Below are 113,454 nucleotides of genomic sequence, written 5' to 3'. Positions count from 1 at the left end.
ACCGCTCGTCGACCACCTGTCCGAGGCCGCGCTCAACCGCGAGCGGGTCCGGGTCGAGGTCGAGTGGCTGATCCACCAGACGAGCCACGGAGTCGTGCCCGGCGTGCGCAAGCTGAGCGACGACGAGACCCGTCGGCTTCGCTCGGTCGTCGAGGACTTCGGTCCCGACGAGGTGGCCGAGCTCGCCGAGATCGAGCGGGTCACCGTCCACGACGTCAAGGCCGTCGAGTACTTCCTCAAGCGCCGCCTCGCCGACATCGCGCCGGCCGCCGAGGACCGGGGGCTCGCCGAGCTGGTCCACTTCGGCTGCACGAGCGAGGACATCAACAACCTGTCCTACGCGCTCATGGTCAAGGGCGCCGTCGAGCAGGTGTGGCTGCCACGGGCGCGGGCGCTCGTCGAGCAGGTGGCCGCGATGGCGCGCGAGCTCAAGGACGTCCCGCTGCTCGCCCACACGCACGGCCAGCCGGCGACCCCGACGACGATGGGCAAGGAGCTCGCCGTCCTCGCCCACCGCCTCGGCCGGCAGCTGCGCCGTATCGGCGGCCAGGAGTACCTCGGCAAGTTCAACGGCGCCACGGGCACGTTCGGCGCCCACGCCCTGGCCCTGCCCGACGTCGACTGGCCGGCCGTGTCGCAGTCGTTCGTCGAGGGCCTGGGGCTGACGTGGAACCCGCTGACGACCCAGATCGAGAGCCACGACTGGCAGGCCGAGCTCTACGCCGACGTCGCCCGCTTCAACCGCATCCTGCACAACCTGTGCACCGACGTGTGGACCTACATCTCGATGGGCTACTTCGCCCAGGTGCGCGGCCAGGGCACCGTCGGGTCGAGCACGATGCCGCACAAGGTCAACCCGATCCGGTTCGAGAACGCCGAGGCCAACCTCGAGGTCTCCAACGCCCTGCTCGACGTGCTCGGCGGGACCCTCGTGCAGAGCCGCCTCCAGCGCGACCTCACCGACTCCTCGATGCAGCGCAACATCGGGACGGCCTTCGGGCACAGCCTGCTGGCCGTCGACAACGTGTCCCGGGGGCTTGCCGGCCTCGACGCCGTGCCCGAGCGCATGGCCGCCGACCTCGAGGCCAACTGGGAGGTGCTCGGCGAGCCGATCCAGTCGGCGATGCGGGCACTCGGCGCCCAGGGCGTCCCCGGCATGGAGGAGCCCTACGAGCGGCTCAAGGAGCTGACCCGCGGACGACGCGTCGGCGGTGACGAGGTGCGCGAGTTCGTCCGCGGCCTCGGCCTGCCCGCCGACGTCGAGGCGCGGTTCCTCGACCTCACCCCGCAGACCTACACCGCGCTGGCAGCCCGCCTCGTCGACGACTACCTCGCCTGACACCCACCCGCACCGACCCGCAACACACCGAGCAGCTGCCAACCGCAGCTGAAGTACCCGTGACGGGTTGACGACTGCTCGGTGTGTTGCGGGTCCGGGTGCGCGGGCTACCGTGCTGAGGCATGGCGCGTTCCCGCAGGGCCAGGCTGGCCGACATCGACGAGATCGCGCTCGCCCTGCCCGAGGTGACCCGCGAGCCGTCGGACGGTGACCGACCGGCCTACCTCGTCGGCGGCAGGACCTTCGTCTTCGCCCGCGGGCCGCGCAAGGACGCCACCGACCCCGAGACGGGCGAGCGCTACACCGACGTCCTCGCCTTCCACTGCACGGCCGAGGACAAGCTGGCGATGGTCTCCGACCCGGCGTCGCCGTGGTTCACGACGCCGCACTGGAACGGGTACAACGCCGTCCTCCTGCTCGAACGTGATCTCGGACGCCTGACGGTGGCCGAGCTGCGAGAGGTCGTCACCGACGCCTGGCTCGCTCGCGCACCCAGACGCCTCGTCGCCGCGTACCTCGATGCCGCGACATGACGGCGAGGAACACCGCCCGGGGCCGGCGCAGGTGAGATGGTGCGTGAGGCGGCCGACGTCGTCACGCCTCGGGCGCAGCCGAACCGCCGGCCCGCCGAACCGCCGGACCCGCCGAACCCGCCGAACCAACGGAACACCCGAACCACCCGAACCGATCGGAGGAACCACGATGAGCCAGACCGTCACGACCATCACCGTGTCGGGGATGACGTGCGGCCACTGCGTCGCCAGCGTCACCGAGGAGCTGTCGGAGGTGCCCGGCGTCACCGGCGTCGACGTCGACCTGCACGCCGGCTCCGACTCCCCCGTCACCATCACCAGCGACGCACCCCTCGACCCGGCCGCCGTCGAGGCCGCGGTCGTCGAGGCCGGGTACACGCTGCGGTGACGTGGTGAGCCGATGAGCACCGACGAGCGTCAGTCGCCCCCGCGGCCGCAGCGACCGGACGAGGTCCGGCTGGCGATCAGCGGGATGACGCACGCCTCGTGCCCGGCCCGCATCGAGGGCACGCTGAGCCGACTCGACGGCATCGAGTCGGCCACCGTCGACCTCGCCACCGCGAAGGCGCTCGTCACCTACTCCTTCCCGCTCACCGTCGCGGACATCGTCGCCGAGGTCGAGCGGACCGGCTACGGCGCGCGCCCGCTCGACCGGCGTCCGGCCGCGGGCGCGCTGCTCGAGAAGCTGCGCGCCGCGGAGGCAGCCCGCCGCTCGAGGAGCGGTGCAGCCCCCGAGCCCGGGACGCCCGGCCGCGCGCTCGACGGGCAGCCGACGGCCTCCTCCGCCGGGCACGACGACGACGCTCGGGCGCCTGACGTGAGCCACCTCGACGGCTCGCCGACACGTGCCGTCCTCCGTCCACGGCTGGTCCTCGCGGTGCTCCTCACGGCGCCGGTGCTCGCGCTGGCGGTGCTCGCTCCCGGACCGACGTGGAGCCGATGGCTCCAGCTGGTGCTGGCGGCGCCGGTGGTGCTGTGGTGCGCCTGGCCCTTCCACCGCCTCGCCGCAGTCGACGCGCGCCGCCTCGCCGCAGTCGACGCGCGCCGCCTCGCCGCAGTCGACGCGCGCCGCCTCGCCGCAGTCGACGCGCGCCGCCTCGCTCCGACGGCGGACACGCTCGTGTCGCTCGGCGTCCTCACCGCATGGTGCTACTCGCTCGTCGCCGCCCTCGCCGGTGGGCAGGCGCTGTACGCCGACGCCTCGGCCGTGGTCACGACCGTGCTGCTCGGCGGGCGTCTCCTCGAGGCCCGCGCCCGGGAACCCGGCCGGCAGGCGCTGACGACGCTGCTGCACGCCGGCGCCCGCGACGCGTCGGTGCTGCGCATCGACCCGACCACCCGGACGACGAGTGAGGTCCGGGTGCCCGTCGCGCGGCTCGCCGTCGGCGACCAGCTCATCGTCCGACCCGGCGAGACGATCGCCACCGACGGCGTCGTGCTCGACGGGTCGAGCGCCGTCGACGCGAGCCTCGTCACCGGTGGATCCTCCCCTGACGACGTGGGGCCCGGCAGTGAGGTGGCGGGCGGCTCGGTCAGCACGACGGGGCGCATCGTCGTCGAGGCCCGACGCGTCGGTGCCGACACGATGCTCGCCCGCATCCACCGCCTCGTCGAGGACGCCCGGACCGGCAGGACGCGTGGGCAGCGCCTCGCCGACCGGGTGTCGGCCGTCCTGGTGCCCGTCGTGCTGGGGGTCGCCGCGGCGACGCTCGTCGGCTGGCTGCTCACCGGCCACGACGTCGGTCGCTCGCTCGGGGTCGCGGTGACGGTGCTCCTCATCGCCTGCCCCCGCGCGCTCGGCCTGGCGACGCCGACGGCCCTGCTCGTCGGCACCGGCCGCGGTGCCCAGCTCGGCACGTTCGTCACGGGCCCCGAGGTCCTCGAGTCGACCCGACGCGTCGACACCGTCGTCCTGGACAAGACCGGCACCGTGACCACCGGCGAGCTCCGGCTGCGCAGCATCGCCGTGCGCGGGCGGCTGTCGAAGAAGGCCGCCCTCGTCGCGGCCGCCGCCGTCGAGCAGGGCAGCGAGCACCCCGTCGCGCAGGCGATCGTCGCCGGCGCCGGCCTGGCGAGGCTGGACCTGCCCCGCATCCGCGACTTCGAGGCCAACCCCGGCGAGGGCGCCACCGCGCGCATCAGGGACACCGAGGTCACCGTCGGCAAGGCGGTGCTGTTCGAGCAGGTCGACCCGGCCCTCGTCGAGCACGCCGCGACGCATGCCGGGACGACGGTCTACGTCGGCTGGGACGGCGTGGCCCAGGCGGCCCTCACGGTGGAGGACACCGTCCGCGACACGTCCCCCGCGGCCGTGGCCCGGTTGCAGGCCCTGGGCCTCACCCCGTACCTGCTCACCGGCGACAGCGCCGCGAACGCACGAAGCATCGCCGAGCAGGTCGGCATCGACCCCGCCCACGTGCGCGCCGAGGTCCTCCCGGCGGACAAGCACGAGGTCGTCACCGCGCTCCAGCGCGAGGGCAGGGTCGTCGCGATGGTCGGGGACGGCGTCGACGACGCGGCCGCGCTGGCCCAGTCCGACCTCGGCATCGCCATGGGCACCGGCACGGACGTCGCGACGGCCTCTGCGGACATCGTCCTCGCGCGCCCGGACCTGTCGGCCGCCGGCGACGCGATCGCGCTCTCGCGGGCGACGCTGCGCGTCGTCCGGCAGAACCTGGCGTGGGCCTTCGGGTACAACGTCGTGGCGGTCCCGCTCGCGGCGTTCGGGCTGCTCGACCCGATGGTCGCCGGCGCGGCGACGGCGCTCTCCTCGGTGCTCGTCGTCGTCAGCTCGCTGCGGCTGCGACGCGTCCCGCGCTGACCGCTGCGCCCCCGGGCCCGACCCGGCCCCGAAGAACCCCGGAGGACCTCGGAGGACCTCGGAGGACCTCGGAGGACCTCGGAGCAGGGCACCCTCTCACGTCGAGAGGCCACCTGCCGCGATGCGGGAGGTGGCCTCTTCGAGGTGCGAGCCGACCCGTCGGGTCAGGCGTCGGGTCAGATGGTGACCTTGCCGCGGGGCGTGTCGAAGGTGACGGAGAGCAGCCCCGGCGTGCCGTGCGGCGCCACGAACGTGAAGTCGATGCCGCCCTTGTCGAACGTGTCCTCCGGGCCGAGCCACTCGCGGACGCGCCGCGGGTCGCCGGCGATCTGGAGGTTGTCGATGGACACCTCCGTGTCGGAACCGGCGGACGGGTGCACCGTCATGTCGTCCCACTCGATGAAGTAGGGAACCTGCGGGTCGGCGAGCAGGCCCTTGATGCCGAGCTGGCGCCACTTGAGCTCGGTACCGTCGGGACGGTGCCGGTTGCCCTCCACGGAGTCGCGGCCGAGGCGCTTCTCGACGACGGTGATGTCGTCGACCGCGACGACCCAGCCGAGCCAGCCGCCGCCGGCCTCGGAGCGGGCCCGGACGGCCTGGCCGAAGGGCGCCTTGTCGGACGCCGGGTGGTCCAGCACCTCGACGACCTCGAGGTAGTGGTCCTTGGCCAGCGGGAAGATGATGTTGCGGGTGCCGAACCGCGGGTGGACCCCGCCGTCGACGGGCGTCACACCGATGAGCTTCGACAGGCGCTCGGCCGTGGCCTTGAGGCCACCCGCCTCGGCCGCATAGGAGACGTGGTCAACTCGCATACAGAACATCGTGACACACGCCGAGGGGTGCTCTTGACCACCCCCTGTCCGGGTCGGTAGGGCCCCTGACGAGCCGTTACCCGGGCGTCACACGACCGCCACACGCGCCACACACGTACGCAGACCGGACGTCACCGCGTGCGCTGGCGGACGGCCTCGTAGAGGACCACGGCGGCCGCCACCGACACGTTGAGGCTGTTGGCCCGGCCGTGCATCGGGATGCGCACCCGCACGTCGGCGGCCGCGAGCAGGGCCGCGTCGGCCCCGTGCTTCTCGCTGCCCACGGCCACGGCGACGCGTCCGGTGTAGTCGGCGTCCGTGTGCAGCAGGTCGGTCTCGGGCGTCGTGACGACGAGCCGGACGTCGTTGGCCCGCAGCCAGCCGAGGACCTCGGCGGTCGGGGCGGCCGCCACCGGCACCGCGAACACCGTGCCCTTGCTCGCACGGACGACGTTCGGGTTGCCCCAGTCGGTGACGGGGTCGGCCGCCACGACGGCGTCCACGCCGGCCGCGTCGGCCGTGCGCAGCATCGCGCCGAGGTTGCCGGGCTTCTCGACGCCCTGCGACAGCAGCGTCAGGTGGTCCGGGGCGTCGACGCGCAGGTCGCCGAGCGGCCGACCCACGGCGTCGACGACGGCGAGCAGCCCGTCGGGCCCCTCGCGGTAGGACACCTTCTCGAACGCGGCCCGACCCAGCCGCACGACCTCGACGCGGTCGTCGCGGAGCCGGTCGAGCAGCTCGGCCTGGTCCCCGATGCGCTGGGACCCGGCCACCCCTGCGGGGCTGAAGAGCTCCTCGCAGACGAACACCGACGCGGGTCGCACCCCGGCCGACAGCGCGAGCCCGATCTCCTCGTACCCCTCGACGAGGGTGCGGCCGGTCTCCTCACGGGTCCGGCGCCGACGCAGCCCGAGGAGGGACTTGAGGCGCGGGTTCGAGGGCGAGGTGATGACGAGGTCGTGACTCGGGCGGGCGCTGGCGTTCGACATGGCAGGGCCAAGCATCCCACCGCCGCGGTGGTTCGCGGCACGGTGCGCGCTTCGGGGCAGGGCCGGGCCGGGGCCGAGCGGCACGTGCCGCGAAGCGCAGGCCGTGCCGCCGAGGTCGACAGCCGGACCGGGGCCGCCGGCGGGACACCTAGAGTGGCGCCATGCTCGACGCCATCGCCGCCCTGCCCTTCTGGCAGGCGTTCCTCGCACTGTTCGCGAGCGCGATGGTCCGCTCGAACGGCACGTACTGGGTCGGCCGTGGGGCCGTCTCCGGGTGGCGTCGCTACCGCGGCAGGCACGGCGACCTGACCTCGCGCGCCGAGGCGTGGCTGCGACGACTGGGGCCCGTGGCCGTCACGCTGTCCTACCTCACGGTCGGCGTCCAGACCGCGGTGCACCTGACCGCCGGCGTCATGCGGATGCCGTTGCGCTGGTACGTGCCGGCGGCGGTGGTCGGGTCGGCGGTGTGGGCGACGCTCTACGCCACCGTGGGTCTCGCGGTCGTCCAGGCCTGGATCGCGGCCGAGGCCGGGTCCTGGTGGGCGGCAGCCGGACTCCTCGCCCTCGCCGGGGGCATCGTCGCGGCGGTCGTCCTGCGGCGTCGTGGCCGAGCCCCGGGCCCGGGCAGCGGTCCGGGCAGCGGTCCGGACAGCGGTCCGGGCAGCGGTCCGGACAGCGGTCCGGGCAGCGGTGCGGACACTGGTGCGGACGCCGGTGCGGACGCCGTGGCCGGACCGCTCGCGGGCGGACCGACCGACCCGGCCGCGCACGCCACGGACCGGTCCTGACACGATCCTGACGTCGGCGTGACGCCGGCGCGTCCGGCGGGCTCTACGCTGCGAGCGTGCCCACGGCCCAACCCCCGAGCAGCGACGCACCGGCACGGCGTGGCCTCGTGCTCGTCGTCGAGGACGAGGCGACCATCGCCGACCTCCTGCGCCTCAACCTGCGCGCCGCCGGCTACGGGGTCGAGGTCGTCGGTGACGGTGGGCAGGCCCTGGCCGCCGTCCGCCGGATGCGTCCCTCGGCGGTGGTCCTCGACATCGGTCTGCCGACGATGGACGGCATCGAGGTGTGCCGGCGGCTGCGGGCCGAGAACGACTGGACGCCGGTGCTGTTCGTCACGGCGCGCGACGACGAGGTGGACCGCGTCCTGGGGCTCGAGCTGGGCGCCGACGACTACCTGACCAAGCCGTTCTCCCCCCGCGAGCTCGTCGCGCGCCTGGGCGGTGTCCTCCGTCGGACACGCGGCACCGCGGGCACGCCGGAGGTGCTGCGCCACGGGTCCCTCAGCGTCGACCTCACGAGCCACGAAGTCACCGTCGACGGCCGCCAGATCGCCCTGACCGCAACGGAGTTCGACCTCCTGGCACATCTGCTGCGGCGCCCGGGTGTCGTCTTCACGCGGGAACGGCTGCTCAGCGAGGTGTGGGGCTACAGCTCCTCCGCGGGTGGGCGGACCGTCGACGTCCACGTGGCGCAGGTGCGTGCGAAGCTCGGCGAGGCGAGCCCGATCCGCACCGTCCGGTCCGTCGGCTACGCGGCCGAGCGAGCGCCGTGAGCGCCTCGCACGGCGCGTCGCTGTCGCGGCGCATCACGCAGCTCGCCGTCGGCATCGCGGTCCTCACCGCCGTGCTCGCCGGGCTCCTCGCGGTCGGGCTGGCGCGCTCCTCCGCCGAGGACTCGGCGCGCGCCACCCTCGGCCGGATCGCCGACGCGGCGGCGGCCCGCGCCGACACCGGTGAGGTGGCGCGGGTCGCGCAGAACCGGGCGGTCCGCACCCTCGGGGCGCTCGGCGTCGAGTCGGCCAGCGTCGGCCGGGGCGGGACCGTCGTCTCGACCAGCCGTCTGGCCCGTGCGGCGCTGACGCCCGCCCGCACCGAGGCGCTGCTCGCCGGGCGGCCGGTGTCGGGGCGGGACGAGCTCGACGGCACGACCGTCCTCGTGGAGGGACGGCCGACCGACGCAGGTGGCATCGTGCTGGCCCAGCGCCGGTCCGACGCGACGGCCGCCTCTGACCGGCTGGTCCGCCGCGTCCTGCTGGCTCTCGCCATCGCCGCGCTCGTCGCCGTCGCCGTCAGTGCGGCCCTCGCCGCTCGGCTCGCGCGCCCGCTGCGCAGGACCGCCGATGCCGCGCACGCCCTGGCCGCCGGTCGACGCGACGTCACGGTCCCGGTCGAGGGGCCGAACGAGGTCGCCGAGGTGGCGAGCGCCCTCAACAGGCTGTCGGCCTCGCTCTCGCGTTCGGAGGGACGCCAGCGCGACTTCCTCCTGTCGGTGTCGCACGACCTGCGGACGCCGCTCACCGGGATCACCGGGTACGCGGAGTCGCTCGCGAGCGGGGTCGTGCCCCCGCAGGACGCGGCGTGGGTGGGTGGTGTCGTGCTGCGGGAGTCGCGTCGCCTCGAGCGTCTCGTGGGCGACCTGCTCGACCTGGCGCGGCTCGGTGCCCAGGCGCCGAGCCTGCACCCCCGGCCCACCGACCTCGTCGTCGTGGGCCATGAGGTGGAGGCGGTGTGGTCGGCACGGTGCGGCGCGGTGGGGGTCCCGTTCGCACTCGTGACGAGGGTTCGGGCGGCGCCCGTGCTCACCGACGCGGGGCGGCTGCGGCAGCTCGTCGACGGGCTCCTCGAGAACGCCCTGCGCGTCACGCCGTCGGGACGGCCGATCGTCGTCGAGGTGCGTACCGAGGGGACCGTCGCAGGTGCCGTCCACCCGGGGCCCGGGGCCGTCCACGTCGTCGAGGTGCGCGACGGCGGTCCCGGCCTCACCGACGACGACCTCGCCGTCGCGTTCGAGCCGTCGGTCCTGCACGAGCGCTACCGGGGCCTTCGGCCGGTCGGCACGGGCCTCGGCCTGGCCATCGTCGGGCGCCTCTCCGAGCTGCTCGGCGGACACGTCGAGGCCGGGCACGCGGCCGAGGGCGGGGCCCGGTTCACGCTCCGGCTGCCCGCGGCTGTGGGACCGGACGGGACGCCGGTGCCTCCTCCCGAGAACCGGGTGCGACCGCCGCTGCCGTCGGGGTGACGCGCGGCGGCGTCTTGGGCTTCGGTCGACGCGTCACGTACCCTTGTGCACGAGGGGAGTACTTCCACGTCCCGTTCCGGTCAGTACGGCGGCCCAGCCGCCCCGGACGGGAGCCGGTGCCAGCCGGTGGAGGAGACCTCAGACGAACCGCCACGTGTCCGTTCTGAGGAGACCACCGTGCTCACCACCCTTGCTCCGCCGACCGCCGTGTCCGCCACCGCGACCACCACCCTGTCCAGCACCGCGACCACCACCCTGTCCATCGGGACGCCGACGCTGTGGACCGCCACGATCCTCGGCATCGTGGCCCTGTTCGCGGTCGACTTCGTCATCACCCGACGGCCGCACGACCCCAGCATGCGCGAGGCCGTTGCCTGGTCGGCGTTCTACGTCGCGATCCCGCTGGCCTTCGGCGCGTGGCTCTGGTCCCGGTACGGCTCGCCGCAGGGCCTCGAGTACTACACCGGCTACCTCGTGGAGAAGTCGTTGTCGGTCGACAACCTCTTCGTCTTCATCATCCTGCTGTCGGCGTTCGCCGTGCCCCGCGAGCTGCGCCAGAGGGTGCTGCTCATCGGGGTGGCCGGCGCCCTCGTGCTGCGGGGCGTCTTCATCGCCGTCGGCGCCCAGATGATCGCCACCTTCTCGTGGACCTTCCTGCTCTTCGGCGCGATCCTGCTGGCCACCGCCGTCAAGGTCGGCCGGGACGCGCTGTCGCACGGCGACCACCAGATCGACGTCGCGAACCTGCGCAGCGTCAAGCTGGTCCGCCGCTTCCACCCGGTCACCGATGACTACGACGGCACGCACCTGTCGGTCAGGCGCGGCGGGCGCCGCCGGCTGACGCCGCTCGCCGTCGTGGCCGTCGCGATCCTCGGCACCGACGTCGTCTTCGCCATCGACTCGGTCCCGGCCGTCTACGGCATCACCGGCGACCCCTACCTCGTCTTCGCGACGAACGCGTTCGCGCTGCTCGGCCTGCGCGCGCTCTACTTCGTCCTCGAGAACGCGTTGTCCTCGCTCGTGCACCTCGGGCACGGCCTGTCGCTCATCCTGGCCTTCATCGGTGCCAAGCTCGTGCTCCACTGGGGGCACACCGTTTGGCCCGGCGTCCCCGAGATCCCGACGCTCGCCTCGCTCGGCGTCATCGTCGGCATCCTCGCCGTCGTCACCCTGACGAGCCTCGTGGCCAGGCGGCGTGCCGATGCAGCCATCCGCAACGCGTCGGACGCACCGGCCGAGGAGGACGCCCCGGACGCGTCGCGCGACGAGCCCGTGGCCTCCTGACCGCGACGTCGCGGCGGGGCAGGGGTCAGCTCGTGGTGCCCGGGGAAGGTGTGGTCGACGGGGTCGCGTTGGCGTGGCGGAAGACGACGACACCGGCCGTCGGGCGCGTCGCACCGGTACCCACGACGAACGCCTTGTCACCGACGCGGACTGCGGCCATCGACGAGTCGTGGCCTGTGCCGTTCGCGCGGGCCCGGACCCTCGTGTCGCCGGTGACGGTGAAGGTCGACGAGACGCCGTCCCGGGCCCTGACGGTCACGGATGTGCTCGATGCCGCGGTGACCTCGCCCCGGATGGCCTGGTGCGTGACCGGCCCGGTCCGGCCCTCGGTGACCCACGTGGCGTGGAGGGCGCGCAACAGCCGGGCCCTGAGCCCGCGCCGGTCGCCCTGGCCGAAGGGCGCGTCCGCGGCGGTCGCGGACGTCGCCGGCGCAGGCGCTCCCAGGGCTGCGTCGACCAGGTCGGCCTCGACCAGGTCGGCAGTCGTCGCGTCGGCCGAGGCGCCGGAGGCCTGTGCCTGCGCGGCACCGAGGCCCACAGCCGTGCCGCCGGCACCGGGGCCGTCGCCCGTGGAGCAGGCGCCCAGGGCGAGGCCGCCCGCGAGGAGCACCGCGGCGGCGACGGCGCCGGACGGCTGCAGGACGGTTCGGAGCGTGCCGGTGGTCCGGCGGATGTCGTTCGTCATGGCACCCACGGTGCCCGGCCGGGGTCAGGCGATGGTCCGGACCGTGTTCGGATCGTGTTCGGACCCTTTCCGACCGGCGTCCGCGCCGCGCCCCGGGACCCGCTGCAGCAGGTCGGCGTCACCGCCACGGGCTACGGTCGGGTGATGGACCGCGACGTCAGCGACTACCCCATGCTCCGCCAGGTCGTCCTCGACTGCCCGGACGCGCGGGCCCTCGCCGAGTTCTACCGGCAGCTGCTCGGTTACGCCTACCGCCCGGGTGACGAGCTGCCACCGGCCGGTCAGCCGGATCCGAACGGCGAGGACTGGCTCGTGCTGCGGCCCGAGCCGGACGCCGCCCGCAGCGGGCGGGGACTCGCCTTCCAGCAGGTCGCCGCGTACGAGCCACCGGTGTGGAGCGCCGACGGCCCCGACCCGGCACGCCAGCGCCAGATGTCGCACCTCGACATGACGGTCGACGACCTGCCCGCCCTGGGCCGTCAGCGCGACCGGGCCGTGGGGCTCGGCGCGACGATCCTGCTCGACCGGTCCGACGACGAGGACGAGCCCCTCTACGTCTTCGCAGACCCCGCCGGTCACCCGTTCTGCATCTTCGTCGCCTGAGTGGGGTCAGGCGAAGATCGGCCCCACCGCGGGGTAGGCGTCGGTGAGCAGACCACGCACCGTCGACAGCGGTGGCACGTCGGCGCCGCCCTGGAAACCGGTGTCGAGCCGCATCGGTTTGCCCCAGGCGGTGAGGTCCTCGATCGTCGTTCCCTGGGCCGCGCCGGAGAGCGAGGCGAACCAGTCGGCGCGAGCGTAGGTGACGTCGCCCCCGATGCAGACGAGCTCGACCCAGGACGGGTCCGCGAGGCAGACGTTCTCGTACGGGTCGGCGTGGTGGCGCTCGAGGACGACCAGGTCGGCCGGCCGGCCCTGCGCCAGCGCGCCGAGGTGCTCGTCCAGCCCGGCGACGCGGGCGGCCACCGACGTCACCATCGCGACGAGGTCCGCCGCGGCCAGCGGGTGTCCCTGCTGGGCCAGCTCCCGGCGCGCGACCTTCATCTCGGCGAGCAGGCTCGTCGAGCCCGACGGCAACCAGTCGGCCCCGAGCGCCACCGGCATGCCCGCCGCGAGCGCCTCACCCGCCAGGGTCGTCTCGCCGTAGAGGCGCAGGTTCGACTGGGGCGACCACACGAGCCGGCACCCGGCCGCCGCGACCGTGCGCAGGTCGTCCGCCGAGAGGGCACTGCCATGGATGATGTTCGTCGCCCGGGTGGCGCCGCCGAGGTCGAGGAAGTGTCGGAACTCCTTGGCGCTCACGGCATCTCCACGCCGCCCCTCGGACAGGTGCAGGTAGAACGCGGTGACCTCACCCGCTGCGATCCGCTCCATGACGCGCTGGAAGGTCGGCAGCCCGAAGGAGCCCGACGGCAGGTCGATCATCGACCGCGCACGGTGCGCGCCGAACGCCCACTGGTCGACGTTGCGCACGAGCGGCTCAGCGGTCGCCGTGCTCGCGCCGGACGCGCCCTGGATGCCGGTCACGCCGCCGACGAGCGCGCGTACCTCCGCGTACCGGGTCTCCGTCCCCGGCGGCACGCGCGTCAGCAGGACGTTCTGCGGGTCACGGACGAGCTGCTGGTACGGCGTCGATCGCCGCCACGCGTACCGGTTGGCGAAGAGCTTCGGGGGCTCCCAGGCGGCGAAGACGTTGAACTCGGGGTGGCCGTGCAGGTCGAGCAGGCCGGGCAGGATGACGCCGTCCGTCTCCTGAACCGGCAGGTCGCCCGGCTTGCGCCTCGAGACCCGTGCCACCACGCCGTCGGCCACGGTGACGTAGCCGCTGGACCAGGCACCCTCGGGCGTGACCACCGCGCCGTGCAGCACGAACGGCATCGGCGGCAGGGCGCGGCTGCGGACGGCGGGTCGCGGCAGCTCCTCGGTGATGCCGCGCGCGTAGGCGTTGTCGAAGGGCCCGCGGCCGGCTCGTGTCGTGGATCGGCCGGACTCCCAGTGCTCGACGTCGGACGTCGTGCCGGTCGCGTGCCGGGTGGCGCCCCGGCCCTCTGTGCGGGCCACGTGCGACCTCCCTCCGTGGCGGACCCGGTCGACGGTCGTCGTCGGTGCAGGGTCTTCCGACGGTAGTCCTCATGCACCGGTGCCCGTGACGGTTTGGGTCAGTCCTCCGCGGCGGCCCGTCGTCGAAGCAGCGTGCGCTCGGCTTCGTTCTGGGCCATGTCGGCCGCGCGCGCGAACTCGGCCCTGGCCTCCTCGCCCCGCCCCAGGCGCAGGAGGAGGTCCCCCCGGACGCTCGGGAGAAGGTGGTAGTCGGCCAGCGCGCCGGCGTCCACCAGCTCGTCGACGACGCCGAGGGCGGCCTCGGGACCGGCGGCGTAGGACAGGGCGACGGCGCGGTTGAGGTCGATGACCGGCGAGGGACGGAGCGCCGCGAGCTGCTCGTACAGAGCGACGATCTGCGCCCAGTCGGTCTCCTCGGCCGTGCGGGCCCGGGCGTGGCAGGCGGCGATCGCCGCCTGGAGCAGGTAGGGACCCGGTCCGGAGGGGGCGGCACCGTCGGTGCCCGGTGCGGCGGCGAGGGCGAGGGCCCGGTCGAGGGCTGAGAGCGCGTGGCGGATCAGGGCCCAGTCCCACGCGGTGCGGTCCTGGTCGAGGAGCAGCACCGGCTCGCCGTCGGGGCCGATCCGCGCGCGGGTGCGCGAGGCCTGGATCTCCATGAGGGCGAGCAGCCCGTGGACCTCGGCCTCACGCGGCGCGAGTGCGGCCAGGACGCGCCCGAGACGGATGGCCTCCTCCATGAGGTCGCCGCGGACCCAGTCGCGCCCGGACGTCGCGGCGTACCCCTCGTTGAAGACGAGGTAGACGACCTCGAGCACGGACGCGAGCCGGGGCTCCAGCTCGGACCCGGACGGCACGGCGACGGTGACGCCGTCCTGGCTCAGGGTTCGCTTCGCCCGCGAGATGCGTTGGCCGATCGTCGTCTCGGTGGTGAGGAACGCCCGCGCGATCTCGCGCGTCGTCAGGCCGCCGATCATCCGCAGCGTCAGGGAGATCCGGGCCTGGGCGGTGAGGGCGGGATGGCAGGCGGCGAAGATGAGGCCCAGGACGTCGTCGTCGATGTCCTCGAGCGCGGCGTCGAAGTCGGCCTCGGCGAGGTCGGCGACCCGCAGCTCCTCGGCGTGGCCGACCTGCTGCAGCTTGCGGGCGAGGTTGACGTCACGGCGGATCCGGTCGACGGCCCGGCGGCGGGCGGTCTGCGTCAACCAGGCCCCCGGCCTGTCGGGCACACCGTCACGTGGCCACTGCTCGAGGGCCTGCACGAACGCGTCCTGCGCGAGGTCCTCGGCCAGGCCGATGTCGCCGACGACGCGCGCCACGACGGCGGTCACCTTGGCGGCCTCCATGCGCCACACGGCCTCGAGGGTGCGACGCACCTCGTCAGGACTCGGCTCGCCCGGGTGGGGCTGGGTCGTCACGGCCACCGGGCCACTCTCGCACGCCGCACCGACTCCGGGGGCCGCCCGGTGCCCCGCGACCCGGCAGGTGGACACCCACCACCGCTACGTCACTGCTCACTCTGACTGAGCAGTGACGTAGCGGTCGCGGCGCATCATGCCCTCAGGGACGCGTCCCGTGGTGACCACCCGGACCGCAGGTCAGCCGCGGGCCGCGTTGCGGGCGGCCTCCTCGCGCATGCGCTCCTCACGTTCGCGCATCTCGGCGGTGAACTCCTCGCCGAAGTCCTCGGGCGCATAGACCTGGCGCAGCTCGAGGTGCAGGCCCGGGTCGGGCGCGCACGACGCCGGCCACTTCTTGAGCCACTCGAGGGCCTCCTCGCGGGAGGACACCTCGATGATGGTGAACCCGGCGATGAGCTCCTTGGCCTCGGCGAACGGGCCGTCGGTCACCGACCACTCGCCGTCGGCCCACGTGACGCGGGCCCCGCGGCTCGTGGGGTGCAGGCCCTCACCCGCGACGAAGACGCCGGCGCGGAGCATCTGCTCGTTGTAGGCCTGCATGTCCGCGAACTGCTGGACGGTGCCGGTTCGGCCCTGCTCGGAGTCCGCGTTGGCCGGGACGATGATCATGAAACGCACGGTGTCTCCTTCGGTCGGTGCAGGCGGTGCGCCTGCTCTCACCCTTGCGTCGAACGGCGGCCGACGGTCTCGACACGACCCGGGAGAATTCTCGTCGTGCCTCGCCGGCCGCGCGAGCGCGTCACAGCTCGAGACGTGCAGTGGCCCCGGAGGGCACGCCGTCGCGGAACGGGACGCCGTCCCTGACCGCGGCACTCACCGCCTCGAGCACGGGCACGAGGCCGTCCTCGTCGACGTGACCGGCCACCTCGTCGGCGACGGCCTTGACCTGGTCGGGAGCGTTGCCCATGGCGACGCCCCAGGCCGCCCAGTGCAGCATCTCGAGGTCGTTGCGCTGGTCGCCGCAGGCGATGGTGTGGATCGGCTCGATGCCGAGGCTGCGCCGGACGAGCTCGAGCGCGGACCCCTTGGACACGCCCTCGGGGTTGATGTCGAGCCAGGCGGACCAGCCGACGGCGTAGGACACGCCGTGCAGGCCGGCCCGCTCGACCATCTCCATGAACTCCTCGGCGCTGGCCTCGGGCTGACGCAGCGTCACACGGGTCACGGGGTGCTCGACGAGCTCGTCCCACGACACCACGCGCGACTCGCCCATGAGCTCACCGTCCGGGAAGTACCGGCTGACCTTGAACCCGACGCCGAGCTCCTCGACGGCGATGAGCGCGTCGGGAAGGGCGACCCGCATCTTCTCCAGCACGGGCCGCGGGTCGAAGGTCACCGTGTCGACGATTCGGTAGCCCTGCTCGGCGGCCGGGTCGAGCTCGAGCGTCACGGCCCCGTTGGCGCAGACGGCGAACCCGGTGGTGATCCCGAGCTCCTCGAGCACCGGGGTCGTCGCGAGGATCGAGCGTCCGGTGGCCACGACGACCCTCACCTCCTCCGGCAGCGCCCGGACGGCTTCGCGGACACGGGGCGACAGCTCGCCCATGTGGCTGAGGGTCGTCCCGTCGAGGTCGAGGGCGAGCAGGCGCTGGGGCATGGCCTCACCGTAGCGTCCGAAGCCGGGCGTCTCCGACGGCCCCGCACCCGAGCCGGTCGTGGCTCGCCGGCCGGACCGTCGACCGTACCCGCCCTCGTCGACCCCGTCAGGCGAGCCGGCCGAGCGCGTCCTCGATGCCACGGTGCAGCGTCGGGTAGGCGTAGATCATCGAGCGGAGCCGGGTGACGGGGACCTTGCCGTGGACCGCCACCGCGAGCGCCCCGAGGAGCTCACCACCCGCAGGGCCGACGACGGTCGCGCCCACGAGCAGCCCGCTGTCGGCGTCGGCCACCACCTTGATGAGGCCGTCGGCCTTGGCGATCCAGCCCCGCGTCGTCTCACCGAGCGGTGTCACGCCGACCTGCACCGTGTCGTACTGCTCGCGGGCCCGCGCCTCGGTGAGGCCGACCGCGCCGACCTCGGGGTCGGTGAAGGTGACCCGGGGCAGCGCCGCGTACTCCGCGGGCGGCCCGTCGTCGCCGAGGACGTCGCGGACGACGACCGCAGCCTGGTACATCGACACGTGGGTGAACGCGCCCTTGCCGGTGATGTCTCCGATGGCCCAGACGCCGTCGGCGACGCGGCACTCGTCGTCGACCGGGGCGAAGCGTGCGTCCTCGGCGACACCGACGTGGTGCAGCCCGACGCCGGTGACGTCGGGGCGCCGGCCGGTGGCCACGAGGATCCGGTCGGCGTCGACGTGCCTGCCGTCCTCGAGGCTGACGCGGACGCCGGCGTCGTGCCGTTCGACCCTGGTGGCGCCGACGCCGGTGTGCACCGTGATGCCCTCGGCCTCGAACACCTCCGCCACCTTCGCCGACGCCTCCGGCTCCTCGAGGGCGAGGAGCCGGTCGGCCGCCTCGACGACGGTGACGCTCGTGCCGAAGCGGGCCATGGCCTGGCTCAGCTCGCAGCCGATGGCGCCGCCACCGAGCACGACGAGCGAGGCCGGCAGCTCGGCGGCCTCGACGGCCTCGTGGTTGGTCCAGTAGGGCACGTCCGCGAGGCCCTCGATGGGCGGGATCGCTGGGGTCGTGCCGGTGTTGACGACGATCCCGGTGGTCGCGGTGTACGCGGTGCCGTCGACGCTGACCCGGCCGGACCCGGTGATGACTCCGGTCCCCCGGACGAACGTGGCGCCCTTGCCGACGAGGCGGTCGACGGCGACCTTGTCGTCCCAGTCGTCGGTGGCCTCGTCGCGGATGCGCCGGTGCACGTGCCCCCAGTCGGGACTGACCTGGCCGATGCTGCCCGCGAGGTCCGGGACGCGCCGCGCCTCGGCGAGGGCGTCAGCAGCACGGATCATCATCTTCGACGGGATGCATCCCCAGTAGGGGCACTCGCCGCCGACGAGGCGACGGTCGACGCCGAGGACGCGCAGCCCGCGTTCGGCGAGGGTGCCGGCCACGTGCTCGCCGCCGGGGCCGAGCCCGATGACGATGACGTCGAAGGTGTGGTCTGCGTCGAGGCCGCTGCTCATGCCCCACCCTTACCTGTGGCATGCCTCCCCGTCGAGCCCACTCGGGTCGACGAGCACTGTCGACGAGCACGGTCGACGGTCGCGTCGACGCCGCGACGCCTCAGCGCAGGGTGCCGTGCAGGAGGTCGTCTCCGTCCGGGGTCGTGGCGTAGCCCGCCTTGGGCCGCGACGGGTACCCGGTGTCGAAGTGCATGTAGTCGCGCCACGCGTCGGTGCCCGACCAGTACCAGTCGTAGGAACGCAGCACCGTCCAGGCGAGGCCGCCGTAGCGAATCGCCCCGGGGGCGGTCGAGGAGGCGGGGGCGTTGGGGTCCCACGTGCCGGTGCGCGGGTTGATGTAGGGGTTCTGCACCGGGTTGAGGTCGAGGGCGCGGCCCCACGCGTGCGGTGAGGACGAGTTGCTCGAGTTCTGCTCCGAGGGCTTGCGGCAGTTGAGCGCCGTCGACACGTTGCCCTTCGACCCGAGCCACTCCCAGCCGCCGAACATCTCGATGCCCTCGACGCGGTGCATCCGGAAACCCTTGGCGTAGAGGGTGTTGAAGATCTTCGCGGTGCTCGTGGCGACGTCGGCGTTGACATTGACCCAGCCGCGGTGCGTCTGGCCGTCGAGCCCGCGGTAGGGCACCTCGACGCGCCGGAACGACGTCCGGTAGCCCGGGCAACCACTCCGCCACACGCCGCTGGCCGTGACCTTGGCCCACTGCTCGTCGGTCATGAGCTTGATCGTCGAGGGGGCGTAGGCGGCCACCGGAGGTGTCGCCGGGGTGCCGGCGTCGGTGAAGCCGTAGGGCGCGGGCAGGATCGCGGGCGTGGCGGCGCTCGTACGTGCGGTGGTCGTGTAGCCGGCCCGTCGCCCGGTGACCGTCACCGTGAGCCGCTTGCCGAGGTCGGCCCGCGTCGGCCGGTAGGCGCGGGTCGTGGCTCCCGGGATGGCGACACCGTTGCGACGCCACTGGACCGTGATACCGGCGGACGGGCTCCATGCGCCCGTGGTCACGGTGACCGGCCACCCGACGCGCCGGAAGAACCCACCGACGGTCGGCGTCGGTGCGGTGGTGAACGGGCGGGTGATCGGTCCGCGCGACGCACTCGTTCGCACGACCGTGAGGAAACCCGACCGTCGCGCCGTGACGACGACGTCGACGCGATGCCCGAGCCGCGTCGCGTCGAGGTAGAGCCACCACTTCGTCGCGCCGGCGACGGCCCGGCCGTCGATCCGCCACTGGTAGCTCAGGGTCGCGCTGGGCGACCACGTCCCCGGTGCGACGCCCACGGACGAGCCGATCTGCGGCGTACCGGTGACCACCGGGACGGGAGCCGCCGCGAAGATGCCCCAGTCGACGGCAGCCGTCGGTGCGGACGTGCGCGCGACCGGCGTGAAACCGTCCCGCGAGCCGGTGACCGTCACCGTCACCCGCTTGGTCCGGTCGGCGGCCTGCAGCGTGTAGGTGCTCCGGGTGGCACCGCTCACAGGCACGCCGTCGACGCGCCACTGGTAGGTGAAGGTGGCGGCCGGCGCCCAGGCTCCCGGGACCGCGGTGAGGATGCGACCGACGCGCAGCGTCCCGGTCACCGACGGGGCTGGGGCCGCGGTGAAGATCCCCGGTCCGACCGGTCCGACCGGGTCGCTCGTCACCACGTCGACGACGGTGTCGCCGCGGTGGGAGGTCACGATGACCGCGACCTGCCTGCCGAGGGACGACGCCGGTGGGACGAGGGTCGGGTCCGTGGCGCCCGCGAGGGGGGTGCCGTCGACGGTCCACTGGTAGGTCAGCGTCAGGTCGGGGTCCCAGCCGTCGGTGACGGCGGTCAGGCTCGCGCCGACACGCGGGGTGCCGGCCACCGACACCGTGCCGGGCAGCGCGGAAGTCGCCGAAGTCGGCGGGGCCGGCGCTGAGGTCGTCGGGTCGGGCCCCGGCGTCGCCGTCTGGGCGCTCGAGCCGCCGGACGCGGGCGGCGGGCCGGGTGTGTCCGCGGCGACCGCGTCGGGTGCCACCACCATCGTCGCCGCCAGCACCGCCCCCACGACGCCGGCGATGGCTCCCCGGCCGCGGGATCGGACGGGTCGCGTCGGCGACGGTGCGGGCAGCTCGAGCGGACCGGGCATGGGCGGACCTCCGCGTCGCGGCACCGGGGTTGGCGCCGGGCTGCGCCCGACATACCCCATTTGCCCGATTCTCAGACCGTCGCCTCCACGAAGTCCAGCTGGTGCGCACCGACGGGCACCGCATCCTCGTGCAGGTGGCGGAGGTCCGGACCGTGGAGCCCGGCACGTCGGGCTGACCCCAAGGTCCGGAAAATGCGGCAGAGGCCCTGCCCGGGGTGTCCCGGGAGGGCCTCTGTCGTGAAAGTGTGTCCGGCTGCGTCCTACTCTCCCACACCGTCACCAGTGCAGTACCATCGGCGCTGAAGGGCTTAGCTTCCGGGTTCGGAATGGGGCCGGGCGTTTCCCCTTCGCTATGACAGCCGAAACTCTATGGAGATCTCAAACACGCGGGGTGTGGAGTGTTTGTGTCTCGGGAACTGCACAGTGGACGCGGAGCATCTTCGTAGGGTCAAGTTGTCGGCTTATTAGTACCGGTCAGCTCCACACATTGCTGTGCTTCCACATCCGGCCTATCGACCCAGTCGTCTAGCTGGGAGCCTCTCGCCCTCGCGGGCCTGGAAACCTCATCTTGAAACGTGCTTCCCGCTTAGATGCTTTCAGCGGTTATCACTTCCGAACGTAGCTAATCAGCGGTGCTCCTGGCGGAACAACTGACACACCAGAGGTTCGTCCATCCCGGTCCTCTCGTACTAGGGACAGCCTTTCTCAAGTTTCCTACGCGCACAGCGGATAGGGACCGAACTGTCTCACGACGTTCTAAACCCAGCTCGCGTACCGCTTTAATGGGCGAACAGCCCAACCCTTGGGACCTACTCCAGCCCCAGGATGCGACGAGCCGACATCGAGGTGCCAAACCATGCCGTCGATATGGACTCTTGGGCAAGATCAGCCTGTTATCCCCGGGGTACCTTTTATCCGTTGAGCGACGGCGCTTCCACAAGCCACCGCCGGATCACTAGTCCCGACTTTCGTCCCTGCTCGACATGCCTGTCTCACAGTCAAGCTCCCTTGTGCACTTACACTCGACACCTGATTGCCAACCAGGCTGAGGGAACCTTTGGGCGCCTCCGTTACCTTTTAGGAGGCAACCGCCCCAGTTAAACTACCCACCAGGCACTGTCCCTGATCCGGATCACGGACCGAGGTTAGATATCCAGAACGACCAGAGTGGTATTTCAACGTTGACTCCACCGGCACTGACGTGCCCGCTTCACAGTCTCCCACCTATCCTACACAAGCCGTACCGAACACCAATACCAAGCTGTAGTAAAGGTCCCGGGGTCTTTCCGTCCTGCTGCGCGTAACGAGCATCTTTACTCGTAGTGCAATTTCGCCGAGTTCGTGGTTGAGACAGTGGAGAAGTCGTTACGCCATTCGTGCAGGTCGGAACTTACCCGACAAGGAATTTCGCTACCTTAGGATGGTTATAGTTACCACCGCCGTTTACTGGCGCTTAAGTTCTCAGCGTCGCACTCGCGTGCTAACCGGTCCCCTTAACGTTCCAGCACCGGGCAGGCGTCAGTCCGTATACATCGTCTTGCGACTTGGCACGGACCTGTGTTTTTAGTAAACAGTCGCTTCTCCCTGGTCTCTGCGGCCGATCACGCTCGGGAAGCAAGTTCCGTCACGATCAGGGCCCCCCTTCTCCCGAAGTTACGGGGGTATTTTGCCGAATTCCTTAACCACGATTCACTCGATCGCCTTGGTATTCTCTACCTAACCACCTGAGTCGGTTTGGGGTACGGGCGGCTCGAACCTCGCTAGAAGTTTTTCTCGGCAGCATAGGATCACCCTCTTCCCGCATTCGCGGTCACTATCAGGTCTCAGGCTCACAACTCAATGCGGCGGTCCGGATTTGCCTGGACCGCGCCCTACACCCTTGGACGTGGACAACCATCGCCACGCGGAGGCTACCTTCCTGCGTCACTCCATCGCTTGACTACTACCCGCTCGGGCCGTGCGCTCCACACACCCGATGAGACCGAAGTCTCGGTGGGCGTGCTTCAGGCACTTAGCATCACGGGGGTCATCAGGGGCGGTTCTTCGCCGGTTCCGGAATATCAACCGGATGTCCATCGACTACGCCTGTCGGCCTCGCCTTAGGTCCCGACTTACCCAGGGCAGATTAGCTTGACCCTGGAACCCTTGGTTATTCGGCGGACGGGTTTCTCGCCCGTCATTCGCTACTCATGCCTGCATTCTCACTCGTGTAGCCTCCACGGCTGGATCACTCCGCCGCTTCCCTGGCAACACGACGCTCCCCTACCCATCAACACGCCTGGACACCGGTCCCGCAGGAGCCGGTGCCGAGCAGTATGTCAATGCCACAGCTTCGGTGGTGTGCTTGAGCCCCGCTACATTGTCGGCGCGGAATCACTTGACCAGTGAGCTATTACGCACTCTTTGAAGGGTGGCTGCTTCTAAGCCAACCTCCTGGTTGTCACAGCAACTCCACATCCTTTCCCACTTAGCACACGCTTAGGGACCTTAGCTGGTGATCTGGGCTGTTTCCCTCTCGACTACGGAGCTTATCCCCCGCAGTCTCACTGCCACGCTCTCACTTACCGGCATTCGGAGTTTGGCTAACGTCAGTAACCTGGTGAGGCCCATCGGCTATCCAGTAGCTCTACCTCCGGCAAGAAACACGTGACGCTGCACCTAAATGCATTTCGGGGAGAACCAGCTATCACGGAGTTTGATTGGCCTTTCACCCCTACCCACAGCTCATCCCCTCAGTTTTCAACCTAAGTGGGTTCGGTCCTCCACGCAGTCTTACCTGCGCTTCAACCTGGCCATGGGTAGATCACTCCGCTTCGGGTCTAGACCCAGCGACTAAAACGCCCTCTTCGGACTCGCTTTCGCTACGGCTTCCCCACACGGGTTAACCTCGCCACTGAGCACTAACTCGCAGGCTCATTCTTCAAAAGGCACGCTGTCACCCCACACGCCCAACGGCGGGAGGCTCCAACGGATTGTAGGCACACGGTTTCAGGATCTATTTCACTCCCCTCCCGGGGTACTTTTCACCTTTCCCTCACGGTACTTGTCCGCTATCGGTCACCAGGGAATATTTAGGCTTAGCAGGTGGTCCTGCCAGATTCACACGGGATTTCTCGGGCCCCGTGCTACTTGGGATCCCTCACTGGAGTCCACACCATTTCGTCTACGGGGGTCGCACCCTCTGTGCCGAGCCATTCAATGCTCTTCGACTATGACGCAGATTTCTCACTCCATGCCAGAGTGTCAGCTCCGGCCGCAAGGTCCCACGACCCCGGACATGCAACGCCTGACAGCTATCACACACGCCCGGTTTAGCCTCATCCGCTTTCGCTCGCCACTACTCACGGAATCACTGTTGTTTTCTCTTCCTGTGGGTACTGAGATGTTTCACTTCCCCACGTTCCCTCCACACACCCTATATATTCAGGTGCGGGTGACTGGACTTGCCTCCAGCCGGGTTTCCCCATTCGGAAATCCTCGGATCACAGCCTGGTTATCGGCTACCCGAGGCTTATCGCAGATTCCTACGTCCTTCTTCGGTTCCTGGTGCCAAGGCATCCACCGTGTGCCCTTAAAAACTTGAGCCACAAAGATGCTCGCGTCCACTGTGTAGTTCTCAAAACACAACCGGCACCCACCACCACCCCGACAAACGCCAGGAGATCGGGCGGGCCCACACCCAGAAGAAACAGCGCACCCACCACCAGCACACGCGACCGCGCGCCGGCGTTGGGGTCTGATCCCTCAGGACCCAACAACGTGCCAGACACCCACCCGAACCCGCGCCGCGTTCCACTCCCTCAGATCCTCGCGGACCGTCACCGGGTTGTACTAGCGAGCCACCGGCTCGACCAGGTGCCAAGTAATCGATGTTCCACCCATGAGCACCCCCACCAGGCGTTCGCTGGCGGCGGGCCACTGCGCCACCAGACCCACGGGCCCGGCAGCGAAGCTGCTCCTTAGAAAGGAGGTGATCCAGCCGCACCTTCCGGTACGGCTACCTTGTTACGACTTAGTCCCAATCGCCAGTCCCACCTTCGACGGCTCCCCCCACCACCACAAGGGCTTAGGTTGGGCCACCGGCTTCGGGTGTTACCGACTTTCGTGACTTGACGGGCGGTGTGTACAAGGCCCGGGAACGTATTCACCGCAGCGTTGCTGATCTGCGATTACTAGCGACTCCGACTTCATGGGGTCGAGTTGCAGACCCCAATCCGAACTGAGACCGGTTTTTTGGGATTCGCTCCACCTCACGGCTTCGCCACCCTTTGTACCGGCCATTGTAGCATGCGTGAAGCCCAAGACATAAGGGGCATGATGATTTGACGTCATCCCCACCTTCCTCCGAGTTGACCCCGGCAGTCTCCTATGAGTCCCCACCATCACGTGCTGGCAACATAGAACGAGGGTTGCGCTCGTTGCGGGACTTAACCCAACATCTCACGACACGAGCTGACGACAACCATGCACCACCTGTACACCAGTCCGAAGACGCACCCATCTCTGAGTGATTCCGGTGTATGTCAAGCCTTGGTAAGGTTCTTCGCGTTGCATCGAATTAATCCGCATGCTCCGCCGCTTGTGCGGGCCCCCGTCAATTCCTTTGAGTTTTAGCCTTGCGGCCGTACTCCCCAGGCGGGGCGCTTAATGCGTTAGCTGCGGCACGGAACCCGTGGAATGGGTCCCACACCTAGCGCCCAACGTTTACGGCATGGACTACCAGGGTATCTAATCCTGTTCGCTCCCCATGCTTTCGCTTCTCAGCGTCAGTAGTGGCCCAGAGACCTGCCTTCGCCATCGGTGTTCCTCCTGATATCTGCGCATTCCACCGCTACACCAGGAATTCCAGTCTCCCCTACCACACTCTAGCCTGCCCGTACCCACTGCAAGTCCGGGGTTGAGCCCCGGATTTTCACAGCAGACGCGACAAACCGCCTACAAGCTCTTTACGCCCAATAATTCCGGACAACGCTCGCACCCTACGTATTACCGCGGCTGCTGGCACGTAGTTAGCCGGTGCTTCTTCTGCAGGTACCGTCACTTCCGCTTCTTCCCTGCTGAAAGAGGTTTACAACCCGAAGGCCGTCATCCCTCACGCGGCGTCGCTGCATCAGGCTTCCGCCCATTGTGCAATATTCCCCACTGCTGCCTCCCGTAGGAGTCTGGGCCGTGTCTCAGTCCCAGTGTGGCCGGTCGCCCTCTCAGGCCGGCTACCCGTCGTCGCCTTGGTGAGCCACTACCTCACCAACAAGCTGATAGGCCGCGAGCCCATCCCAGACCGAAAAACTTTCCACACGGTAGAGATGCCTCTCCGTGTCATATCCGGTATTAGCTCCGGTTTCCCGGGGTTATCCCAGAGTCTGGGGCAGGTTACTCACGTGTTACTCACCCGTTCGCCACTGATCAGGCCAAGCAAGCTTGACCGTCACCGTTCGACTTGCATGTGTTAAGCACGCCGCCAGCGTTCGTCCTGAGCCAGGATCAAACTCTCCGTTGATGTTCAAACAAACCCACGAAGGGCCAAACTGATCCAGGCTGAGCCGAACAACCAGCACAAAATACTGATCGTCGTTGTCAACCAAAGAAATTTCTTCATCCAAGGAACCAGCCACCCACGACCACAACAGTCACAAGCACACGCCAGCCCCTCGAGACGAGGTAAATAGGCATCGATTTTTGACACGCTGTTGAGTTCTCAAGAATCAGACACACACCATCAACCACACCCACACACGCAGGCCCGGCCTCCGGGGATTCCGTTTCACGCTGCCCATCGCACCTGGTCGGATCGCATCCGTGACCCGCTCTGAGGAGCGACCGGATCGATCCGCCGGACTCGGCGGGCTTCACCACTCTACCCCATCCTCGAGGGTGCCCGTGACGCTGTCACGGCCACCCGGTCGGGCGGGCCAGAGCCCCGTCGAGACCCTGTTCGGGGCTCCGTGACGGAGGTGAGACGTCACCCGAGGGACCGGCCAACTTCGCTCTCGACCAAGTCGATCGCCGTGGCGTCCGTTGCTCCCTGTCGGGCTGACGAAGAGAACAGTACAGGTGATGGGCCAGACCGCCAAAACGGCTCCCCCGCCGCCCGATCCGAGCGGCGGGCCGTCACCGCGAGCCGGGGTTCCATCCCACCGGCACGGGTCCGGGGAACGCCGTGAAGGCCTCGCCCGCGCCCGCCCGTCCCGGGCTGCGGCGAGCACCCCCTCGGGCTCGCGCCGGTACAGCCGTCAGGCGAGCAGTCGCGTGACCTCGGCCATCTCGGCCGGGGTCAGGGGGCCGTGCGAGAGCGCGCCGGCGTTCGCCTCGGCCTGTGCCACGGTGCGGACCCCGGGGATCGGGACGGTGGCCGCGCTGCGTCCCCAGATCCAGGCCAGCGCCCCCTGGGCGGGCGTGCGCCCGCCGGAGGTGATGACCTCGCGGATCGCGGCCGCGCGGGCGAGCCACTCCGGGTTGGGCCTGCCGTCGATGAAGTACGCCATCCAGGCCGCACCCGTGGCGCGGACGTCGGTGGCGGACAGCGTGGCCCCGCCGTCGTAGGCCCCGGTGAGCACGCCCATCCCGAGGGGACCGCGGTTGATGCTCGCGAGGTTCTCGGTCTCGCAGAGGTCGAGCATGGCCGGGTTGTCCTCGAGCACGTTGAGCTGGTGCTCGACGGCCGTGCAGTGCGGGCCCTGCGCGAAGACCCGGGCACGCTCCACGTCGTCGGTGCTCCAGCCGTACGCCCGGATGGTGCCCTCGTCGACGAGGGAGTCGAGCACGGCCCGCACGTCCTCGCCCCGCGCCGGTTCCAGGTCACCGACGTGGAGCAGCAGCACGTCGATCCAGTCCGTGCCGAGGCGCCGCAGGCTCTCGGCGCACGACCGGCGAACCGCGTCCGGCGTGACGTCGACGCCGCTGACGCTCTTGGCCGCCTCGTCCACGACGTAGCCGAACTTCGTGGCGATCACGACGTCCGAGCGCCGGTCGGCGACGGCCCTCCCCAGCACGACCTCGCTGTGGCCGGCCCCGTAGTTGGCGGCCGTGTCGAAGAAGGTGACGCCACCGGCCATCGCCGCGTGGAGCGCGCGGACCGACTCCGCGTCGTCGACCTCGCCCCAGCCGGCCTGCTGTCCGCCCATGGTCCACGGGCCACCGATGGCCCAGCAGCCCACACCGAGGGCACTGACCTCGATCCCGCTGCGGCCGAGGGTCCGTCGGGTGGTGATGGTGCTCTCCGATGTCGTCATGACCGCGACGCTAGATCCTGGAGCGCGCACCAGATCAAGCCCCTTTCGGACACCGATCCCACGCTCGGTGCCTCTACGGTGGACCGATGACGACGACAGGCGACGCCGCCGGTCTCCGCGTGGGAGAGGCTGCACGAGCGGCAGGGGTCAGCATCGACACCCTCCGGTACTACGAGCGCGAGGACCTGCTTCGCACCGAGCGGACCCCGAGCGGCCACCGCCGCTACTTCGACTCCGACCTGGACTGGATCGGCGTCCTCACCTGCCTGCGCGAGTCGGGCATGCCGATCCGGCGGATGCGCGAGTTCGCCACGCTCGTCGGCGAGGACGACGACGCCACCGTCGGCGCGCGCATCGAGCTGCTCGAGGAGCACCGGGCCGACGTCGTTCGCCGGATCCGCGAGCTGGAGTCCAACCTGCGACGCGTCGAGGGGAAGCTGGCCTGGTACCGGGACCGCCTCGCCGAGGGCGACCCGACGGACGCCCCTTCGCCCGGGCCCCAGGCGTAGGACCCGGCCCGGAGCGTCAGGTCGCGAGGCTCGGCCACGAGGTCGCGAGCTCGACGACCGGCGACCGGTCCGCCCCTCGGGTCAGGACAGCGGCTTGAGGACGTCGAGACCGACGAAGGGACGCAGTGCCTCGGGCACCACGACCGAGCCGTCGGCCTGCTGGTGGTTCTCGAGGATGGCGACGAGCCAGCGGGTCGTGCCGAGCGTGCCGTTGAGCGTCGCCACGGCGCGCGTGCCCGGGCCGTTCGGGTCGCGTTCGCGGGTTCCCAGCCGGCGCGCCTGGTACGTGGTGCAGTTCGACGTCGACGTCAGCTCGCGGTAGCGGCCCTGCGTCGGCACCCACGCCTCGCAGTCGAACTTGCGCGCGGCCGGGCTACCGAGGTCACCGGCCGCCGTGTCGATGATGCGGTAGGGCACCTCGACCTTGGCGAGCATCTCGCGCTCCCAGTCGAGGAGGCGCTGGTGCTCGGCCTCGGCGTCCTCGACGCGGCAGTAGCTGAACATCTCGACCTTGTGGAACTGGTGCACCCGGATGATGCCGCGGGTGTCCTTGCCGTGCGAGCCGGCCTCGCGCCGATAGCAGGCCGACCAGCCGGCGTAGCGCTTCGGCCCACCCGACAGGTCGATGATCTCGTCGGCGTGGTAGCCGGCGAGGGCCACCTCCGAGGTGCCGGTCAGGTAGAGGTCGTCGGCCTCCAGCCGGTAGACCTCCTCGGCGTGGGCGTCCATGAAGCCGGCCCCGACCATGATCTCCGGCCGCGCGAGCGTCGGGGTGATCATCGGCGTGAACCCCGTCGCGGTCGCCTGCGCGATGGCCATGTTGAGCAGCGCCAGCTCGAGCTGGGCCCCGACGCCGGTCAGGTAGTAGAAGCGCGCGCCGCCGACCTTGGCGCCGCGCTCCATGTCGATGGCGCCGAGCCGCTCGCCGAGGGCGAGGTGGTCCAGCGGCTCGAAGCCCTCGGCCGCGAAGTCGCGCGGCGTGCCGACGGTCTCGAGCACGACGTAGTCGTCCTCGCCGCCGGTGGGCACGCCCTCGATGATGACGTTGCCGACGCGTCGGAGCAGCCGGTCGAGCTCGGCGCCGGCGGCGTCGGCCTCCTCCTCGAGCCCCTTGACCCGGTCGCTCAGCGTCGCGGCGTGCGCGCGCGCCTCGTGGGCCTTCCTCTCGAGCTGCTCCGCGTCGGCGTCCCCGGCCTTCCGCGCCTTCTGGAACGCGCCCATGGCGGCACCGACGGCCTTGCTGACCGTCTTCTGCTCGGCGCGGAGGCGCTCGAAGTCGGTGAGGGACGATCGACGGCGCTCGTCGGCGGCGAGGATCGCGTCGACGATCCCCGGGTCCTCTCCACGGGCCTGTTGCGAGGCGCGGACCCGGTCCGGTTCGTCGCGCACGAGCTTGATGTCGATCACGCGCGCCAGCCTAACGGCGCCCGCAGGCCGCCCTCGACCGAGTTCCGGACGGGGCGCGACGGCGACCCGACGCGTCGAGCGGCCGGTGTCCTCGACGGACACCGGCCGCTCCTCTCGAGGGGTCGCGGGACGCGGTCCTCCGACGGGTCCGCCGTGGGCTACTTGACCTCGGCGCGGGTCAGGCGCCAGATGCCGACGGCGAGCGGTGCGACGACCCACAGGCCGACCGACGCGCCGAGGTGGGCCCACTGGGAACCGGTGAGGGAGCCCTCGAAGAGCGGCTGCATCGTCTGGTTCAGGTCGAGCCACTCCGCGGCCGACCGCAGCCACGAGACCATCGAGCCGAGGATCGACCACGCGGTCGGCAGGACGAAGAAGACGACGACGGCAGCCGGGGTGTTCTTGAAGAGCATGCCGAAGCCGACGCCCTGCGCGACACCGAGCAGCACGTAGCCCGCGGCCCCGAGGAGGACGAGCCCGCCGATGGACCAGTCGGGGTCGATGCCGCGGAAGGTGATGGCCGCCTGGTGCGCGACGCCGGCGAGGGCGAGCGACAGGGCGAAGGCGGAAGCGCCGACGACCAGGGCGCTGAGGAGCTTGGCCCACGCGACCCGGATGCGCCGCGGCTCGAGACCGAACGTGACGAGCCCGGTGCGTTGGCTCCACTCCGCCGTCACGGCGAGGATGCCGACGACGGGCAGGATGAGGGCCATCGGCATCGTCGTGGCCTGGAGGTACTCACCGAAGGCGTGCTGGCCGCCCTCGTTGAAGAACATGATCGTCAGGGCGACGGCGATGATCGCGCCGATGCCGATGAGCAGCCAGCGTCCTGCGCGGGTGTCGAGCATCTTGCGCAGCTCGACGTGCAGGAGGCGGGTGAAGGGCACCCCGGTCGTGGGCCGCTCGCCGCCGATACGGGCCGGCATGGTCGCCCTGCTGGGCAGCGCCGACTCGACGTGCTTCGGGGACGCCTGTGCTGCAGGCGCGTTCGTGGTGGTGGGAGTGGTGGTCATGCCGCCACCTCCTCTCGGGCGGCGTCGGCCGTGAGGTCGAGGAACATCTCCTCGAGGCCCCTGCTGTCGCCACCGCGCAGCTCGGTCAGGACGACCTGGTGGGCGGCGGCGACGCGTCCCACCACGAGCGGCTCGGCCTCGACCTGCAGCCCGCCGGTCGGGGTGCGGTGCGCGGCGACCGACTCGGCCGTGAGCGCCGCGAGGAGCGCGTCGTCGTCGGTCGAGCGCACGTGCGTGCCCGCGCCGGCGAGCAGCTCGTCCTTGGTGCCCTGCGCCATGATGCGACCGTGGCCGATGACGACGATCTCGTCGGCGACGCGCTCGATCTCGCCCAGCAGGTGCGAGGACAGCAGTACCGTGCCGCCCTCGTTGGCGTAGCCGCGCAGCAGGTCGCGCATCCACCGGATGCCGGCCGGGTCGAGGCCGTTGGCCGGCTCGTCGAGGATGAGCACCTCGGGGTCGCCGAGGAGCGCGTGGGCGATGCCGAGGCGCTGGCGCATGCCGAGGGAGTAGTTGCGGACGCGTCGGTTCGCCTCCTTGTCGGTGAGGCCGACGAGCTCGACCATCTCGTCGACGCGGCCACGGCCGACACCCATGAGGATCGCCCCGAGCGTCAGCACCTCCCGGCCGGTGCGTCCGGCGTGCTGCGCCGACGCGTCGAGGAGCAGGCCGACGTGGCGGCCCGGGTTCGGCAGGGCGCCGTACGGCCGGCCGAGCACCGTGGCCCGCCCGGAGGTCGCCGGGGTGAGGCCGGACATGACGCGCATCGCGGTCGTCTTGCCGGCGCCGTTCGGTCCGAGGAAGCCGGTGACGAGACCGGGCTTGACCTCGAACGAGATGTCGTCGACGGCCGTGAAGGCGCCGTACCGCTTGGTGAGTCGTTCGACTGTGATCATGGGCCACACCCTGTCGGTGACGCGGGGCCTCGCGCATCCGTCATGAGCCTGATTCCGACCCCTACCCAGGTCGTAGCCGACCCTGACCCGAGTCAGGGTCGGACCGGGCGAGCGGCCGCTCCGGCGGACGGCGCCGGCGGGCGGCGCCGGCGGTCCGGAAATGCGGTGGACGCGTCGCCGGCGACAGCTCTAGGGTCTCGCCTCGTGTGGATCTCCTGATGCCTCGAGCCCGCCCGCGCCGTGACCGTCCGCCACCGGACCAGGTCACGCCGCGGGGCCCTGCCGACCATCAAGGACCTCGCCATGTCCACCACCCTCACCGTCACCGACCTCGACGTCGCCTTCGGCGCTCGCGTCCTCTTCTCGGGCCTGGGCCTGGTCGTGTCCGACGGCGACGTCACCGCCGTCGTCGGCCCCAACGGGTCCGGCAAGTCGACGCTGATGCGCACCCTCGCGGGCGAGCTGCCCGTCGAGCGCGGCGCGGTGCGTCTCGCACCTGCCGACGCGACGGTCGCCTGCCTCCCGCAGGCGTTGCCCGACGCGCAGGAGTCCCTGCTCGCGTACGCGCACCGGCGCACCGGCGTCGCCGCAGCCGACGCCGAGCTCGAGGCGGCCTCGGCCGCGCTGGCCGAGGCGTGCCCCGGCGCGGAGGACCGCTACGCCGTGGCGCTCGAGCGGTGGCTCGCGCTCGGTGCGGCCGACCTGGACGAGCGCCTGCCGGAGGTGTCGGCACGCGTGGGGCTCGACGTCGACGCGTCGCGTCCGCTCGGCACGCTCTCGGGCGGACAGGCGGCGCGGGCGAGCCTCGTCGCCGTCCTGCTGAGCCAGTACGACGTGCTGCTGCTCGACGAGCCGACCAACGACCTCGACGCGCGGGGCCTGGACCTCATGGTCGACTTCGTCCGGTCGCACGAGGGCCCGGTGCTCGTCGCGAGCCACGACCGGACGTTCCTCGACGCGGTCGCGAGCGACGTCCTCGAGCTCGACCTGGCGCAGCAGAAGGTCGCCCGCTACTCGGGCGGCTGGAGCGCCTACGTGGAGCAGCGCGAGCTGGCCCGCGCCCAGGCGTGGGACGCCTGGGAGGGCTACACCGCCGAGCGGGAGGCGCTGCTCGGCCAGGCCCGCCAACGGGCCGACTGGGCGGTCCGGGGGCGCACCGGGCCGAAGGCGACGAAGGAGCCCGACAAGCACATCCGCGAGAAGCACCGGGCCCGCGCGGACCGGCAGGGTGCCAAGGGCGCCCGCCTCGAGCGGGCCGCGGACCGGCTCGCCGTCGTCGACCAGCCGCGCAAGGAGTGGCAGCTGCGGTACTCGATCACCCCGGGGAGGCCATCGGCCGACGTCGTCGCGACGTTGTCGGACGCGGTCGTCGAGCGGCACGGGTTCCGGCTCGGCCCGGTGTCGCTCGTCGTCGGCCGCGGGGACCGGATCGCCCTCGTCGGCGACAACGGCAGCGGCAAGACGACGCTGCTCGGCGCGCTCCTCGGCGACCTGCCGCTCGCCTCCGGTCGCCGCGCATCGGGCACCCGCGTGTCGGTCGGGGTGCTCGACCAGCGACGCCGCGTGCTCGACACCGACGCGACGGTCCTCGACGTCGTGCGTCGCGAGCTCGGCCCCCACGCGCGGACGAGCCGGGAGTGGCCGGCCGGCGAGGTGCGGACCCTGCTGGCCAAGTTCGGCCTCGGCGCCGAGCACGTCGGGCGCCCGGCGCGAAGCCTGTCGATGGGTGAGCGGACCCGGGCGCTCATGGCGCTCTTCCAGGGCCGTGAGGTCAACGTCCTCGTCCTCGACGAGCCCACCAACCACCTCGACGTCCCGGCGATCGAGCAGCTGGAGGCGGCCGTCGCGGCCTACGACGGGACGGTTCTCGTCGTCAGCCACGACGTGTCGCTGCTCGAGGCCATCGGGCTGACGCACCGCTGGCACCTCGAGGCCGGCCGGGTCCGCGTCGAGGCCCTCTGAGGCTGCGCCGCGCCGCAGGTGTCGCGGACCCCTCCCCATTCGGGCCGAGGTGCGCGACGCTGGGGTCATGCCTGCCACGACCGTCGTCCTGTTCGGCGCCACCGGTGACCTCGCCAAGCGCAAGCTGCTCCCGGGCCTGCTCCACCTGCACGAGAGCCAGCTGCTCGAGGGCCTGCGCGTCGTCGCCACGAGCCTTGAGAACCTGACCCGCGACGAGTTCCTCGACCTCGTGTTCGCCTCGATCCGCGAGCACTCGAGCCACGACGTCACGGACGACGACCTGCGCGAGTTCGCCGACCGCATCCACTGGGTGCCGGGTTCGGCTGGGCCGCAGGGGATCCGGGACGCGGTGGACGAGTCGGAGCAGATCCTCGGGCCCGAGGCGTGGCGCCTGCACTACCTGTCCGTGCCGCCGAAGGCCGCCCTCGCGGTGGTGCGCCAGCTCGAGGAGGCCAAGCTGGTCGAGCGCAGCCGGATCATCATGGAGAAGCCGTTCGGGACGGACCTGGCCAGCGCCCGCGCCCTCAACGCCGAGCTGCACGAGGTCTTCGCCGAGGAGCAGATCTTCCGCATCGACCACTTCCTCGGCAAGGAGGCGGCCCAGAACATCCTCGCGTTCCGGTTCGCCAACGGCCTCTTCGAGCCGATCTGGCACCGCAACCACATCGACCACATCCAGATCGACGTGCCCGAGACGCTGGGCCTGGCCCAACGGGCCGACTTCTACGAGGGCACCGGCGCCTACCGCGACATGGTCGTGACGCACCTGTTCCAGGTGCTCGCGTTCACGGCCATGGAGCCGCCCACGTCCCTGGAGCCCCATGCGATCAGCGAGGAGAAGAACAAGGTCTTCCGGTCGATGGCCCCCATCGACCCGCACGACGTCGTCCGTGGCCAGTACGTCGGCTACCGCGACGAGCCCGGCGTCCGCTCCGACAGCGACACCGAGACGTTCGTGGCGCTCAAGTGCCACGTCGACAACTGGCGCTGGGCCGGCGTCCCCTTCTTCCTACGCACCGGCAAGCGTCTCGCCGAGGGCGCCCGCATCATCTCCATCGCCTTCAAGGAGCCGCCGCGCTCGATGTTCCCGGCCGGTTCGGGCGTCGGCGACAACGGCCCGGACCACCTGACCTTCGACCTCGCCGACAAGTCTCGGATGTCGCTGTCGTTCTACGGCAAGCGACCCGGACCGGGCATGAAGCTCGACAAGCTGTCGATGCAGTTCTCCGTGCAGGAGACCAACTGGGCGGGCGCCGTGCTCGAGGCGTACGAGCGGCTGATCTACGACGCGGCGCGGGGCGACCGGACGCTCTTCACCTCGGCCGAGGGCATCGAGCGGCTGTGGGAGGTGAGCCAGCCGCTGCTCGACAACCCGCCGACCGTGCGGCCGTACCAGCCGGGCACGTGGGGCCCGAACCAGATCCACCAGCTCGTCGCGCCGTTCACGTGGCGGCTGCCGTTCGAGCGCCCGTGGCGCAGCCCGAACGACTACGGCGCCTGACCTGTCTCCGGCTCAGCCGGCGGTCGCCCGGGTGAAGCCCTTGTAGCGCCTCCCCTGGTGGATGAGGTGTCCGCGGTCGCCCTCGGCGAGCTGCCCGTAGTCGCGCCCGCTCACCTGCAGCTCGCGCCGCTGCCCCGAGTCCTCCTCGAAGGTCACGAAGTACGTCGTGCTGGTGCTGGCCGGCCCGGCGATGCTCGCCGGTCCGCTCGCATCGGCACCGGGCAGCGCGGCGGAGCCGGACCGCCGGCGCACGTCGGTACGCCTGGACACGACGAGGGCATCGACGCTGCGCAGCGGCGCGGCCTGGTCGGTACGCCACTGCGCGACGCCCTTGACGAGCGTGTAGACGACTCCCGCGACGACGAGCGTCGCGACGAGGCCGAAGAAGAGGAGGAAGCCGCTCGGCGGACCGGCCATCGCCGGGTCGAACGGGACGAAGTCGTCGGTGAGCATGCGCACCCCTGTGTGCTCGAGCCAGTGAGGACCGCAGTATGACTCGTCCGGGAGCCGGACGGTTGCATCACGGGCGGCGTCGGCGCCGGACGCTCACTCGCCGGGGTAAAGAACCCCGACCTGGCGGCGCACCTCGTCCATCGTCTCCATGACCCGCAGCGTCGTCGTGTGCGGCATGAGGGGCGACTCGCGCTCACCGGCGGCGAGGCACCGGGCGAACTCTGCTGCCTCGTAGGAGAACCCGCGGACGTCCTCCGGCAGGCCGCCAGGACGCTCGTCGAGCACCGCGTTGTCGAGGCCGACGAGGCGCAGCGTCGAGCCTGCGCCGTAGAAGGTGCCGGTGAGCTCGAGGCGCGCGGCGGTGCCGGCGACGACGGCGGTGCACGGCGTGACACCGGCCATGGTGCACGACAGGACGCCGTGGGCACCGGCCGCGTTGGCGACGGTGACCGTGGTCGTGGCGTCGACGCCGAGGTCGGTCAGCGTCCCCTTCGCCTGCACCGATGCGGGTGGGCCGAGGACGAGGTCGGCGAAGGACACGGGATAGACGCCGAGGTCGAGCAGGGCCCCACCGGCGAGCTCGGGCTGGGCCAGACGCTCGGGGCCCTCCGGGTAGAGCCGCTGCCCGTGGTCGGCGAAGACCGTGACGACCTCGCCGATGAGGCCCGACTCGACGACGTGCCGCACGACGTCGTACTGCGGCAGGAACCGGCTCCACATCGCCTCGACGACGAGCAGGTCGCGCGCGGCCGCGGCGTCGAGCACCTCGCGGGCCTCGGCCGCGCTGCGGGTGAAGGCCTTCTCGACGAGGACGGGCTTGCCGGCCTCGATGGCGAGGAGGGCGTGCGCACGGTGCTCGGAGTGGGGTGACGCGACGTACACGGCGTCGACCTCGGGGTCGGCGACGAGGTCCTCGTAGCTGCCGTGGGCCCGGGGGATGCCGTACTCGTCGGCGAACTCCTGCGCGCGGACGTGGCTGCGCGACCCGACGGCCACGACCTCGGAGGCGGTTCCGACGGCGACGGCCTCGGCGAACGAGTGCGCGATGCCGCCCGGCGCGAGGACACCCCAGCGGATGGCCGGAGCGTCGTGCGGGTCAGGGGTTCGCGCCGCCGGCAGCGCGAGGCGCACCTCGATGGGGAGCGTCACGCCTTCACGTCCCACAGGTGGTGGCGGATGTCGTGCGCGAAGTACACGGCCAGCGTGCCCGCCGTGAACTCCGACCCGTTGCTGCGCAGCGCCGGCCAGCCCCACTCGTCCCCGACCGGGCGCTGGAAGGTGGCGGCCGCCGCCTCGAACGCGTCGTGCAGCTCACCGCGCAGCACGTCGCCGTCCGTGCGCCAGTACTCCTTCGCGAGGGCGGTCGCGTCCTGGTCCCAGTCGGCGAACCGGACGACCTGACCGCCGCCGTCGAGGATCTGCTCGAGCCGGCCGGCCATGACGTCACAGACGTCGCGAACGTGGCACGCGTACTCGACCGCCGACCACACGCCCTGCCCCGGACGCGTCCGCGCGTCCGGGCGGCCGAGCGCCGCGGTGAACCGGCCGGCTGCGTCACGCAGCAGCGCCGGCACGGCCGTGGGCTCGAGCCGCGACGGGTCGAAGCCGCAGTCCGGGCACGGCTGGCGCAGCACCCACGTCCAGTCGGCGGTGTCGGGGGTCGCGGGACCGGGATCCTCGACGCGCAGGGCACCGGGGCCCGTCGGCTCGCTCATGCGGGTCAGCCTAGGGCCGTCGGGCCGGACCGGCTCACGTCGTCCGACGACCGACCGGATTCCGGACGGACGGGAACCGGGCGATACCGTGCTCTGGTGCTGAGGGACTACCTGCCGTGGATCGTCGCCGGGGTCGTGGTTCTGGCCCTGGTCGTCGGCGGCGTGGTCCTCACGCGGGTCGCGCCGGACGCCACGGGGACGCTGCGACGCCGACCGCGCCCACCGCGCGACCACTTCCGCTCCGGCGACGACGGGGCCGCCACGCCGCTGCGGCGAGCGGCGGTCGTCGTCAACCCGACGAAGTTCACCGACCTGCCGGCGATCCGCGAGCGCATCGTCGCGACGTGCCACGCGAACGGGTGGGGCGACCCGCTCTTCTACGAGACCACCGTCGAGGACCCGGGCGCCGGCCAGGCCGCGCGGGCGGTCCGTGACGGCGTCGACCTCGTGTGCAGCCTGGGCGGCGACGGCACGGTGCGCAACGTCGCCCACGCGCTCCTCGGCACCGAGACGCCGCTCGGCATCCTGCCCGCCGGGACCGGGAACCTCCTGGCCCGCAACCTCGACCTCCCCGTGGCGCTCGAGAACGCCCTCGAGGTGGCGCTGAGCGGCCGCAACCGGCGCATCGACGTCGGCGAGCTGCTCGTCGGCGCGGCGCCCGACCCGACCGCGCCCGGTGATGCCGAGCCCGACGACCCGCGCCCGCTCCACCACTTCCTCGTCATGAGCGGCCTGGGGATGGACGCCGAGATCATGGCGGCCACGAACGAGAACCTCAAGAAGAAGGTCGGCTGGCCGGCGTACATGGTGTCGGGCCTCAGGTCGCTCGTCTCCCCGGAGTTCCGCGTGCGCCTCAAGATCGACGACGAGCTCGAGTTCCGCCGCCGTGCGCGGATGGTGGTCATCGGCAACTGCGGGCGGTTGCTCGGCGGCTTGGTGCTCATGCCGAACGCCCGCGTCGACGACGGGCACCTCGACACCGTCATCGCCTCGCCCCGGGGTGTCGTCGGCTGGGTGCCGGTTGCGACGCGGGTCGTGACCCGCCGGCGCAAGGGCCACTCGACGCTCGACCACAAGGTGTGCCAGGAGATCCGGGTGCGCGCCGACCGGCCGATCGCCGTCCAGGTCGACGGCGACGTCATCGGTGAGGCGAACGAGGTGTTCGCCCGGATCCGTCCGGCGGCTCTGACGGTGCGCGTCAGCCTGACCTGAGGGCAAGCCGCCGTCCACCCCTCCCCTCCCTCACGAGCTGCCGCGGAAAGCGGGGCAGCGGCCGGGTGCCACGGTCCTCTCGCCCCCGCCCTCACGCACTGCCCCGGAAAGCGGGGCTGCGGCGGGGTGCCACGGTCCTCTCGCCGTCTCCCTCACGCACTGCCCCGGAAAGCGGGGCAGCAGCCGGGTGCCACGGTCCTTGCGCCCCCGCCCTCACGCACTGCCCCGGAAAGCGGGGCAGCAGCCGGGTGCCACGGTCCTCTCGCCGTATCCCTCACGCACTGCCCCGGAAAGCGGGGCACTGCGTGAGGGAGATGGGGGAACCGGGCCGGCCGCTCGCCGAAGGGGTTCCAGCCAGCGCGTACCTGGTCGCGACCGTGGTCGGCGTCCCAGTCCACCGACTGGCCGGTCAGGCTTCAGCGGGCGCCGAGGGCGTGCTCGACGGCCAGCTGGTTGAGTGCGACGAACGCGTACCCTGCCGCGGCCAGCGCGTCGGCGTCGACGTCCTCGTAGGCCGACCGGTCGGCGAGCAGGTCGGCGAGCGTCTCCCCCTCGGACAACGTGGGCTCGGCCAGCTCGAGGACCCGGCTCGCGGCGAAGGCCGCCTGGACCTCCGGGTCGGCCCGGTAGGCCGCCGCGCGCTCGGCGAGCAGGATGTACGTGCTCATGTTGGCCGCGGCCGAGGCCCAGACGCCGTCGACGTCCTCGGTGCGCGAGGGCTTGTAGTCGAAGTGGCGCGGCCCGTCGTAGCGCGGCCCGCCGCCCGGGAAGCCGTTCTCGAGCAGGTCGACCGTGAAGAACGCCGACAGCAGGTCGCCGTGGCCGAAGACGAGGTCCTGGTCGTACTTGATCGAGCGCTGGCCGTTGAGGTCGATGTGGAACAGCTTGCCGGCCCAGAGCGCCTGCGCGATGCCGGCCGTGTAGTTCAGGCCCGCCATCTGCTCGTGCCCGACCTCCGGGTTGAGGCCGACGATGTCGCCGTGCTCGAGCTGGGCGATGAAGCCGAGGGCGTGCCCGACCGTGGGCAGGATGATGTCGCCACGCGGCTCGTTCGGCTTGGGCTCCAAGGCGATCCGCAGGTCGTAGCCCTGCTCCTTGATGTAGGCCGCGACCGTGTCGATGCCCTCGCGGTACCGGTCGAGGGCGGCGTTGAGGTCCTTGGCGCCGTCGTACTCGGCGCCCTCACGGCCACCCCACATGACGAACGTCTGCGCCCCGAGCTCGGCCGCGAGGTCGACGTTGCGGACCACCTTGCGCAGCCCGTACCTGCGCACGTCGCGGTTGTTCGACGTGAAGGCGCCGTCCTTGAACACCGGGTGGCTGAACGTGTTCGTCGTGACCATCTCGCAGACGAGGCCGGTCGCGTCGAGCGTCTTGCGGAAGTCGGCGACGATGCGGTCGCGCTCGGCGTCGCTGCTGCCGAACGGCACGAGGTCGTCGTCGTGGAACGTCACGCCCCAGGCGCCGAGATCGGCGAGACGCCGGCACGACTCGAGGGGGTCCAGGTGCGGGCGCGACGCGTCGCCGAACTGGTCGCGCGCCTCCCAACCCACGGTCCAGAGGCCGAACGAGAACCGGTCGTCGGGGGTCGGGGTGCGGACCATGAGGCTCCTCCTGAGCAGGCGGCATCGTCGGCCGCGATTTGTATGATGAACAAACATATTGGCTCGAGGGCGGTAGGGTCAACGGGTGACCACCGGCGCGACGACGGGACAGGGGCCCCTGCTCCCACCGGGCGGGATGGCCGACCGCGTCCGACGCGGCGCCGTCCAGCAGGGCACGCTGCGCGCGCACAACCTGTCCGAGGTGCTGCGCGCCGTCGTCGAGGCTCCCCACCCACCGACGCGCGCCCGCATCGCGACGACGCTCGGCGTGACCCGCGCGACGGCCTCCGACCTCGTCGACCGTCTCATCGAGTCGGGGCTGGTCGTCGAGCTCGAGCAGGAGTCGCTCGGACGGGCCGGGCGGCCGGGCACGCTGCTCGGTCCGGGCACGCACGCCGTGCTCGGCCTGGGCCTCGAGGTGCAGGTCGACCACCTGGCCGTGCGCGCCACCGACCTCACCGGGGCCGCCGTCGCCGAGGCCCACCGCCCCGGTGACTACCGCGCCAGCGACCCGCGACAGGTCGCCCTCCAGCTGGCGCGCCTCGCCGCGCCCATCGTCGAGGGCCTCGACGGCGGGCCGCCCGCGCGCGGCACGGGATCCGTCGCACCGGCCGGGCCGGTGGCCGGCGCGTGCGTCTCCGTGCCGGCCCTGCTCGACCGGGGGCTCGTGCGCCTCGCGCCCAACCTCGGCTGGCGGGACGTCGACCTCGCCGCCCTCCTCGCCGCGGACGACGCCCTCTCCGGCATCGACGTCCGGGTCGGCAACGACGCCGACCTGTCGGCCCGCGCCGAGGTGCACGCCCGCGCCCACCGCGAGGGGACACCACGCTCGGCCCAGTCCTTCCTCTACGTGGCCGGCGAGGTCGGCATCGGTGGGGCGATCGTCGTCGACGGTGAGGTGTCCGCCGGTCGGGGTGGCTGGTCCGGCGAGATCGGGCACGCCGTCATCGACCGGGCGGGACCCCGCTGCGCGTGCGGCGCCACCGGGTGCCTCGAGACCTTCGCCGGCCGCGACGCCATCGCGGACGCCGCCGGCGTGCCGCGTGACGTCCCCGTGGCCGAGCTCGCCGCGGCCGCGTCGACGGGCGCTCGCCGCAACCGCGTCCGCCGCGCCCTCGACACCGCCGCCGAGGCCCTCGGCGTCGCGGTCGCCACCGCCCTCAACCTCGTCGACGTCGAGCACGTCGTCCTCGGCGGGGTGTACGGCGCCCTGTTCGAGCACCTCGAGGCCGGGATCCGCGAGCAGATCGCCGCCCGGGTGCTCGCCGCCCGGTGGACCGAGGTCGCGGTCAGCCGCGCCCTCGCCGGCCCGGACGCCGGCGTCACCGGCGCGGGTCTGCGGGTGCTCGACGACGTCGTGCGCGACCCGTCCCGGTGGATGGCCGCGCCGAGCGCCACGCGCCCGAGGGCGTGACGCGTCCCGGGGCTGACGCACCCGGCGGCGCTCAGGCGAAGAGCGTCTGGCCCCAGTGCTGCCCGTCCTCGAGACCGGGCGGGCACGCGAACACGGCCGAGCCGGTGTGCTCGATGTACTCGTTGAGCGCGTCCGCGGCCGCGAGCGCCCGCTGCATCGGGACGAACTGCTTCTGGACGTCGCGGACGAACGCGATGAAGAACAGGCCGGCGTCGAGGTGGCCGACGCCGTCGGTGCCGTCGGTGAAGGTGTAGCCCCGGCGCAGGATGCGGATGCCGCCGAGGTTGCTCCGGTGGGCCAGACGCACGTGCGACGCCACGGGGATCGCGGGGCTGCCGTCGGGGCCTGCGCGCGTGAAGTCGGGCTCGCTGAACTCACCGCTCTGGCCGAGCGGCGCCCCGTCCTTCTTGTCCCGGCCGATCGTGTCCTCCTGGTCCTGGAGGGTCGAGCGGTCCCAGACCTCGATGTGCATCCGGATCCGGCGCGCGACGAGGTAGCTGCCGCCGGCCATCCAGGCTCCACCCGTGCTGGCCGTCCCGGCCTCGTCACCCGGCGCCACCCACACGTGCTCGGCGAGCGCGTCCGTCTCCTCGGCCTTGATGTTGGCGGTGCCGTCCTTGAAGCCGAACAGGTTGCGGGGCGTTGCCTGGGCCGTCGTCGTCGAGGACGTGCGGCCGAACCCGAGCTGGGACCAGCGCACCGAGACGACCCCGAACCCCAGCCGCACAAGGTTGCGCACCGCGTGGACGGCGACCTGCGGGTCGTTCGCGCAGGCCTGGATGCAGAGGTCGCCGCCGGACCGGTTCGGGTCCAGCGCGTCGCCCCGGAACGGTGGCAGCTCGCGCAGCGCGTCCGGCTTGCGGTCGGCGAGACCGAACCGGTCGTCGAACAGCGACGGCCCGTACCCGATGGTGATGGTCAGGCCCGACGCGCCGAGCCCGTAGGCCTCCCCGGTGTCGGCCGGCGGCCGGTACGGGCCGCCGCCGACGAGCCCGCCGGGAGCGGCCTCGGCTCCGGCGGTCATCCGTTCGGCCGCCCTCGTCCACTCCTCGAGCATCCGGGCCAGCTCGTCACGGTCGTCGGTCACCACGTCGAGCGCGACGAAGTGCAGGCGGTCCTGCGCCGGCGTGACGATGCCCGCTTGATGGGCGCCGCGGAAGGGAACCGGGGCGTCGAGGGCCGCGCCCGACGCGCCTGCGCCCGAGGCTCCTGGCGCGCCTGACGCGTCCGACGCGTCGGTGCCGCTCGAGCGTCCCGCGGCCCAGCCGGCTCCCGCCCCGCCCACGGCACCGGCCACGGCCCCGGCGGCCGCGACGCCGGTCGCGCCGAGGACGTGGCGGCGGCTCGGCGTCGGGGGAGGCGACGCAGCCGGTGTCACAGCCGGTGTCACTTCGCCTCCACGACGCCCGGGACCTTCGCGACCTGCTCGCTCAGCGCGTCGAGCGCGACGGTGAGGTCCTTGACCTGGGCGTCGGACAGGGCGGTGTAGCTGACGAACGCACCGTTGGCGCGGTGGCTGTCCAACATCGTGGAAAGGGCGGTGAACTTCTCGTCCAGGGCCTTCTGCAGGGCGGGGTCGCGCTCGGTGATGACCGGGCGGAGCGCCGCGAGGGCCTGCTCGGAGCCCTCGAGGTTGCCGTCGAAGTCCCAGAGGTCGGTGTGGGAGTACCGCTCCTCCTCGCCCGTGACCTTGCCGGTGGCGACCTCGTCGAGCAGGGCCTTGGCCCCGTTCGCGATGGACAGCGCGGTCGGCTCGACGGTCTTGCTCTTGGCGACGATCTGCCTGACGTCGGCGAGCAGCCGGTCGGCGACGGCGCCGGAGTCCTTCTGGAGGCCGTCCTTCCAGAGGTCCTTCTCGAGGCGGTGGTAACCGGTGAAGGCCATGCCCTCGGCGGTGACGTCCTCGCGACCGTCGATGCTCGGGTCGAGGTCGCCGAAGCTCTCGGCGACCGGCTCGATGCTCTCCCAGGGGTGGCGGGCCTCGGGGTAGAGGTCCTTGGCCTTCTCGACGTCGCCGGCCTTGACCGCGGCGACGAACGCCGCGGTCCGGGTCTCGAGCTCGTCGGCCTCGCTCGCGACGAACGCCCGGTAGTGCGCGATGGCCGTCCGCACCTTGGCGTCGGCGCTGCCCGCGGTGGCCGTGCCGGTGACGGTGAAGGTGCTGCGGATGCCGTCGCCGACCATGCCGGGCTTGCACGCCGTCGTGAAGGTGCCGGGCTCGGTGATCTCGACCTTGAGCTGCCGCGACAGGCCCGGCGCGATGTTCTCGACCTCGGAGACGATGCGGTCGCCGGCGGCGTAGAGGTAGAACTCGGTGACCTTCGTGCCGCTGTTCGTGATGTCGAAGGTCACCGTGCCCGCCGTCGCGGTCGTCGCGCTCAGCCGGCACGCCGTGTCGGTGGCGGTGACGCTGATGGGCCCCGAACCCGCGGTGGTCGGGCCGGAGTCCCGCCGCTGGAGCCGGAGCAGGCCGCCAGGGCCAAGGCGGCGACAGCAGCGGGGGCGACGAGCGTCGCAAGGCGCAGGGCAGGGCGAGGCATGGTTCTCCTGTGGAACGGCGGGCGGATGCGTCAGGCGGCGATGCGCGTGCGGGGCGTCTCCGCGGCGGCGGGCTTCGGCGGCGTCCGGACGGGACGCAGGAAGAGGGAGAGCACGACCGCGACGTAGCCGCCCCAGGCGACCGCCTGCAGCCAGGTGGTGTTCGGCGAGAAGTTGAAGATGCCCTTGAGCAGGGCGCCGTACCAGCTGTCGGGGCTGATGGCCGCGCTGACGTCGAAGGCGAGGCTGTCGAGGCCGGGGAGGGTGCCCGCCTCCTGGAGGTCGTGCAGGCCGTAAGCGAGGATGCCGGCTGCCACGACGACGAGCAGGATGCCGGTGTAGCGGAAGAACGCGGCGAGGTTGATGCGGACCGCGCCGCGGTAGATGAGCCAGCCGAGGACGACGGCGCCGGCGAGGCCGATGACCCAGCCGAGCAGCGGCAGGCTGTTGCCGCGCCCGGCCGCCTCGGTCGTGGCGTAGAAGAAGACGGCGGTCTCGAGCCCCTCGCGGCCGACGCCAAGGAAGGCGACGAGGGCGACGGCGGCCGGACCGAGGTCGAGGGCCCGGTCGAGGCGGCCCTTGAGCTCGCCGGAGATGGTCCTGGCGGCCGAGCGCATCCAGAAGACCATGCCCGTGACGAAGACCACGGCCAGGATCGAGGCCGACCCGCCGATGAGCTCCTGCTGCCCGATGGACAGCTGGCTCGTGCCGTAGGTCAGGAGGGCGCCGAGCGCGACCGAGAGGGCCACGGCCACGCCCACTCCGGTCCACACGTGGCGCAGCGCCCACCGGCGGCCCGACTTGACGAGGAACGCGACGAGGATGACGACGACGAGGGCCGCCTCGAGGCCTTCGCGGAGCCCGATGAGCGCGTTGCTGGCGAGCACGGCGTCCTTCTTCCTGGGTGACGTCTGGTCGGGACGGCATCGGTGCTGATTTAGGTCACACCGAAGTGCCGGAATTCAGCAAAGCACAGGTAAGGCTTACCTAACAACCCGGCTCCTCGGTGATGAGACGTGGTTCACGGGACCGCCGTGACGACACGGCCGGTTCGCGAGCGCGCCGCCGCCACCGGTGCCAGATTGGGGACATGAGCCCCGCCGCGGAACCCCACCCCTTCACCGGTTTCCCGCCCGACGCCCTCGAGTTCTACGCCGGGCTCGAGGCCGACAACTCACGGACCTACTGGCAGGACCACCGGGCCACCTACGAGTCCGCCGTCCGCGGACCGATGCTCGCCCTGCTCGACGCCCTCGAGGACGAGTTCGGCCCGGCCAAGCTCTTCCGCCCCAACCGCGACGTCCGGTTCAGCGCCGACAAGTCGCCGTACAAGACCCACCAGGGCGCGCTCGTCGGCAGCGAGAAGGCCGTCGGCTACTACGTCCAGGTCAGCGCCGACGGCCTGCTGGCCGGCGGCGGGTTCCACTCGCACGGACCCGACCAGACGAAGCGGTTCCGGGCCGCGGTCGACGCCCCTGCGTCCGGAGCCGAGCTGGAGAAGATCCTGACGTCCCTGTCGCGCAAGGGTTTCGAGCAGCGCGGGGAGGCGGTGCGCACGACACCCCGCGGTTACCCCGCCGACCACGCGCGCATCGAGATCCTCCGGCTCAAGGAGGTCATGGTGACCCGCGACTACGGCGCCCCCGACTGGCTCGGCACGACACGTGCCCTGACCGAGGTGCGGGCCGCCTGGCGCGCCGTCCGGCCCCTCGTCGAGTGGGTCGGCGAGCACGCCGAGGGCGAGGCCACCGGGCGGCCGGCCCGGCGTCGCTGACCGGCGTCGCTGACCGGCGTCGCCGACCGGCGTCGCCCACCGGGGGCGAGGGCGCCTCGCCGCGCTGTTGCCCTGCCACCGCGGCACGGGGCGGTTACCTTGGGCGCGTGACCCAGCGCAGTGCACGCGTCGACGCGTACGTCATCGGCGGCGGACCCGCCGGCCTCGCCACCGCGGCAGCCCTGCGCCGGCGGGGGTTGCACGGCGTCGTCCTCGAGCGCAGCGACGCCGTCGGCAGCTCGTGGCGCGGGCACTACGACCGGCTCCACCTGCACACGCCGCGCGAGCTGTCCGGCCTGCCCGGGCTGCCGATCCCGCGCGAGATGGGCCGCTGGGTGGCCCGCGACGACGTCGTGCGCTACCTCGAGCAGTACGCAGCGCACCACGAGATCGACGTGCGCACCGGCGTCGAGGTGACCCGCGTCGACCGGGCGCCCGCGCACCCCGGCTGGGGGGACGCGTGGACCTTGACCCTCGGCGACGGCTCGACGCTGACCGCGCCGTACGCCGTCGTCGCGACCGGCTTCAACCACACACCGCGCGAGCCGGACGTGCCCGGCCTCGACGCCTGGCCCGGCGAGGTCGTCCGCGCTCGCGACTACCGCACCGGTGCGGCGTACGCGTGTCGCGACGTGCTCGTCGTCGGCACCGGCAACACCGGCACCGAGATCGCCGTCGACCTGGCCGAGCAGGGTGCCGCCCGGGTCCGGATGGCCGTGCGGACCGTGCCGCACATCCTGCGCCGCAACCGCGGACCGGTCGCCGCGCAGTACACCGGCATCGCGGTCCGGCGCCTGCCGACGGCGCTTGTCGACGCCGTGGCGCCCGTCGTCGAACGGCTCCAGGTGCCCGACCTGTCCGCTCACGGCCTGCCCCGCCCCGACACCGGCCTGCTGACCCGTGTCGAGCGCGACAACGCCATCCCCGTCCAGGACGTCGGCATCATCGACGCGGTGCGCTCCGGGGCGGTCGAGCCGGTCGCGGCGCTCGCGTCGGTCGACGGCGAGGACGTCGTGCTCGCCGACGGCAGACGGCTGCGCCCCGACGTCGTCGTCCTCGCCACCGGCTACACGCAGGGCCTCGCGACGATGCTCGGGCACCTCGGCGTCCTCGACGACCAGGGTCGGCCCGTCGAGCGGGGTGGCCGGACCGCCCGCGGCGCCCGTGGCCTCTGGTACACCGGCTACACCAACCCGATCTCGGGCATGCTGCGCGAGATCGCCATCGACGCCCGCAAGATCGCCCTGGCCATGGCGCTCGCCAAGCGGCGCGAGGCCCGGGCCCTGCGCTCCGCCTGACACGACGGTCGTCGGGGGCCCGTCAAGGGTGGGTGTAGCGACCGCCGAGGTGCAGGAAGGCGGCGGCGATCGGCTCGCCGCCGGCCAGCGCCGACGCGAGCGCCTCGTCGCTCGGCACGCCACGGGCCAGGGCACGGTGGTGCCGGAGCATCGTGTCCGCAGCCACCTCGTCGGGCACCGGCGACACCGCGGCGACGGCCGACCTGGCCCCGAGACTGAGCACCGCCGCCGCGAGACCGAGCTGCTCCTCTCCCGGCCGGAACGTCGCCGACCCGACCTCGCACGCCGAGAGCACGACGTGCCGGGCCCTGACGCCGGCGGCCTGCAGCTCGTGGGCGAACACCGGGCCGTCGTGCAGGTGCACCGAGGAGAAGAGCGGCGACTGCACCTGGTGGGTCCCGTGCGCGGCCACGTGGACGACGTCGTCGATGCTCATCGCCCGGACGAGCCCGTGCGCCACCGAGGGGTCCGCCACGCTGACCTGCGCGCGGTCGGCCCAGGCCTGCGCCACGGCCGCCGCCTCGCCCGACGCGCGTCGCAACGAGGGGCCGACGCTGACGTGGACGCGCGCGGGGAGAGCGGGCCGCACCGCAGCGGACCCGTCCGCCGGCGCCTCCGCCGGCGCGTCCACCGCCGGCGTGTCGCCGGCCCGACGCGCGAACGACGTCAAGGAGGACGCGACGGTGAACGGCACGCCCGTCAGGGACGGCAACAGCGACCACGGCAGGGCCGACAGCTCCTCGCAGGTCACGACGACGAGGCCCGTGCGACGCAGCCCCCACGGCCGGACCGCGGCGGCGTCGAGGCGGTCGGCCGCGGCCCGCAGCGACCCCCAGACGGCGGAGGCGAACGGGCCGAGCTCGCGCGTGGCCGCGGTGCGCAGGTCGACCCGCATGCGATGGGCCAGCTCGACGGCCTCGGCCAGCGGCATGAGGTCGCGGACGCGGGCCCGCCCGCCCATCACGCCGACGCCCATGAGCCGCCCCTCGACGGGGAAGAACCAGACGAGGTCCCGGTCGGCGCGGTCGAGGGCCTCGCGCCCCTGCCGCACCCGGACCTCCGTCGCGGTGCCCGTCGGCGACCCGCTGCTCAGCGTCCAGTCCCGGGCGCGGATGTCGCGCTCGAGGCGCCGGACGCGGGCGGTCAGCTCGCCGACCTCGGCCTCGGGGACGTCCCCGCGCAGCAGCGCCTGGGTCGAGCGCAGCTGCTCGGTGAGGGAGGCGAGCACGGCGTCGGCCGGCCGGGCCAGGGAGGGCAGCCGGTCGGTGGCGTTGCGCCATCGGTCGAGCGCCTCGAGCACGGCCGCGCTGCCGCCCCGCAGCGCCAGGGCGAGGTCGAGACGGGCCAGCCGGACGCCGTGGAGCGCCCGGGCGCTGCGCAGGTCGAGGCTCGCGCTGCCCTCCTGCCCCGCAGCCAGGCCCCGTGCCGCCCGGCCGAGGACGCGCCGGGCGAGGACCGGTTCTCCGGAGGCGAGATGCAGGCTGGCCTGCGCCGCAGCCCGGTCGAGCTCGCCGCTCAGCGACGCTCCGGGGCCGGCGACCCGCTCGAGGCTGGCGCGGGCCGCGTCGACGCGTCCGGCGAGCAGGTGCGCGTCGGTGGCCGCCACGAGCGCGGAGTCGGCCAGATCGGTGTCGCCGAGCCGCCCGGCCGTGGCCGCGACGTCGTCGGCGGCCGCGAGCAGCGGCGCGAGAGCCGACGCCGCGACCGGGGCGCGGCGCAGCCGGTCCAGCTCGACGTGGACGAGTGCGAGCCGGGCCTTGGCCGCCCAGCCGACGGCGCCCACCCGGTCGAAGCCGGCGACCGCACGCTCCGCGGCCGCCCGGGCGCGACCGAGGTCGCCGGCGAGCCGGTGCGCCCGGGCCAGCCCGAGCTGCAGCTCGGCGGCGACCTGGTCCTGCTGGGCGTCGGGCGACCCGGCCGCCGCCTCGAGCACCTCGACCGTCTCGTCGATGAGCCCGGCCTCGAGGAGGACGTGCGCCCGGTCGAGGCGGGCGGGCAGCAGCGACACGTCGGGAGCGTCCACCACGGCGGCGGCCATCGTCGCGAGCGCCCGGGGGACGTCACCGAGGAGGTAGGCGGCATAGCCCTCGTTGTGGGCGGCCATGAACTCCAGCTGCGGGAAGCCGCCGTCACGGGCCGCGCGGGCGGCGCCGGCGAAGGCCTCGAGGGCGACCGCCGGCTCGGACATCTCGAAGGCGAGCATGCCCCGGCTCAGCAGGACCGAGCACTGCTCCCGCGCGGAGAACGCGTCGAGGTGGCGCAGCGCGCCCTCGAGGCCCGCGCGCGCGCCGGCGAGGTCGCCGACGCGTCCGGCCACGTTGGCGCGCTGGTAGTCCAGCCGGGCCCGCAGCCCGGCGTCGCCGAGGGCCTCGACGATCCGCTCGGCCTCGGCGAAGCGCACCTCGGCGGCACGGACGCCCTCGAGGAGGAACTGGCTCAGGCCGAGGGTGATGAGCGTCTTGGCCCGGAGCGTCTGGGCGATGCCGTCCCGGGTCGCGGCGTCGACCTCGTCGAGCCGGCGCAGGGCGTCCACGAGCACGGAGACGGCCCGTTCGGGCCGGCCGGCTCCGTTCTCGACCGCGGCCTGCTCGCGCAGGGCCTCCACCTCGTCCAGCGTGCGCCGTGCGCTGATCGTCGGCCGCCTCCCTGCGCAGCCGGGATCAGCGTCACACCTGGATCGTGGGCGTGATGACCGGTCGCGCGCTCTCGTCGTCGGGGTCGACCCGGATCACGAAGTGGATCGGGCCATGCGGTAGATCATCCAGAACGAAGCGGCCGTTCGCATCGGTATCGACCAGACTGCTGCCTTCTGTCGTCACGGCCTCGACCGTGGCGCCCGGCGTCGTGACGTAACCGTCGACCCGGACCCGGCCCTCGAGGTCGCTCGCGTTGACGGTGACCATGAGGCTGACGGCGGCGGCGTTGAAGGTCACCGACTCGGTCGGCGTCGGCTCGACCTTCGTGCCGCGCGTCGCGAGCAGGGCCGAGTCCGTGAGCTCGGCCACCTCCGCGTGCAGCGCCTGCACGGTGAGCTCGAACTTGATCCGCTCGGTGAGGTCGGACGGTACGGGGTCGGCGTGCGCGAACAGCTCACGCAGCTGGCGCAGCGTGGCCACGTCGAGGTCGTCAATGGCGTCCTTGTGCGAGCTCATGTCACACCGCCCATCCGGGATCGGAGCCGAGGACGGTCCTCAGCTTCTGGAGGCATCGGCCGCGGGTCGGGCCGATGCTGCCGACGGGCATCCCGAGCGACTCGGCGATGGCCGCGTAGTCGGGACGGTCGGCGAACGCGATGACGCGCAGCAGCTCCTGGCACCGCGGAGGGAGGGTCGAGACGTGCTTCCACAGCACGCCCTGACGCTCGCTCAGCACCGCCTGCGCCTCCGGGTCGAGGGCCTGGGCCGGGGCCTCGGGCACCTCCTCGACGCCGATCTCGCGACGCGAGCCGCGCGCCAGGCGCCACACCTCGCGCTTGACGACGACGACGAGCCAGCCGAGCACGGCGGCCGGCTCGTTGATCGTCTCGGCGCGGTCGACGAGCTGCAGGAACGCCGTCTGGACGGCGTCCTCGCACGTCGTCGGGTTGGCGCCCTGCGAGCGGGCCGCGTTCCACAGCACCGGCGTGACGAGGTCGACCAGCTCGGACAGGCGCTCGCGCTCGCCGGCGAGGTAGGCGGCGAAGGCCTTGCCGGCCAGGGTGCCCAGGCCGTCGGACGCCGTGGGTGCGGGTGTCATGGCGTTGCTCCCTTCGTCGTGCAGCGACGCAGCGCCCGCAGCGCCCGCTTGCGCATGACGGCGGGGGCGACGTCGGCGACGTCCTTCTCGGTGGCGATCGCGGCGGCGACCTCGGCGGCGAAGACCGGCGTCGCGAACGACGTGCCGCTCCAGACGCCGAAGCCGCCCGTGTAGTCGTCGGGGTCGACGGTGCAGCGCACCGGGCCGTCCCCCTCGGCCTTCGTCGACGGCTGGCCCATACCGTTGGTCAGCGGCAGCGTGCTGACGACGGACACGCCGGGCCGGACGGCCGTGATGACCGGGAGCGTGTTGGAGAACAGCGCGACGCTCGACCCGTCCGGGTTGTTGGCCCCCACGCTCGACACCGGCGGCAGCGCCCGCGCGGTGATCCGCGGTGGCAGCGACGCGGCGAGCGCCGCCGGCACGAACGGCGCGCTGACCCCGTCGTTGCCCGCGCCCGCGACGACGGCGACGCCGGCCTCGGCGAAGCGGTCGAGCAGGTCGGCCACGGGGCCGGAGGTGTAGGTGCGGTCCTCGGCGTAGTAGCCGAGCGACAGCGACAGCACGTCGATGCAGTCGGCGGGGTGGTCGGTGGTCTGCCCGTGGACGTGCCGGTCGAGCAGCGCCTCGAGCACGTCGAGGATGTCGGCCTCGTCGACCATGCCGTCCTCGCCCATGACCGGGATCGACAGGATCGTCGCCTCGGGACAGCCCTGGCGCAGCAGCCCGGCGATGAACGTGGCGTGGCCGTGCAGGAGGCCGACCGGCTCCTGCGGCTTCGGCGCGTCGCTGAGGCCCGCTGCGGGGGCCGGCGCGGCGTCCTCCGGAGGCCCCGCGGGGACGAGGCGGCCGTTCTCGTACCTCAGGCGCACGATGGTGCGCTCGTCCTTGAACCACGGGTGCTTCGCGACGGCCGTGTCGGGCACGGCCACGACGGGACGCCGCGGCAGGTCGCGGGCGCGCAGGGCCGGGTCGGGCAGGGCCAGGCTGACCGGCATCCGCCCGCCGCGGCCGGGGACCGCGTACTCCTGGAGCGCCGAGCTGACGCCACCCCAGTAGCCGACGCCACCCCAGTAGCCGCCGACGCCACCCCAGTAGCCCCCGACCCCGCCCCAGTAGCCGACGCCACCCCAGTAGCCGTCGGCCGGGCGCAGGACGTGCTCGAGGCTGAGCCGGTCCGCGATGGGGTCACCGTCGGCCCGCAGCTGCTGCAGGACGTTCCAGGCGTCGACGGTGTCGATGGAGCGGCGCGGGCGCAGCGTGACGCTCGTGCCCCAGTCGCTCGACGCGTCGAGGTCGCGGGTGCCGCCGCCGGCGCGCGGCGTCTCGACGTAGTCGAGGTCGAGCCGGTCGAGCGACTGGGCGAGGTCACCGAGCCCGCGGGTGCCGCCCGGCTCGTTGCGCACGAGCAGCCGGTCGGACAGGTAGAGCGCCGGGTCGGGCGCCTGCCCGTCGGTCCGGCGCATCGCGGTGGCCGGGTCGAGGACGCGGACGGGGGGCCGGACGGGACGGGGCGTCGCGTCCTGGCCCTCCTGGCCGGGTTGGCCGGGTTGGCCGGGCTGACCGGGGCGACCGGGCTGACCGGGCTGACCGGGCTCTGCCATGTAGTGCCTCCTGAGGGGTGAGCTCTGCAGCCGAGCAGGAATGCGCCGCGGCCCTGGCCCCGACGCTCTCACCGGAATGGTGGCGTACGGGGCCGAACTGATACATCGACGCGTCGAGAACTCGCCGACATTTTCCGCGGCGCCACGTATCAGGAGGGCGGTCGCCGGCTCTGTGCTGTCGGGGGACCCACTCGGGGACCTGGTCATCGAGCCGTCACGGGGGCCGCGGAGGGGCGGCTGGCTCGATGACCTCAGGGTCGGGCGCACTAGGGTCGCCCGGACCCGTGGGGCGCCGGCGGGCAGCGGCCGGCGCCCCCTCCTCACGTCCGGCCCCTATGCCAGGTGTCCGTTTCGTCACGAAACGCCGTGTCGTGCCGGTGGGGCGGCGCACGGCACCGCATACTCGGACCGCGGCCCGGCGAGGGCGGGCCGACTCGGCAACCAGGGGTACCCGAATGACACCGCAGCACCGCACCCGTCCGACCAGCCCGGACGGCGTCACCGGCCCGTCCGGGCGCACGACCACCGACGCGACCACCGACGCGCGCGCTCTGCGGGCAGCCGGCGCCTCGTCCGCAGCCGGTGGGGTCCGCCGCTGGGCGCCGCTGCTGGCGGCCGTGCTGCTCGCGCCCGTCCTGGCGGGGTGCGGACCGGACGCGGGCGCGGCCACGCCGTCCGCGTCGCTCACCGCGTCGGTCGAGAGCCCGAGCGACCCGACACCGACCGAGTCGGCGACCGAGACGACGCCCGCGGTGATCCCCACGGTGACGGCTGCGCCGCTGACCCCGACGCGTCCGACGCCCACGTCTGCGGCCACGACGACCGCCGGCCCCGACGCCGGCCCGGACGCCGGCTCGACGGCGGGCAGCTGCACCCGGACGCTCGACACCTATCCGACGCTCGAGCCCGGCGCCACGGGCCCGGCGGTCAGTGCGCTCCAGTGCTTCCTCGACGACGCCGACTTCGGGCCGGTCCGGGTCGACGGCCGCTACGGTTCAGCGACGAGGGCCGCGGTCGCGCGGGTCGAGTCCACCCTCGAAGCCCCCGTCTCGCACCCGGGCCGCGTCGACAACAGCATGTGGGTCATCGTCATCAGCCGGTCCCTCGGGGACCGCACCCTGAAGCCCGGCGCGAAGGGTGCCGACGTGACGACGCTCCAGCGGGCCCTCCGCGCGGCCGGCGCCACGCTCGCCGTCGACGGCGTCTTCGGCCCCGGCACGACGAAGGCGGTCGAGACCCTCCAGGCCGCCAACCGCATCGGCGTCGACGGGATCGTCGGTGACGAGACGCTGTTCCTCCTCAAGAGCGGCGCGACGATCGGCTGAGCCGGACCGCGCGTCGCGGGCCCGGCCGGCTCGCAGTGCCCTGCCGACCGGGGTCAGGCGCGCAGGTCGCGGAGCCAGGCCCGGGCCGCCCGGAAGTCCTCGTCCGTCGTTCCCGGACGCGTCCCGGGCAGGCCGCCGTCGGCCCGCGGGTACGAGCCGAGGAAGCGGACCTCGGCACACACCCGGCGCAGCCCCATGAGCGTCTCGCCGACCCGCTCGTCGAGGACATGGCCCTCGACGTCGATGGAGAAGCAGTACGAGCCCATGGCCTCGCCCGTCGGACGTGACTCCAGCCGCGTCATGTTGACCCCGCGCACGGCGAACTGCTCGAGCAGCTCGAGCAGGCCGCCGGCATGGTCCTCCTTCTGGAAGAGGACGACCGTGGTCTTGTCCGCACCGGTCGGCGCCGGCAGGGTGCCCGGCCGCGACACGAGGACGAAGCGCGTCACCGCGGCCTTGTTGTCGCCGATGTCCTCGGCGAGGACCTCGAGCCCCTCGTTGCTCGCGGCGACCGGCGCGCAGACGCCGGCGTCGAACATCACCTCGCCGGGCGCCCCGAGCGCAGTGGCGCTGGCCGCCGTCGACAGCGTCGGCACGTAGGCGGCGTCCGGCAGGTGGGCGCCCATCCACGAGCGCACCTGCGCCCACGCGTGCGAATGGGTGCCGACGGCCTTGACGTCGCCGAGGGCCGTGCCCGGTCGGGCGCAGAGGACGAAGGTGATCGGCACGAGCACCTCGCCGATGACGACGAGCGGGTCACCCGTGGCGAGGGCGTCGAGCGTCGCCGAGACACCGCCCTCGACGGAGTTCTCGATCGGCACCATGGCGGCGTCGATGTCGCCGGCCCGCAGCGCCGCGAGGGCCGCGTCGACCGACCCGAACGGCACGTGCTCGCGGCCCTCGGCGGCGTCCCACGCGTCGAGCGCCATCTGCGTGAAGGTGCCGCGCGGACCGAGGTAGCCGAAGCGGTGCAGCTCGTCGGGGGTGCGTGGAGGGGTCACGAGGCGTCCTTCGTACGGGCTGGTGTCGGGGCGCCGGAATCGGTGCCCGGGTCGCCGCTGGTCGCCGACGCGAGGGCCTGCTGCTCCTCGGGCGTCAGCGTGATGCTCGAGCGGCCGCCGACGATGCCCTTGGCGTACGTCCGGGACTCGCTGCGGGCATGGATCGAGCTGAGGACGATGCCGTCGCCCTCGTCGTCGACGATGGCGGCGGAGAACGACAGGCGGCCACCCATGTCGCCGAACGCGTCGTAGCGCACGACGGCCACGTTGCGCAGGCTCTGGCGGACGTCCGCCTCGGCCGCGGCGACGTCGGCGCGCACCCGGGTCAGGTCGGCGGTCAGGCGCTCGATGCGTCGGTTCTGGTCGGCCGCGAGGCGGGCGATGTCGGTGCGGGCGCCGTCGGCACCGAGCACGGCGAAGTCGGCGCGCACGCGGCGGAGCCGCGCATGCGCGAGGACGGCGAGGACGAGCGCGAGCAGCGCGACGCCCGCGGCGGCGAGGGCCACGGCCGTGAGCGTCGTGTCGTCCACGAGGCGCAAGGGTAGTCCCGGGACCCGTGGGACGGCCGCCGGTTCCAGCCCGTGAGTCAGCCCGTGAGCCTGCCCTGACGCAGCCTGGTCCCGCCGGGTCCGGACGGGCCCCGCCGGCGTCCACGTTGGTCGGCCGGGAAGCCCGGCCGGGGATCCAGCCGGTGATCCAGCCGGTGATCGGCGACGCCCGCGTGCGAAGCCGGTTTGTAGTCTGTCCTGCGTGATCCGCCGCCACCCCGTCAAGACGCTCGTCGTCGCGCTCCTTGCCGTGGTGGCCGTCCTGACCCTCGCCTACGTCGGGCGCGGCGAGGTGCCGGTGCCGCCGACGACGACGCCGAAGCCGGGCGACTCGCTCGTCGTCGTCGGGATCGGCGGCCTGTCCTGGGACGACGTCAGCCCGGAGAAGACGCCGACGCTGTGGGGACTGCTGCGCGACGGGTCGGCCGCGTCCGTGTCGGTCAAGACGCTGCGGCTGACGACGTGCCCCGTCGACGGCTGGTCGACGGTCGGGGCGGGAGAGTCGGCGGGCCCGGCGTCCGACTCCGACCGCCCCGAGTGCAGGCCGCTGCCCGCGGTCGCCGGTGACGCCACGGCGGGTTTCCGCGTCATGGGGTTCGACGCCCTCGCCGAGAGCTCCAGCCGGTCGGAGTTCCGTGCGCACCTCGGTCTGCTCGGTGACAGCTTCGCCAAGGGCAACACGTGCATCCAGGCGGTCGGCCCCGGCGCCGGCCTTGCCGCGGCGACGAGCGACGGCAAGGTCGGCAAGTACGCCGAGTTCTCCGTCACCACGCTGGTGTCCGACCTCGCGCAGTGCCCGGTCTCGATCGTCGACGTCGGCTCGCTCGATGCCACCGACCCGAACCCGGCGCGCCAGGTCGAGCGGGTCAACGTCCTCGAGCGGCGCCTCGACCAGGTCGTCGACGCCATGCCCAACGGTGCCGACCTCGTCGTCGTGAGCCTGTCCGACCGCGACCGGGCCGAGCGCCTGCGGCTGCTCACGGCGACCGGGCCGCACTACGGGCCGGGCCTGCTCGCGTCGGCCTCGACCCGGAGCACCGGCGTCGCGCAGCTGTCCGACGTCACCGCGACGATCCTGCAACGCGGCGGCGTCACGCCGGTGACCGGCATCGGGGGCCGGGCGCTGTCGGTCGTGCCGTCGGCGAACAACAGCGAGTCCACGGCCGCGACGAAGCTGACCGTGCTGACCGACATCGACACCAAGGCCGACGCGATGCACCGCATCGTCGCGCCGTTCCTGCTCATCTGGCTCTCGGCGATGACCCTCGCGCTGCTGTCCCTCTGGTGGATGGTGCGCCGGGCCCGGCCGTGGAACCAGCGCCTGACGCGTCAGCGCGGACTGCGCCTGGTCCGCCTCGTCAGCATCGTCGGTGCCGCGATGCCCGCCGCGACCTTCCTGGCCAACCTCGTGCCGTGGTGGCGGTGGTCGGACAACACCGTCGTCCTGACCACCATGCTGCTCGGGCTCGTCCTGCTCATGAGCGCAGCCCTGGCGTTCGTCTCGCTCAACGGGCCGTGGAGCTCGTCGGCGCTCGGGCCGCTGGCGGCGATGTCGGCGCTGACCGCGGCGGTCATCGGCATCGACCTCATCACCGGCTCACACCTGCAGATCTCCTCGATCTTCGGGCTCCAGCCCCTGGTCGGCGGCCGCTTCTACGGCATGGGCAACGTCGCGTTCGCCCTCTACGCCTCGGCGGTGCTCCTCCTGTGCGCCGCCATGGCGCACGCGCTCGTGCGGCGTCAGGCCCCGCGGCTCGCGGTCTTCGCCGTCGTCGTCATCGGCGGTGCCGCCCTCGCCGTCGACGTGTTGCCGGCCTGGGGCGCCGACTTCGGTGGTCCCATCGCCCTCGTGCCCGCGCTCGGCTTCCTGCTCATGGGCGTCATGGGCCGGCGCACCTCGGTGCGCAACGTCGTGCTCGTCCTCGTGGCCGCCGGGATCGTCGTCGGCGGCGTCTCCTACCTCGACTGGCGGCGGCCGGAGTCCGAGCGCTCGCACCCGGGCCGGTTCCTGCAGACCGTCATCGACGGCGGTGCCTGGGACGTCATGTCGCGCAAGCTGTGGGCCAACATCGACCTCGCCGTCCACCTGCCGGTGCTGCTCGTCCTCGTCGTCGCAGTCCTCGCCGTCGGTGTCTTCGTCGTCGCACGCCCGGGAACCCTCGGCAGCGAGCCGCTGCGGCGCCTGCTCGACGAGGCCCCGCAGCTGCACCGCGGCCTCTGGTCCATCGTCGTCATGGCCGTCATCGGCTTCCTCACCAACGACTCCGGCGCCGCCATCCCCCCGGTCGCGGCGATCTTCACCGTGCCGCTCGTCATCTCCGCAGTCATGCACTTCCTGTCGATCGAGGCGCGCAAAGCCCCGGTCCGCCGTCGCCGCGACCGCCACCACCTCTGACCCCGCCCCGGCCGCCCGATCCCCGCACCCACCCGCGCCGGCGCCCGCGGGCACCCGAACACCCTCCCCCAGCTGCACTCGCGGACCGAACGGTTCGTTCGGTGCCGAACCAACCGGTGTACCGACGCGTTCGAGCCTCACCGACACGTTCGGCACCGAACGGTTCGTTCGGTGCGGGGAGAGCAGCGGCCAGGCTGCAGATCGGCGGGTCCGCGGGGCACCGACACGTTCGGGACCGAACGGTTCGTTCGGTACCGAACGAGCCGGTGTACCGACGCGTTCGAGCCTCACCGACGCGTTCGAGCCTCACCGACGCGTTCGGGACCGAACGGTTCGTTCGGTCCCGGGGCGGGTCGGCGGGTCGGCGAGTGGGCCCAGTCGGCGGATCGGGGGGTCAGCCGGGGCCGAGGCGACGCCGCAGCCGCCGGACGCCGAGTGCGAGCGCGACGTCGCGGTACTGGGCCGCCCGATGCACCTGGGCGCGCCAGTCGGTGCCCGTGACCCGGTGGTAGAGCTCGCACGGCACCTCGACGACGGTCAGCCCTGCGTCGATGACGTCGACCGTCATGCCCACCTCGACGCCCCAGCCCCGGGCGAACGGCGTGGCGGCCTCGACGGCGGCCGGTGAGAGGCACCGCATCCCGGACAACGGCTGCGTCGGGGCCCAGCCGGTCAGCTCCTCGATGCCCCGGCGGGCCAGGCCGACGACGAGGCCGTGCCCGCCGCCGGACTGCTGCTGCTCGGGCAGGGTCGCGATGGTGAGGTCTGCCTCGCCGCGGGCGACCGGCCCCACGAGGGCGCCGACGGCCTGCGCGGACGCCTCGAGGTCGGCGTCGACGAAGAGGACCGACGCCGCAGGGTCGACGCGGCCGACGCGGCGCATCCCGGCCAGGCGGCCGAGCCCGCTCATCATGGCGTCGGCCTTGCCGTGGTTGCGCACGAGCCTGACGACCTCGGCGCCCTCCTGCGCGGCGAGGACGGCGGTGCGGTCGGTCGAGCCGTCGTCGACGACGATGACCGCCACGACGCCGGGGATGGTGCGCACTCCGCGGATGGTCTCGGCGATCCGGTCCGACTCGTCGCGGGCCGGGATGATGACGACGACGGGCGGCTCGGAGCCCGGGGACGCAGGTCGCTGCGCGGTCACCGTCGGGGGCCGCTCAGCGGAGGGTGACCTGACGGTTCGTCAGACCGGCCTTCGCGCCCCGCTCGTCGGCGGTGAGCGGGTCGGTCGAGGCCGCCGCGGCCTCGAGGCGCTCCTTCATCGCGGCGACGGCGTCCTCGAACGAGGCGGGGGCGGCCGAGGGGTCGACCTCCCACACCGGGATGAGCAGGCCACTGGAGCGGAAGCAGCCGAGCAGGCGACCCTCGCCACCGAGGGCGCTGTCGCCGGCGGCGTGCAGCCGAGCGAGGGCGGTGGTGGCGGTGTCCTCGTCGAAGGGCAGCACCCAGCGGACGTACGTGCGCTCCCCGATGCGGCACCAGTAGCACGACGGCGCCGAGGTCAGCTTGACCGTCGGGATGGCCGACTCGTTGGCCCGCTGGAGCGACTCCTGGCCGTCCGCGTCGAGCTCGGCCTCGGCGACCCAGAAGTCGAAGCCCTCGTGGACGTCGATCTCGAAGGGGGCCTCGAGGTCGAGGAGGTCCTGCAGGCGGACCGTGTCGACGGTCGAGACGGGCAGCGTCTGCACCGGCGTGCCGGCCTCGGCGGCGACGGCCAGGCCGATCGCCTGGGCGATGTCGCGGCTCGTGTCACCGCTGGCGTTGCCGGACTGGATGCCGACGAGCACCTCACCGTTCTCGCGGTGCAGGCCGGGCCAGGCGAGCGGCAGCACCGTGGCGATGGTGACCTCGTCGGGCGCGCCCTCGGGGGCCCTGCCCTTCGCGAACCGAACCGTGGCCGTGGCGGCCGGGACGATCTCGCGCATCGCGACCCAGTCGGTCTCGCCGGGAAGGCCCTCGAAGGGCCGGGCGACGAACGGCGCCGGAGCGGGACGAGTGGTGCGGTCGGCGCGGACCCCGCGCGGACGACGAGATGCCTTACCCATGCGCGCCACCTTAGTGGGCCCGTGCGGCGCCTCACGCCAGCGCGGTCGCGAGGGGTCCGAGCGCCAGGACGTCGTCCGGTGTCGTCAGGTCCAGCGGCGCGAGGAACACCGTCGTCACGCCGTGGTCCGCGAGCCGGGCGAGGCGCTCCCGGTGCTGGGCGGGCGTACCGGCGTGGTGTCGTTCGGCGAAGGCCGCGGCGGCGGTGCGGCCACGATGCCGTTCGACGGCCGACCACACGGCGACGCGGTCCGCGCCGACGAGCGGTAGGTCCAGGACCGTGGCGAGGGCGGCGTCGCGGTCGCGGCCGGCCTCCTCCACGAGCTGCAGGTAGCGAGCGACCCTGGCCAGGCCGGCGGCGTCGGAGGGGACGTTGCACCCGTCGCCGAGCCGGGCCGCGACGCGCAGGGTCCGGTCTCCCCCGCCCCCGACGACGACGGGGAGGTCGCCGACCGGACGCGGGTAGAGCGTCGTCTCGGGCAGCGAGACACGGTGTCCGGCATACGGCTTCGTGCCGGGTGCCCAGAGGGCGCGCATCGTCTCGAGACCGGCCTCCAGGAGGTCGAGGCGACGCCCCGGTGGAGGCAGGCTGAGCCCGTAGGCGGCGTGCTCGCGCTCCCACCATCCCGCACCGACGCCGACGAAGGCGCGTCCGCCGGTGAGCGCGGACAGCGTCGCGGCAGCCTTGGCGGTGATGCCCGGCGGCCGGAACGTCACCGGCGAGACGAGCGTGCCGAGGTGCAGCCGGCTCGTCGACGCGGCGAGGGCCCCGAGCGTCACCCACGGCTCCGGGATGGGGTCCCAGGCCCTCCCGACCTGCGGGATCTGGATGAGGTGGTCCATGAGCGCGAGGCCGGCGAAGCCGGTCTCCTCGGCCGCCGCCGCGATGCCGCGCAACCAGTCGAGCAGGTCGCCGTCGGCGGGGAACCGGGACACCTGGAGCACGACGCCGTGGCGCAGCCCGCCGGTGCCGCCGGAGCGCCGCTCCTCCTCGGCCCCCCTCGTTCCCGTCCTCGGCAACACACCGAGTGGCTGCCAACCCGCCCCGGGTGTACCTGGGGCGGGCTGGCGACTGCTCGATGTGTTGCGGGTCGGGGTGGGGGTGTCCGGGGCGGGGGTGTCCGGGGTGGGGGTGTCCGAGGTGGGGGTGGAGTCCGGCGTGACGACGTGCACGGCGTCCCAGCCCTCGGTGGCGAGCCCGTCGCGCGCGGAGGCGACGGCAGCGAGCTGGCTCGTCAGCACGCGAGCCGGCACGGACCGCTCACGGGAGCGGTTGCGGTCACGACACACGGCAGCCGGAGCGTCGAGGACGACGGCGAAGGCCGGCAGCCCGGCGGCGCGGGCCGCGGCCAGCCACCGGACGCGGCGCGACGCATCGGTGCCGAGGGTGTCGACGACCGTCGTCAGGCGTCGTCCCAGGCGAGCCGCGACGACCGTCTCGAGGACGGCGAAGGCGTCGGTCGACGCGTCGAGGTCGTGCTCGCCGCTGCCGACGACGGCGCGCAGGGCGTCGGAGGAGACGACCTCGGCGGGGCGGTACCGCGCGAGCGCCCACGTGGTCTTGCCCGAGCCGGACGCCCCGACGAGCACGACGAGCGCCGGGTCGGGCAGCTCGGGGGCCGGCGTCATGCCGACGGGTGGCTCAGTGCGAGCGGCGGCGGGAGGGCCCACCGAGGGAGGCCCAGACCGTGCGGCCGTTGGGGTCGTCGATGACGCCCCACTCGTGGGCCAGCGAGCGCACGATGCGCAGACCCCGGCCGCCGGCCCCCCACGTCGTCGGCGGCAGCGGGCGGGGGACGGTCGGGCCACCGCCGTCGCTGACCTCCACCTCGACGACGTTGTTCTTGACCTTCCAGTGGATGCGGATGGCGCCGTCGGACAGCGGTCGGGCGTGGCGCACGGCGTTGGCGACGAGCTCGCTGACGACGATCTCGGCCTCGTCGACGACGTCGGGGGTCACCTTGCGGGCGACGAGGTCGGCGACGATCTCGCGACGGATGCGGGGGGCCGCGGACGGCGCCCACTGCAGACGGATCGTGCGCTTCTCACCGGTCGGCGCGGGGGCACCCTCCGCCATCGCGGGCCTCCTCGAGATGTGCGCGGGCCTGCCGGCCGTCATGGTCCTGCCGTTCGCCGCACCGTTCCTCTGGTTGGTCGCCACGTCCAGCCTCCTCACGGCGAAGAAGTGTCCCCGCCACCGTCGCACCGTAACCAAACCTGCTGCATACCTCAACGAACCATGAGAAATCTCCGACGACGCTCCGGTAACGCTCAGGCTGTCTCCCGGTGTCTATCGCTTCGCCTAGACCACGCCAGACGCTGCGAGACCGTCGGCCCGCCCGGATAGGCGCTGAGCCGATCCGTGCGGAGAACTCTTCCCTCCCGACCGTTCGCGATATATCGTCAACGTATCGCGACTGTTCGTCAGATCGCGAGGAAAGGAGAGTCCGATGCACGGACACCGACACACCCGACACGAGTCCGGCTGGGACCAGGGCTGGGGCGGCTGGGGGCCCGGCCCCCGCCCCTGGGGGCCGCCCGGCGGCCACGGACGCGGGCGTCCCGGCCCGCCGCCCTGGGTCGCCGAGCTCGTCCGCCACTTCGGCGGGCCCGGCTTCGGCCCCGACTTCGGCGGCCGCCGTGGTCCCCGCGCCCGACGCGGCGACGTGCGCGCCGCCATCCTCGAGGTGCTCGCGGGCGACGAGATGAACGGCTACCAGCTGATCCAGCAGATCTCCGAGCGCACCGGCGGCGCGTGGAAGCCGAGCCCCGGCTCGGTCTACCCGACCGTCCAGCAGCTCGAGGACGAGGGCCTCGTCGAGGGCCGCGACGTCGACGGTCGGCGCCTCCTGCGCCTCACCGACGAGGGACGCCGCTACGTCGAGGAGAACGCCGAGGAGATGGCCGCCACGTGGCGTCCCTTCGAGGAGCCCCAGGAGCCCGACGAGGGTGACGCCCCGCAGCAGGAGCGCCGCAGCGGCACCGACCTCATGCCGGTCGTCGGCCAGGTCATGGGCGCCATGTGGCAGATCGTCACCACGGGCACCTCGCAGCAGCGGGCCGAGGCCGCCGAGATCCTCACCGAGACCCGGCGCCGCCTCTACCAGCTGCTCGCCGACGGCGACCCCGAGTAGGAGCCGGAACACCGGGACGTGCGCCGGGTCACGGGAGGACCGCGAGGACCGCGAGGACCGTGGCCCGGCGTCGACGCCCGGTCGGGCAGGATGGCGTCGTGCCCCTGTCCCCGTCCGCCGACTCCCGCCCCTCCGGGCTCCTCATCGCCGGCACGTCGTCCGACGCCGGCAAGTCGGTCCTCGTCGCCGGCCTGTGCCGAGTGCTCGCGCGGCGCGGGCTGCGCGTGGCCCCCTTCAAGGCGCAGAACATGTCCAACAACTCGATGGTGTGCGCCGACGGCGGTGAGATCGGGCGGGCCCAGTACCTGCAGGCCATGGCGGCCGGGCTCGTACCGACGACGGCGATGAACCCCGTCCTGCTCAAGCCCGGCACCGACCGCCGGTCGTTCGTCGTCGTGCGCGGCGAACCGGCCGGGACGCTCGAGGCCGGGCAGTACGCGACCGGTCGCGCGCACCTGCGCGAGGCCGCGTTCGCCGCCTACCGCGAGCTCGCCGACGACCACGACCTCGTCGTCTGCGAGGGGGCCGGTTCGCCCGCAGAGGTCAACCTCCGCTCGGGCGACTACGTCAACATGGGCCTCGCCCGCGAGTTCGGCCTGCCCGTCGTCGTCGTCGGCGACATCGACCGGGGCGGCATCCTCGCGGCGCTGTACGGAACGTGGGCGCTCCTCGACGACGCCGACCGCGCCCTGCTGAAGTCCTTCGTCATCAACAAGTTCCGCGGCGACGTCGCCGTCCTCGAGCCCGGGCTCGAGGAGGTCACGCGGCGCACCGGGGTCCCCTTCCACGGTGTCGTCCCGTGGCTGCTCGACGTCTGGCTGGACAGCGAGGACACCCTCGAGGTCGGGCACTGGCGCGCGTCGACCGCCCTGTCGGCGACGGCCGGCGACCGGCTCAAGGTGGCCGTCGTCCGGCTGCCGCGCATCTCGAACGCCACCGACGTCGACGCGCTCGCCGCCGAGCCCGGCGTCGACGTCCTCGTCACCGTCGACCCCGCCGTCGTCGACACCGCGGACCTCGTCGTGCTGCCCGGGTCCCGTTCCACCGCAAATGATCTCGAGTGGTTGCGTGACCGCGGCCTCGCGGACGTCGTGCTGCGCCGGGCCGCTGCCGGACGGCCGGTCCTCGGCATCTGCGGCGGCTACCAGATGCTCGCGCAGCACATCGAGGACGACGTCGAGGGACGCGTCGGCACGGTCGCCGGGCTGGGCCTGCTGCCCACCCGCGTCGCCTTCGGCGCGGCCAAGGTGCTGGCGCGTCCGCAAGGGTCGTGGGGCGGGCACGCCGTCGACGGCGCGTACGAGATCCACCACGGCATCGCCTCCGCGGCACCGGGCGCGGACGCGTCGGCCGAGCGGTTCCTCGACGGCTGGAGGGCTGGATCGGTGTGGGGCACCATGTGGCACGGCGCCTTCGAGAGCGACGGCTTCCGCCGGGCCTGGCTCTGCGGCGTCGCCCGCACGGTCGGCTCGCAGTGGGTGCCCGACCCGTCGGCTCCCGGCTTCGCGCAACGGCGCGAGCACATGCTCGACACCCTGGCCGACGCCCTGGAGGAGCACGTCGACGTCGACGCGCTCATCGCCCTGACGCGGGCGGGGAACGGGCACGCCGCCGACGAGGAGGTCTCGTGATCAAGCGGATCCGCGTGATCGGCATCGGCATGGGCAGCCCGGCGCAGGTCACCGGGGAGGCCGCCGCGGCCATCGCGTCGGTCGACGTCTTCCTCGTCGCCGACAAGGGCGAGCGCACCGCGGACCTCGTCGAGGCACGCCAGGCGCTGGTCGACGCGTTCGTCCCCGACCGGTCGTCCTACCGCTTCGTCGAGGTGCCCGACCCGCACCGCGGGCCCGACGCCGAACGCGACGCCGGTGCGTACGACCGCGGTGTCCGCGACTGGCACGCGGCCCGCGTCGAGGCGTACGCGTCCGTGGTGGCCGGACTCGCCGAGGGCGAGGACACCGTCGGCTTCCTCGTGTGGGGCGACCCCGCGTTCTACGACTCGACGATCCGCGTCGTGGACGCCCTCCTCGCCCGGTGGGCCGCGCAGGGTGTGCGCGTCGAGCACGACGTGCTGCCCGGCATCAGCGCACCACAGCTGCTCGCCGCGCGGCACCGGATCCCGTTGAACCGCATCGGGGCCCCGGTCCACGTCACCACGGGTCGCCGGCTCGTCGACGAGTACGACGCGTCGCTCGGCGACGTCGTCGTCATGCTCGACGGCGGCCTCGCGTGCGCAGGCCTCGTCGACGTGGCGCCGGACCTCGAGCTGTTCTGGGGGGCCTACCTCGGCACGCCCGACGAGCTGCTCGTGCGTGGCCGCCTGGCCGACGTCCTCGACGAAGTGCGCCGGGTGCGCGCCGACGCCCGCGAGCGCCACGGGTGGGTCATGGACACGTACCTGCTGCGCGGCCCCGAGGGCTCGCCCACCCCGGCTCACGCCGGGCCGACGCTCCCGGCGTTCCCGGAGGTCGTGTCGCTGTCCGACGGAACCCTGACCCTGCGACCCGTGACGGCCTCGGACTGGCCCGTCGTCCTCGGCGAGCACAACAACGACGAGCAGCTGCGGTGGGGCTTCACCGACGTGCCGATGACCGAGGCCGAGGCGCGGCAACGGGCCGCGCTCGCGCCCCGGGAGTGGCGCCTGGGGCGGGCGGCCCGGTTCGTCATGGTCGATGCGGCGACGGGCGAGGGTGCCGGGCTCATCGGTGTCCTCACCCTCGGCCCACCCGGTGTCGGGCTCGTCGGCTACGGCGTGCTGCCGGCGTTCCGGGGGCGCGGCTTCACGACGCGCGCGCTGGTGCTCGTGACCGAGTGGGTCTTCGCCCAGACCGACATCGTGCGGCTGGAGCTGGGCCACAAGGTCGACAACGTCGCGTCGGGCCGGGCCGCCGAGAAGGCCGGGTACGTGCGTGAGGGCGTGCACGCCGCACGCCTCGTCAATCCCGACGGCACCCGCTCGGACGAGGTCGTGTGGGCCCGCGTCCGTCCGAGCTGACCGGGGCGACGGTCTCCGGCACGCCCCATCACGCGGTCCCTCAGCATTGCTCCGCCACCTGAGCCAGCGATCCCGACACGGTCGCGCGCCGTCCCGCGCGCTCCGGTGCAACCGTGGTCAGCCCCTGCTCACCGCCTCCCGCCGTTCCCTGGCTCACCCTGCGGAGCAATGCTGAGCGCCTGGAGCCGGGGCTGTCCCTGCCGTCGGAGCACGGGACCGTCCGAGGTGCGTGGTTCCGGCTCGGCCGGCGGGCGCGCCGGCCTCAGCCGGCGGCCTCGACCGGGGGCTCGGCGTGGTCGTGCAACCTCAGGAACCGGGCCGGCGCCGGCAGCTCGGTGCCACCACCGGCGAGCCAGTCGAGGGCGCTGCGACGCCCGCGCTCCACGAGCTCGGCGCCGTGACCGAAGTCGGTGGCCGACACCGCAAGAGGGCACAGCGGCGGCAGGGCCCGGAGCCGCGAACGGCCGGACAGGGAGCGGACCTCGGCCACCAGGCGCTGTTCCAGGAGCAGGGCGACCGCGTGGACGGCCATCCCGAGCGCAGAGCCGGGGGGTTCCTCGAGCGCGCACGGAGCGCCCGCGGGGAGCAGGTAGGTCTCCGTCGCCCCGAGGCTGACGGCGTGGCTCAGGCCGGACCGGTCGGCCAGGGCACCGTCGACGAGGAGCCGGCCGCCGAGGGCCACGGGCGGGAAGACCCCCGGGATGGCCGCGCTCGCGAGCACACCGTCGGCGAGCGGGCCGTCGCTGACCAGCACCGACCGTCCGGTCAGGGCATCGGCTGCGACGAAGTGCACCGGGACGGTGGCGTCGGACAGGTCGAGGTCACCCACGTGGCGCACGACGAGGGCTCGCAGGCGGTCGGCCGTCGACATGGCCGGTCCCCACCCGAGGAGGGACCGCACGACCCGCCGGACGTCGACCGGGAAGACGTCCGCGCGCCGCAGCCCGACCCACACCGCGGCGAGGTCGTCGAGCGATGCCGGGGACAGGCCGTGGCCGGCCACCCAGGCGGCGTTCATCGCACCCGCGGAGGTGCCGACGAGCACGTCGGGACGGATGCCGTTCTCGGCCAGGGCCGCCAGCATCCCCACCTGGACCGCCCCGAGGCTGCCTCCCCCGGAGAGCACGAAGGCGGTGGTCGTGTGCGTCATGACCGTTGGTCGTACCGACGCGGGTCGGTCTTACCGTGCGCGGGTGCCCGTGCGCGGGGTGCGCGGTCGCCGGACGCCGAGTCTCGGGGGAGGCGTTGCGGCTCAGGCCTCGAGGTCCCCCTCGACGTCGAGGTAGACCTGCTGGAGGTCGGCCAGCACCTGCGGGTCCGGCGACTCCCACAGTCCCCGGTCGACGGCCTCGTGGAGCCGCTCGACCATGCCGTGCAGCGCCCACGGGTTGGCGTGCCGGAGGAAGTCCTGGTTCTCCTTGTCGAGGACGTAGGTCTGCGCGAGCTGCTCGTACATCCAGTCGGTGACGACACCGGCCGTCGCGTCGAAGCCGAAGAGGTAGTCGACCGTGGCGGCGAGCTCGAAGGCCCCCTTGTACCCGTGCCGCCGCATCGCGGCGATCCACCGCGGGTTGACGACACGGGCCCGGAAGACGCGCGCCGTCTCCTCGGTGAGGCTGCGGGTGCGGACGGCGTCGGGCGTCGTCGAGTCGCCGACGTACGCCCGCGGCGCGCGCCCGGTCAGCGCGCGGACCGTGGCGACCATGCCGCCGTGGTACTGGAAGTAGTCGTCGCTGTCGGCGATGTCGTGCTCGCGGGTGTCGATGTTCTTGGCGGCGACCTCGATCCGCCGGTACGAGCGCTCCATGTCGCCGCGCGCCGGGGCGCCGTCGAGGTCGCGGCCGTAGGCGAAGCCGCCCCACGTCGCGTAGACCTCGGCGAGGTCGGCGTCGGTGCGCCAGTTGCCCGCCTCGATGAGGGGCAGGATGCCGGCACCGTACGAGCCGGGCTTGCTGCCGAAGATCCGGGTCGTGGCCCGACGCGCGTCGCCGTGCTCGGCGAGGTCGGCGGACGCGTGGGCGCGCACGTAGTTGTCGGCATCGGGCTCGTCGAGGCCCGCGACGAGGCGGACGGCGTCGTCGAGCATCGCGATGACGTGCGGGAACGCGTCGCGGAAGAACCCGGAGATGCGGACCGTCACGTCGATGCGCGGCCGGCCCAGCTCGTCGAGCGGAACGGGGTCGAGCCCGATGACCCGGCGAGACATCTCGTCCCAGCGGGGCCGGACACCGAGGAGCGCCAGGACCTCGGCGACGTCGTCGCCCGACGTGCGCATCGCCGAGGTGCCCCAGACGGACAGGCCGACCGAGCGCGGCCACTCACCGGTGTCGGCCCGGTGCCGCTCGAGGAGGGCGTCGGCGAGCGCCTGACCGGTCTCCCAGGCGAGGCGGCTCGGGATGGCCTTGGGGTCGACGGAGTAGAAGTTGCGGCCGGTCGGCAGCACGTTGACCAGGCCCCTCAGCGGTGAGCCGGACGGCCCCGCCGGGGTGTAGCCGCCGTCGAGGGCGTGCAGGACGGCGTCGATCTCGCCGCGCGTCGCGAGCAGCCGCGGCACGACCTCACGACAGGCGAACTCGAGCGAGCGCCGGACGCCCTCGAGGTCGACGCTCTCGGACTCGTCGAGCGTGGCCGCGACGACCGCGGGTACGGCGTCGACGTCCCAGCCGGCGTCGGCGAGCGCGTGGACGAGGGCGGAGGCCTGCGCCTCGGCCCGGTCGACGGAGGTGCGCCCGGACTCCCCTTCGGCGAGCCCGAGCGCCGTGCGCAGACCGGGCACGGCCCCCGTCGACCCGGCGAACACCTGGTTGGCGCGCAGGATCGCCAGGGTGAGGTCGGCCAGGCCCTCCCCCGCGGGGGCCTGGCCGAGAACGTGGAGGCCGTCGCGGATCTGGACGTCCTTGACCTCGCAGAGCCAGCCGTCGACGTGCATGACGAACTCGTCGAAGTCGTCGTCCTCGGGTCGGTCGGTCAGGCCGAGGTCGTGGTGCATCTCGGCCGCCTTGATGAGCGACCAGATCTCGGCACGAAGCGCCGGCGCCTTGGCCGGGTCCATGACCGACACGTTGCCGTACTCGTCGAGCAGCTGCTCCAGACGCGCGATGTCGCCGTAGGACTCGGCGCGGGCCATCGGCGGCACGAGGTGGTCGACGATCGTCGCGTGGGCGCGGCGCTTGGCCTGCGCGCCCTCGCCGGGGTCGTTGACGAGGAACGGGTAGACGAGCGGGACCGAGCCGATCGTCGCGTCGGGACCGCAGGCCGCCGACAGCGCCAGGTTCTTGCCGGGAAGCCACTCGAGGTTGCCGTGCTTGCCCATGTGGACGATGGCGTGCGCGCCGAACTCCCTTGCGAGCCAGCCGTACACGGCGAGGTAGTGGTGCGTCGGCGGGAGGTCGGGGTCGTGGTAGATCGCGATGGGGTTCTCGCCGAAGCCGCGCGGCGGCTGGACGATGACGACGAGGTTGCCGGCACGCAGCGCGGCCGCGACGATCTCCCCGTCCGGGTCGGCCGTGGTGCCGGCGCGGTCGACGAAGACCTCGCCCGGGGCCTCGCCCCAGTGCTCCGTGACGGCGTCGCGCAGCTCGGAGGGCAGCTCGGCGAACCACTCGCGGTAGCGGGCGGCCGGGATGCGCACCGGCTGGCCGGACAGCTGCTCCTGGGTGAGCCAGTCCTCGTCCTGCCCGCCGGCGGCGATGAGCGCGTGGATGAGGGCGTTGCCCGCGGTGGTGTCGGGCTCCTCGCCCTCGACCGCCTCGAGCGGGCCGGTGCCCGGGATGTCGCCGGGTACGCCCAGGTCGTAGCCCGCCCCGCGCATGGCGCGCAGCAGGCGGATGACCGAGACCGGGGTGTCGAGGCCGACGGCGTTGCCGAGCCGCGAGTGCTTGCTCGGGTAGGCGGACAGGACCACGGCGACGCGTCGCTCGGCGGGCGGCACGTGCCGCAGCCGCGCGTGGTTGACGACGAGGGCGGCGAGGCGGGCACAACGCTCGGTGTCGGGCACGTAGTGCGGCAGGCCGTCGGCGTCGGTCTCCTTGAAGGAGAAGACGCCACCGATGATGCGGCCGTCGAACTCGGGCACCGCCACCTGTGTCGCGACGTCGAGCGGGCTCATGCCGTCGTCGGAGCCCTCCCAGTCGGCGCGGCTCCAGGTCAGGCACAGGCCCTGGACGATGGGCACGTCGAGGGCCGCGAGCGCCTGCACGTCCCAGGCGTCGTCGTCCTCCCCGGCGCCGGCGGTGGCCGGGCGCGTCCCGCCCGCGGCGAGGACGGTCGTGACGAGGGCGTCGTACTCGCGCAGGTGCTCGAGGAGGTCCTCCGGGGCGTCGCGCAGCGACGACACGAACACCGGGACGCCGACGCCACCGGCGGCGTCGACCGCGTCGGCGAGGGCGTGGACGTAGGCGGTGTTCTCGGCCGCGTGCTGGGCCCGGTAGAAGAGGATGCCGATGCGGGGCCGCGGCGTCGCGTCGTCGGTCGATGCCTCGGTCGATGCCTCGGTCGATGCCTCGGTCGATGCCTCGGTCGATGCCTCGGTCGATGCCCCGACGGGGGCGGCCGGGCGGTCGAGGACGCCCCAGGTCGGCAGGGTCCGCGGAGGCTCGAAGCCCTCACCGGTGAGCAGCACCGTGTCGGCGAGGAACGCGTGCAGCTCGCGCAGGTTGCCCGCGCCGCCCTCGGCGAGGTAGCGGTGCGCCTCCGCCACGATGCCCGGGGCGACGTTCGACAGCTCCATGAGCGCGGCGTTCGGCGTCTGCTCGCCACCGAGGACGACGAGCGGGACGCCGGTGGCCCGGATGCGGCGGAAGCCGTCGCAGAGGTCCTGCGGGCCGCCGAGGATGCGGGCGACGACGATGTCGGCTCCCTCGATGGCCTCGGCCATCGACGTGTGCCCGGGGCGGGCCGGGTTGGCCACGACGTAGTCGGCGCCGCTACCGCGGGCGCACAGCAGGTCGGTGTCGGACGTCGACAGCAGGGCGATGCGAGTGGTGGGGCCGGTCGGGGCGGCGTCGCGGGACGCGTCCTCGCCGGCCGCGCGGGTGCGCGTCATGAGACTCCTCGGCGGGGTGTCCACGCCCCGCGGTCGGTGGGATGAGATGCGTCGCCGGCAGTTCCTGACTCGCCCTCCCCCTCGCGGCGGCGGGCTCACAGTGGCGGGACCGTCCCGGGCTCGCACCGGGTTCCTGGTCGACGACGCTGCGCCCACCCTAGCGGGCGTGCCCGGGGGGCGCGCGCGACGTCCGTCCGGGCACGCCCGCCGTCCGCGTTCGCCTGCGGGCCCACCCGACGCGCGGCTACCGTGCGAGGGTGACCGACTCCCGGGCCGCCGCGGTCGAGGAGAACCTCATCGCGCTGTGCCGGCTCTTCGCCGGCAGCGGCGTGGTCACCCGCCTGCCCGACGCCGACGTCATCGCCTACACCTCCGACGTCGCGTTCCCGCTGTTCAACGCGATCGCCGGAGCGCGGTTCGCCGCCGGGACCGAGGCCGACCGGACGGCGGCGCTCGTCGACGCGTACCGGGCCCGCGGCCTGCCGTTCCTGTGGTGGGCCACGCCCTCGCACCTGACGCCCGCGATGGACGCGGTGATCCGCTCGCGCGGCATCGAGCCGGAGGCCGACCCCGGGATGCACGTGCCGCTCGACGGTCCCGTCGACGAAGCCCTCGTCGCGGGTCTGACCCTCGACGAGAGCGGTGTGACGGCAGAGGTCGTCGAGACCATGGTGGCCGGCTTCGGCTTCCCCGCCGAGGTGGTCGCCGAGCCGCTGACCCGGGCCCTGGCCTCGCTGGCGCCGGACGTCGCCTTCCACGTCGTCGCCCGGGTCGACGGCGAGCCGGTCGGGGTCGGCTCCGGCTTCCTCACCGGCCGCACCCTCGGTCTCTACAACATCGCGACCCTCGAGGTCGCGCGGCGGCGTGGGGTCGGGTATGCCGTGACGGCCAGGCTGATGAACCTCGGCCGCGAACGGGGGTGCACGGAGGCGGTGCTCATCGCCTCCGCGATGGGCCGTCCGACGTACGAAAGGCTCGGGTTCGTCGAGGTGTGCCAGACCCCGCAGTACGTGTGGGTACCCGAGGGCGGCTGAGCACCGGACACCCGGCCCCCGGCGAGCCGGGCCTACGATGTGCCGCGTGACCGCCCCGGAGACCCGCCCCCGAACGGCAGCCGACGCCTGCCCGGGCGTCTCGCGGCCCTTCGCCGCGGCTGACGGAGCGCTCGTGCGGGTCCGGCCCGCAGGTCGACCGGTCCCGGTGCCGGCACTCGCCGCGCTGCTCGATGTCGTTGCGGCACAGCCGGACCCGGCGATCCAGCTCACGTCACGGGCGGCGCTGCAGCTGCGGGGTCTGCCCAACCCGGTGCCGGAGGACGTGCGGCGGGCCGTGGCCGCGACCGGGCTGGTCCCGTCGCCGACCCACGAGCTCGTCCGCAACGTCGTCGTGTCGCCGCTGACCGGCCTCGACGCGCGCGGCCGGTGTGACCTGCGTCCGGTCGTCCGTGCCCTCGACGCGGCGGTGTGCGCCGACCCGTCGCTGGCCGGGCTGCCCGGACGCTTCCTCTTCGTCCTCGACGACGGCCGGGGTGACGTCGTCCGGGAGCCCTTCGACCTCGGCCTGCTCGCCCTGGATGGTGGGCGCGTGGCGGTCCTCGTCGGCTCGCCGGACCACGGACTGGTCGTCGGCCTCGACCGCGCCGCGGCCACCGTGGCGGGGCTCGCACGCGAATTCCTCACGGCCAAAGCTCGTTCCGGCTCTTCGGCCTGGCACGTGCGGGAGCTGGCCGGACGGCTCCGCACACCCCCGCTCGACCTCACCCTGCCTCCGCGCGCGCCCCGGCCCGTCGGTCGCGTCGGCGCCCATGCGGTCGTCGGGGTGCCGCTCGGGCTGCTGACCCGCCACCACGTGGACGCGCTGTCCCAGGTCGTGGACGAGGTGGTCGTGACGCCGTGGCGCTCCCTCGTCGTGCCCGACGGGGCAGGGGCGCTCCACCTGCTGGAGGATGCCGGCCTCGTCACGACGCCGGGCTCGCCGTGGGTGCGCCTGCACGCCTGCACGGGCGCGCCGGGCTGCGCCCGCACCGACGTCGACACCCGGGGCGTCGCCCGCTCCCTCGCCGCGAGCCTGCCGGCCGGGGGGATGCCGGGCGGGGACCTGCCGGTCCACGTCAGCGGGTGCGAGCGCCGGTGCGGCACCCCCGCCGGCCCGTTCGTCGACGTCCTCGCGCCGCGGACGCCGTCGGACGCGCTCGCGGCCCTCGAGCGCGGGCACCGTGACCACTCGAACCGAGGATCGGAGACGTCGTGGACGTGACGACGAATGCGAGCCGACCACCGACGCGGCGCTACGCGTACGAGACCGACGGCCAGGAGATCTACCGTCGCTCGTTCGCGACGATCCGGGCCGAGGCACGGCTCGACCACCTGCCCGAGGACGCCCGGGTCGTGGCGGTGCGGATGGTGCACGCGAGCGGCGACGTCGACCTGACCGAGCACATCGCCGTCCATCCGGACCTCGTGCGCTCTGCGAGGACCGCCCTGCGCGCCGGGGCGCCGATCCTCACCGACGCGCACATGATCGCCTCGGGGATCACCCGTGCCCGGCTGCCGCGCGACAACGAGGTCGTGTGCACCCTGCGCGACGAGCGCGTCCCGGACCTGGCGCGCGCGTGGGGCACGACCCGCTCGGCGGCGGCCGTCTCGCTGTGGGGCGACCGGTTGGAGGGTGCCGTCGTCGCCATCGGCAACGCCCCCACGGCCCTCTTCCACCTCCTCGAGCTCGTCGCCGACGGCGGTCCACGCCCTGCGGCGGTCGTCGGCATCCCGGTCGGCTTCATCGGCTCGGCCGAGTCGAAGGTCGCGCTGGCCCGGAACCCGTTCGGCATCCCGTGGCTCGTCGTCCACGGCCGGCGCGGCGGTTCCGCGCTCGCGGCGTCGGCCGTCAACGCCCTGGCCCGCGAGGAGGAGCTGTGACCCGGGTCCCCAGCGCCGCAACACCGCCCGGCCGGCTCCGCGGCGTCGGCGTCGGCCCCGGCGATCCCGAGCTCGTCACCGTCAAGGCGGCCCGGCTCATCGCCGAGGCCGACGTCGTCGCCTTCCACAGCGGCACGCGCGGCGACTCCATCGCCCGGCGCATCGCGGCCCCGTACGTGCGCGACGGCGTCATCGAGGAGCTGCTCGTCTACCCGGTGACGACGGGCACCACCGACCACCCCCTCGGCTACCACGGGCTCATGGCCGACTTCTACGACGCGTCGGCCGACCGCCTTGCGGCCCATCTGGACTCGGGCCGCAACGTCGTCGTCCTCGCTGAAGGAGACCCGCTCTTCTACGGCACGTACATGTACCTGCACGACCGCCTCGCCGACCGCTACGACACCGCGGTCGTGCCCGGCGTGACGTCGGTGAGCGGGTCGGCGGCCGCCGTCGCGACGGGGCTGTGCCGCCACGAGGACGTCCTGACGATCCTGCCCGGGACGCTCCCCGTGCCCGAGCTCGCCCGCCGGCTCGCGGACACCGAGGCAGCCGTCGTCATGAAGCTCGGCCGCACGTTCGAGAACGTCCGCGAGGCGCTGCGACAGGCGGGCCGGCTCGCGGAGGCGCGGTACGTCGAGCGGGCCAGCAGCGACGCCGAGCGGGTGCTGCCCGTCGCCGACGTCGACGCCTCCACCGTGCCGTACATGTCGATGGTCGTCGTGCCGGGACGCGACCTGCGCGCCGACGCCGCGGGCCGTGCAGCGTCCTCCGTGGCGAGCTCGCCTGCGGTAGAAGGTTCTCCGGACAGGGGCGACGTCGGCGGCGTCGGCGAGGTCGTCGTCGTCGGCCTCGGCCCGGGCCCCGAGCGGTGGCTCACGCCCGAGGCCTCGGCAGTGCTGGCCGGCGTCGGCCACGTCGTCGGCTACGCCCCCTATGTCGCGCGGGTGCCGCAGCGGGTCGGCCTGACCCGGCACGCGTCCGGCAACACCGTCGAGGTGTACCGCGCCCGCGACGCCCTCGAGCTGGCCCGCAAGGGCGAGCGCGTGGCCGTCGTCTCGGGCGGTGACGCCGGCGTGTTCGGCATGGCGTCGGCCGTCTTCGAGGCAGCGGAGACGTTCGGGTACGGCGACGTCCCGGTGCGGGTCGTGCCTGGGGTCACCGCCGCCCAGGCCGTCGCCGCGCGGGCCGGGGCTCCTCTCGGCGGTGACTTCGCCGTCATCTCGCTGTCCGACCGGCTCAAGCCCTGGGACGTCGTCGCCGCCCGGCTGCGCGCGATGGCCGAGGCCGACCTCGCCATCGCGATCTACAACCCCGCCTCACGCAGCCGCACCGAGCAGGTGGCACGGGCGCGCGAGCTGCTCCTGGCCGTGCGCGGCCCCGAGCAGGTCGTCGTCGTCGGTCGCGACGTCGGGAGGGCCGAGGAGTCCCTGACGGTCACGACGCTCGGTGAGCTCGACCCCGCGTCGATCGACATGAAGTGCCTCGTCATGGTCGGCGCCACTCGCACGCGCGTCACGCCGGGTGGGCAGGTCTGGACGCCGCGCTTCGTCGACTGACGCATCGGGCGAGCCGAGCTGCGGCTCAGAGGAACTGGGTCGGGTCGAACTCGTCGATCGGGATGATCCGCACGCGCGGCAGGTGCGTGTTGAACGCGAGGACGTCGTACTCGAGGTCGAAGGTCTGCAGGCCGCGGCCGGTCAGCGCCTCGAAGCCCTTGTTCCGGAACTCGGTGAAGCCGACGACGCCGGCGCGGCGGCCGTCGAGGAGGTCGCCGAGCTGTTCGACGAAGTCGCCGTCGTTGCTGACGAGCACGACGTCGGCCGCCCGGCTGCCGAGCTCGACGAGCGTGCGCTGGATCGCGATGTCGACGACCTTCTGACCCGGCGCGCCGGACAGCGGCACGGGCCGGTAGCCGATCGCGAGCAGGGCCTGGACGAAGGCCATCGGCAGCTCGGAGTTCGCCGCGAGGAAGAAGAGGCCCTGGGCGGGCTGGCCCCACTCCTCCTCGGCGAACTGGAGCAGCCGCTCCCACCGCGGCCGCTCCTCGGGGCGCGGACGCCGCCCGAGGATCGAGGTGCCGAGCGTGGCGTCGATGTTCTCGCCGTCGACGAGGACGTAGGTGGTGCGGGAGGCGTCCGACATGAGCTCACCCTACGGCTCGGCGTCGAGCCGTCCTGCGCCGACGGCGCGGTCCCCTCGGGGCGTCGGACGTCACACGCCCGACGGCGTGGCCTCGGCCGGGGCGTAGGTCACCGACAGGCTGGAGGGCGCGAACACCGACGCGGCGAGCTCGTCCGGGGGCGGAACGACGCCGGGACCACCACGCCGCACCCACAGGGCCACGGCGTCGACGGCCGCCGCGTCGAGGACCCGGCGCAGCCACACGGCTCGCCCACCCTGGCTGCGGCCGATCGGCGACGGCGACACGACGACGACGTTCGACTCGTCGCACGCGAGCAGGCAGGCGCTGCGCAGCACCCGGGCGCGGCCCCGGGTCCCGGCCTCGAGCCGGGCGAGGAGCCCGTCGTGGTCGACACCCGGGTGCTTGGCCTCGGACCCGCAACAGCAGTCGCGGCAGGCGCGGACGATGCAGAGCCGCTCGCCGGAGCGGTTCACGCGGCGACCGGCTCCCGATCGGGCAGGCCCTCGGTGCGCCGGCGCTCCGCCCGCTCCATGAGCAGCCCGAACGAGACCCCGAGCGCGAGCCACATCGAGCCGAGCTGGGCCAGCGACGCGAGACGGAAGTCCCAGATCAGCCCGGCCGGCACGTCCGACGGGATGACGTCGGGTGTGCCCGGCACGAGGACGAACACGAGGACGAGACCGACGACGACGGCGCCGATGTCGAGCGCGCACCGGGTCGACCCGCGGACGCGCCCGGTGAGCCAGCGGTCGAACGAGTTCGTGGCCAGGGCGATGGCGATGCCGAGCAGCAGCACGATCCCGTAGAGCATGGTGCGGCGGGTCACCGTCGCGGGGTCTCCCACGGCCGGCGGGTTGGCCGGCATCTTCAGCGCGGGCAGCAGGCTGACGGCCGCGAAGCCGACCGCCGCCAGCACGAGCGCCCGGCCCAGGTCGCCGCGACCCGGCAGGCGGCTCCGCATGCCCGCGAAGACGACCGAGAAGACGACGCCGACGGCGACGCCGACGAGGATGGCCGTGATGCCGCCGACGACGACCTGGGCGGTCCTCGAGACGAGCGGCTCGTCGCCGTGAGCCAGCAGTGACGCGGGCAGGCCGAGAGCGGACTGCCCTCCGCCGTGGGCGTGTTCGCCGCGCGCCTCCTCGATGGCGAGCGCGCGGCGGATGACCGGCTCGACGACGAGCCAGATCACGGCAGCCGAGGCGAGGCCCGCGCACACGCCGGCCAGGACCCCGCGCCGCAGCACGGAGCCGAAGGACACCCCCACGTCAGTGGCAGGGGACGCCGAGGGCGTGGCGAGCGTCGTGCGTGAGCTCGTGCAGCATCTGGGCGTTCGTCGAGCTGAGGATCGCGCCGTTCTCCTGCACGAGGAAGTACAGCGTGAAGACGGCGAACGCGAGCAGGGCCCACGCCCACGCGGGAACGCGGACGCGGGTGGTGGCGGACAGGACGGCAGCAGTGGCCATGGTCGAGGGACCCTTTCTTCCATGCCTCGTGGACAGATCACGCCGCAGCCGGTCTCCTGGCTTCCAGATCGACGCTCCTCCCCAGCCTTCCCGGCGACCCGGCGTCAACCTGCGGTCGTCAGTGGCGGTGGTGGGGACTTGCTCCCTGGTCACAGTGGCGAGGACCACGTCGGAGTCACACCGACTTCCCGTGCACTGCGGCAGTCGCATCCTGACACACGACGCCCGTCGACGCCATCGCCGCCGCGTTCACGAGATGTCGCGAGGCAGCACTCCGGCGAGAGACCTACTGTGGACCGGTGATTCGCGTTCCGTAGAGGTGGGAGTCGACGAAGTCGTCGGTCTCGCGGGCGCCGAGGGCGTGCCCGACGAGGATGACGGCGGCCTGACGCAGGCCCGCCTCCTCGACCGAGTCGGCGATGTCGGCCAGGGTGCCACTCAGGACGAGCTGGTCCGGCTGCTCGGCGTTCGCGACGACGACGACGGGGCAGCCCGACCCGTAGTCCCCGACGAGCTCTGCGGCGATGCGACGGACGTGCCGGATCGCGAGGTGCAGCACGAGCGTGGCCCTCGTGCCGGCGAAGGTGGCGAGCGCCTCGGTCGCGGGCATCGCCGTCGAGTCGCGGTGCGCGCGGGTCAGGACGACGGACTGTGCCACCTCCGGCACGGTCAGCTCGCGGCCGACGAGGGCGGCCGCCGCGGCATACGCAGGGACCCCGGGCGTGACGTCCCAGGGCACCCCCGCCCGGTCCAGGCGGCGGGTCTGCTCGGCCACGGCCGAGTAGATCGACGGGTCCCCGGAGCAGAGTCGCGCGACGTCGTGGCCGGCGGCGTGGGCCTCGACGCAGTGCCCCACGATCTCGTCGAGGGACAGGTGCTGGGTGTCGACGAGCGTCGCGTCGTCCGGGCAGTGGGACAGGACCTCCGCGCCGATGTAGGTGCCGGCGTAGAGGCACACGGCCGACCGCTGCATGAGACGCGTTGCCCGCAGGGTGAGCAGGTCCGCGGCACCGGGACCCGCACCGATGAAGTGGACGGTCATGCGGGTTCCTCCGTGGGCTTCGGGGGCACCGGGGGCTCCGGGGGCTCCGTGGGCTCCGTGGGTTTCGTGGCGGACCACTGGACGACGGCGCGGGCGGGCTTCCAACCCGTGAGCGACCCGAGCGGTTCGAGGTCCTCGACGGCGATGCGGGTCAGCGCCCCGCCGAGGCGGGCCCGGGCATCGTGCAGGAGCAGCTCCGTCTCCACCGTGACGCCGTGGACGACGATGCGACCCCCGGGTGCGAGGGCGGCCCACGCGTCGTCGACGACGCGGGCCGTCGCGCCACCACCGACGAAGACGGCGTCCGGTCGCGGGAGGTGGCCGACGACCTCGGCCGAGTCCGCCTCGACGACCTCGAGGCCGGGGACCCCGAGGCGCCTGGCGTTGGCGCGCACCCGGGCCGCGCGGACCGGGTCCCGCTCGACGGCGACGACGTGGTTGCGCGGGTGCTGGCGGGCGAACTCGATGCCGACGGAGCCGGCGCCGGCGCCGAGGTCCCAGAGCACGTCGCCGGGCTGGGGCGCGAGATGGGCGAGCGCCGCCGCACGGACGACGCGCTTGGTCAGCTGACCGTCGTGCTCGAAGGCGTCGTCGGGCAGCCCCGGCGCGAGGGAGCGGGGCCGCGACCCGGCGTCCGGCACGCACTCGACGCAGACGAGGTGGAGCGCGGGCGCAGGCCCGGCGGTCCAGCTGCCGGCGACGCCGTCGGCCCGCGTCTCCTCGTCGGCGCCGAGGTGTCCCAGCACCGTCACCCGGCTCGACGCATACCCCTCGTCGGCGAGCAGGGCGCAGACCCGTTCCGGTGCGTCGACGCCGCTCGTCAGCACGACGAGCCGGCGTCCGGGCCCGACGTCGCGGCGCAGGCGGTCGACGTCGCGACCGACGAGCGTCACGACGTCCGACTCCTCGCCGGACCAGCCCATCCGGGCGCGCGCGAGGGCCACCGAGGACACACCCGGGTGGATCCGGACGGCGTCGGTGCCGAGCGCAGCCACGAGGGTGGACCCGATGCCGGACACGAGCGGGTCCCCGCTCGCCAGCACGACGACGCGGCTGCCCGCCACGCGGTCGAGCACCTCGCGCAGGCCCGGCAACAGGGGCGAGGGCCACGGGACGAGCTCGACCCGGGACCGCGCGGAGGAACCGGCCGACGGTGTCGGCAGCATCTCCAGGTGCCGCACCCCACCGACGACGACGTCGGCCTCGTCGACGACCCGGCGCGCACCGGCATCGAGCGACGAGAGCCCGGACGCACCTACCCCGACCACCTCGATCACGCCCGCGACCCTAGCGCCGATCGAGGGCCCCGCACGGAGTCGGTCGTCCTGCGCACCATCGACGCCCGTAACCGTCCACGCGAGGTCGATGTGCCCCATCATTGCTTCGCACGGCACTCGACGGGGGCGAGGCATCGCACGGGGAGCAGTCCCCCGGGGAAGAGGGCAGGCACGAGCATGCACACGTACGACCACCACCCAGCGGGCCCCACCGGCACCCTCGAGTTCGACGCGTCGACGGCGCGGCTCCGCGCCGACACGGACACGTTCTTCGCCCTCGTCGACCACCTGGGGCCCGGCCGCAGCACCGACGCCTCGCCCGGCGACCCGGCCGGAGGCGTGCCGTTCGTCGCCTCCGGGGTCGCCGTCGGGGGTCGGGCGCACCCACTCGTCCGGGCCGGCCTCGGCACCGTGGAGGAGCCACGGGCCCGCCTGCAGGTCGAGGTGTCGACGCCGGACGGGACGTGGCTGCACGAGGGGTGGCTCGGGAGCGTCTCGGCCCTGCTCGTGGACCGGGGCGACGGGACGCACGACTTTCTCGAGGTCGACGAGGACTTCGTCGCGGCGACCGTGGTGCGCCTCACGGACCTCCAGCCGCGCCCTCGTCTCGAGGGGCGCGGCGGACGCGCCCACCCGGACCTGCTCGATGCGCTCCTGACCCGCGAGGCACGCAGCCGTGCCGACGCCGCCGAGGGTCTGGTCGGCGCCGCCTTCGCGTGGCCGGTCGTCGCGGCCTCGCTGCGCTCGGGCCGGTGGCAGGCGTGCGGCATCGACGTCGCCCAGGCCGTCGGGACCACGACGACCACCCGACGTCTGGCCTGGCTCGACACCCCGGCCGGACTCCTGAGGGTCGAGGCGGATGCCGAGGGCCAGTTCCTCTCCGGCGTGTCGGCCGGGCAGCTGTGGCGCTCGATCGTCGCGGCGCTCAGGACCGACGCCACCCTCGAGACCGACGCGACGCTCGACGGCGCGCTGCCCCGCACCGCCTGACCGCGTCGGCCTCCGGTGCCGGGCCCCCGAGCACCCAGCGCCTTTCCCTCACGCACTGCCCCGGTTCCCGGGGCAGAGCGTGAGGGACCCGGCATGAGCACCATCGCACCTCCCAGCTGCCCCGGTTCCCGGGGCAGAGCGTGAGGGACCGGGCGATCACCGAGCGGGCTCGGGGCCTCGCCGGGTCGGCGTTCTGGCAGACTGCGCGGTGGCGACGGGCGAGGAATCCGGTGAGAGTCCGGAGCGGTCCCGCCACTGTGAACCCCGCCTGCGGGGGAGCCAGGACGTCATCCGTCGCCGACCGTGCCCGGCCGGGCCGGTCCGGACGACCACGCGGGCGAGGCACCCGCAGGAGGCCACGCATGCACGACGGCTCGACCGACCCCGCGACGCTCGCCCCCGTCGCGGCCCGCGGGACCGCACCGGTCCCCACCGCCACCACGTTCCCGTTCTCGGCCGTCGTCGGCTCCGACGACCTGGCCCTCGCCCTCGTGCTCACGGCGGTGTCGCCCGAGGTGGGCGGTGTCCTCGTGCGTGGCGAGAAGGGCACCGCCAAGTCGACGATGGTCCGTGGCCTCGCGGCGGTGCTCCCCGCGCTGCACGTCGTCGCGGGCTGCCGGTTCGGCTGCGACCCCGCCGACCCCGACCCCGGCTGCCCGGACGGCCCGCACGCCGCCGCGGACCCGAGCGGCACCGACGCCACCGGCGGCCACGCCGAGACGCGTCGCGCCCGGCTCGTCGAGCTGCCGATCGGGGCCACCGAGGACCGCGTCGTCGGCTCCCTCGACCTCGAACGCGCCCTCGGCCGGGGTGAGGCCGCCTACCAGCCGGGGCTGCTCGCCGCGGCGCATCGCGGCATCCTCTACGTCGACGAGGTCAACCTCCTGCACGACCACCTCGTCGACCTGCTCCTCGACGCCGCCGCGATGGGCCGGACGACGGTCGAGCGCGACGGTGTCTCGGTCTCCCACGCGGCCCGCATCGTCCTCGTCGGCACGATGAACCCCGAGGAGGGCGAGCTGCGCCCGCAGCTGCTCGACCGGTTCGGGCTCACCGTCGAGGTCGCCGCCCCGCGCGAGCCCGCCCTTCGGGCCGAGGTGGTGCGGCGCCGGATGGCCTTCGACGCCGACCCGTCGGGGTTCGCGCACCGCTGGGAGGCCGAGCAGGAGGGCCTCCGGGGGCGCATCGCCGCCGCCCGGGAGCGTGTCCGACACGTGGTGCTGCCCGACACGGTGCTCACGCGGATCGCCGAGGTGTGCGCCGGCTTCGAGGTCGACGGGCTGCGAGCCGACATCGTCACGGCCCGCGCGGCCGTCGCCCACGCCGCCTGGAGCGGGCGCACCGTCGTCACCCGCGCCGACGTCCGGGCGGCCGCCCGGCTGGCGTTGCCCCACCGCCGACGCCGCAACCCGTTCGACGCCCCCGGCATCGACGAGGACCTCCTCGACCGGCTCCTCGGTGACGACGACCCCGAGCCCGACCCGGAGCCGCAGCCGGAGGGTCCCGGTGACGGCCCGACCGGTGACGGCCCGACCGACGGCGAGGGCGCCCCGGCGGACGACGCGGCCTCGGACCACGGACCTGCGGACCAGGTGCCCCCGTGCCCCCCGGGCCCCCCGGGCCCCCCGGGCCCCCCGGGCCCCCCGGGCCCCCCGGGCCCAGCCTCCACGGACGACGTGCAGGCGGACGACCCTGAACACGACGGCACCCACGCCGACGACGCGGGAGCGCCGAGTCCCGCCGACGCGGACGAGCACGACGCCGGCCGGCCCGGGGCCGGCGCGACGGCGTCCGCCCGGTCCGCGTCGGTCCCCGACGAGACGCCGCGTGCCCGGCTGCTGACGGCGCGCGGCCTCGGGCACGGCGCCGCCGGCCGGCGGTCCGCGGCCGTCACGACGACGGGTCGACGCGTCCGTGAGACGACCGCCCCCGTCGGCCCGCTGCACCTGCCCGCGACGGTCCGGGCGGCCGCCGCCGCCCGCACGCCGAAGGACGACGGGAGCCCCGGCGAACGGCCCCGGCGGCTGCGCGTCAGCCCGTCCCACCTGCGTCGTGCCGTGCTCCAGGGCCGCGAGTCCAACCTCGTGCTCCTGTGCGTCGACGCGTCCGGCTCGATGGCCGCCCGGCGTCGGCTCGAGGCCGTGACCTCGGCCGTGCTGTCGCTGCTGCTCGACGCCTACCAGCGGCGCGACAAGGTCGGTCTCGTCACCTTCCGGGACCGGGCCGCCGAGCTCGTCCTGCCGCCCACCGGGTCGGTCGACGTCGCCGCCGCGCGCCTTCGCGACCTGCCCTTCGGCGGCCGGACACCCCTCGCCGAGGGCCTGCTCGCCGCCTACGAGACCCTCCGCGTCGAACGCCTGCGCGACCCGAGCCGGCGCCCGCTGCTCGTCGTCGTCACCGACGGACGCGCGACGGCCGGGCCCGACGCGGTCGCGCGCGCGAGCCGGGTGGCCCGCCAGCTGCACCACGAGGGCGTCGAGGCCGTCGTCGTCGACTGCGAGACGGGGCGGATGCGGCTCGGCCTCGCCGCCCGGCTCGCCACCGACCTCGGGGCCCAGCACCTTCCCGTCGGCGACGTCGCCGCGCAGACCATCGTGGACGCCGCTCGCACCACCACCCAGCCGAGGAGGGCCGCCTGATGCGCGGACAGCCCACGACCGTTCCCGACGACGGCCTGACGACGCGCCAGCGCCGCAACCGGCCGCTCGTCGTCGTCCACACCGGTGACGGCAAGGGCAAGTCGACCGCCGCCTTCGGCCTGGCGCTGCGCGGCTGGAACCAGGGCTGGTCGGTCGGGGTGTTCCAGTTCGTCAAGAGCGCCAAGTGGCGCATCGGCGAGCAGACCGCCGTGGAGACGCTCGGGCAGCTGCACCGCGACGCGGGGGTCGGCGGCCCGATGGAGTGGCACAAGATGGGCAGCGGGTGGTCATGGAGCCGCAAGGAGGGCACCGACGACGACCATGCCGCCGCGGCCCGCGAGGGCTGGGAGGAAGTCAAGCGCCGGCTCGCGGCCCAGACCCACGGGCTCTACGTCCTCGACGAGTTCACCTACCCGATGACCTGGGGCTGGGTCGATGTCGAGGACGTCGTGCGGACCCTGGCCGACCGGCCCGGGCACCAGCACGTCGTCATCACGGGGCGACGCTGTCCCGAGCCGCTCATCGAGCTCGCCGACCTCGTCACCGAGATGACCAAGGTCAAGCACCCGTTCGACGAGGGCCAGAAGGGCCAGAGAGGCATCGAGTGGTGAGCGGCCTCGACTCGGCCCTCGACGTCGCCTTCGGCCGGATGCGCTCCGCCGACGACGCCGTGGCCGCGACGCGGCTGCCGCGGCTCGTCGTCGCGGCGCCCGGGTCCGGCCACGGCAAGACGACCGTCGCCACGGGCCTCATGGCTGCCGTGCGCGGCCGGCGTCTCGAGGTCGCCGGGTTCAAGGTGGGGCCCGACTACATCGACCCGGGCTACCACGAGGTCGCCACCGGTCGCCCCGGCCGCAACCTCGACCCGTTCCTCTGCGGCGAGCACCGCGTCGAGCCGCTGCTGCTGCACGGTGCCCGGGGTGCCGACGTCGCTGTCGTCGAGGGCGTCATGGGCCTGTTCGACGGCCGGCTCGGCACCGAGGGGTTCGCCTCGACGGCGCACGTCGCGGCCCTGACGCACTCGCCCGTCGTGCTCGTCGTCGACGTGTCCAACACGACGCGCACGGCCGCCGCGGTCGTGCACGGCCTCGCCACCTTCGACCCCCGCATCCGGGTGGCCGGCGTCGTCCTCAACAAGGCGGCGTCGGGCCGGCACCTGCGCGAGGTGTGGTCGGCCGTCGAGACCTCGGGGGTCACCGTCCTCGGCGTGCTGCCCCGCGACGCCGGGATCGAGGCGCCCTCGCGCCACCTCGGTCTCGTGCCCGCCGCCGAGCGCGACGAGGCGGACGCATCGGTCGAGCGGCTCGCCGAGCGCGTGGCGGCGCACGTCGACCTCGACGCGGTCCTGTCCATCGCCGGGTCGGCGCCGGACCTGTCGGGGACACCGTGGGATCCGACCGCGGAGATCGCCTCGGCCTCGGGCGAGCTCGTCGACCGCCGCCCGTCGGAGGGCGGCCCCCGCCCGGTCGTCGCGGTGGCGGGCGGACGGGCCTTCACCTTCCGCTACGCCGAGACCGAGGAGCTGATGCGCGCGGCCGGGCTCGACCCGGTCGTCGTGGACCCGACCCGCGACGCGTCGCTCCCAGCGGGCACCGCCGGGCTGCACCTCGGCGGCGGCTTCCCCGAGGTGCATGCTCAGGCCCTGGCCGCCAACTCGTCGCTGCTCGGTGAGGTGCGCGAGGCCGTCCGCGCGGGACTGCCCACCGTCGCCGAGTGCGCCGGCCTGCTCTACCTCTGCGAGAGCCTCGACGGCGAACGGATGGCCGGGGTCCTGCCCGCCGTCGCGGCCATGGGGCCCCGGCTGACGATGGGCTACCGGTCCGCGGTGGCGTCGACGGCATCCGTCGCCGCCGAGCCCGGACGGCGCGTCACGGGCCACGAGTTCCACCGCACCACCGTGTCCGTCGAGGGGCCCACCGGCGACGCTGCCTGGCTCGTGGACGGCCAGCCCGAGGGGTTCGCCCTGGACCCGGCCGGCACCGGCCGGGCGACGCTGCACGCGTCGTACCTGCACACGCACTGGGCCGGGCACCCTTCTCTGGCGGCGCAGTTCGCCTCGTCCGTGCACGAGTACGCGACGCGGCGGACGCCGGCACCGGCGTCGTCATCGGCGAGGAGCCGGACGTGAGCGTCGACCTGCACCACCACGGCGACCGCGACGTCGCTCCCGGCCTCGTCGACCTGGCCGTCAACGTGCGCCTGCCTGCGCCACCGCCCTGGCTCGCCGACGTCGTGGCGCGGTCGCTCGCGGACCTCGGCCGGTACCCGGACGCGACCGCGGCGACCGAGGCCCTGGCCGCACGGCACGGCGCGCCGACCGAGGCCGTGCTGCCGACGGCCGGGGGCGCCGAGGCGTTCACCCTCGTCGCCCGGGCCCTCGGCGCGCGCCGCCCGTCGGTGGTCCACCCGCAGTTCACCGAGCCCGAAGCGGCGTTGCGGGCGGCCGGACGGGACGTGCACCGGCATGTGCTCACCGCCGACGACGGATTCCGGCTCGACCCGGCGGCCTACCGTCCCGATGGTCCGGGAGCCGACGCCGACCTCGTCGTCATCGGCAACCCGACCAACCCCACCGGCGTGCTGCACCCCCGCGACGACGTCCTCGCGCTGCGCGCGCCCGGCCGGGTCCTCGTCGTCGACGAGGCCTTCATGGACGCGGTGCCGGGCGAGAACGCCTCCGTGCTCGGTGAGGGACCGCACGACGGCGTCCTGGAGGGCGTGCTCGTGCTCCGCTCGCTGACGAAGACGTGGGGCCTGGCCGGACTGCGGGCCGGCTACGTCGTCGGCGACCCCGCGCTCGTCGACCGCCTCCGCGCCGTGCAACCGCCGTGGTCGGTCTCGACCCCGGCCCTCGCCGCCACCGTCGCCTGCGCGTCGGAACGGGCCGCGTCCGAGGCCCAGGCCGCCGCCCTCGCCTTCGGCCGTGACCGCGCCGTGCTGCTCGCCGAGCTGGGCTCGGCGGGCTTCGCCGTCGCCGGGAGCCCGGCGACCCCGTTCGTCCTCGTCGACACGTCGCCGCTCGGGCCGGGTTCGGTCCGAGAGGCCCTCGCGGCACGCGGCTTCGCGGTGCGTCGCGGCGAGACCTTCCCGGGGCTGGGCCCGGCGTGGATCCGCGTCGCCGTCCGCGACGCCGCGACCTCGCGCGCGTTCGTGGCGGCCCTGACCGACCTGAGGAGCCGTCATGTCGCCTGAGTCGATGTTCCGCGGCCGCCGGGTGCTCCTCGAGGGCGTCGAGCGCACCACCGCCGCGACCGTGTCGGCCCTGCTGCGCGAGGGAGCCGGCGTGACGGTCGCCGCAGCGGCGGAGGCGCTCGGCGCGACGCTGCGCGACCTCGTCGAGCGCGGCCTCGTCTCCCACGACCCCTCCGCCGACCCGGACTCCTTCGACGTCGTCGTCCGTGCCCGCGCGACCCCCGCCCACGGCCACACCGACGCCGTCAGCGGGGTCCGGCCCGTCGGCACCGTCACCCTCGTCGGAGGTGGACTCGGAGACCCCGGGCTGCTCACCGTCGCCGGCCTCGAGGCCGTGCGCTCGGCGGACGTCGTCGTCCACGACCGGCTCGCGCCCCTGGACGCCCTGCGCCACGCGCGGCCGGACGCCGTGCTCGTCGACGTCGGCAAGATCCCCCGTGGCGCCTTCACCCCGCAGGAGCGGATCAACGACGTCATCGTCGAGCACGCGCTGGACGGCCGGGACGTGGTGCGGCTCAAGGGTGGTGACAACTTCGTCTTCGGCCGGGGTGGCGAGGAGGCCGAGGCCTGCGCGGCGGCCGGCGTGCCGGTGCGCGTCGTGCCCGGTGTGTCCTCGAGCATCGCCGCCCCCGCCCTCGCCGGCATCCCCGTGACCCACCGGACGCTCGTCCAGGGGTTCACCGTCGTCAGCGGCCACGTGGCTCCGGGCGACCCGCGCAGCACCCTCGAGTGGGGCGCGATCGCCCGCAGCAACACGACGATCGTCGTCCTCATGGGTGTCGCGACGCTCGGCGCGATCGCGGAGGCGCTGGTCCGCGAGGGCCTGCCCGCCGACACGCCGGCGGCCGTCGTGGCCGACGCCGGACTGCCGAGCATGCGCTCGGTGCGGGCGCCGCTCACGGCGATCGACACGGCGGTGCGGGAGGCCGGGATCGGCGCCCCTGCCGTCGCCGTCATCGGGGCCGTCGCCGCACTCGACGTGCTCGCGCCGCAGTGAGACGGTCGGTGGCGCGGGCCCTCGGGCTCGCCCTCGGATGGCTCGCGGACCAGGCGCTCGGTGACCCGCACCGCTGGCATCCGGTGGCAGGGTTCGGCTCTGCCGCAACCGCGCTCGAGGCGCGCACGTACGCACCCCGACGCCGCAACGGGGTCGCCCACGTCGGGGTGCTCGTCGGTGCGACGGTGACCCTGGGCGCCGTGCTCGAACGGGTGGGCCGGCGACACCCGCTCGCGCACACCCTCGCCACGGCGGCAGCGACCTGGGCGGTCCTGGGTGGGCGCTCGCTCGTCCGCGAGGCCACGACGATCGAGCGACAGCTGACCGCCGGCGACCTGGCCGGCGCCCGGGTCCAGGTGCGCAACCTCGTCGGACGCGACGCGTCGGCCCTCGACCCCGACGGCGTGGCCCGCGCGTGCGTGGAGTCGCTGGCCGAGAACACGTCGGACGCGGTCGTGGCGCCGCTGCTCTGGGGCGGCCTCCTCGGCGTCCCGGGCCTGCTCGGCTACCGGGCCGTCAACACGCTCGATGCGATGGTCGGGCACCGTTCACCGCGGTACCTCCAGTTCGGTTGGGGCGCAGCCAGGCTCGACGACGTCGTCAACTGGGTGCCGGCACGCGTGGCCGGCGCGCTGACGCTGGCGGCCGCCCCGACCCGCCCCCGAGCGGCAGCCGGGTGGGCCGCGGTGCGGCGCGACGCACCGGCGCACCCGAGCCCCAACGGGGGCGTCGTCGAGGCGGCGTTCGCGGGCGTCCTCGGGGTGCGGCTCGGCGGGTCCAACAGCTACGGCGGACGCGTCGAGGACCGGGGCACGCTCGGCACGGGCCCGGCCGCGTCCGTGGGCGACATCGCCCCGGCGGTGCGCCTCGCCCGATGCGTCTCGGCCGGCTCGCTCGCCGTGGCCGCGCTCGTCGCCGTCGTCCTCGGGGGCGCCGGCCCCGCACCCACCGCGCGACGCTGTCAGCCCGGCTCGGGCTGAGGCGGGACCGGCGGGATCCGCAGCCCCGGCGGCGGGGCGCCGTGCTCGGCGGTGTAGGCCGCGACGTAGGCGGCCACGGCCGTGGGCAGCGTCGGGTAGACGGCATCCCCGCCGATGCGGTCGACGAACCCGGCTGCGACGAGCGAGGCACGGAGGTCCTCCTTGACTCGGGCCATGGCGAACCGGACTCCCCTGTCCTGCAACCGCTCCCGCAGCAGGTCGAGGGCGTCGACTGCGGTCAGGTCGATCTCGGTGTTGGCCTCGGCGTTGAGGAGGAACCACTCCACCCGCCCCCGCGCCTGCGCCTCGTCGACGACCGCGAGGGCCCGGCGCACGAAGTCGTCGGCGTTGGCGAAGAACAGGGGTGAGTCGTAGCGGTAGACGACGAGCCCCGGCACCTGGACGGCGTCGGGGTGGTCGTCGATGTCGTGCATGCCGGCGTAGTCCGGCACGTAGCCGAGGACGCCGTCGTGCGGGTGGACGATGCGGCGGAGCAGGTCGAGGACCGACAGCGCGACCGCGGCCCCGATACCGGGCAGCACGCCGAAGAGCAGCACCGCCGCCGTCGTCGACACGGCGAGGACGAGCTCGCTGCGACGGAAGCCGGCGAGGCGCCGCAGCTCGGAGACGTCGACGAGGCGGATGGCCGCGAAGACGACCACGCCGCCCAGCGCCGCGAGGGGGAAGGCGCCGATGACGGGGCCGAGGAAGAGCAGGGTCCCGACGACGATGACGAGCGAGACGAGCGAGTGCAGCTGGGTGCGGGCGCCCATGGCGTCGGCGATGACGGTGCGGCTGCCGCTCGAGCTGACCGGGAACCCGTGCAGCAGCCCTGCCGCGAGGTTGGCACCCCCGAGCGCGAGGAACTCCTGGTTGCTGTCGACCGACTCACGGTGCCGCGCCCCGAACGCCCGCCCGGTGAGGACGTTGTCGGAGTAGGCCACGACGGCGACCCCGAGGGCGACCGGCAGCAGCGTCCACACGTCGACCTCGCCCACGCGGGGCAGCCGCACGCCCGGCAGGCCCTCGGGTACCGGACCGACCACCTGGATGCCGAACCGGTCGCGCAGCCCGAGCGAGAGCACGAGCACGGTCGCCGCGAGCATGGCGATGAGCGGCCCCGGCCACTGCGGGCGCAGCCGGCGGAAGGCGAGGAGCGCGGCGAGGACGCCGCCGGCGAGCAGCAGCGTCGGCACGTGGACGTCGGCGAGGTGCGTCGCCACGTAGCCCAGCTCCTGGGTGAACGACGCGCCGACGACGTGCAGGCCGGTCACCTTGCCGACCTGGCTGACGACCATGAGCGCCGCGATGCCGGCCATGTATCCGACGAGCACCGGCTTGGAGAGGAGCTCGGACAGGAACCCCAGCCGCACCAGCCGGCCGACGAGGCACAGGACGCCGACGGCGACGGCCAGCAGCGCGGCTGCCTCCTCGCGCGCCGCCATGCCGCCGGCCGCGGTGACGAGGCCCCCGATGCCGGCGGCGGTCATGAGAGCCGTCGTCGACTCGGGTCCGACGGACAGCTGCCGCGACGAGCCGAGCACGGCGTAGACGAGCAGCCCCGGCCCGACGGCCCACAGCCCCGTCACGGCCGGGAGCCCGGCGACCTCCGCGTAGGCCAGCACCTGGGGCACGAGGTAGGCGGCGACGGTGATGCCGCCGAGCACGTCGCCGCGCAGCCAGCGCCGCTCGTACCGGCGCAGCACGGCGAGGCCGGGGAGCAGCTGCTCCCACGTGGCCCGCTCCTGCCGGTGGCCCGCCGTCACGCGTCCGAACGTACCGGCGCGGTGCTCCCCTCGCGGTTGCGTGGGACCGACACGCCCGCCACCCAGCGCAGCGCGGCCTCGACGTCGTCGACGACGTCGACCCCGTCGGGCACGCGGGGGCGACGGACGACGACGACGGGGACGTGCAGCGAGGCCGCCGCGTCGAGCTTGGCCTCGGTGAGCGGACCGCCCGAGTCCTTGGTGAGCAGGACGTCGACGCGTCGCGACGTCATGAGCCGGCTCTCGGCCTCGACGGTGAACGGCCCGCGTGCGAGGAGGACCTCCCACGTCGCCGGCACCTGCCACTCCGGCGGGTCGACGACCCGGGCGAGGACCGGGCGGTCGTCCCAGCGCGCGAACACGTCGAGCTGCTGGCGCCCCGTCGTGACGAACGGACGTGTACCGAGCGACTCGGCGGCGTCCCGGGCGGCAGCGACGGTGTCGACCCACGTGTACGCGTCGGCGCCAGGCCGCGCCGCCCATCCGGTGCGCTGCAGCCGCAGGAGGGGGACGCCGGTCGCGCGGCACGCCGACGCGGCGTTGTCGCTGATGCCGGCGGCGAAGGGGTGCGTCGCGTCGACGACGGCGTCGAACCCGTGGGCCCCGAGGTAGGCCACGAGCCCGGCGACGCCACCGAACCCTCCGGTGCGCACCGGGCCGACGGGGAGCGCGGGTCGGCTCACCCGCCCGGCGAGGCTCGACTCGACGTCGACGCCCTCGGCCACGAGCGAGGCCGCGAGGGCGCGGGCCTCACCCGTGCCCCCGAGGAGCAGGACGCGCATCAGGCGGAGATGCGCAGGCGCCGGCTCATCTCGCCGACGGCCATCGTGATCGAGTGGCCGAGGTGCACGACGCCGTCCTCGACGGCCCCCTGCTCGCTGCCGCCCAGGCCGATGACGACCTCGGGGTGCCGGGCGTGGATGGCGTCGACGATGGTCCGCGCGGCACTGATGTCGTCGGCGCGGGGGACGGCCATGACGACCCCGGCCGCGTGGCGCAGCTCGACGGCGCGGACCCACTCCTCGACCGGGAGGTCCGCGCCGACATAGGCGGTGGCGAACCCGGCTCGGCGGGCGGCGACGGCGAACGCCAGCAGCCCGAGCTCGTGCCGGGCCCCGGTCGGCAGCCCGATGAGCAGCCCCGGGCCGTCGACGCGTCCGGACGCAGCCTCGTACGCGGCGGCGAGCCGACGCTGCACGGCGTAGGAGACGAGGTGCTCGCCGGCGACGGTGAGCCGTCCCTGCGCCCAGGCCTCGCCGACGAGGCGCAGGGTCGGCATGAGCCAGTCGTCGATGACGTGCTCGAAGGTGCCGAGCGCGAAGCGGGCGTCGAGGACGGCCGTCGCGGACGCGGCGTCGAGGCGCTCGGCGGCGCGGAGGAAGGCGTCGGCGTCCTCGGACTGCAGGTGGCCGCCGCGCCACCCGGCGGCCCGGATCGGGGACACCCGCGCCGTGCGGCCGCTGCGGTCACCCGGGTCGGGCGGCGCGAGGCGCCGGAGCGTCTCGGCGGCGGCCTCCCGTGCGGACCAGCCGTCGGTGACGAGGGAGTTCATGATGGCGAGGGCGCGGACGTCGTCGGGACCGTAGAGCCGGTACCCGCCGTCGGAACGCTTCGGCGAGACGACGCCGTAGCGACGCTCCCAGGCGCGCAGCGTCGCGACGCTGATCCCGGTGAGCTCGGCGGCTCGTTTGATGGTGTACACGATCGGGCCTACTCCAGTCGCTCGAGGGCCGGGCGCACGCCCTTCTCGGCGTGCTGCCGGTCGTCCCGAAGGTCCCGGGCGTACACCGCGTGGACCGGACGGCCCGCCGTCACCGTCCGTTCGATGTCCATGCCCGCTCCAACCTTTGACACACCTTCGACAGTCACCATACGGCGCGGACGAAGGATGGACAACGTCGTCAGGAAAACTCGGTCGACCGGGACGTACCCGCTCGCCCGTGGGTCCCGGCGGTGCAGCCGTCCGCGACGCGCCGGCAGGGGGTACGCCATCTGCGCCGCTCACCCCGGGCACCCCGAGCCGATCGTCGACCACGACGAGGAGCGCACGGACACGGTGCACCGGTACGAGCGGGCCGGCCGGTGACCCGGTGGACGAGCCGAGGAGACGACAGATGCGGGGCCCCGTCGCCGAGCTGCGTGCGTTCGTCGACGCGGCGCTGGTCCGGAAGGTCGACCGCGACCACCGGGACCCCGACGACGTCCTCCGCCGCCGCCAGGTCGTCGTCGTGGTGACGTTCCTCGTCGGCACCGGGGTGCTGGCCTGGGCGCTGCGGATCAGGCCCGGCGACCCACTCTTCTACGTCGCGACGCTGGGGCTCGCGGCCCTGTGGCTGCTCGGCGCACTGGCGTCCGGCCCCCTCCACGCCGGCATGGGCCGCACCCGACGGGGAGAGCGGGCTCGGCCCGTCGTGCAGTCCCTCGTCCTCGGCACGTTGCTGCTCGTCGTGTTCCTCGCCGGAGCGCTGGTCGTGGCGCGCGTCCCCCTGCTGCGCGAACCGGTCGACGAGCTGCTCGACCACGCCCGGTTCGGCGCGTTCGCAGCGGTGCTGGCCCTGACGTTCCTCAACGGCGTCGTCGAGGAGCTCTACTTCCGGGGCGCCCTCTACGCCGCCCTCCCACGCCACCCGGTGACCCTGACGACCGGCCTCTACGCGCTGACCACGGTCGGCACCGGTGTCCCCCTCCTCGTCCTCGCCGCAGCGGTGCTCGGCCTCGTGACCGGCCTGCAGCGCCGTGTCACCGGCGGCTTCCTCGGTCCGGTCATCACGCACGTCGTGTGGTCGACCGGGATGCTCGTGCTCCTCCCACCCGCCCTCGAGCTGACCAGGTGATCCCATGACCTCCGCCCGAACCGCCCTCGTGACGGGTGCCTCCGGCTACATCGGCGGCCACCTCGTGCCCCGGCTGCTCGATGCCGGCTGGACCGTCCGCGTCCTCACCCGGCGCCGTTCGTCGGTCGCCGACAAGCCGTGGCGCTCTCGCGTCGAGGTGGCCGAGGGCGACGTCTCCTCGGCGAGCGACCTGCGGGCGGCGCTCGAGGGCGTCGAGGCCGCCTGGTACCTCGTGCACTCGATGGACGACCGTCCCGACTTCGAGCGGCGCGACCGCGCCGCCGCGACGACGTTCGCCGAGGCCGCCCGGCTGGCCGGCATCCGACGCATCGTCTACCTGGGCGGCCTGCACCCCTCGGGCGAGCAGCTGTCCCCGCACCTGGCCTCACGCGTCGAGGTCGGGCGGATCCTGCTCGGCTCGGGCGTCCCGACGGCGGTGCTGCAGGCCGCTGTGGTCATCGGGGACGGGTCGGCGTCCTTCGACATGCTGCGCTACCTGACGACCCGCCTGCCGGCCATGGTCGCGCCGAGGTGGCTCGACAACCGCATCCAGCCGGTCGCGATCGACGACGTCGTGACCCTCCTCGCCGGCGCGGGTTCGCTTCCCCCGGAGGTCAACCGGACGTTCGACATCGGCGGACCGGACGTCCTGACCTACCGGGAGATGATCGCGCGGTTCGCCGCCGTCACCGGACGGCGTCGCCGTCTCGTCGCGACCGTTCCCGTGCTGACGCCTCGGCTCGCGAGCCACTGGGTCGGGCTCGTCACGCCGATCTCCGCGGGCCTGGCCAAGCCGCTCGTCGGCAGCCTCGTGCACGAGGTCGTGGCGAAGGAACGCGACATCGAGGGCTACGTCGACGTGCCGGGTGGACTCACCGGTTTCGACGACGCGGTGCGCGCTGCGATGCGGACCGTGCCGCGCGACACCGCGCTGCGCAACGCCGTGGTCGCCGGGACGGCGGTGGCCGCGTGCGCCGTGGCCGGTTCGATGGGCACGCGGCCCGGCTCGCGCTGGTACCGGTCGCTGGTCAAGCCGGCGTGGCAGCCGCCCCCGGTCGCCTTTCCGCTCGTGTGGACGGTGCTCTACACCGACCTCGCGGCCACCGCCGCGTCGACGCTGACGACCCTCGACCGGGCCGGTGACACCGCGGGGCGGGCCGCCTACCTCCGCGCGTTCGGCACGAACCTCGCGCTGAACGCGGCATGGAGCTGGGTGTTCTGGGGGGCGCGACGTCCGGACCTCGCCGCGGTGGAGAGCGCGGTGCTCTCGGCGAGCGGGCTCGACCTCGCGCGGCGGACCCTGCGCGTCAGCAGGCCCGGCGGTGCGGCGCTGCTGCCGTACGCGGCGTGGTGCGGGTTCGCGACGGTGCTGTCCGCGGCCGTCGCCCGACGCAACCGTTGACGGCGCGTCGCTGAAGGCCTATCGGCCTGTCTAGGACTAGGCCTAGAGGCCCGGATACGACGCGATCGGCCGTCGGGTGCCGGTGGGGGCTGCTCGCAGCACCGTCAGCGACGGACCGCGTCGTGCAGGACGCGCGGGAGGTCGGCATCGCGGTCGGCGTCGGCACCGAACGGCGCGTGCGGCAGGTGGAAGGTGCGGCGGTGGTGCGGCTCGAGGGCTGCGAGAACCAGGGCGATGAGGGCGATGAAGAAGATGATGTCCATGGCAGAAAGTCTGCGCGCATCGGGATGCCGCCACGAGTGGCAGAACAGTCGCCCTCCGATGATTTCCTGCCAATCTCGTGGCAGACTGAGCGGATGCTGCGCACCATCGCCGTCGTCGTCCAGGAGCCGGTCGCCGCGTTCGAGCTCGGGGTGCTCTGCGAGGTCTTCGGCATCGACCGGACCGACGACGGCTTGCCGGCCTTCGACTTCCGCGTGTGCGCCTCGCGCCCCGGGCAGGTGCACCGCACGACGAGCGGCATCGGCATCGTCCCGACCCACGACCTCGCCGCCGCCCGCGACGCGGACCTCGTCGCCGTCCCGGCCGGGACCGTCGAGGGACCGTTCGACGAGGGCGTCCTCGACGTCCTGCGCGACGCCGTGGCCCGCGGCGCCCACGTCCTGTCGGTGTGCTCCGGCGCCTTCTCCCTCGCGGCCGCAGGGGTCCTCGACGGGCGCGCTGCGACGACCCACTGGCGGTACGCCGCGCGGCTCGCGGAGGTCTGCCCGACGGCCCGCGTCGACCTCGACGTGCTGTACGTCGAGGACGGCCCGGTCATCACGAGCGCCGGCACGGCGGCGGGCATCGACGCGTGCCTGCACCTCGTGCGCACCGAGCTCGGCTCGGAGGTGGCGACGCGCATCGCGCGCCGGATGGTCGTGCCGCCCCACCGGGACGGCGGCCAGCGGCAGTACGTCGAGACGCCGGTGCCGGGGCAGTCGTGCGACTCGCTGCAGGAGGTCCTCGACTGGGTCCTCGAGCACCTCGACGAGGACCACTCGGTGCCCTCACTGGCGCGTCGCGCGGCGATGTCGGAGCGGACCTTCGCGCGGCGGTTCGCGGCCGAGGTCGGCACGTCGCCGCACCGGTGGCTGACCACCCAGCGGGTGCTGCGCGCCCGGCACCTGCTCGAGTCGACCGACCTCGACGTCGAGCGGATCGCGCACGAGAGCGGGTTCGGCACGGCGGCGATCCTGCGCCACCACTTCCAGCGACAGATCGGCGTCCCGCCGCTGCGCTACCGCCGCGCGTTCACCCGCACGCCGCGCGCCGTCGCCGGCTGAGGCGTGCTCCGAGCAGGCCGGCTCTACTGCGTTCGGGCGGACGCCCGCCCGGGCTTGCGCCGCGTCAGGAGCACGCCCGCGATGCAGAGCGCACCGCCGAGGAAGGTCAGCGCGGGCGGCACCTCGTCGAGCAGCACCCAGGCGATGAGGGTGGCGATGAACGGCACGAGGAACGTCGTCAGGGTGACGGTCCCGGCGTTGCCGCGGGCCAGCACGTACGCCCACGTCGAGAACGCGATGGCGGTCGGGAAGACCCCGAGGTAGACGATCCACAGCAGCGACGACGCGTCGCTCGTCCGAACGACGTCGACGAGCTCACCGGTCCACGGCAGGCACGTGACGGCGCCGACGACGCACGCGATCCAGGTCACCTCGGGCCCGGGCAGCCGCCCGAGGAGCGGCTTCTGCGCGAGCACGCCGACGGCGTAGGTCACGGCGGCCAGCACCGCGAGCCACACCCCGACGAGGTCACCGGAGCCGCCGGAGGAGAACCCGCGCGCGATGACGACGACGCCCGCGAAGCCGACGGCCATCCCGATGAGCAGCCACCTGCTCATCGCCTCGCCGAGGAACACGGTGGCGAGGAGCGCGACGATGATCGGCCCGATCTGCACGACGAGGGCCGACGTGCCGGCGTCGATGCGCCGTTCCGCCTCGTTGAGTGCGAGGTTGTACACCCCGAACCACGCGACGCCGCACAGGAGCAGGAGCGGCCAGTCGCGGCGGGCCGGCCACGTGCGCGGCCGGCGGAACACGAGGGCCGCCAGCGCCACGGACGCCACGAGGAGCCGCCCGAGGGACAGCGCGCCCGGTGGGACGTCGTGCCCGAGGTGGCGGATCGCGACGAAGGCCGACGCCCAGAGCACGAGCGTCAGCGCCATGGCCCCGAGGACGAGCCAGCGGTCAGCCGGGCGCAGCGCGCTGGACCCGGACGGCACCACTTCCGGCGCGGGCTGGGCATCGGGGTCACGTCGGGCGTCGAGGGTCACCCGAGCAACCTAGGCGCCAGCACCGACATCGCGCCCTCTCTTTTCCGGCCGTCCGGCGCCAGTATGCCGCCACATTCCGGACAGCCCTTGCGGCACAAGATGCATAAGTTACGCTTCTTGATGTGGAAACGTGCAGTTATGCGAGCGCCGTCCGAGAGCGATGTCGCCGGGTGCGATGAGCGCCCCGAGGCCCGCCCGCCGGGCCTCCCTCCCGCGGTGCACCGCAGCGCAAAGCACCGCAGCGCAGTGCACCGCAGCACCGACTCCACCGCAGCCACGAAAGGCCTCCTTCGGCATGTCCCGCAACGCTCCCCGCACACCCGTCCAGCTCGCCGACACGGCTCGACGCCTCGCCCGCCAGCAGACCCTCTGGTCGCGGCTCGTCGACTTCGACCCGGTCACCCGCTACTACGCCCGCCTCCACGCGGACGAGGACCACGAGGCGTGGCTGCTGACCTGGCTGCCGGGCCAGGGCACGCCGTGGCACGACCACGGCGGCAGCTCGGGCTCGTTCGTCGTCCTGCAGGGCGTCCTCACCGAGGAGGTCGCCGGGTACCGCAGCGCCGTCGACCTCGACCCCGTGCGACGCGTCACCGCGCCCGGTGTCCGGCTCGACCCCGGGGACCAGCGCACCTTCGGTCGCCGCCACCTGCACCGGGTCACCAACCTCGGCCCCGACCCGGCCGTCAGCCTGCACGTCTACGCCCCCAGGCTCACACTCATGACGAGCTACCGTGAGGTCGACGGCGCACTCGTCGTCGAGGAGGAGCAGGCGGCAGGAGTGGACTGGTGAACAGCATCGACGAGGTCCTGGCCCGAGCCCGCGCCCGGCTGCACCGACTGACCCCCGAGGAGGCCGACGCCGCCGTCCGCGAGCGCGGCGCCGTCGTCGTGGACACCCGGCCCGAGGCCCAGCGTCGGGAAGAGGGCGAGCTGCCCGGGGCGCTGCTCGTCGAGCGCAACGTCCTGGAGTGGCGCTTCGACCCGGCCTCGGAGGCCGCACTGCCCATCGCGCGCCACGACCTCGAGGTGGTCGTGCTGTGCCAGGAGGGGTACTCCTCGAGCCTGGCGGCGGCGTCCCTGCAGGACCTCGGCATCCATCGCGCCACCGACGTCATCGGCGGGTTCGCGGCGTGGCGGGAGTGGCTCGGCCGTGCTGACGACCCCGCGTCGCCGCCCGCCTGACCACGTCGGTGAGCCGGTCGAGGTGGCCGGACCCGAGGCGCCAGCGCTGCCAGTAGAGCGGGACGTCGACGTGGTCGCGCCCGCCGATCCGCACCACCTCGCCGGCCGCCACGGCCGGTGCCAGCTGGGACTCCAGCAGCATGCCCCAGCCGAGACCGGAGCGCACCGCGGTGACGAAGCCGCCACCGTCGGGCACCTCGTGCGTCGGTGGTGCGGTCGTGACGCCGTGCCGATCGAGGACCCGCTGCTGGAGGTCGTCCTTGGCGTTGAAGCGCACCACGGGCATCGCGGCCCAGTCGACACCACGCCCGCGCGCGAACCGGTCGACGAGGACCGGCGTCGCGGCGGGCGCGTACCTCAGGGTCGTGAGAGGTTCGGTCGAACAGCCTTGCACCGGAGCGGGATCCGACGTGACGGCCGCGAGCACCTGACCGGCACGCAACAGGGACGCCGAGTGGTCCTGGTCCTCGACGCGCAGCCGCAGGACGACACCGTCCCACGTCGCGACCTCGCGCAGCACCGCACCGAACCAGGTCGCCATGGAGTCGGCGTTGACCGCGACGCTGAGGTCGACGACGCCCCCGGCCGCGGGGGCCAGGTCGCGGGTCACCTCGTCCTCCAGTAGCCGTTGCTGGCGCGCGAGGCGGACGAGCGACTCGCCGGCGGGCGTGGCCCGGCACGGCGTGGCCCGGACGAGCACGACGTGACCGATCTCGTTCTCCAGCGCGCGGATCCGCTGGCTCACGGCCGACGGGGTCACGTGGAGATGGCGCGCGGCGGCCTCGAACGTTCCCGTCTCGATGATGGCGAGGAGGGCGGCCAGCTGGTCCGGGCGCAGGCGCATGAAGCAATGCTAATGATCCCGAAGGAAACGTCGCTTCACTGATGAGTGGCGACGATCTAGCGTCGTCGTCATGACCGCCAGCCTCGCCGGCTTCCTCACCATGGCCTCCCTCATCGTCGCCATCGGCGCCCAGAACGCCTTCGTCCTGCGCACCGGCCTGACGCGTCGGGACGTCGGTCTCGTCGTGACCGTCTGCGCGGCCTCGGACGCCCTCCTCGTCGTCGCCGGTGTGCTCGGCGTCGGGCGCGTCGTCACCGACCACCCGGCGGTGCTGGCGTGGGCCCGCTGGCTCGGCGCGGCCTACCTCGTCGGGTTCGCGGTCCGGTCGCTGTGGAGCGCACGGCACCCGGCCGCCCTGCGCGCCGGTGACGACGCGGCCACGGCCGGGCGGCGCGGGGGCGTCCTCGCCACGGTCCTCGCCCTGACCTGGCTCAACCCGCACGTCTACCTCGACACGGTCCTGCTCGTCGGGTCGCTGGCCAACCAGCAGGGTGCGGACGAACGCTGGTGGTTCGTCGTCGGCGCCATCGCCGCGAGCGCCGCGTGGTTCGCCGGCCTCGGCTACGGTGCACGGCTGCTCGCTCCCCTCTTCGCCCGGCCCGTGACGTGGCGGGTGCTCGACGTCGTCGTGGCGCTGGTCATGGTCGCCGTCGCCGTGCCGCTCGTGCTCGGCTGAGGCGGCCGCGGCACGGCCCGCACGCGTCTGAGGTAGCGGTCTGAGGTAGCGCGCCCACGCCGGATACGCAGGTCACCCGATGTGCCGCCCTACCTCAGCCGCCGACTCTGGATGAGTCAGCAGAACCCATCCGGAAGCAGCGAAGGACACCGATCATGAGCACGTCGATCAGCGACTACAGCATCGTCCGCGCGGCCGTCGAGGCCCGTTACGCCCCCACCGGGCACCGGCCCCGTCGCGTCTCCTCCCTCGAGATCATCCGCCGGACCCACAACCGCACCGACCGGGAGGTGCAGCGCCCCGAGCGCGCCCGGTGAGAGCGGTGACGTCAGTGCCGGCGGCGACGGCGGCGAGGCCCACCGCTCTCCCCACCCGTCCCGCCTCCGCTCCCACTCCCGGCCCAGGACCCGGCCCCGGCCCGGGCCCCGACCCCGGCGACAGGCGTGCACCCCTCCCGCCGCTGTCGCCGGGGTACGGGATGATTCCCTCCATGCCGTTCAGCACCGGCTCCCTCATCGGCAGGGACGCCGACCTGCACCACCTCTTCGACGCCGTCGGGCTCCACGCCGGCGCACCCGGTACCGCACCCGCTGCTGCACCGGGTGGCCGGACGCGCACCGGGGGCGTCGTCGTCGTGTCCGGAGACGCCGGCATCGGCAAGTCCCGGCTGCTCGGACAGCTGGCGAGCGACGCCGCCGACGCAGGCTGGTTCACCGCCGTCGGTCACTGCGTCGGGCTCGCCGGCGGCAACCTCGCCTACCTGCCCTTCGTCGAGCTGCTCGGCGCGATCGACGCGCGCCACCCCGAGGTCGTCGAGGCGGTGCTCGCCACCCACCCGGGCCTGGCCCGCCTGCTGCCGACCCGCGCCGACGCGGCTGCCGCGGCGATCGCGTCGGTCCCCGCCTCGGCGCCCGCCGCGCCGGCCACGGACCCCGGGCAGGTGGCCGAGGGCGTCCACGCCCTGCTCACCGCGCTCGGCGGCGCGACGCCGGCCCTCCTCGTCGTCGAGGACGTCCACTGGGCCGACCACTCCTCGCGCGACCTCCTCACCCTGCTGCTGACCCGCGGGTTCACCACTGACGTCGCCCTCGTCGTCACCTACCGCTCCGACGACCTGCACCGACGCCACCCCCTCCACGAGACGCTCGCCGTGTGGGCGCGCATCGCCGGGGTCGAGCGCATCGAGCTCGCGCCCCTGGCCGACGACGCGGTCCGCCAGATCGTGGCCCACCTCGAGGGCGCCCCCACCGACCGCGGCACCGCCGACGAGATCGCGACCCGTGCCCAGGGCAACCCGTTCTTCGCCGAGGAGCTCGTCGCGAGCGCCGCGGCCGGGCAGGCGTTGACCGGTGGCCTGAGCCGGGTCCTCCGGGCCCGCGTGGAGCAGCTCGACGACACCGCGCAGCGCGTGCTTCGCGCCATCGCCCTCAAGGGCGGTCAGTACCTCGGGCACGAGCGCCTGGCCCGGGTCGTCGACCTGCCCGACGCCGAGCTCGAGGCCGCGCTCGCGGCCGCCGTGGAGCACCACGTCCTCGAGACCCGCTGGCCCCCCGCGTACACGTTCCGGCACGCGCTGCTCGGCGAGACCGTCGCCGACTCGCTCCTGCCCGGGGAGCGGCTGCGGCTGCACCGCGCCTACGCGTCGGTCCTGTCGGAGCACCCCGGCCTGGCCCCGGCGTCCGAGCGCGCCCGGCACGCGGCCGCCGTCGGCGACCTGACGACGGCGGTCGAGGCCAGCCGCGCCGCCGCGGAGTCCGCGATGTCCATGGGTGGCCCGCAGGACGCGCTGCAGCACCTCGAACGGGCGCTGTCGTGGCTCGACGAGGACGACCCGGCGCGCGACGACGTGACGCTCCGCGCGTCCGAGGCGGCGACCGTCGCGGGGGACCCGGTGCGGGCCGTCGACCTGCTGCGCGACCGGCTCGCCCACCCCGGCCGGTCCCAGCGGCCGGAGGCGCGCGCCGACCTGCTCGCCGCCCTCGTGCACGTGGGGCGGAACCTCGACGTGCCGCTCGACGCCCTGGCCCTGACCGACGAGGCCCTCGCCCTCGTCGACCCGCCGACGCCGGACGAGCGGCGGGTCCGCGTCCTGTCGGCGCGGCTCCAGGCGCTCATCGACCTCGGGCTGTGGATCGAGGCCTCACGCGTCGGCGACGAGGTGTCGGTGCTCGCCGAGCGGCTCGGGCTCGCCGGCCAGCTGGCCGTCGTTCGCACCATCCAGGCGCGCGTGCTCGAGGTCCAGGAGGATCTCGACGCGGTCGAGACGCACCTGCGCTCGGTGCTCGACGGGCTCGACCCTGGCGACCCGCTGCGGTTGCGCGCCCAGCACCAGCTCGCCTCCCTCGCCCACCGCCGTGGCGACCTGCCGACCGCCCTGCAGCGCTACGACGCCGGCGCCGAGCTGGCACGGCGGATGAACCGCGAGTGGGCGCCGTGGGGCCAGGAGTGCCGGTTGCTCGGCGGCCTTACCGCCTACGAGCTCGGCGACTGGGACGGCGCGGTCCGTCGGCTCGACCTCGGTGACGCTCCGGCACCGGAGCCGGGCGGCACGATCTTCACCGGCGCCCTCCTGCACGTCCGTGCCGGGCGCGGCGAACCCCTCGACACCGACCTGTTCGCGCGGCTGCGGCGCTGGTGGTCCTACGACGGTCTCGCGGTCGTGCTCTCCGTGATGGCCGGCATCGACCTGTTCGGCGACGCCGGGCGGCACGACGAGCTCGTCGAGCTCGTCGAGGACGCCGTCGGCACGCTCGACGCCGCGTGGGGCGAGTACCACGCCGTCGTCCGGCTCGCCGCCCTCGTCGGTGGCCAGGCCGCGTCGGCGGCTGCGACGGCCGATCCCGCCGTCCGCCGGCGGATAGTCGCGCTCACCGAGCGCCTCCTGGCCCGGGCGCGCCGCATCGGCGCCCTCAAGCCGGCCGTCGAGCGCACCACCCGACCGACGTTCGAGCCCGCCGACCCGGAGCAGACCACCGACCTCGAGCGCACGAGCCGCGAGACGTGGGCGTGGCTGGCCCGGGCCGAGGCCGAGGCCCTGCGGCTGCGGCGCGCCACCGACCTCGACGACCCGCCCGGTGCCGACGACCTCGTCGCGGCGTGGCGCGCGAGCGTCGCCGCCTTCGAACGGTACGGGCACGTCTACGAGACCGCCCGGTCCCGGGCGCGGCTCGCGGCCGCCCTCCACGCGCTCGACGACGACACCGCCGCGCGTCAGGAGGCCGACGCGGCACGGGCCGTCGCCGAACGGCTCGGGGCCCGCCCCCTCCTCGCGGAGCTCGAGCGCGCGGTGCCGGCGGCCGCGCGGTCGGCCGCGCGCGTCGTGGCAGGTCAGGCCGAGCTGACCGCTCGCGAGCGGGAGGTGCTCGAGCTGCTCGCCCGGGGCCTGACCAACGGGCAGATCGGCAAGCAGCTGTTCATCAGCACCAAGACGGTCAGCGTCCACGTGTCCAACCTGCTCGCCAAGCTGGGCGCCAGCGGACGCACCGAGGCGGCTGCGATCGCTCGACGCCGGGGCCTCGTCGCGTCCTGAGCGGCGCGACGGGCCCGGGTCAGACCCGCAGGCGCTCGGCACTGGCGACGGCGGGCCGCGACCGTCGCAGCCCCGGCGTCAGGGCCAGCGACACGACGACGGACGCCACCGCCATGACGCCCATGGCACGGGCCGCGGCGTCCGGTCCGACGCCGAGGGCGGTCGCGACCGCGCCCCCCAGGAGGGCACCGACCGCCTGGCCGACCATGAGCCCGGTCCCCTGGAGGCCGAACACCTGGCCACGGGCCTCGGCGTCGGTGTGGGTGACGAGCCGCTCCTGCAGCGGCAGGCTCGCGGAGTACCCCGCCGACGCCACGAACGCGAGCACCGCGGCGAGCGGCAGCGACGGCACGACGAAGAAGGCGAGGTAGGGCACTGCCAGCAGCAGTCGCAACGGCCCGATCAGCCTGTCCCGCATGGGGATCGACAGGAAACGCCCCACGACCACGTCGCCGACGAGCATGCCTGCCGCGGTCACCGCGAACAGGTAGCCGGCGCGGGGCCCGGCGAACGGCACGAAGAGCGCCTCGCACCCGACGATGAGACCGTTCGGCACCCAGAGCGTCAGGTAGATGGGCCGCACGACGGGCGAGCCGAGGAGACGCCGGTTGACCTGGCGGGTGCGCCGCACGACGGACGCGCCGCCGTGCCGTGGCGGGTGGTCGGACAGGCCGAACCGCAGCAGCAGCACCGCGACGGCCAGGGCCGCGGCCGACCCGAGGAACAGCTGCGTCGTCGTGAAGCGGACGAGCAGGACGCCACCGATGCCGAAGCCGACGATCTGCATGCCGCCGACGGCGACGTTCATCGTGGCCCGGCCGAGGATGAACCCGTCGCGCGGGAGGATGTCGGAGACGAGGGCCATCATGCTCCCGCCGAGCGCCGACGTGATGAGCGGCCCGACGGCGAGCAGCACGAAGCGCCAGCCCCAGGCCAGCCCCGGGATCGCCTGGAGCAGGTCGGTGACGAGCGTCGTCGCGACGACGAGCACGAGCGCGGCGCGGGGCCGCACGAGGTCCGAGCCGGAGCCGAAGAGCGACTGCCCGACGATCCGCATCAGCGGGGCACCGAACATCGACAGGGCCGTGAGGACGGGCGAACCGGTGGCGGCGAAGGTGATGGTGCCGAGCGCCAGGGACGCGACGGCGTACGAGCCGATGTTGAGGCACTGGACGAGGAAGAGGACGCGGAACTCGGGGACGGCGAAGAGCTGTCGGTACGTCTGCACGCCCGTACCGTGCCGGATGCCGCCGCCGCTGGGCTAATGTTTCGGGAGGAGGCGAAACATGGGGACCTGGCAGATCTCGGCGGACCTGCTCGCACGGAGCCGGTTCGTCGTGTCGCCGCGCATCGAGACCGTCGGCGCCCTCAACGACCTCGTCCGCCCGTCCGACCCGGAGGGGCGGGCCCTGGCGGCGTCCCACGGCGAGGCGTTCCACACGATGCTCGACGCGCATCCGGTGCGCCGCGCCGTCCTCGACCACAGCTGGAGGCCCGGCTGGATCTCGGACTGGCTCTGCCTGCCGCCTGCGGCCCCGACCTCCGGCACCCGCACGTTCGCCGAGGAGATCGACGACGTGCGCGAGCTCGGTGACGACCTCGTGCGCGAGCAGCTCGCCGAGAGCTCACCCAGCCACCGCCTACCCGACGTCCTCCTGCGCGACGGCCTGACCGAGGAGGCCGTCGCGCTGCTCGACTGGGTGTGGACCCACGTCCTGGCCACCGACTGGGGCCGCCGCGAGCGCATCCTGCGCGCCGACGTCGTGTCCCGGACCGCACGCCTCGCCACCCAGGGCTGGGCGGCCGTCGTGCGTGACCTGGGCCGCGACCGCGAGTGGGTCGGCGCCGGCCACCTGCGCATCAACAACTACGACCTGCCCTCGCGCGTCCTGCCCGACGACGCCGACCTCTTCTTCGTCCCGGTCAGCCACCGCGCCCGATGGGTCGGCTGGCTGCTCCCCCGCCGCTACGCCGTCTACTACCCCGTGGCCGGCGCGCTCGCACGGGTCGACGCAGAGGCCTCCGACGGCCTCGAGCGCCTCGTCGGCCGGTCCCGGGCAGCTCTGCTGGTCGCACTCGAGTCCCCTTGCAGCACAACGGGCCTCGCGGCCACCACCGGGCTCGCGATCGGGTCGGTCGGCGACCACCTCAAGGTGCTGCTCGCGGCGGGCGTCGTGCTGCGACGCCGCTCGGGACGTGAGGTGCTCTACTGGCGCACCGCCCTCGGCGACGCCCTCGTCGCGTCCGGTGCCGGCGGCGGCCTCCAGCCGGCTGCGAGGAGGCCCGGGTAGTCCTCCCCATGTACCGCGCGGCGGGACCGACCCTACGGTCGCCTCGGGCAGGAGCACCTGCCCTCCCACCACACGGAACCCAGGGGTAGTCATGTGTGAGCTCCACGAAGACCTCGGCGACACCGGCGCGGCGGCGCCCGCCTCCCTCACGGGCGGACTCGGCCGGCGCACGCTCATCCGCGGCGCGGGTGGTCTCCTGCTCGGGGGCGGCCTCGTGGCCGCCACGGCGACGGCCGCGAGCGCCGCGACCTCGCAGAACGGTTGGCCGGCCGGGTCGTCCTCGCAGATCCCGATCGTCGGCCTCACGGTCGGCGGGGTCACCTTCCCCGCGGGCGTCCGGAGCGGCCACGTACACACGATCCTCGCCTACGTCGCCGGCCGCTTCGACCGCGAGGTCGAGGCCCTCGTCAGGGGCTGGTGCTGGGGGCACAGCTACCGGCGGATCTCCGGCAGCACCTCGCTGTCGAACCACTCGAGCGGCACGGCCATCGACTGCAACGCCCCGCGCCACCCGCTCGGCAGGTCCGGGACGTTCTCGGCCGCACAGCGGTCGAGGATCCACGCCATCGTGGCCTCGTGCAACGGCGTCGTCCGGTGGGGCGGCGACTACTCCGGCCGCAAGGACGAGATGCACTTCGAGATCGACGTGCGACCCGGCGACCCCCGAATCGCCCAGCTCGCCAAGAAGATCGGCGGTGGCGCCAGCACCCCGGCCCCGGCCCCGGTCACGTGGACGACGGTCCGGCGCGGCGCCACCGGCTTCCGCACGACGGCCGTCCAGCACCTGCTCCGCCAGCGCGGGTACTCCCTCACCGTCGACGGTGTCTTCGGCGCGGGCACCGAGAGCAGGGTCAGGGCCTTCCAGGCCTCGCGCCGGCTCGCGACAGACGGCGTCGTCGGGCCGAAGACGTGGGCCGCGCTCGTCGTCACGGTCCAGCGCGGGTCGAGGGGCCAGGCGGTCGTCGCCGCCCAGAGGCTGCTGACGCACCGCGGCTACACCCTGACCGCCGACGGTGTCTTCGGCTCGATGACCGCGACGAAGGCGCAGGCCTTCCAGTCGACGCACGGCCTCACCGCGGACGGCGTCGTGGGCCCGCGCACGTGGGCCAGGCTGACCGCCTGAGACCGCGCCCGCGGCGTCGTCCGCGTCGAGTGGTGACCGCGACGACACGATTCGGTCACGGTGGACATCGCGGTCGGCGCAGCATGTCTGGCCCTGCCGCGGGTGGGTACGTAGGTCCGACGGCCCGCACCACCACCCCCGGAAGGGGACATCGAACCATGCCCGCAGACCGCACGCCGCCCGCAACCCGGGTGGAGCAGCTGGAACAGACCCTCGAGGCGTTCGACGAGGCGGGGGGCCACCGCATCCTCGCCGACGTCTTCGCCGAGCTCGACGTCGATGACGCCGTGAGGGAGGTGCTGCTGCCGTACCTGCGGTCCGTCGGGAAGCGGTGGGAGACGGGCCGCATCGGTGTCGCGCAGGAGCACTTCGCGAGCAACGTGGTGCGCTCGCGCCTGTCCCTGCTCCTGCAGGACGCGGCCGAGAAGGTCACCGCGCCGCGACCTCTCGCCGTGCTCGCCTGCCTGCCCGGTGAGCACCACGAGCTCGGCCTCATGGCGGCCGCGCTCAGCCTCACGCGGCTCGGCTGGCAGGTCTGCTACCTCGGAGCCAACACGCCGACGGCCGAGCTGGCGCTCGCCTGCCGCAGGCTTCAGCCCGACGCCGTGATGCTGTCCGCGCTGCGACCGACGGCGTACGCGGCGCAGGCCGCCGCGCTGCGCCGGCTGGCCGAGTCGATGCCGGTGTACGTCGGTGCCGCGGGAGCGTCCGCGGAGGCGGCGACCCTGTGCCACGCCACCCACCTGCCCGGCGACCCGGTCTGGGCCGCACGGGTCGTCGACGAGCAGCGCGGATCCGCAGCCCGCGCCGTCGACGGCGCGGAACCCACTGCCGTGTAGGGCTTTCCCCGTCGGGTCGGACCGGGCTAGGCTCGCCGCCCATGAGCCCGGACGAGACGCTCGCAGATGCCCTGAGCCGCGATGCGGACGACCCGGCCGACGACGCCTACGCGGGGGATGCCGTCGACGACGCCGACCGGCAGGCGCCCGCGCCCCTGGGCCCCGTCATCGACCGACGCGACCCGCGGGTGGCCCTGGCGGTCGCCGGTATCGCCGCGGCCGCGGTCCTCGTCGGCGGCCTCGTCGCGCTCGTCATCGGCTTGGCCCGCTGACGCTCAGGAGATGAGGATCGGCTCCTTCGGGAGGCGGCGCACCTTGGTGCGGCGACGCCGCCGCTCGGGGATCATCGAGCGCATCTCCTCGAGGCGGCCGAAGCACAGGAGGCGGTCCTCGGCCTGCAGCTCGGTGCGGCGCCGGGGGTTGGGGATGACCGTCGTGCCGCGGTGCAGCGTCAGCACCTGGATGTCGCGCTCGTCCAGACCGGACTCGCTGATCGTCTTGCCGACGAGGTCGGCGCCGGTGTGCACGACGAGCTCGGCGACCCCGTAGCCCGTCGACACGGTGAGGCGCTGGCGCACGTCGATCTCGGGGAAGGCGACCTGGTTGGCGATGTGGTCGATGATGGCACCGGCGACGTCGAGCTTCGTGGCGCGCTCGATGCCCTCGAGGCCCGGCGAGGAGTTGACCTCCATGACGAGCGGGCCCTCGTTGCCCTCCAGCATGTCGACACCGGCGACGCGCAGGCCCATGATCTGCGCCGAACGCACCGCCGTCTCCTCGAACTCCCTTGACAGCTCGACGGGTTCGACCTCACCGCCGCGGTGGACGTTGGAGCGGAACTCGTCGCCGTGCGCCCGCCGACGCATCGCGGCCACGACGCGGTCGCCGACGACGAGGGCACGGATGTCGCGCCCCTTCGACTCCGTGACGAAGCTCTGGATGAGCACGTTCTGCTTCGTGCTGTGCAGCGTCTCGATGATCGCCTCGGCGATCTTGATCTCGGGCGCGAGGATGACGCCGATGCCCTGCGTGCCCTCGAGGAGCTTGATGACGACCGGGGCGCCGCCGACGCGCTCGATGGCCGGGCGCACGTCGGCACGGTTGCGCACGAAGGTCGTCGCCGGCATGCCGATGTTGTGCCGCGAGAGGATCTGCGTCGCCCGCAGCTTGTCCCGGGCGTTGCTGATGCCGTTGGCCGTGTTGGGCGTGTAGACGTCCATCTGCTCGAACTGGCGCACCACGGCGGTGCCGAAGTACGTGATCGAGTTGCCGATGCGCGGCAGGACCGCGTCGTAGTCGGACAGCGGCCGGCCGCGGAAGACGAGGTCCGGTTCGCGTCCGGACAGGTCGATGGCGAACCTCAGCGTGTTGAGCACCCGGGCCTCGTGGCCACGGGACAGGGCAGCCGTCTTGAGGCGCTGCGTCGAGTAGGCGCGCGGGGCGCGGGAGAGGATCGCGAGTTTCATGGGGGATGCCTGCAAGGATGGTCGGGTGTCCGGGCCGCCACATTCAAGCATCCTCGCCGGGTGGCGGGAATGGGTGAGCCTGCCCGCCTGCGACGTCGAGTGGGTCAAGGCCAAGCTCGACACAGGTGCCCGGTCCTCTTCGATGCACGCGTTCGACGTGTCGGAGTTCGAGCGCGACGGCACCGACTGGGTGCGGTTCTCGATCCACCCGTGGCAGCGGTCCGAGGCCGACCCCGCCGTCGTCGAGCGCCCGGTCCACGACCGGCGCTCGGTCCGCTCGTCGTCGGGGCACGCCGAGCACCGGCCGATCGTCCTGCTCGACCTCGTCCTCGTCGGGCGGACCGTGACGGCCGAGGTGTCGCTGACCGACCGCGACGAGATGGGCTTCCGGATGCTCGTGGGCCGCGAGGCGCTGCGCCAGGGGTTCCTCGTCGACTCCGGGCGCTCGTACCTCGGAGGGCGACCCCCGCTCGCGGTCCGGCGCAGGAACCGGGGCCGCTGATGCCGCGTCCGTCGTTCGCCATCGGCGCGGTCCGCGTCCGAGCGGGGTCGACGCGCGAGGTGGGCCTGCCGATCACCCGTCTCGTCACCGGGGCAGAGGTGAGCCTGCCGGTGCGCGTCGTCCACGGGCGCCAGGACGGCCCGACGGTGTGGCTGACCGCGGCCATCCACGGCGACGAGGTGGTCGGCGTCGAGGTCGTGCGGCGCGTCCTCGCCTCGCTGCCACCGCGCACCCTGAGCGGCACCGTCATCGCGGTCCCGATCGTCAACGTGCTCGGCTTCCAGACCGGCGACCGGTACCTGCCGGACCGCCGCGACCTCAACCGCGCCTTCCCCGGCTCGGCGCGCGGCTCCCTCGCCGGCCGCCTGGCGCACCTGCTCATGACCGAGGTGGTGGCCAAGGGCGACGTCGGCATCGACCTGCACACCGGCGCCGACCGGCGCAGCAACCTGCCCCAGGTGCGGGCCGACCTCGACGACCCGCGGACGCGCGAGCTCGCCTCGGCCTTCGGCGCACCGGTGGTCTACCACGCGCGGCTGCGCGACGGCTCGCTGCGGGCCGCGGCCAGGGAGCAGGGCGCGACGGTGCTCCTCTACGAGGGGGGCGAGGCGTGGCGTTTCGACGAGTGGGCCATCGAGTCCGGTGTCGTCGGCGTGCGCCGGGTGCTGGCCCGACTCGGCATGGTGGACCCGCTCGACGAGCCCCCACCCGCGCGGAGCCTGGTGTGCCGGTCGAGCGGCTGGGTCCGCGCGCCGGGCAGCGGCATCCTCCAGCTCGAGGCCACGCTCGGGCAGCGCGTGCAGCCCGGTGACCGGCTCGGCGGCCTGTCCGACTCCTTCGGCCGACGCGTCCGGCTGGTGCGCGCCGACCGGCCCGGCATCGTCATCGGCCGCACCCACGCGCCGCTGCTCAACCGCGGTGACGCCATCGTCCACATCGGCGAGGTCGAGGAGGACCACCCGACGCCGGACATGGCCATCGAGCTGCCGCCAGACCCGACCGGCATCCCCTTGCTGCCCGAGGCGCCCGACCTCGCTGCCGGGGCACCCGACGGCGTGCCGCGTGACTAGGCTGCCGGTCATGGCCCGCCTCGTGCTCACCGTCATCGGCGACGACCGTGCCGGACTCGTCTCGGCCCTGGCCGACGTCGTCTCCGCGCACGACGGCAACTGGGAGCAGAGCCAGATGACCGAGCTGGCAGGCAAGTTCGCCGGGATCGTCGTCGTCGCCGTCCCGGACGCCCGTCGCGACGAGCTCGGCACCGCGCTGCGAGCGCTCGACGGTTTCCTCGAGGTCGCCGCCCACCCGGGGGCGGCGGACACGGCGGCCGATACGTCCACCGGCGCCGGCGCGGGGGCCGCTCCGACACGGCGCCTCACGCTGGACCTCCTCGGCAACGACCGTCCCGGCATCGTCCGCGAGGTGTCGTCGGTGCTGAGCCGGCACCACCTGTCGATCGAGACGATCACGACCGGGACCCGCGAGGCGCCGATGGCGGGCGGCCTGCTCTTCGAGGCCCATGTCGTCGTCGACGTGCCGGCCGCGACGGACCTTGCCGACCTACGTGCGGACCTCGAGCGCCTCGCCACCGAGCTGCTCGTCGACCTCGACCTGCACGAGGACTGACCCGGCTGTCCGCGTTGTCGGTCATGATGTGCGCGTCATGACCCGATGGACTCCGGCACAGGTGGCCGGGCTCGCTCCCGACGACGCGTCGCTGGTGGCGGCCCGCAGACTGGCACGCCCCGGCCCGTGGAGCGACACCGGTTCGACCGAGACGCTCGTGTGGGGCAAGTGCCAGGGGTCGGGCAGGACGCCGTACCAGGTGAGCGTCGACCTCGCCGGGCCGGCCTTCCGCTGCTCGTGCCCGAGCCGCAAGCACCCGTGCAAGCACGGGCTCGCGCTGCTGCTGCTCTGGGTCGACGGGTCGGGGTCGGTCGCCGACGTCGAGGAGGCGGCCGGCTTCGCCCGCGAGTGGGCGGCCGAGCGGGCCGCCCGCGGCGCAGCCCGCGACGCCGCGACCGAGGCCCGGTCCGGGCGGACCCCGGACCCCGACGCCCAGGCCAGGCGGCTCGAGGACCGGCTCGCGCTGATGACGGCGGGCATGGACGACTTCGCCCGGTGGCTGGGTGACCTCGTCCGCGGTGGGACGGCCACGGCCCGCCGCCAGCCGCAGGCGTGGTGGGAGACGACCGCCGCGCGGCTCGTCGACGCCCAGCTGCCCGGCGTCGCGGACGACGTCCGCTCCGTCGGCAGCGAGGTCGCCTGGCGCGCGGACTGGTCCGAACGGCTCCTCGTCGCCCTCGGCCGCTGGTGGACCGCGACCCGCACGTGGAGCCGTCGCGACAGCCTCGACCCCGACGAGCTCGGCGACCTCAGGGCCTACCTCGGCTGGTCCGTCCCCACCGACACGGTCCGCGCGGGTGACGCCCTGCACGACCGCTGGACCGTGCTCGGCGCGCACCGCACCGACGACGGCCGCCTCCAGCAGCAGCGGACGTGGCTGCGCGGCGAGGCGGCGGGCCACACCGTCGTCGTCCTCGACTTCGCGGCCGGCACGCAGGTGCTGCCCGTGGCCCGCCTGGCCGGCTCGGTCCTCGACGCCACGGTCGCGCGGTACCCGGGGCGCGGCGTCCGGAGGGCGCTGTTCGTCGACGACCCGGCGCCGGTCGCCACCGACGGACCGCTGCCGGGCACCGTCGACGTCGAGGGCGCGTACGCCTGGGCCGCCCGGGTCTGGGCCGCCAACCCGTGGACGCGACGCGTGCCGGTCGCCCTCGCCGCCGTGCGCGTCGGGGTCGACCCGCCGCGGTCACCCGTCTCGGCGCCGGCACCGGCCTCGACACCGGCCTCGACACCGGCGTCGGGCCCCGCGTCGGCCCTGCTCACGGCCCGCGCCGTCGACGCGGGTGGCCGCGGCATCGACCTGACCGCCGACGCCGCGGTGTGGGCGCTGCTCGCGCGCACCGGCGGGCACCCGGCCGACGTGTTCGGCGAGCTCGAGCACGGGCGGTTCCGGCCCCTCACCCTGGTGCAGCGGGGCGAGGTGGTGGCGCTGTGAGCGAACGCACCGGAGCGACAGGCGGGTTCGACGCCTGGTGGCGCGAGGTCGGCAACGCGGCCCTCGTCGGCACCGCCCGTCGCGCCGTCCCACCCCTCGACGTCCTCGGCATCCGGCGCCTCGACGCACCCACCGAGGCGTCGACCGGCACGTCGACGACGCTCCCGCGCGAGGCCGCGCTCCTCGACGCCGCAGCGCTCGGCGCGGCGGCCCTCGCGTCGGGACGCGTGTCCCGCCCGGCCGAGACGCCGCCCACCTCTCCGCCGGACGTGCGCCCCGAGGCCTCGCGCCTGGCCGTGCAGCTGCTCGAGCTCGTCCTGACGCAGCCGCCCGCCGGTGTGCAGCAGCGACCAGCCCTGCTGACGCACTGGCTCCGCGCGTGCGACACCGGTGGCCGACGCGTCCCGCACGCGCTGCTGCCGACCCTCCTCGACCTCGCCACCGCACAACGCTCGCTGCGTCGCGTCGCCGCCCGGGTCGTCGACGAGCGCGGCCTCTGGCTGGCTGCGCAGCACTCCGACTGGGGCTGGGTGCTCGACGCCGCGGCCGGGGCGGACGTGTCGGCCGAACCCGAGCTCGACCCGGACGACTGGGCGCGGCTGCCCTCGACCGAGCGTCTGTCGCTCGTGGCGTCGCTGCGCGCGCGCGACCCGGACGCGGCCCGCGCGCTCGTCGGGTCGACGTGGGCCACCGATGCCGCGCGGGACCGGCGGGCTCACCTCGAGGCGTTCCGCGTCGGCCTGGGCCCGGCCGACGAGCCGCTCCTCGAGCGCGCGCTCGACGACCGGTCCGCCGGCGTCCGTGAGGTCGCCGCCGACCTGCTCGACGGGCTGCCGGGTTCGGCGCGAGCCCGACGGATGGCCGACCGGCTCCGTCCGCTCGTGCGCACGACGGGGCTGCTGCGTCGCGGCCTCGAGGTCACCCTGCCCGACGAGCCGGACGCAGCCGGTCGGCGCGACGGGCTCGGCAAGCCGCCGCCGCGCCGGTCCGCCCGCGGGTGGTGGCTCGAGCGGATCGTCGCCGGTGCGCCGCTCGGGGTGTGGGCCGATGCCACCGGTGCCGACGCCGTCACGACGGTCACCCGCCTGGCCGACGCGCAGGCGACCGACGCCCTCGAGGGGATACGCCGCGCGGTGCGGTCCCGCCGGGACCCCGACTGGGCGGCCGCGCTCCTGCAGCGGGGCTGGGACCCGAGCATCGTGCCCGCGCTGCCACGCGACCTGCGGGAGCGCGCCGTGCTCGCCCGCGTCGACGAGGTGATCGCCCGACCGTCCCACGCCGCCACCGTGGTCGCGGCGCTCGAGGCCCCGTGGTCGCCCGGCTTCAGCGTCGCGCTGACCTCCCGGCTGCGTGCCTCGACCTCCGGCCCGGCGGTCGTCGCCCTGTCGATGCCCTACCTCGTGACCGGCCTGCATCCCGCGGCGCTGGAGGCCCTCGAGCAGTGGCTCCGGTCGCTCGGTGACGGCGACCGTG

At 73.7% G+C, this 113,454-nt stretch carries 96 protein-coding genes, 3 rRNA genes and 3 riboswitches (2 of these 102 cut by a window edge); of the genes, 49 read left to right on the top strand and 50 right to left on the bottom strand.

Annotated features, from left to right (window positions below):
- From purB to AC1VM9_RS09975, 4 genes are all read left to right on the top strand, one after another.
- Positions 1-1,339 carry the 3' portion of an adenylosuccinate lyase gene (purB, locus tag AC1VM9_RS09990; RefSeq protein WP_483122500.1) on the top strand. It extends 74 nt beyond the left edge of the window, so only the last 1,339 of its 1,413 coding nucleotides appear in the window; its start codon lies off the left edge, out of view; its stop codon occupies positions 1,337-1,339.
- 122 nt (positions 1,340-1,461) lie between these two features.
- Positions 1,462-1,872, top strand: a complete 411-nt coding sequence (locus AC1VM9_RS09985; protein WP_481341394.1) for an MmcQ/YjbR family DNA-binding protein — start codon at positions 1,462-1,464, stop codon at positions 1,870-1,872.
- 169 nt (positions 1,873-2,041) lie between these two features.
- Positions 2,042-2,260: a heavy-metal-associated domain-containing protein gene (locus AC1VM9_RS09980; protein WP_481341393.1), complete on the top strand. Its 219-nt coding sequence runs from the start codon at positions 2,042-2,044 to the stop codon at positions 2,258-2,260.
- 12 nt (positions 2,261-2,272) lie between these two features.
- On the top strand, positions 2,273-4,693 hold the full coding sequence (locus tag AC1VM9_RS09975) for a heavy metal translocating P-type ATPase (RefSeq protein ID WP_483122498.1): 2,421 nt from the start codon (positions 2,273-2,275) through the stop codon (positions 4,691-4,693).
- A 176-nt stretch (positions 4,694-4,869) separates the two neighbouring features.
- Here AC1VM9_RS09975 and AC1VM9_RS09970 read toward each other — a convergent pair whose 3' ends face one another.
- The gene (locus tag AC1VM9_RS09970; protein ID WP_481341391.1) at positions 4,870-5,505 is read right to left on the bottom strand and encodes a VOC family protein; all 636 of its coding nucleotides are present in this window, start codon (positions 5,503-5,505) and stop codon (positions 4,870-4,872) included.
- A 131-nt stretch (positions 5,506-5,636) separates the two neighbouring features.
- Entirely contained in the window at positions 5,637-6,494 is an 858-nt protein-coding gene (locus AC1VM9_RS09965) for a TrmH family RNA methyltransferase (RefSeq protein ID WP_483122496.1), read from the bottom strand.
- 161 nt (positions 6,495-6,655) lie between these two features.
- On the opposite strand from AC1VM9_RS09965, the gene AC1VM9_RS09960 reads away from it, so the two are divergent.
- The 4 genes from AC1VM9_RS09960 to AC1VM9_RS09945 all read left to right on the top strand — a co-directional run bounded on the left by AC1VM9_RS09960 (position 6,656) and on the right by AC1VM9_RS09945 (position 10,805).
- Positions 6,656-7,282 (top strand): DedA family protein, encoded by a 627-nt coding sequence (locus AC1VM9_RS09960; RefSeq protein ID WP_483122495.1) that lies wholly within the window; start codon positions 6,656-6,658, stop codon positions 7,280-7,282.
- A gap of 56 nt (positions 7,283-7,338) precedes the next feature.
- The gene (locus tag AC1VM9_RS09955; protein WP_483122494.1) at positions 7,339-8,055 is read left to right on the top strand and encodes a response regulator transcription factor; all 717 of its coding nucleotides are present in this window, start codon (positions 7,339-7,341) and stop codon (positions 8,053-8,055) included.
- Positions 8,052-9,521: a sensor histidine kinase gene (locus AC1VM9_RS09950; RefSeq protein WP_483122492.1), complete on the top strand. Its 1,470-nt coding sequence runs from the start codon at positions 8,052-8,054 to the stop codon at positions 9,519-9,521. The genes AC1VM9_RS09955 and AC1VM9_RS09950 overlap by 4 nt, the downstream gene beginning before the upstream one ends.
- A gap of 177 nt (positions 9,522-9,698) precedes the next feature.
- The gene (locus tag AC1VM9_RS09945) at positions 9,699-10,805 is read left to right on the top strand and encodes a TerC family protein (protein ID WP_483122491.1); all 1,107 of its coding nucleotides are present in this window, start codon (positions 9,699-9,701) and stop codon (positions 10,803-10,805) included.
- Between the two features lie 25 nt (positions 10,806-10,830).
- Here the strand turns inward: AC1VM9_RS09945 and AC1VM9_RS09940 are convergent, their stop codons facing one another.
- Entirely contained in the window at positions 10,831-11,490 is a 660-nt protein-coding gene (locus AC1VM9_RS09940) for a hypothetical protein (RefSeq protein ID WP_483122490.1), read from the bottom strand.
- Positions 11,491-11,544: 54 nt separating this feature from the next.
- Between AC1VM9_RS09940 and AC1VM9_RS09935 the strand changes: the two genes are divergently transcribed.
- Positions 11,545-12,093 carry a VOC family protein gene (locus AC1VM9_RS09935; protein ID WP_483122489.1) on the top strand — a complete coding sequence of 183 codons (549 nt, stop codon included), beginning with the start codon at positions 11,545-11,547 and terminating at the stop codon, positions 12,091-12,093.
- Positions 12,094-12,099: 6 nt separating this feature from the next.
- Here the strand turns inward: AC1VM9_RS09935 and AC1VM9_RS09930 are convergent, their stop codons facing one another.
- The 10 genes from AC1VM9_RS09930 to AC1VM9_RS09885 all read right to left on the bottom strand — a co-directional run bounded on the left by AC1VM9_RS09930 (position 12,100) and on the right by AC1VM9_RS09885 (position 27,382).
- Positions 12,100-13,551, bottom strand: coding sequence for an amidohydrolase family protein (locus tag AC1VM9_RS09930; RefSeq protein ID WP_483122487.1), 1,452 nt, complete (start codon positions 13,549-13,551; stop codon positions 12,100-12,102).
- 98 nt (positions 13,552-13,649) lie between these two features.
- Positions 13,650-14,894, bottom strand: a complete 1,245-nt coding sequence (locus AC1VM9_RS09925) for an RNA polymerase sigma factor (RefSeq protein ID WP_483123990.1) — start codon at positions 14,892-14,894, stop codon at positions 13,650-13,652.
- 252 nt (positions 14,895-15,146) lie between these two features.
- Positions 15,147-15,578 (bottom strand): YciI family protein, encoded by a 432-nt coding sequence (locus AC1VM9_RS09920; protein WP_481341406.1) that lies wholly within the window; start codon positions 15,576-15,578, stop codon positions 15,147-15,149.
- Between the two features lie 130 nt (positions 15,579-15,708).
- Positions 15,709-16,566: an HAD family hydrolase gene (locus AC1VM9_RS09915; RefSeq protein ID WP_481344758.1), complete on the bottom strand. Its 858-nt coding sequence runs from the start codon at positions 16,564-16,566 to the stop codon at positions 15,709-15,711.
- Positions 16,567-16,672: 106 nt separating this feature from the next.
- Positions 16,673-18,046 (bottom strand): dihydrolipoyl dehydrogenase family protein, encoded by a 1,374-nt coding sequence (locus AC1VM9_RS09910; protein WP_483122486.1) that lies wholly within the window; start codon positions 18,044-18,046, stop codon positions 16,673-16,675.
- Positions 18,047-18,146: 100 nt separating this feature from the next.
- Positions 18,147-20,153 (bottom strand): M15 family metallopeptidase, encoded by a 2,007-nt coding sequence (locus AC1VM9_RS09905; RefSeq protein ID WP_483122485.1) that lies wholly within the window; start codon positions 20,151-20,153, stop codon positions 18,147-18,149.
- A gap of 247 nt (positions 20,154-20,400) precedes the next feature.
- Positions 20,401-20,517 (bottom strand): 5S ribosomal RNA (gene rrf, locus AC1VM9_RS09900).
- 80 nt (positions 20,518-20,597) lie between these two features.
- Positions 20,598-23,738, bottom strand: a 23S ribosomal RNA gene (locus AC1VM9_RS09895).
- 378 nt (positions 23,739-24,116) lie between these two features.
- Positions 24,117-25,650 (bottom strand): 16S ribosomal RNA (locus tag AC1VM9_RS09890).
- The 16S, 23S and 5S rRNA genes sit together here, the layout of an rRNA operon.
- Positions 25,651-26,383: 733 nt before the next feature.
- A complete protein-coding gene (locus tag AC1VM9_RS09885; protein WP_483122483.1) occupies positions 26,384-27,382 on the bottom strand; it encodes an aldo/keto reductase in 999 nt (332 codons plus the stop codon).
- An 86-nt stretch (positions 27,383-27,468) separates the two neighbouring features.
- On the opposite strand from AC1VM9_RS09885, the gene AC1VM9_RS09880 reads away from it, so the two are divergent.
- Positions 27,469-27,891: a MerR family transcriptional regulator gene (locus AC1VM9_RS09880; protein WP_483122482.1), complete on the top strand. Its 423-nt coding sequence runs from the start codon at positions 27,469-27,471 to the stop codon at positions 27,889-27,891.
- Between the two features lie 81 nt (positions 27,892-27,972).
- Here AC1VM9_RS09880 and serS read toward each other — a convergent pair whose 3' ends face one another.
- The 3 genes from serS to AC1VM9_RS09865 all read right to left on the bottom strand — a co-directional run bounded on the left by serS (position 27,973) and on the right by AC1VM9_RS09865 (position 31,207).
- Positions 27,973-29,298: a serine--tRNA ligase gene (gene serS, locus AC1VM9_RS09875; protein ID WP_481341437.1), complete on the bottom strand. Its 1,326-nt coding sequence runs from the start codon at positions 29,296-29,298 to the stop codon at positions 27,973-27,975.
- Positions 29,299-29,456: 158 nt separating this feature from the next.
- Positions 29,457-30,311: an ABC transporter permease gene (locus AC1VM9_RS09870; RefSeq protein WP_483122480.1), complete on the bottom strand. Its 855-nt coding sequence runs from the start codon at positions 30,309-30,311 to the stop codon at positions 29,457-29,459.
- The gene (locus tag AC1VM9_RS09865) at positions 30,308-31,207 is read right to left on the bottom strand and encodes an ABC transporter ATP-binding protein (protein ID WP_481341439.1); all 900 of its coding nucleotides are present in this window, start codon (positions 31,205-31,207) and stop codon (positions 30,308-30,310) included. The genes AC1VM9_RS09870 and AC1VM9_RS09865 overlap by 4 nt, the downstream gene beginning before the upstream one ends.
- 303 nt (positions 31,208-31,510) lie before the next feature.
- On the opposite strand from AC1VM9_RS09865, the gene AC1VM9_RS09860 reads away from it, so the two are divergent.
- Complete coding sequence (locus AC1VM9_RS09860) at positions 31,511-33,169, top strand: ABC-F family ATP-binding cassette domain-containing protein (protein ID WP_483122479.1); 1,659 nt, start codon at positions 31,511-31,513, stop codon at positions 33,167-33,169.
- Between the two features lie 67 nt (positions 33,170-33,236).
- Positions 33,237-34,670, top strand: a complete 1,434-nt coding sequence (gene zwf / locus AC1VM9_RS09855) for a glucose-6-phosphate dehydrogenase (RefSeq protein WP_481341441.1) — start codon at positions 33,237-33,239, stop codon at positions 34,668-34,670.
- 12 nt (positions 34,671-34,682) lie between these two features.
- Here the strand turns inward: zwf and AC1VM9_RS09850 are convergent, their stop codons facing one another.
- From AC1VM9_RS09850 to AC1VM9_RS09840, 3 genes are all read right to left on the bottom strand, one after another.
- Complete coding sequence (locus tag AC1VM9_RS09850; RefSeq protein WP_481345889.1) at positions 34,683-35,123, bottom strand: DUF2500 domain-containing protein; 441 nt, start codon at positions 35,121-35,123, stop codon at positions 34,683-34,685.
- A 93-nt stretch (positions 35,124-35,216) separates the two neighbouring features.
- The gene (locus AC1VM9_RS09845) at positions 35,217-36,272 is read right to left on the bottom strand and encodes a Gfo/Idh/MocA family protein (protein ID WP_483122477.1); all 1,056 of its coding nucleotides are present in this window, start codon (positions 36,270-36,272) and stop codon (positions 35,217-35,219) included.
- On the bottom strand, positions 36,269-36,838 hold the full coding sequence (locus tag AC1VM9_RS09840) for a DinB family protein (RefSeq protein WP_483122476.1): 570 nt from the start codon (positions 36,836-36,838) through the stop codon (positions 36,269-36,271). The genes AC1VM9_RS09845 and AC1VM9_RS09840 overlap by 4 nt, the downstream gene beginning before the upstream one ends.
- Positions 36,839-36,934: 96 nt before the next feature.
- Here AC1VM9_RS09840 and AC1VM9_RS09835 point away from each other — a divergent pair, with 96 nt between their 5' ends.
- Positions 36,935-38,050 (top strand): diacylglycerol/lipid kinase family protein, encoded by a 1,116-nt coding sequence (locus tag AC1VM9_RS09835; protein WP_483122474.1) that lies wholly within the window; start codon positions 36,935-36,937, stop codon positions 38,048-38,050.
- 416 nt (positions 38,051-38,466) lie between these two features.
- On the opposite strand, the gene xylA is transcribed toward AC1VM9_RS09835, so the two are convergent.
- Positions 38,467-39,654 (bottom strand): xylose isomerase, encoded by a 1,188-nt coding sequence (xylA, locus tag AC1VM9_RS09830; RefSeq protein ID WP_481341446.1) that lies wholly within the window; start codon positions 39,652-39,654, stop codon positions 38,467-38,469.
- 85 nt (positions 39,655-39,739) lie between these two features.
- Between xylA and AC1VM9_RS09825 the strand changes: the two genes are divergently transcribed.
- On the top strand, positions 39,740-41,068 hold the full coding sequence (locus AC1VM9_RS09825) for an ROK family protein (protein ID WP_483122473.1): 1,329 nt from the start codon (positions 39,740-39,742) through the stop codon (positions 41,066-41,068).
- Positions 41,069-41,099: 31 nt separating this feature from the next.
- On the opposite strand, the gene efeB is transcribed toward AC1VM9_RS09825, so the two are convergent.
- From efeB to efeU, 3 genes are all read right to left on the bottom strand, one after another.
- Complete coding sequence (gene efeB / locus AC1VM9_RS09820) at positions 41,100-42,458, bottom strand: iron uptake transporter deferrochelatase/peroxidase subunit (RefSeq protein ID WP_483122472.1); 1,359 nt, start codon at positions 42,456-42,458, stop codon at positions 41,100-41,102.
- Positions 42,455-43,450: an iron uptake system protein EfeO gene (gene efeO, locus AC1VM9_RS09815; RefSeq protein WP_483123989.1), complete on the bottom strand. Its 996-nt coding sequence runs from the start codon at positions 43,448-43,450 to the stop codon at positions 42,455-42,457. Before efeO ends, efeB begins: the two co-directional genes overlap by 4 nt.
- A 188-nt stretch (positions 43,451-43,638) precedes the next feature.
- Complete coding sequence (efeU, locus tag AC1VM9_RS09810; RefSeq protein ID WP_483122471.1) at positions 43,639-44,493, bottom strand: iron uptake transporter permease EfeU; 855 nt, start codon at positions 44,491-44,493, stop codon at positions 43,639-43,641.
- A gap of 203 nt (positions 44,494-44,696) precedes the next feature.
- Between efeU and AC1VM9_RS09805 the strand changes: the two genes are divergently transcribed.
- Together AC1VM9_RS09805 and AC1VM9_RS09800 are read left to right on the top strand one after the other, a co-directional pair.
- Positions 44,697-45,380, top strand: a complete 684-nt coding sequence (locus AC1VM9_RS09805; RefSeq protein ID WP_483122469.1) for a DUF2461 domain-containing protein — start codon at positions 44,697-44,699, stop codon at positions 45,378-45,380.
- 107 nt (positions 45,381-45,487) lie between these two features.
- On the top strand, positions 45,488-46,678 hold the full coding sequence (locus AC1VM9_RS09800; RefSeq protein WP_483122468.1) for a flavin-containing monooxygenase: 1,191 nt from the start codon (positions 45,488-45,490) through the stop codon (positions 46,676-46,678).
- Positions 46,679-46,700: 22 nt separating this feature from the next.
- Here the strand turns inward: AC1VM9_RS09800 and AC1VM9_RS09795 are convergent, their stop codons facing one another.
- The 4 genes from AC1VM9_RS09795 to AC1VM9_RS09780 all read right to left on the bottom strand — a co-directional run bounded on the left by AC1VM9_RS09795 (position 46,701) and on the right by AC1VM9_RS09780 (position 52,017).
- Complete coding sequence (locus AC1VM9_RS09795; RefSeq protein ID WP_483122467.1) at positions 46,701-49,283, bottom strand: CHAT domain-containing protein; 2,583 nt, start codon at positions 49,281-49,283, stop codon at positions 46,701-46,703.
- A 61-nt stretch (positions 49,284-49,344) separates the two neighbouring features.
- Positions 49,345-49,830 carry a hypothetical protein gene (locus AC1VM9_RS09790; RefSeq protein WP_481341454.1) on the bottom strand — a complete coding sequence of 162 codons (486 nt, stop codon included), beginning with the start codon at positions 49,828-49,830 and terminating at the stop codon, positions 49,345-49,347.
- A 1-nt stretch (position 49,831) separates the two neighbouring features.
- Positions 49,832-50,413, bottom strand: coding sequence for an RNA polymerase sigma factor (locus AC1VM9_RS09785; protein WP_481341455.1), 582 nt, complete (start codon positions 50,411-50,413; stop codon positions 49,832-49,834).
- A complete protein-coding gene (locus tag AC1VM9_RS09780; protein ID WP_483122465.1) occupies positions 50,410-52,017 on the bottom strand; it encodes a S8/S53 family peptidase in 1,608 nt (535 codons plus the stop codon). The genes AC1VM9_RS09785 and AC1VM9_RS09780 overlap by 4 nt, the downstream gene beginning before the upstream one ends.
- 455 nt (positions 52,018-52,472) lie before the next feature.
- Between AC1VM9_RS09780 and AC1VM9_RS09775 the strand changes: the two genes are divergently transcribed.
- Positions 52,473-53,342: a peptidoglycan-binding domain-containing protein gene (locus tag AC1VM9_RS09775; protein WP_483122464.1), complete on the top strand. Its 870-nt coding sequence runs from the start codon at positions 52,473-52,475 to the stop codon at positions 53,340-53,342.
- Between the two features lie 53 nt (positions 53,343-53,395).
- Here AC1VM9_RS09775 and pheA read toward each other — a convergent pair whose 3' ends face one another.
- Positions 53,396-54,343, bottom strand: coding sequence for a prephenate dehydratase (pheA, locus tag AC1VM9_RS09770; RefSeq protein ID WP_481341458.1), 948 nt, complete (start codon positions 54,341-54,343; stop codon positions 53,396-53,398).
- Complete coding sequence (locus tag AC1VM9_RS09765; RefSeq protein WP_481341459.1) at positions 54,340-54,873, bottom strand: DUF4446 family protein; 534 nt, start codon at positions 54,871-54,873, stop codon at positions 54,340-54,342. Before AC1VM9_RS09765 ends, pheA begins: the two co-directional genes overlap by 4 nt.
- A 220-nt stretch (positions 54,874-55,093) precedes the next feature.
- Between AC1VM9_RS09765 and AC1VM9_RS09760 the strand changes: the two genes are divergently transcribed.
- On the top strand, positions 55,094-57,286 hold the full coding sequence (locus tag AC1VM9_RS09760) for a hypothetical protein (RefSeq protein ID WP_483122463.1): 2,193 nt from the start codon (positions 55,094-55,096) through the stop codon (positions 57,284-57,286).
- A gap of 394 nt (positions 57,287-57,680) precedes the next feature.
- On the opposite strand, the gene AC1VM9_RS09755 is transcribed toward AC1VM9_RS09760, so the two are convergent.
- From AC1VM9_RS09755 to AC1VM9_RS09740, 4 genes are read right to left on the bottom strand one after another with little or no spacing between them, the layout of a single operon-like run.
- On the bottom strand, positions 57,681-58,433 hold the full coding sequence (locus AC1VM9_RS09755; RefSeq protein WP_481343947.1) for a glycosyltransferase family 2 protein: 753 nt from the start codon (positions 58,431-58,433) through the stop codon (positions 57,681-57,683).
- A 13-nt stretch (positions 58,434-58,446) separates the two neighbouring features.
- On the bottom strand, positions 58,447-59,334 hold the full coding sequence (locus tag AC1VM9_RS09750) for a DUF5926 family protein (RefSeq protein ID WP_481343948.1): 888 nt from the start codon (positions 59,332-59,334) through the stop codon (positions 58,447-58,449).
- A 31-nt stretch (positions 59,335-59,365) separates the two neighbouring features.
- Positions 59,366-60,961, bottom strand: a complete 1,596-nt coding sequence (locus AC1VM9_RS09745; RefSeq protein WP_483122461.1) for an LLM class flavin-dependent oxidoreductase — start codon at positions 60,959-60,961, stop codon at positions 59,366-59,368.
- A 13-nt stretch (positions 60,962-60,974) separates the two neighbouring features.
- Entirely contained in the window at positions 60,975-61,409 is a 435-nt protein-coding gene (locus AC1VM9_RS09740; RefSeq protein WP_481342332.1) for an ATP-binding protein, read from the bottom strand.
- A gap of 373 nt (positions 61,410-61,782) precedes the next feature.
- On the opposite strand from AC1VM9_RS09740, the gene AC1VM9_RS09735 reads away from it, so the two are divergent.
- The 3 genes from AC1VM9_RS09735 to cobF all read left to right on the top strand — a co-directional run bounded on the left by AC1VM9_RS09735 (position 61,783) and on the right by cobF (position 65,461).
- Positions 61,783-62,466 carry a PadR family transcriptional regulator gene (locus AC1VM9_RS09735; protein WP_481345558.1) on the top strand — a complete coding sequence of 228 codons (684 nt, stop codon included), beginning with the start codon at positions 61,783-61,785 and terminating at the stop codon, positions 62,464-62,466.
- Between the two features lie 98 nt (positions 62,467-62,564).
- Entirely contained in the window at positions 62,565-64,097 is a 1,533-nt protein-coding gene (locus AC1VM9_RS09730) for a cobyric acid synthase (protein WP_483122460.1), read from the top strand.
- A complete protein-coding gene (gene cobF / locus AC1VM9_RS09725; protein WP_483122459.1) occupies positions 64,094-65,461 on the top strand; it encodes a precorrin-6A synthase (deacetylating) in 1,368 nt (455 codons plus the stop codon). Before AC1VM9_RS09730 ends, cobF begins: the two co-directional genes overlap by 4 nt.
- A 262-nt stretch (positions 65,462-65,723) precedes the next feature.
- Here cobF and AC1VM9_RS09720 read toward each other — a convergent pair whose 3' ends face one another.
- Positions 65,724-66,611 (bottom strand): patatin-like phospholipase family protein, encoded by an 888-nt coding sequence (locus AC1VM9_RS09720; RefSeq protein ID WP_483122458.1) that lies wholly within the window; start codon positions 66,609-66,611, stop codon positions 65,724-65,726.
- 102 nt (positions 66,612-66,713) lie between these two features.
- Positions 66,714-70,505, bottom strand: a complete 3,792-nt coding sequence (gene cobN / locus AC1VM9_RS09715) for a cobaltochelatase subunit CobN (protein ID WP_483122456.1) — start codon at positions 70,503-70,505, stop codon at positions 66,714-66,716.
- Between the two features lie 58 nt (positions 70,506-70,563).
- A riboswitch (cobalamin riboswitch) is annotated at positions 70,564-70,641 on the bottom strand.
- A 121-nt stretch (positions 70,642-70,762) separates the two neighbouring features.
- On the opposite strand from cobN, the gene AC1VM9_RS09710 reads away from it, so the two are divergent.
- Genes AC1VM9_RS09710 through AC1VM9_RS09695 form a run of 4 tightly spaced genes read left to right on the top strand, consistent with a single transcriptional unit; the run spans position 70,763 to position 74,979 of the window.
- Positions 70,763-71,539: a GNAT family N-acetyltransferase gene (locus AC1VM9_RS09710; RefSeq protein WP_481345562.1), complete on the top strand. Its 777-nt coding sequence runs from the start codon at positions 70,763-70,765 to the stop codon at positions 71,537-71,539.
- A gap of 46 nt (positions 71,540-71,585) precedes the next feature.
- A complete protein-coding gene (locus tag AC1VM9_RS09705; protein WP_481345563.1) occupies positions 71,586-72,761 on the top strand; it encodes a precorrin-3B synthase in 1,176 nt (391 codons plus the stop codon).
- Entirely contained in the window at positions 72,758-73,420 is a 663-nt protein-coding gene (locus tag AC1VM9_RS09700) for a precorrin-8X methylmutase (protein WP_481342322.1), read from the top strand. Before AC1VM9_RS09705 ends, AC1VM9_RS09700 begins: the two co-directional genes overlap by 4 nt.
- A complete protein-coding gene (locus AC1VM9_RS09695) occupies positions 73,417-74,979 on the top strand; it encodes a precorrin-2 C(20)-methyltransferase (protein ID WP_481345564.1) in 1,563 nt (520 codons plus the stop codon). Before AC1VM9_RS09700 ends, AC1VM9_RS09695 begins: the two co-directional genes overlap by 4 nt.
- 25 nt (positions 74,980-75,004) lie before the next feature.
- Here AC1VM9_RS09695 and AC1VM9_RS09690 read toward each other — a convergent pair whose 3' ends face one another.
- The 6 genes from AC1VM9_RS09690 to cbiE form a co-directional block, all read right to left on the bottom strand.
- Positions 75,005-75,565, bottom strand: coding sequence for an NYN domain-containing protein (locus AC1VM9_RS09690; RefSeq protein WP_481345565.1), 561 nt, complete (start codon positions 75,563-75,565; stop codon positions 75,005-75,007).
- A gap of 69 nt (positions 75,566-75,634) precedes the next feature.
- Entirely contained in the window at positions 75,635-76,039 is a 405-nt protein-coding gene (locus AC1VM9_RS09685; RefSeq protein WP_481345566.1) for a hypothetical protein, read from the bottom strand.
- A complete protein-coding gene (locus tag AC1VM9_RS09680) occupies positions 76,036-76,827 on the bottom strand; it encodes a CbtA family protein (RefSeq protein ID WP_481345567.1) in 792 nt (263 codons plus the stop codon). Before AC1VM9_RS09680 ends, AC1VM9_RS09685 begins: the two co-directional genes overlap by 4 nt.
- Positions 76,828-76,834: 7 nt before the next feature.
- Positions 76,835-77,032: a CbtB domain-containing protein gene (locus AC1VM9_RS09675; protein ID WP_481345568.1), complete on the bottom strand. Its 198-nt coding sequence runs from the start codon at positions 77,030-77,032 to the stop codon at positions 76,835-76,837.
- A 29-nt stretch (positions 77,033-77,061) separates the two neighbouring features.
- Positions 77,062-77,247: riboswitch (cobalamin riboswitch) on the bottom strand.
- A gap of 71 nt (positions 77,248-77,318) precedes the next feature.
- Positions 77,319-78,074 (bottom strand): cobalt-precorrin-4/precorrin-4 C(11)-methyltransferase, encoded by a 756-nt coding sequence (locus AC1VM9_RS09670; protein ID WP_481342328.1) that lies wholly within the window; start codon positions 78,072-78,074, stop codon positions 77,319-77,321.
- Entirely contained in the window at positions 78,071-79,351 is a 1,281-nt protein-coding gene (cbiE, locus tag AC1VM9_RS09665; protein ID WP_481342329.1) for a precorrin-6y C5,15-methyltransferase (decarboxylating) subunit CbiE, read from the bottom strand. Before cbiE ends, AC1VM9_RS09670 begins: the two co-directional genes overlap by 4 nt.
- A gap of 177 nt (positions 79,352-79,528) precedes the next feature.
- On the opposite strand from cbiE, the gene AC1VM9_RS09660 reads away from it, so the two are divergent.
- The 7 genes from AC1VM9_RS09660 (at position 79,529) to AC1VM9_RS09630 (ending at position 88,149) form a co-directional block, all read left to right on the top strand.
- Entirely contained in the window at positions 79,529-80,341 is an 813-nt protein-coding gene (locus AC1VM9_RS09660) for a hypothetical protein (protein ID WP_481345569.1), read from the top strand.
- Between the two features lie 222 nt (positions 80,342-80,563).
- Positions 80,564-80,627: riboswitch (cobalamin riboswitch) on the top strand.
- Positions 80,628-80,703: 76 nt separating this feature from the next.
- On the top strand, positions 80,704-82,980 hold the full coding sequence (locus AC1VM9_RS09655) for a VWA domain-containing protein (RefSeq protein ID WP_483122454.1): 2,277 nt from the start codon (positions 80,704-80,706) through the stop codon (positions 82,978-82,980).
- Positions 82,980-83,591 carry a cob(I)yrinic acid a,c-diamide adenosyltransferase gene (gene cobO / locus AC1VM9_RS09650; RefSeq protein ID WP_481342730.1) on the top strand — a complete coding sequence of 204 codons (612 nt, stop codon included), beginning with the start codon at positions 82,980-82,982 and terminating at the stop codon, positions 83,589-83,591. The genes AC1VM9_RS09655 and cobO overlap by 1 nt, the downstream gene beginning before the upstream one ends.
- Positions 83,588-85,108, top strand: a complete 1,521-nt coding sequence (locus tag AC1VM9_RS09645) for a cobyrinic acid a,c-diamide synthase CobB (RefSeq protein ID WP_481345572.1) — start codon at positions 83,588-83,590, stop codon at positions 85,106-85,108. Before cobO ends, AC1VM9_RS09645 begins: the two co-directional genes overlap by 4 nt.
- Positions 85,105-86,172, top strand: a complete 1,068-nt coding sequence (gene cobC / locus AC1VM9_RS09640; RefSeq protein WP_481345573.1) for an Rv2231c family histidinol phosphate aminotransferase CobC — start codon at positions 85,105-85,107, stop codon at positions 86,170-86,172. Before AC1VM9_RS09645 ends, cobC begins: the two co-directional genes overlap by 4 nt.
- Entirely contained in the window at positions 86,162-87,169 is a 1,008-nt protein-coding gene (gene cobA, locus AC1VM9_RS09635) for a uroporphyrinogen-III C-methyltransferase (protein WP_481345574.1), read from the top strand. The genes cobC and cobA overlap by 11 nt, the downstream gene beginning before the upstream one ends.
- A gap of 8 nt (positions 87,170-87,177) precedes the next feature.
- Positions 87,178-88,149 (top strand): cobalamin biosynthesis protein, encoded by a 972-nt coding sequence (locus AC1VM9_RS09630; RefSeq protein ID WP_481345575.1) that lies wholly within the window; start codon positions 87,178-87,180, stop codon positions 88,147-88,149.
- Here AC1VM9_RS09630 and AC1VM9_RS09625 read toward each other — a convergent pair.
- Genes AC1VM9_RS09625 through AC1VM9_RS09610 form a run of 4 tightly spaced genes read right to left on the bottom strand, consistent with a single transcriptional unit; the run spans position 88,131 to position 91,748 of the window.
- On the bottom strand, positions 88,131-89,915 hold the full coding sequence (locus AC1VM9_RS09625) for a SulP family inorganic anion transporter (RefSeq protein WP_481345576.1): 1,785 nt from the start codon (positions 89,913-89,915) through the stop codon (positions 88,131-88,133). The genes AC1VM9_RS09630 and AC1VM9_RS09625 overlap by 19 nt on opposite strands.
- The gene (locus AC1VM9_RS09620; RefSeq protein ID WP_481345577.1) at positions 89,912-90,697 is read right to left on the bottom strand and encodes a cobalt-precorrin-6A reductase; all 786 of its coding nucleotides are present in this window, start codon (positions 90,695-90,697) and stop codon (positions 89,912-89,914) included. The genes AC1VM9_RS09625 and AC1VM9_RS09620 overlap by 4 nt, the downstream gene beginning before the upstream one ends.
- On the bottom strand, positions 90,697-91,617 hold the full coding sequence (locus AC1VM9_RS09615; RefSeq protein WP_481345578.1) for a MerR family transcriptional regulator: 921 nt from the start codon (positions 91,615-91,617) through the stop codon (positions 90,697-90,699). The genes AC1VM9_RS09620 and AC1VM9_RS09615 overlap by 1 nt, the downstream gene beginning before the upstream one ends.
- 8 nt (positions 91,618-91,625) lie before the next feature.
- The gene (locus AC1VM9_RS09610; RefSeq protein ID WP_481345579.1) at positions 91,626-91,748 is read right to left on the bottom strand and encodes a hypothetical protein; all 123 of its coding nucleotides are present in this window, start codon (positions 91,746-91,748) and stop codon (positions 91,626-91,628) included.
- Positions 91,749-92,029: 281 nt separating this feature from the next.
- On the opposite strand from AC1VM9_RS09610, the gene AC1VM9_RS09605 reads away from it, so the two are divergent.
- Positions 92,030-92,749 carry a CPBP family intramembrane glutamic endopeptidase gene (locus AC1VM9_RS09605; protein ID WP_483122452.1) on the top strand — a complete coding sequence of 240 codons (720 nt, stop codon included), beginning with the start codon at positions 92,030-92,032 and terminating at the stop codon, positions 92,747-92,749.
- A 4-nt stretch (positions 92,750-92,753) separates the two neighbouring features.
- On the top strand, positions 92,754-94,151 hold the full coding sequence (locus AC1VM9_RS09600) for a tryptophan-rich sensory protein (RefSeq protein ID WP_481346843.1): 1,398 nt from the start codon (positions 92,754-92,756) through the stop codon (positions 94,149-94,151).
- 104 nt (positions 94,152-94,255) lie between these two features.
- On the opposite strand, the gene AC1VM9_RS09595 is transcribed toward AC1VM9_RS09600, so the two are convergent.
- On the bottom strand, positions 94,256-94,414 hold the full coding sequence (locus tag AC1VM9_RS09595; RefSeq protein ID WP_481346844.1) for a hypothetical protein: 159 nt from the start codon (positions 94,412-94,414) through the stop codon (positions 94,256-94,258).
- Between the two features lie 93 nt (positions 94,415-94,507).
- Between AC1VM9_RS09595 and AC1VM9_RS09590 the strand changes: the two genes are divergently transcribed.
- Complete coding sequence (locus tag AC1VM9_RS09590; protein WP_481346846.1) at positions 94,508-95,476, top strand: GlxA family transcriptional regulator; 969 nt, start codon at positions 94,508-94,510, stop codon at positions 95,474-95,476.
- A gap of 23 nt (positions 95,477-95,499) precedes the next feature.
- Here the strand turns inward: AC1VM9_RS09590 and AC1VM9_RS09585 are convergent, their stop codons facing one another.
- Positions 95,500-96,465, bottom strand: coding sequence for a DMT family transporter (locus tag AC1VM9_RS09585; protein WP_481346847.1), 966 nt, complete (start codon positions 96,463-96,465; stop codon positions 95,500-95,502).
- Positions 96,466-96,760: 295 nt separating this feature from the next.
- On the opposite strand from AC1VM9_RS09585, the gene AC1VM9_RS09580 reads away from it, so the two are divergent.
- The gene (locus tag AC1VM9_RS09580) at positions 96,761-97,258 is read left to right on the top strand and encodes a cysteine dioxygenase (RefSeq protein ID WP_481346848.1); all 498 of its coding nucleotides are present in this window, start codon (positions 96,761-96,763) and stop codon (positions 97,256-97,258) included.
- Positions 97,255-97,650 (top strand): rhodanese-like domain-containing protein, encoded by a 396-nt coding sequence (locus AC1VM9_RS09575; protein WP_481346849.1) that lies wholly within the window; start codon positions 97,255-97,257, stop codon positions 97,648-97,650. The genes AC1VM9_RS09580 and AC1VM9_RS09575 overlap by 4 nt, the downstream gene beginning before the upstream one ends.
- Here the strand turns inward: AC1VM9_RS09575 and AC1VM9_RS09570 are convergent.
- Positions 97,580-98,494, bottom strand: coding sequence for a LysR family transcriptional regulator ArgP (locus AC1VM9_RS09570; RefSeq protein WP_481346850.1), 915 nt, complete (start codon positions 98,492-98,494; stop codon positions 97,580-97,582). The genes AC1VM9_RS09575 and AC1VM9_RS09570 overlap by 71 nt on opposite strands.
- 70 nt (positions 98,495-98,564) lie before the next feature.
- Here AC1VM9_RS09570 and AC1VM9_RS09565 point away from each other — a divergent pair, with 70 nt between their 5' ends.
- The 3 genes from AC1VM9_RS09565 (at position 98,565) to AC1VM9_RS09555 (ending at position 102,699) form a co-directional block, all read left to right on the top strand.
- Positions 98,565-99,170, top strand: coding sequence for a LysE/ArgO family amino acid transporter (locus AC1VM9_RS09565; RefSeq protein WP_481346851.1), 606 nt, complete (start codon positions 98,565-98,567; stop codon positions 99,168-99,170).
- A 155-nt stretch (positions 99,171-99,325) separates the two neighbouring features.
- On the top strand, positions 99,326-99,487 hold the full coding sequence (locus AC1VM9_RS09560; protein WP_481342749.1) for a hypothetical protein: 162 nt from the start codon (positions 99,326-99,328) through the stop codon (positions 99,485-99,487).
- A gap of 173 nt (positions 99,488-99,660) precedes the next feature.
- On the top strand, positions 99,661-102,699 hold the full coding sequence (locus AC1VM9_RS09555; protein ID WP_483122450.1) for a helix-turn-helix transcriptional regulator: 3,039 nt from the start codon (positions 99,661-99,663) through the stop codon (positions 102,697-102,699).
- Between the two features lie 19 nt (positions 102,700-102,718).
- Here AC1VM9_RS09555 and AC1VM9_RS09550 read toward each other — a convergent pair whose 3' ends face one another.
- Positions 102,719-103,927 (bottom strand): MFS transporter, encoded by a 1,209-nt coding sequence (locus tag AC1VM9_RS09550; RefSeq protein WP_481346853.1) that lies wholly within the window; start codon positions 103,925-103,927, stop codon positions 102,719-102,721.
- Between the two features lie 58 nt (positions 103,928-103,985).
- On the opposite strand from AC1VM9_RS09550, the gene AC1VM9_RS09545 reads away from it, so the two are divergent.
- The 4 genes from AC1VM9_RS09545 (at position 103,986) to AC1VM9_RS09530 (ending at position 107,224) form a co-directional block, all read left to right on the top strand.
- A complete protein-coding gene (locus AC1VM9_RS09545) occupies positions 103,986-104,990 on the top strand; it encodes an ArsR/SmtB family transcription factor (protein WP_483122449.1) in 1,005 nt (334 codons plus the stop codon).
- A 91-nt stretch (positions 104,991-105,081) separates the two neighbouring features.
- Complete coding sequence (locus AC1VM9_RS09540) at positions 105,082-106,113, top strand: peptidoglycan-binding protein (RefSeq protein WP_481346516.1); 1,032 nt, start codon at positions 105,082-105,084, stop codon at positions 106,111-106,113.
- A gap of 158 nt (positions 106,114-106,271) precedes the next feature.
- Positions 106,272-106,952: a cobalamin B12-binding domain-containing protein gene (locus tag AC1VM9_RS09535; protein ID WP_481346515.1), complete on the top strand. Its 681-nt coding sequence runs from the start codon at positions 106,272-106,274 to the stop codon at positions 106,950-106,952.
- 41 nt (positions 106,953-106,993) lie between these two features.
- Complete coding sequence (locus AC1VM9_RS09530) at positions 106,994-107,224, top strand: hypothetical protein (RefSeq protein ID WP_481343846.1); 231 nt, start codon at positions 106,994-106,996, stop codon at positions 107,222-107,224.
- A 3-nt stretch (positions 107,225-107,227) separates the two neighbouring features.
- Here the strand turns inward: AC1VM9_RS09530 and AC1VM9_RS09525 are convergent, their stop codons facing one another.
- Positions 107,228-108,418 (bottom strand): RimK family alpha-L-glutamate ligase, encoded by a 1,191-nt coding sequence (locus AC1VM9_RS09525; RefSeq protein WP_481343845.1) that lies wholly within the window; start codon positions 108,416-108,418, stop codon positions 107,228-107,230.
- Here AC1VM9_RS09525 and AC1VM9_RS09520 point away from each other — a divergent pair.
- The 5 genes in view from AC1VM9_RS09520 to AC1VM9_RS09500 are tightly spaced (at most 37 nt apart) and all read left to right on the top strand, a layout consistent with a single transcriptional unit that may run on beyond the window.
- Complete coding sequence (locus tag AC1VM9_RS09520) at positions 108,417-108,920, top strand: ATP-dependent zinc protease family protein (protein WP_481343844.1); 504 nt, start codon at positions 108,417-108,419, stop codon at positions 108,918-108,920. The two genes, AC1VM9_RS09525 and AC1VM9_RS09520, sit on opposite strands and share 2 nt — an antisense overlap.
- Entirely contained in the window at positions 108,920-109,990 is a 1,071-nt protein-coding gene (locus AC1VM9_RS09515) for a succinylglutamate desuccinylase/aspartoacylase family protein (protein ID WP_481346514.1), read from the top strand. Before AC1VM9_RS09520 ends, AC1VM9_RS09515 begins: the two co-directional genes overlap by 1 nt.
- A 10-nt stretch (positions 109,991-110,000) precedes the next feature.
- Positions 110,001-110,546, top strand: coding sequence for a glycine cleavage system transcriptional repressor (locus AC1VM9_RS09510; protein ID WP_481346513.1), 546 nt, complete (start codon positions 110,001-110,003; stop codon positions 110,544-110,546).
- Positions 110,547-110,583: 37 nt separating this feature from the next.
- Positions 110,584-111,981: an SWIM zinc finger family protein gene (locus AC1VM9_RS09505; RefSeq protein WP_483122447.1), complete on the top strand. Its 1,398-nt coding sequence runs from the start codon at positions 110,584-110,586 to the stop codon at positions 111,979-111,981.
- Positions 111,978-113,454 carry the 5' portion of a DUF5691 domain-containing protein gene (locus tag AC1VM9_RS09500; protein ID WP_481346511.1) on the top strand. 74 nt of this gene lie beyond the right edge of the window, so only the first 1,477 of its 1,551 coding nucleotides appear in the window; it begins with the start codon at positions 111,978-111,980; its stop codon lies beyond the right edge, outside the window. The genes AC1VM9_RS09505 and AC1VM9_RS09500 overlap by 4 nt, the downstream gene beginning before the upstream one ends.

This window comes from Monashia sp. HAY1-11D (genome assembly GCF_056868035.1).
Note: the sequence above shows the minus strand (reverse complement) of the source record. Positions and strands in the feature narration are given on the sequence as shown.

What these genes read in the sequence shown, in the direction of transcription:
- AC1VM9_RS09985 (WP_481341394.1), top strand. Translation starts at nt 1,462, where the DNA reads ATGGCGCGTTCCCGCAGGGCCAGGCTGGCCGACATCGACGAGATCGCG.
- AC1VM9_RS09980 (WP_481341393.1), top strand. Translation starts at nt 2,042, where the DNA reads ATGAGCCAGACCGTCACGACCATCACCGTGTCGGGGATGACGTGCGGC.
- AC1VM9_RS09975 (WP_483122498.1), top strand. Translation starts at nt 2,273, where the DNA reads ATGAGCACCGACGAGCGTCAGTCGCCCCCGCGGCCGCAGCGACCGGAC.
- AC1VM9_RS09970 (WP_481341391.1), bottom strand. Translation starts at nt 5,505, where the DNA reads ATGCGAGTTGACCACGTCTCCTATGCGGCCGAGGCGGGTGGCCTCAAG.
- AC1VM9_RS09965 (WP_483122496.1), bottom strand. Translation starts at nt 6,494, where the DNA reads ATGTCGAACGCCAGCGCCCGCCCGAGTCACGACCTCGTCATCACCTCG.
- AC1VM9_RS09960 (WP_483122495.1), top strand. Translation starts at nt 6,656, where the DNA reads ATGCTCGACGCCATCGCCGCCCTGCCCTTCTGGCAGGCGTTCCTCGCA.
- AC1VM9_RS09940 (WP_483122490.1), bottom strand. Translation starts at nt 11,490, where the DNA reads ATGACGAACGACATCCGCCGGACCACCGGCACGCTCCGAACCGTCCTG.
- AC1VM9_RS09925 (WP_483123990.1), bottom strand. Translation starts at nt 14,894, where the DNA reads ATGGAGGCCGCCAAGGTGACCGCCGTCGTGGCGCGCGTCGTCGGCGAC.
- AC1VM9_RS09920 (WP_481341406.1), bottom strand. Translation starts at nt 15,578, where the DNA reads ATGATCATCGTCCCGGCCAACGCGGACTCCGAGCAGGGCCGAACCGGC.
- AC1VM9_RS09915 (WP_481344758.1), bottom strand. Translation starts at nt 16,566, where the DNA reads ATGCCCCAGCGCCTGCTCGCCCTCGACCTCGACGGGACGACCCTCAGC.
- AC1VM9_RS09910 (WP_483122486.1), bottom strand. Translation starts at nt 18,046, where the DNA reads ATGAGCAGCGGCCTCGACGCAGACCACACCTTCGACGTCATCGTCATC.
- AC1VM9_RS09905 (WP_483122485.1), bottom strand. Translation starts at nt 20,153, where the DNA reads ATGCCCGGTCCGCTCGAGCTGCCCGCACCGTCGCCGACGCGACCCGTC.
- AC1VM9_RS09885 (WP_483122483.1), bottom strand. Translation starts at nt 27,382, where the DNA reads ATGACGACATCGGAGAGCACCATCACCACCCGACGGACCCTCGGCCGC.
- AC1VM9_RS09880 (WP_483122482.1), top strand. Translation starts at nt 27,469, where the DNA reads ATGACGACGACAGGCGACGCCGCCGGTCTCCGCGTGGGAGAGGCTGCA.
- AC1VM9_RS09870 (WP_483122480.1), bottom strand. Translation starts at nt 30,311, where the DNA reads ATGACCACCACTCCCACCACCACGAACGCGCCTGCAGCACAGGCGTCC.
- AC1VM9_RS09865 (WP_481341439.1), bottom strand. Translation starts at nt 31,207, where the DNA reads ATGATCACAGTCGAACGACTCACCAAGCGGTACGGCGCCTTCACGGCC.
- AC1VM9_RS09860 (WP_483122479.1), top strand. Translation starts at nt 31,511, where the DNA reads ATGTCCACCACCCTCACCGTCACCGACCTCGACGTCGCCTTCGGCGCT.
- zwf (WP_481341441.1), top strand. Translation starts at nt 33,237, where the DNA reads ATGCCTGCCACGACCGTCGTCCTGTTCGGCGCCACCGGTGACCTCGCC.
- AC1VM9_RS09850 (WP_481345889.1), bottom strand. Translation starts at nt 35,123, where the DNA reads ATGCTCACCGACGACTTCGTCCCGTTCGACCCGGCGATGGCCGGTCCG.
- AC1VM9_RS09840 (WP_483122476.1), bottom strand. Translation starts at nt 36,838, where the DNA reads ATGAGCGAGCCGACGGGCCCCGGTGCCCTGCGCGTCGAGGATCCCGGT.
- xylA (WP_481341446.1), bottom strand. Translation starts at nt 39,654, where the DNA reads ATGGTCCGCACCCCGACCCCCGACGACCGGTTCTCGTTCGGCCTCTGG.
- AC1VM9_RS09805 (WP_483122469.1), top strand. Translation starts at nt 44,697, where the DNA reads ATGAGCCCCGCCGCGGAACCCCACCCCTTCACCGGTTTCCCGCCCGAC.
- AC1VM9_RS09790 (WP_481341454.1), bottom strand. Translation starts at nt 49,830, where the DNA reads ATGAGCTCGCACAAGGACGCCATTGACGACCTCGACGTGGCCACGCTG.
- AC1VM9_RS09785 (WP_481341455.1), bottom strand. Translation starts at nt 50,413, where the DNA reads ATGACACCCGCACCCACGGCGTCCGACGGCCTGGGCACCCTGGCCGGC.
- AC1VM9_RS09780 (WP_483122465.1), bottom strand. Translation starts at nt 52,017, where the DNA reads ATGGCAGAGCCCGGTCAGCCCGGTCAGCCCGGTCGCCCCGGTCAGCCC.
- AC1VM9_RS09775 (WP_483122464.1), top strand. Translation starts at nt 52,473, where the DNA reads ATGACACCGCAGCACCGCACCCGTCCGACCAGCCCGGACGGCGTCACC.
- AC1VM9_RS09750 (WP_481343948.1), bottom strand. Translation starts at nt 59,334, where the DNA reads ATGGGTAAGGCATCTCGTCGTCCGCGCGGGGTCCGCGCCGACCGCACC.
- AC1VM9_RS09745 (WP_483122461.1), bottom strand. Translation starts at nt 60,961, where the DNA reads ATGACGCCGGCCCCCGAGCTGCCCGACCCGGCGCTCGTCGTGCTCGTC.
- AC1VM9_RS09740 (WP_481342332.1), bottom strand. Translation starts at nt 61,409, where the DNA reads ATGGCGGAGGGTGCCCCCGCGCCGACCGGTGAGAAGCGCACGATCCGT.
- AC1VM9_RS09735 (WP_481345558.1), top strand. Translation starts at nt 61,783, where the DNA reads ATGCACGGACACCGACACACCCGACACGAGTCCGGCTGGGACCAGGGC.
- AC1VM9_RS09720 (WP_483122458.1), bottom strand. Translation starts at nt 66,611, where the DNA reads ATGACGCACACGACCACCGCCTTCGTGCTCTCCGGGGGAGGCAGCCTC.
- cobN (WP_483122456.1), bottom strand. Translation starts at nt 70,505, where the DNA reads ATGACGCGCACCCGCGCGGCCGGCGAGGACGCGTCCCGCGACGCCGCC.
- AC1VM9_RS09690 (WP_481345565.1), bottom strand. Translation starts at nt 75,565, where the DNA reads ATGTCGGACGCCTCCCGCACCACCTACGTCCTCGTCGACGGCGAGAAC.
- AC1VM9_RS09675 (WP_481345568.1), bottom strand. Translation starts at nt 77,032, where the DNA reads ATGGCCACTGCTGCCGTCCTGTCCGCCACCACCCGCGTCCGCGTTCCC.
- AC1VM9_RS09670 (WP_481342328.1), bottom strand. Translation starts at nt 78,074, where the DNA reads ATGACCGTCCACTTCATCGGTGCGGGTCCCGGTGCCGCGGACCTGCTC.
- AC1VM9_RS09660 (WP_481345569.1), top strand. Translation starts at nt 79,529, where the DNA reads ATGCACACGTACGACCACCACCCAGCGGGCCCCACCGGCACCCTCGAG.
- AC1VM9_RS09655 (WP_483122454.1), top strand. Translation starts at nt 80,704, where the DNA reads ATGCACGACGGCTCGACCGACCCCGCGACGCTCGCCCCCGTCGCGGCC.
- cobO (WP_481342730.1), top strand. Translation starts at nt 82,980, where the DNA reads ATGCGCGGACAGCCCACGACCGTTCCCGACGACGGCCTGACGACGCGC.
- cobA (WP_481345574.1), top strand. Translation starts at nt 86,162, where the DNA reads ATGTCGCCTGAGTCGATGTTCCGCGGCCGCCGGGTGCTCCTCGAGGGC.
- AC1VM9_RS09620 (WP_481345577.1), bottom strand. Translation starts at nt 90,697, where the DNA reads ATGCGCGTCCTGCTCCTCGGGGGCACGGGTGAGGCCCGCGCCCTCGCG.
- AC1VM9_RS09610 (WP_481345579.1), bottom strand. Translation starts at nt 91,748, where the DNA reads ATGGACATCGAACGGACGGTGACGGCGGGCCGTCCGGTCCACGCGGTG.
- AC1VM9_RS09605 (WP_483122452.1), top strand. Translation starts at nt 92,030, where the DNA reads ATGCGGGGCCCCGTCGCCGAGCTGCGTGCGTTCGTCGACGCGGCGCTG.
- AC1VM9_RS09600 (WP_481346843.1), top strand. Translation starts at nt 92,754, where the DNA reads ATGACCTCCGCCCGAACCGCCCTCGTGACGGGTGCCTCCGGCTACATC.
- AC1VM9_RS09595 (WP_481346844.1), bottom strand. Translation starts at nt 94,414, where the DNA reads ATGGACATCATCTTCTTCATCGCCCTCATCGCCCTGGTTCTCGCAGCC.
- AC1VM9_RS09590 (WP_481346846.1), top strand. Translation starts at nt 94,508, where the DNA reads ATGCTGCGCACCATCGCCGTCGTCGTCCAGGAGCCGGTCGCCGCGTTC.
- AC1VM9_RS09580 (WP_481346848.1), top strand. Translation starts at nt 96,761, where the DNA reads ATGTCCCGCAACGCTCCCCGCACACCCGTCCAGCTCGCCGACACGGCT.
- AC1VM9_RS09570 (WP_481346850.1), bottom strand. Translation starts at nt 98,494, where the DNA reads ATGCGCCTGCGCCCGGACCAGCTGGCCGCCCTCCTCGCCATCATCGAG.
- AC1VM9_RS09565 (WP_481346851.1), top strand. Translation starts at nt 98,565, where the DNA reads ATGACCGCCAGCCTCGCCGGCTTCCTCACCATGGCCTCCCTCATCGTC.
- AC1VM9_RS09560 (WP_481342749.1), top strand. Translation starts at nt 99,326, where the DNA reads ATGAGCACGTCGATCAGCGACTACAGCATCGTCCGCGCGGCCGTCGAG.
- AC1VM9_RS09555 (WP_483122450.1), top strand. Translation starts at nt 99,661, where the DNA reads ATGCCGTTCAGCACCGGCTCCCTCATCGGCAGGGACGCCGACCTGCAC.
- AC1VM9_RS09545 (WP_483122449.1), top strand. Translation starts at nt 103,986, where the DNA reads ATGGGGACCTGGCAGATCTCGGCGGACCTGCTCGCACGGAGCCGGTTC.
- AC1VM9_RS09540 (WP_481346516.1), top strand. Translation starts at nt 105,082, where the DNA reads ATGTGTGAGCTCCACGAAGACCTCGGCGACACCGGCGCGGCGGCGCCC.
- AC1VM9_RS09535 (WP_481346515.1), top strand. Translation starts at nt 106,272, where the DNA reads ATGCCCGCAGACCGCACGCCGCCCGCAACCCGGGTGGAGCAGCTGGAA.
- AC1VM9_RS09530 (WP_481343846.1), top strand. Translation starts at nt 106,994, where the DNA reads ATGAGCCCGGACGAGACGCTCGCAGATGCCCTGAGCCGCGATGCGGAC.
- AC1VM9_RS09520 (WP_481343844.1), top strand. Translation starts at nt 108,417, where the DNA reads ATGGGGGATGCCTGCAAGGATGGTCGGGTGTCCGGGCCGCCACATTCA.
- AC1VM9_RS09525 (WP_481343845.1), bottom strand. Translation starts at nt 108,418, where the DNA reads ATGAAACTCGCGATCCTCTCCCGCGCCCCGCGCGCCTACTCGACGCAG.
- AC1VM9_RS09515 (WP_481346514.1), top strand. Translation starts at nt 108,920, where the DNA reads ATGCCGCGTCCGTCGTTCGCCATCGGCGCGGTCCGCGTCCGAGCGGGG.
- AC1VM9_RS09510 (WP_481346513.1), top strand. Translation starts at nt 110,001, where the DNA reads ATGGCCCGCCTCGTGCTCACCGTCATCGGCGACGACCGTGCCGGACTC.
- AC1VM9_RS09505 (WP_483122447.1), top strand. Translation starts at nt 110,584, where the DNA reads ATGACCCGATGGACTCCGGCACAGGTGGCCGGGCTCGCTCCCGACGAC.